The sequence below is a fragment of the Fusibacter sp. 3D3 genome (genome assembly GCF_001748365.1).
In the GTDB taxonomy this organism is placed as follows: domain Bacteria; phylum Bacillota; class Clostridia; order Peptostreptococcales; family Acidaminobacteraceae; genus Fusibacter_A.
The window spans coordinates 1-115343 of sequence record NZ_BDHH01000015.1 but is presented as its reverse complement, the minus strand read 5'-3'; the positions used below and the strand labels follow the sequence as shown (position 1 = coordinate 115343).

Below are 115343 nucleotides of genomic sequence, written 5' to 3'. Positions count from 1 at the left end.
TACTTAGCGTCATAAACTCCGTGTTTTTTGAAAAGTGCTTTTACTGTATCAGTAGGTTGAGCACCAGTGCCTAACCATTTGTTTGCTTTTTCAACATCAAGTTTAACTTGCTCACCTTCTGCAACTAACGGATTAAAGTATCCTATTTGCTCGATGAATTTACCATCTCTTGGTGCTCTTGAATCAGCGACAACAACTCTATAGAAAGGTTTCTTTTTAGAGCCCATTCTTGTCAATCTAATTTTAACTGCCATGTATTTCACCTCCTCATTGATTTCTTATAAATGAAGCATTCAGCATGCTTATTTAGCGCATTAAAATCATTAGTTTTCGTCCAGCTTAGAGGCAGGAGTGTTCAGCCTGCTCTAAGCGATTAGACGAGAACGGGTCAGACAAAACAAAGTTTTGACGGACAATGATTTAAAATAATTTTACATGAACGGGAACTTAAAGCCCCCACCACCTTTTTTCATTTTCTTTTCCATCTGTCCAAACTGTTTCATCATCTTCTTAGATTGCTCAAACTGCTTTAAAAGCTTGTTGACTTCAAAGACTTCCATGCCACAGCCCTTCGCAATTCGCTTTTTTCGACTTGCATTGATGATATCCGGATTTTGTCTTTCTAGAGGGGTCATAGATTGAATAATTGCCTTTGTTCTGATCAGGTCTTTATCATCTACTTCAAGGCCCTTCATCGCCTTATTATTCATCCCAGGAAGCATGCCTAAAATATCACTTAAAGGACCCATGTTTTGAAGCTGTTCCAATTGATCTAAAAAATCCTCAAGATCAAAAGTCATATTTTTCATTTTGCTTTCAAGTTTCTTGGCCTTTGCTTCATCAAAATTTTCTTGAGCTTTTTCAATCAGTGATAGCATATCACCCATGCCCAAGATTCTACTGGCCATTCTATCCGGATAAAACTCTTCTAAATCTGTAAGTTTTTCTCCCATGCCCACAAATTTAATGGGTTTTCCAGTCACTGAGCGTACCGAAAGTGCGGCACCGCCTCTTGTATCACCATCGAGTTTCGTTAAAATAACCCCGTTGATTTCAAGTTGTGCATTGAAATGTTCTGCAACATTTACGGCATCTTGACCAGTCATTGCGTCTAACACCAGTAAAATTTCTGTGGGTTCAACCGTTGCTTTGACATCAATGAGCTCTCCCATAAGCGCTTCATCAATATGAAGTCTACCCGCTGTATCTAGAATCACAACATCGTTGTTATATTTTTTAGCATGTTCAACACCTGCTTTTGCAATATCAACAGGACTTACTTTATCGCCCATTGAAAATACGGGCAAATCTAATTTTTCGCCAACCACTTGCAACTGTTTTATCGCAGCAGGTCTATATATATCACAAGCCACAAGCAAAGGTCTCTTGCCTGCTTTTTTAAGTAAATGTCCTAATTTGCCACAAGTTGTTGTCTTACCAGCACCTTGTAACCCCGCCATCATGAGAATCGTTGGCGGCTTTGATGAAAACTCAATTTTACTTTGCGTTTTTCCCATTAAATTCGTCAATTCTTCATTGACAATCTTAATGACTTGTTGTCCTGGTGTCAAACTTTGTAAAACGGATTCACCAATGGCTCTTTCGGTAACTGTTGCAACGAAGTCTTTTACAACCTTATAGTTAACGTCAGCTTCAAGGAGCGCCAGCTTAACTTCTCTCATGGCTTCTTTTACATCTTTTTCATTCAGCTTGCCTTTGCCACGTAAGTTACTAAAGGCATTTTGCAATCTATCTGCTAAACTTTCAAATACCAATGCGCCCTCCTATAAGTGCTCACACCTATTCCACCTGCTTTGTTGCAATTCGTGCTATTTGATCGATATGTTTCTCATTGTGATCTTCTTTAAAAGCCTCAACAAGTTTCAAGATCTCGTTAAAATCATTTTGTCTGGATACAAATCGCTCATAAAGACCCAGTTGAGCTTCTAATTTCTCCAGAGCCTTATCTGTTCTTTTTATGGTATCATGCACCGCTTGCCTACTGATCGAAAGATTCTCAGAAATTTCTCCTAGAGACAAATCCATATTACAATAAAGATCCATGGTCTCATTTTGCTTATCCGTTAACATTTTGCCATAAAAATCATACAAATCTACTAGACGAAGCTTCTTCTCAAACATTGCTACCTCACAAATTATAAAACAAATACAGATGAGTGTCAAGCATTTTTACTTTACAATCAAAAATATTTTAATTTAATAGCGCCTCTACGAAATCATGTGCATCAAATCTTTGCAAATCCTCAATGCCTTCTCCTACGCCGATGAGTTTTACAGGGATATTCAGTTCAGCATTAATGGCAAGAACAACCCCACCTTTAGCAGTTCCATCGAGTTTGGTTAAAACGATTCCAGATATTTCTGCGGCTTCATTAAACACTTTTGCTTGTTGAATGGCATTTTGTCCAGTGGTTGCATCGAGCACAAGAAGCACTTCTTTTTTCGCTTCTGGGTACTCTCTCTCAATCACTCTAAAGACTTTGGAGAGTTCATTCATCAAATTGACTTTGTTGTGAAGTCTACCCGCTGTATCGCAGATCAAAACATCTACTTGCCGTGCTTTAGCTGCCTGTACAGCATCAAATATAACAGCTGCGGGGTCAGAACCTTCGGATTGATGAATTACACCGACGCCCACTCGATCGCCCCAGATCATCAACTGGTCTATCGCAGCCGCTCTAAATGTGTCACCAGCTGCGATAAGGACTTTCTTACCCTCTGATTTAAGCGCATGCGCAATCTTCCCTATAGAAGTGGTCTTCCCTACGCCATTGACACCGATCACCATGATAATCGTCGGTTCATCCCCTACTGAAAAGGGCACATTGTTATTCTCATTTAAAATCATTTCCACAACATCTTTGAAAACGACTTTAATTTCACTTGAATCTTTGATTTTTCTGACTTTAAGCTCTGCTCTTAGCCTTTCTATGAGCTTCATAGATGTGCTCATGCCAACATCTGCCATGATCAAAATTTCCTCTAGCTCATCGAACAACTCGTCATCAATTTCTCCATAATTATTGAAAAGATCATCAATCTTATCTGTGATGCCTTTTCTCGTTTTGTCTAAACCCTCTTTCAATTTAGAAAAAAAAGATAATGCCATATTGCCTCCTATAAATTCTCATTTCAATCTTTTTAATTGTATTTGCCTTCAACATCTTCAAGTTTCACACTGAGCACTTTAGATATACCGTATTCTTCCATTGTCACGCCATAGAGCGTATCCGCAACCTCCATTGTGCCTTTTCGATGTGTAATGACCACAAATTGAGAATGCACTGCATACACTTTGATAAAATCAGCAAATCTGTAGACATTGACATCATCAAGTGCCGCCTCAATCTCATCCAAAATACAAAATGGCGTCGGCTTGGTTTTTAAAATCGCAAAGAGTAACGCAATAGCTGTAAGCGCCTTTTCTCCACCAGACAAAAGATTTATGCTTTGAAGTTTTTTACCCGGAGGTTGCGCGATGATGTCAATATCACAATTTAAAATATCATCATAATCCGATAAAACGAGTTCCGCATCGCCACCGCTAAAAAGGTCTTTAAAAGTCCCCTTAAAGTGTTCATTGATTATTTCAAAGTGTTCCTTGAAAAGGATAATCATGCGCTTCTCTAAATCCAGTATAATCTTATCTAGGTTTTCAATACTCTCAATAAGATCTTTACTTTGATCTGTTAAAAACGTATAGCGTTCTGCCACCTCTTCATACTCTTTAATTGCATTGACATTCACAATACCAATCAACTTAAGCTCTTGCTTCAGCAGTTTCATTTCACCCTTTTGCGCTGGAACAACCTCTGCCATCATGGCTTCACCAATTGTTATTTCATATTTATCCCAAAGTTCTGTTATAATGGTCTCTTTTTCAACTTCAAGTTTTGCCTTTTTGACTTCGAGTTTATGCGTCTCTTCTTTTATGTTGTTGGACAATTCAATAATGGCTGAAATTTGCGATTGATGCTCTTTAACTTCACCAGAGAGTTTGTATTTCTGTTTATTTTTAGATTCAATCGCTTGAGCAAGCGATTCAATTTCATTGCTTATCATCTCAATATTCTTTTGAATATCATCCACTTGCGCATAAAACACTTCTTTATGTGTCTGTTGGCTCACGAGATTTTCCTGACGCGCAATTTTTTTCTGCTGGATTGTCTTCAGGTCATCGCTAGCTCTAGCCAATTCTCGATCTTTGAATTCCACCAACTGCTCTGTGGAAATGCGCTTTATTTTCAATGTTGTGATTTGCTCATTTAACGCCTCAATTTTATGTTCAAGATCACTGAGTGTTTCAATGACACCCGACAGCTTCGCTTCCAACGCGCCTACGCGTGTGGTGGCAGATTTAATCTTAATTTCATTCTGCACAATCACAGCTTCCGTTTCTTCAAATTCGTTCTTTAAAACATTCAAATCTCTTTGAAGTTTCAGAAGGGTTTCAGAAAGAGACTGAATCACGCCCTGTTGATTTTCTTTAGCATTTTCAAGTTTAATATGGGACATTTTCAACTGATCAATTTCTTGACGATTTGTTTTTAACTTCTCCTCTAAATCTTGAATTAGCCCTTCAAGTGCATCCAGTTCTCGTTCCAATTTGATCTGTTCACTTTCGCCATCCAGAATCAAAGTTTCAAGTTCACCAATGCGTCTCTTCCTACCCAAAATATTAGAAATTCTTGATTTAAAGCTCCCTCCTGTAATGGTTCCAGAAGGAATTAGAACATCCCCATTTAACGTAACCACTTTATACTTTATATTTTTGATTTTAATCATATCACTTGCGGTTTCAAAAGTATCAACAATCATGATTCTGCCGAGCAAATATTCCACAAGCACTTTATATTTTTCATCATAACCGAGCAAATCACTTGCGACGCCAATGAATCCCTTCTCTTTTTTAGCCAATTTAAGGACTTCGTTTTGTTCCCCTTTATCCCCCAGATTATCAAGCGGTAAGAAAGTAACACGCCCTAAATTATGCTTTCTAAGATAATCTATAGAACGTTTGGCATCCGTAACGTGATCGCACACAATATGCTGCACAGACTTTCCAAGTGAAACCTCAATAGCGGTCTCATATTTTTTAGGAACATCGATAAGCGTTGCAACAATGCCATGAATCCCTGACTTATCTGGTAAATTCAACAAAATGTCCTTAACGCCTTTGTCATAGCCATCATATTCTCTCTCAAGCGTATCCAAGACCTTTTTCTCCGCTAAAGCATCTGAAACTTTCTTGCTCACTTGTTCAAATTGTTTTCGCTTAGATTGAGACTGTTCTCTAAAAGTCTGAATAGCCTTAAGATTTTCGGCAAGTTGATGATTTAGCGTTTGCTGATTTAGCTTTAAAGCCTCCAATTGCTGATCATAATCCGCATGAAAAACGTCTGCTTCAATCTTCTGAGCGCTCAATCTTTCTATTTCCTCGTTAGCAAAGTCTATTTTTTCAAGAAGTGAACGCTTAAACCGATTTAAGTTCTCATTTTCATTTTTTTTGATTTCAATATCATTGAGACATCCAATCACCTCTTGACGTTCATGCTCGTTAGAAGTTTTGATATTGCCAAGAGAGCCCATTTCAATTTCCAGTGCCTCATTTAACTGCTCAACTTGCGCATCAAAAGACTCTAATTCTTGAAGGATCAAAAGTTTTTCACTTTGAATAATGTCAATTTGGGATTGTATCGTTTCAAACGCATTGTCAATCTCTTTGAGTTCATCGTCAATGCGTTTGATATTAGAATCCGTATTGTTGATTTTCTCTTCGATCAACTCTTTTTCGCCAAGTGTTCGACTTTTTTGATTTTGTAAATTATGGAAAGTCTCTTCGTTTAAACGCATTTCACGGTTAAGTCTGTAGAGTGCTTGATCTTTTTGATTATAGGCTTCTTTGATGGCATCCGTATTCATATCATTTGCCTGTAATTTATCCGTGTTGCCTCTAATATCATTGATCGTCTCTATTAAAATTTTTTCACAATCTCCGTAACGATCTGCAAAATAATTGAGTTCTATATTTTTTAGAGTTTCTGTGACTTCAAGAAACCTTGTTGCACGCTCGCTTTCCAGTTTTAAAGGCTCCACGCGATCTTCAATTTCAGATAGAATATCTTGAATTCTAACCAAGTTTTCATGCGTTGCTTTGAGCTTACGCTCAGCTTCTTCTTTTCTCGATTTGTACTTGATGATGCCAGCAGCTTCTTCAAACAACATTCTGCGTTCATCTTTATTACTACTCAAAATCTCATCAATACGCCCTTGTCCAATGATTGAGTAGCCTTCTCTGCCAATGCCAGTATCCATAAAAAGCTCTTTGATATCCTTAAGGCGACAAGGCATCCCATTGATTTGATATTCACTCTCTCCGGAACGATGTACGCGCCTAGTCACTGAGATTTCACTATATTCAAGCGAAAAAAAGTAATCACTATTATCAAATATGAGTTTCACTTCAGCGAGTCCTAATGATTTCCGATGTTTTGTGCCATTAAAAATGACATCTTCCATTTTCGAACCACGCAGCGTTTTGATCCGTTGTTCTCCAAGGACCCAACGCACAGCATCTGTGATATTGCTCTTACCACTGCCGTTTGGCCCTACAACACAGGTTACGCCTTCTTTAAACTCGACAATTGTTTTCTCTGCAAAGGATTTAAATCCCCTCATTTCAATACGTTTTAAATACACAATTTCACCCCAACCATTACTTCATTATGGATATTATTTGACGCTCATTTAACTTAAAAGTATTCAATTCAATTTGATCTGACTGAATAATCACCACTTTTTTTAAACTTTCACACCGCTTTAAATTGCGTTTAGCATGCCCCAAGATATGTGTCACTTGTTTAGGGTTCACTTGTATCTCAAGTGCTTGAACGTCAACTGCCTCTTGTTCTTTTATCCAATGTGATTTCAGCGCTTCAAAAAAAAGCTGGTCATATACCAATTCCTTTAATGCAGGATGGAATGGTCCTGCCACCACTTCCCTGCCCTCATCAATAAGATCTGTCCTTTGAAGTCCCAATCTTATGACCTTGATTTGAGCTGCTTCATACCGCTTCACAGCCATTGCCATGGCTATGATCGTATCTTCTAGAGTCGCTGGTTTATAATGCTGGGTCAAATAGAGCTGTTCAAGTTCTGTATTTTTTATCACCAGAACTGGGTAAAGTCTTATACAATCTGCTTTAAGCCGAATGCTCTCTTCAACAGAAAAAAAGAACTTTTCAAAATCGTCTCTTGGAAGACCATACATCAATTGAATTCCAAGTTCAAATCCATAGTCCTTGATCAAAGTTACCGCTTTATAGATCGCCTCCGTGTTATGACCTCTTTTACTGACGAGGAGAACACTTTCGTCAAAAGATTGAACGCCAAGCTCTATTGTTGTAACACCATACTTTTTCAGACGACTCAAAATTTCAGCGTTTATATAATCAGGTCGCGTCGACAGTCTAATTCTGTGAACACGACCATTTTCTTTATACCGATATGCAATCTTTAAATACGCCTCTTGAATCTGGGGTTCAATTCCCGTAAAACTCCCGCCAAAAAAAGCGATTTCAATAACATCTGCTTTTATAGTTTCCAAATAGCACTCAATTTGATTTGCAATGCCCAAATCGGTAGGCGCAACCTCTACACCTGTAATCTGCCTTTGATTACAAAAAACACAATCATTTGGGCACCCCATATGAGATACAAAGATAGGGATGATGGCATGTTTATGACGCATCACTTGCCAACTTTTTTAAACCCTCTTTTGCTGCTTCCTGTTCCGATTCCTTTTTACTACGACCATTGCCAACACCGATGATCTGATCGTTTAATTTAACGTGTGTGTAAAATAATTTAGAGTGGTCCGGGCCCTCTTCTTTAAAGATTTCATATTTGATACGATTGCCTTTTTTGATCTGAATAACTTCTTGTAATCTCGTCTTGTAATCCACAAACATTTTACCCTGTACAGCTTCTGAAATAATGGGTTCCATATGTTCAAGAACAAAAGTTCTAACCACATCTACGCCACCATCTAAATAGAGCGCTGCAACAAGAGCCTCAAAGGCATCTGATAATATCGAGGTCCGCTCCCTACCGCCGGTGAGTTCTTCACCTCTACCAAACATCATGAATGTTCCAATTTCCAGTAATCTTGCCGCTTCACCAAGGGAAGCCTCACACACAATGCGCGCTCTTACTTTAGTAAGCTGACCTTCCGCTAAATTGGGGAAATGACTGTACAGATACTCACTAATCACAAGTCCCAATACTGAATCTCCTAAAAACTCAAGTCTTTCATTGTTTTTAATGCGTTCTTTTTTGTTTTCATTCGCATAAGAAGAATGCGTTATTGCTCTTCTTAAATAAGCAATATCCTTAAACTCATATCTAATCTGTTTTTCTAAATCTTTTATGCTTGCCATCGTCTCACCTTTCCTCGAAAGGGCATTTAAATATACTATGACAAAGTCTGCTCATATGGTGATAATATATTTAAATAACCTTTTAGTATTACATGCCTCCAATCATTTTATAATTTTAAACCACAAAGTTCAATATGTGTAGCGAAACTAATATATTAAAATTAAAAGACGCTGGCCTTTTCAAACCCGCGTCCTCTGCATATTTCAACTCATTCGCATTCACAATTCTAACTTTCAATTTCCACAGACGTTTCAAATGCTGGCATCGTCTTAATCTTTTCTGTTATTTCTGCAACCAGATTGGATTCAACGCCAATGTAGGCATATTTTATAGCATTCATAAAAGCTTTCGCATTGGATGAGCCATGCGCTTTAACGACGAGTCCATTAACACCCAAAAGTGGCGCCCCTCCATATTCAGTATAGTCCAGTTGTTTTTTAAAAGCACCTAAATTGCCCTTTAAGAGTAAGCCACCAATTTTACCAATCGTATTTTTCATGATCTGATTTTTCAGCTCTTTTACAATGGAAAGTGCGACGCCTTCTGTCAGTTTGAGTATAATATTACCAGTGAATCCATCTGCTACAATAACATCTACCATACCAGAAGGCACATCTCTCCCTTCGACATTGCCGACGAAGTTCAAATCCGTTTCTTTGAGCATCTGATGTGTCTCAATGTATAAAGGCGTGCCTTTCGTCTCTTCTGCGCCAATATTAACCAGAGCGACTTTAGGGTTTTGGATCCCGATTACACGCTCCGCATACAAACTCCCCATATAAGCAAATTCAACTAGATTTCTAGATTTACACTCTGCATTTGCACCCGCATCGACTAAGACAGAAGCACCAGACATCGTCGGATAGATGGTGCAGAGCGCAGGTCTACTGATCCCCTTTATTCTCCCAACTTTCAGCAGGCTTCCCGCAAGTAAAGCGCCTGTGTTTCCAGCAGAAACAAAGGCATCAACTTCACCTTTTCTAAGTGCTTTCATGCCGACAACCATAGAAGAATCACTCTTTGTTTTAATCGCTTTCACAGGTTTGTCATCATTTTCAATCACTTCTGTTGTGCCTACAACTGAAATGCGTTCTTTATCATATTTATACTGCTGAAGTTCTTTATTGATCTTCAGTTCATCGCCAAAAAGAACGATCTCCCCTTGGATTAAAGACAAAGCATCAACAGCACCTTTTACGGTTTCTGTAGGTGCATGGTCTCCACCCATAGCGTCAAATCCGATTTTCATATGTCACCTCGTTTAACGAATTACTTCTATGTTTCACTTCGTGAAAGCACTGTCTTCGCTGCTTAAAAACATGGATATTTTTTGACCTGCGGTCAAAACCACTTCGCTCACCGTGATTTTCACTTCGTGAAAACACTGTCTTCGCTACATTAATTTAAAAAAGCAATAGGATAATCCTATTGCTCAGTTGAAAGATTAAGCTTGTTTCGCATCTCTTCCGTGATAATATCCACATTCTGCACATTCTCTATGTGGTACGTTAGCCGCTTTACATTTTGGACATTCCACAATGTTTGGAGCAGTCATTTTAATGTTACTCGCTCTACGCTTGTCTCTTCTTGCTTTAGATATCTTACGCTTAGGTACTGCCATATCTTAACACCTCCTTAATCTAAGTGAATAAATTCTTTAGTGCTTCTAGTCTTGGATCAATTTTTTCGTCATTACACGTACAGTTTCCAGTGTTCAGATCAGTTCCACACTTGGGACAAATCCCATTACAACCTTTATCACAAAGAATCTGCGGCGGTAAATTCAACAATATATCTTCCTCTAAAATTGGGATCAAGTCAATAGCACCACTTTCTATAACGGCGAATCGATCATCCTCGTCTTCAGAAAATTGTTCCACTAACGCTCGTGTCACACAACTTGAGAGGTTCAATTTGACTTCAGCTAAACATCTATGACACTCAAATGAAATTATACCCTTATAATCGAAGGTAAGCATCAATCTCTTCTCAATTGTTTTGACGTCACCCGTCATAGAAAACTTCGAAGCCTCAATGGCATTGATTTCCTTTAAAAACTCATCTGTCAATGTCAAATCAAACTGAAAATCAGCGACTGATTTGAGTCCGTTTATTACCTTGGATAAATCAAGGTTCATACTATCACCTCTTTAATGCAACATTAATATTATAATTATTACGAAGAGGTTTGTCAAGTAAAACTACTTAACTAATTCTAAAGTATCTCTAGCGATCATCAACTCTTCATTTGTAGGGACCACCATGATCTTAACTTTTGAATCATCTGTACTAATTGTCGCTTCTTTACCTCTTACTTTATTTTTAGCAGAATCCAGAACAGCGCCCATAAACTCAAGGTTTTGGCAAATTGCTTCACGACTCTCAATGCCGTTTTCACCTAAACCTGCAGTAAATACGATTGCATCAACGCCACCTAATACAGCTGCATATGCTGCAATGTATTTTCTGACATTGATATGGTAGACATCAAGTGCTAAAATTGCTCTTTCATTTCCTGCTTTAGCGGCATCTTCGATATCTCTAAAGTCACTTGATACCCCAGAAATACCTAAAACACCAGATTTTTTATTCATAATATTATTCATATCATCCAAAGTAAGATTTTCTTTACCCATGATATAGGTTACAATTTGAGGATCAATATCGCCACATCGAGTGCCCATTACAAGGCCTTCAAGTGGTGTAAATCCCATTGAAGTATCCACTGATTTTCCACCATCGATCGCCGCAAGAGACGCACCATTTCCAAGATGGCAAGTGATAATTTTTGTATCTTCAATAGATTTGCCAAGGATTTCTGCAGTTCTTTGAGATACGTATTTGTGACTTGTACCGTGAAAACCATATCTTCTCACATGATCTCTTTCATAGTACTCATAAGGCAAGGCATAAACATATGAACTCTTAGGCATCGTTTGATGGAAGGCAGTATCAAAAACGCCTACATTAGGAACGCCAGGAAGCAATTCTTGCATAGCGCTAACCCCCATGATATTTGGAGGATTATGAAGTGGTGCAAGCTCAATACATTCTTCAAGCGCTGCCATAACAGCATCTGTAATGATAACAGAACCACTGAATTTTTCGCCTGCATGAACAACTCTGTGACCAATCGCATTGATTTCATCAAGTGATTTGATAGCACCATATTCAGCATGCGTAATCGCATCTAGTACATGCCCTAATGCTTCTTTATGATCTTTCATAGGCACTTCAATTTTTTCTTTATTGCCCGTAGGACCTTCATGCGTCAATTTCGCACCTTCGATACCAATTCTCTCTACAAGACCTTTTGCAAGAACACTTTCATCTTTCATGTCAAACAATTGATACTTTAAAGACGAACTTCCGCAGTTAATGACTAATACATTCATTATAAATTGCCTCCCTTTGATATATAAAGATTCTTTTTTAAATCTTAGTGATTTTGGTCATTCATTTATATTATAATGTAATTAATCTAATTTTCAACCCTAATGGAGGATATTGATGAAAATAATTGCCATAATCGCAGAGTACAATCCTTTTCACAACGGGCACTTGTATCAATTACAAAAATCAGTACAAGAAACAGATGCAGATGGCATAATTGCCATCATGAGCGGGAACTTCGTTCAAAGGGGTCACCCTGCCTTTTGGGATAAGTGGACCCGTACAGAGTTGGCACTTGCCGCTGGCGTGAACCTCATCATAGAGCTGCCCGTTTTTTTCGCTACCGCAAGTGCTGAACAGTTTGCTTATGGTGCAATAAAACTCTTGAACGATACAAATAGTGTAAGCCATTTGTGCTTCGGATCCGAAAATATGGATAAATATGCATTCGACCAAATTGCAAGTCTTCTTGCAAACGAACCCGAATCTTTTAAACTTGCATTAAATAACGCGCTTTCTCAAGGACTTTCATTTCCAAATGCACGTGAAATTGCATTAAAAAAAAGCTTAAACATAGACCATATGCCCAACACCTCAAATAGCATTCTTGCCCTAGAATATTTCAAAGCGCTTAAAATACTGGACAGCCCAATACTTCCGCACCTGATTAAACGGGTCGGTTCAGGGTATAACGATGAAGAACTCAGCACTGATTTTTCAAGTGCAACAGCGATTAGAAATGCCTACTTCAAGGCTCATAAAAATAGAGAAACCTTCTCTTTTGACGGTTTGTTGCCTAAACCATGCAGTGATTTTATCAGCCAAGCCAAGCCCACCCCGCTTTCAATTGAAGATTTTCAAGATATTTTGCTCTATAAACTGAGAAGCGCTTCCACAACAGAACTCTCAAAGTTCAGAGAAGTCACAGAGGGACTCGAATATAAACTCAAAACGCTCTCCCTGAAAGCCAGAACTTACGATGAATTGATATATGGTTTAAAATCTAAACGCTATACCACCACAAAACTTTCGAGAATGCTTAACAATATCCTTCTCAATATCACAAAAGATTTTTCAGGTGCAGCACATTTAAATTACTTAAGAGTTCTCGGATTCGACCAGACGGGTCAGAAAATCTTAAAATTAATCAAATCCAATTCGGATCTCAATCTAATTACCAATTTAAATCACATTTCAAATACGCTTAAAGACAATCCGCTGTTGACTATGGACTGTCTCGCCACTGATATCTACGCACTGGGTTACGAAAATTTAAAGCTTAGACAAGGTGCAAAAGATCTCACAAATGCACTCATTATGAGGAGGCCCTAAATGAAAAAAGTCTTAGACAAAGGTTATGTTATTTTAGTAGACACAATGGGAAGTGACTTAAGTGTCGTCAACTCTGCACGTGTTAGTTTTAACAAAGCAACCGAAACACTACGTGATGAAGATCAGAAACTGATTCGCTATCTTGCCAAAAATGATCATACGAGTCCGTTTAGGCACGCCACTATGCAATTTGAAATCTATGCGCCTCTAATGGTGGCGCGTCAATGGTGGAAATACATTATTGGTTCTTCACATCAAGATCCTTTTGCCGCATGGAACGAATCCAGCAGAAGATATGTGACAGAAGCCATTGAATTTTACATTCCAGAAGAAACTGCATGGCGCAGTAAACCTGAAAATATGAAACAAGGCAGCGGCAATAATCTCGGCATGCTCATCGGCAAAGAAGCTTCTCAAAAATTGTTAAGTCAAATTGAGGAAGGCATGAAAAATTATGACTGGGCTATTGAAAATGGCATCGCTACTGAACAAGCTAGACTCTTTATTCCCAGTGCTTATGGCCTAATGGTAAGATGGTATTGGACTGCAAGCCTCCAAGGGGTGGCACATTTCCTAAACCAAAGAACCGACGCTCACGCGCAATTCGAGATCAGAGCATATGCGGAAGCGGTTAAAGGCTATGCATTGGACAAGTTTCCAATTGCAATTGAAGCTTTACTCGAAAATACAAAATAGTTCAAAACGCGCTATCCAGTAAATCATTGGATAGCGCGTTTTTATTTTTTTTGCATCTTACCACATACAAATTATCACATACAGATCAAAACTCTGCTCATTCACCTTGATTACAGTCTATAAAGTCTACACTGATTTCGACCACCTAATTTTCCTTCATAAAGCGCTTTATCTGCATTTGCGATCACAGCATCAAGCGTAATCCCTTCACTATAAGCACAGAGGCCGATTGTTATTGTAACTGGTGAATGAATACTAATATTATATTTTGAAGCAATGGATTCTCTTATTACATTAGCTATTCGCAATACTCTGACAGGATCTGAACCATAGAAGACCATCATAAACTCTTCTCCACCCCATCTCCCTACAAATCCACTATCGCCAATAGCTTTACTCAACCGTTCAGAGAGGTCTTGTAAAATAACATCGCCTTTATCATGCCCATAGGTATCATTGACAATCTTAAATTTATCAATATCCGCAATTGCGACAAAAAAATCTTGTTCACTTTGAACCAACGCTTCAATTTTTTGAAACATAAATCGCCGATTTGGCAATTTTGTCAGGTAATCTGTCTTTGACATCAAATCCATTTCTGCAAGTGCTTCTCTCAAATCTCTAGTTCTATTCTCAACAATATTTTCAAGATTGGCATTGACATGTTTCATTTCTAAAAAAAGCGCTTCCTTTTCACTCGATAATTTCTCAACACTTGCAAATGCTTTTGAAAATTTAGCGGAAAGCGTATAAGCTTGAGTCATAATAAACACCGTCATCCCTATCGGAATCATCGAAGCACGGTTTGATAATGTTATTTCATAAATAAAATCGTTCAAAAAAGTCAAGACGATACAGATAAAACTCACTAAAACCCATCCTGTAAAAGCAGTCCCCTTTTTAACACCAATAATCAGTCTGAAAATGGCATAACCCATGAGGCTAAAGCCTATAACGGCATAGGGGATAATCCATAAATCGATATACATAAAAGGCGCTAAAAAAGCAATTACAAGTGATAGAATCGTTAAATAAAGGCTTCCCTTTAAGTACCCTCTTGGAAAAAGCTCATTAAAAGTAAAATACAAAAATGCAAACAGCGCACCAACGCCTATAAAAACAGTGGCATATGCCATTCTTGAATAGATCGTGAAGTCAAAGGCAACTGTTGACGGCAATATTCTCTCGCCCACAATCAGCAGTCGAAGTCCAAACGTTAAGCAAAAAACGCCAAAATAAAAAGGACCGCGATCTTTTTTGCGAATCACATAGAGCCCAATGTGATAAAGCCCCATTGTCAGCAACATGCCAAAGAGAAACAAATCTCGCCCAATACCAATCTTAGATTCCCTTACAATCTGATCCGCCAACCCAATTTGAGGTGCCGTTATTGCACAATCTTCAAAGTAAAAATCAGACGTATGATACAGAAGCTCAACTCGGTTCTGTTCTGGCTGAAAATAGCTATTCAAAATCTTGTATGAAGGTTGCGACGTTGCTTTATTAGTCCCAACTTGTCCAACACTGCCCATAAAATTGTCATTAATATAGAGTTCATAGGCACTGAGCACAATATCACTTTTCAATCCATAAATTTGTTGATTTTTAGGAAGATCAATAACAAGTCTCATTGTCCCGTAAAATTGATTTTCATCAAATGGCTTTACTTGATTCATTGTATTTTTATTACTTGGCAATAAAACATATTGAGCCTTAGGCATATGTGCCTTATCCAAGTCAGGCTCTAGGAAATCATCAAAATAAAATGCCCACTCCCCACTTAAAGAAACCATCCCATCTTCTTCAAATGACCACTCTCTTAAATCGAGATACCCCTTCACAGGAACAGGAGTCTCCATTTTATGATCCGCATTCAGATAATAAGCCAATATTAGAATCGCTATAAAAGCCAGTACCAATAAAAAATGTTTTTGCTTCATTTGATCGTTTCCTTATTTATTTTAGTCGAGCGCCATCAAGAATGTAAAAAGGTTTTAAAATAGGCAAATCTTTATCTTCATTAAAATCGTTTGGACAGTAACCATTAGAAACATATCGCTTAGACAGAAGACCTAGTGCCATAAAGGTCTCTGCCACTAATTGGCTACAAAAAGCCATATTATCGGGCATGGGTTCATTATAATGCCTACCCTCAAGATAATATTTAAAGAGCTCCTTATCATTCGGAAATTTTTTGTCATGAGCTTCATAAATAAAAGCTTTTAACTGTTCAAGTTCAACAACATTCAAAGTTCGATTTATGTATTTCACTTTGAAATGTGTATCATAACGATTTGAAATATCTACATTTAACCGTTCTTCTAAAGAAATGAGCATTACACCACCCTCTTTTGGCGCTTTGTTGATGACATCTTCAATCCCATCTCCTGAAGAAGTCGCTTCTAAAATCAAGGGTTCTTTACCTGTCAAACCAATGTCTTCTGGGATAATCACCATACCCACATGTGACCAGTAAGACCATTCAATAATTTCAATGAGCTTGCTAGAGGGTTCTTCACCATGGAACAACATTAAATCTCCTGTTTTTAAACTGCCTTTAATGTCCGAATACGATATTTCTCTTACCATTTTAATATCCTCCCTTAAATTTTTTTTATAGCAGAACATGAATATTCATCACGATCTTATCTCTTTTGAATCTTCTTGACATTGAGCGAAGGTTATATTGCCAACATTATAAGGGTTGATTTTACCGCTTCAAATTCAGGATTAACACAGGTCACCTCATCATAAAGTGAAGGTTCTATTGCCTCTGCTGAAAAAATAATAACCAAAGTGTTCATCAAGATATAATCATAAGCCACATAGGCAGATAAATCTGGTTCAACAAAAGGCATCCAACTGATTTTCTTAATATACACTTGAAAATCTAAACTATAGAGCTCCGATTCCAATAAATATTGATCATATATTCTTTTGATTTCATATTCGGGTCTTGGTATATAGTGACTTTCATAGAGTTCTCTATGGAGCAATTGTCCCATGACAGGTCCTACACTGTTCGCAAGTATTTCTACCATTGAAACTTGTGTTTCATGAAGTCGCTGTTTTGTTTTGGTTATAACTAAAACGCCCATGGGTTCTTCAATAAACTGATTGATATAAATCGGCGCAATGATAAAACAATTGATCCCTGAATGCAAATTTAATAATGCATCCCCATAGGCTTTTTTTATCTCATTTATAGTGTAATGAATCTGAATCTCACTCGGTATCTGCCGCTTGATCAACGCCATCAATTGAGCCGTATTGGTTTCCAACAACTCACCAACATAGCCCCTGATTTGCTCTTGTTCGCCATGAAAAGTGACCAGCATGCCAGATTCAATGCCAAAGGTTAAACTCATTGTCGTCAAAATCATGTCTGAGAGCTCATCCATCGATTCAGCCGAATTCATATTTTTAATAATTCGATTTGTATTTTTTAAAACACTAAGTTGTAACCTTAATTGTTCTTTTTGTTCTGTAATGACTTCAAACTGACTTGCATTTGTAATTGCAATGTACATGATGGAAGCTATATCCTTAATACGCTCTAGCAAACCCGTATCATAGCGTCTATCCGTCATCGGTTTTCCTATCGTCACAAATCCTAAGATGCGATCTTTTACCAACAACACCACGTACTCCGCAGCTAGAAGCTCGAATTTTGAAGCCTCAACAAAAATTTCTGAAAGTTTATCTTTATCTTGATCATACTGAAATACCACTTGATTCTCAAAAGGCATCTCATCTTTGAGCTTAAAGACATCATCGTGTTTATAACTGCTCAAAAGATTTTCATAGGATTGAATCTTTATCGTGTCCTCAACCGGATCATAAATGCCTATACTGGTTATCGAACTCGTTGTAATTTCACGAATAACATCAACACTTAATTGCAGTATATTTTTAACATCCAATTCTGAAAGCAACATCCTCATCGATTGAGACATCGAATTTAAATTAAATATACGTTTATCGATTTCTTGCTTCAACTTCGCTCTTTCTAAGTATCGAGAGGCTTTCTCCAGAGACAAATTCATAAGATAATTAAATCGCGTTATGAACTCAAATCCCAGCGCAGCACCCACCGATCCATCTGTACTTATAATAAAGCCATACAACTGGTCATCAATAATGAGTGGCATGACTTTTGAAACCGAAGCATTATCTAACATACTTTCATCAAAATATCGAGTTTGCACTGCTCTATCGACGAGCAAAAATCCATTTCTAACGGCAAAATCGTCATGCTTATGATTTTTATAAATTACAGGCAACTGAATTAAGTAGCCCTGTTTAAATTTTACGGTGAATTGAGAACCCGCCTCATCATAAGTGTAAATTGCAGAAGCCTCTGGCTTTTCTAACGCGTTAAAAATACTAAATCCATATTCTACAATTTGTTCAATATGAAGGTTTTGCGAAAAAAAATCTATACTACTCAGTAGAGATTCATAATCATTTTTAGTGCCATCAATCATAAGACCTCCCTATTTGTAAAGATGGTTTTCAAACTCAGTCCACAAGATGAATGCGATTATCTTTGACATAAAACGAACAATTCATAGTCTCAACAATTTGTCTTTGAAGTGTTTTCAGCTCCATCATTGTTTTGGGATAAATGGTTTGATGAATTTTGATTTCGCCTTCTCCCCGTGTTCTGAGAATATCTTCAAGTTTTTCTGCCTTTCTTGACAAGAAATCAAGATCATCTAATAACGTCTGATAGTTTTGAACCAAAGCCTCATAAGTATTTTTGGCTCTATCCTCAAGACGATCCATATTGGTTTCAAATATCTCAAGTTTTCGCTTCATCCTATTGGCTGAAGAAAGTAAATCTTGAAACTTTAGCTTCATGGCATCAAGTTCCACTTTAATATCAATGCGTTCAAAACCCTCCACATTTACAATCGTTTGCCTTTCTTGAATATTGCCAATAGACCCAGATACAATTTTATGTTTGGCATGTATTTCACCACCGACGATTTTACCCTTTTTAGGATCCACAAAAACCTTTGACGCTTTTAGATAACTGTCAAATGCATACAATCCCACATGAATTTCATTTTCAGCTTCTAAATAGCCTTCATTTACAAATTTAACAAATATAGAATTTTTTGCAAATATTTTACCTTCATTTCTAGCATTGACGCCCCCTTGTATCGTTACAGAGCCATGTGTTGAAATAATCTTGCCAACCGCACCAACGCCAGTTTTGCCCTTAATATCTATATCTCCGGTGGCCTCTACAATAAACTTATCCTGAACAGTTCCAGTAATCGTTACACTGCCATCAAATCTAATATTACCCGTTTCATAATCCACATCACCCGAAATAATCAGATGATTTTCAACTTTAATCTTTTCACCATCAAAATTGACAGCACCATTTTGCTTTGCTCGCAAAACAAATTTATCTTTTTCAAATTTTTCTTCAACTGTTTTTCGGTCATATTTTAAATTGTAATCACGTCCAAAGCGCGCTGGAATTTTATTGCCTCTGACCGTTAAACCGTCAATGCCTGCTTTTGGGAGAGTTTTTTCACCAAGCCATTCCCCTTTATTAATATTATTGATCAGGTTGAGCTCATAATGATCCGTGACACCATTCTCGCTTATTTTAGGCTGTTTAGCGTTCGTTTTATAATAAGCATATTTTGAATCCTCTCCAGAAACAGGTGCAACACCTTTTGCAACCTCGACTTTCCGGCTATTTGAAAGTTCACCTTGAAGGTAATCATATTGAATCCCCTTACTTACACCTTGGGCTTTTAAGAGTTCTAAAATCTCGCTCACAATGCGCTCTTTACAAGATTCGAGTTCAGAGGACGGTATATTGAGTTTTACAAATGCAGTCATTTCATCTTGTGAAACTTCAATTTCTACACGTGATTTTAAAACCCCAATCAGAGTACTCGTGCTACTTTTGGATTTTAGAGCATTTTGCAAATCTGTAAAAGAGGTCACTTTGACCTGAGGCAACTGCTTTAAGGCATCATTAAACTGATATACCGTAATCCCATTTGCGATTACCTGTATATACACCTGTTCATTTTTTTCAAATAATATAAATTCATTTGATTTGTAGATAACATTCACCCCAAAACACCTCTCTTCTATCAATCTATACTGATACAATTATATCACAATTGAAATTAAGTTATGAATTTTTTAACACTATTTGTTGTCTTTTTTTAACAAATATTTAATAATCCACTTTAAAATCTATTTACGATTGAAAGCTTTGCTTTCTAAAAAGGATTTCATATGATCTCGTGTTTCATGCGCGATTTTTTCCGAAATAGATTCCGTCCACGATTCGCTTTTCTTGCCGTGAGTGCGCTCGATATAATAAGCTCTTATGCGCTCATCATAAGCATCCATTACGGATTCATCTGCGTCTTTATAAACTTCTTCATGAAAAACAACTTTTTTGGGCAATCTTTCCTTTGGGCCAGGAGCATGGTCTGGGAAACCTAAACACATCCCAAAAACCGGATAAACCTCATCTGGCAATTTTAACAGTTCAGAAATGCGCTTAGGATTATTTCGAATCCCTCCGATAAAAACGCCCCCCAGTCCCAGAGATTCTGCGGCAATAATTGTATTTTCAGCTGCAAGAGCAGCGTCCACAGTGGCAACTATAAACGTTTCCGCATAGCCACTTTCATATGGCACACCCTGTTTTTTACAAGCTAAACTCAAGCGATGCAAATCCGCACAAAACACTAAAAACGTAGGTGCACTTACAATGTATTTTTGATCTCCTGATAAACGCGCAATCTCACTTCGAACAGCCATATCGCCAATTGAAATAATGCTATATGCTTGTAAAAAGCTAGAAGTCGAGGCCATTTGTGCTGCATCAATTATAGCTTCAATAAAAGCTTTTGGGATTGGATCCTCTTTAAATTTTCTTATAGACTGATGTGATTTAAGTAACTTTAATGTTTCATTCATGATTCACTCTCCTTTACAAAAAAACCTCACTGAGCCGCTCAGGAGGTTTCAATCTTATTTATACGCTTCAAGTTCATTCACATTTTCTTTAATGGTTGCAAGAATTTTTTCCATGTTGTATTCCACTTTTTTCATAATTTCCTCAGCATAATCGTAAGAGCCCACTCGGATATCTTCAGCTTTACCCTCAGCATCTTTGATAATATCACGAGCCCTTTTTTCAGCTAATCTGACGATTTCATGTTCATTGATAAGTTCTCTCATCCTAGAATCAGCTGCCATCAGCATTTCTCTCTCTTTATTTTTTGCAAGCTCTAAAATTCTGAGCTCTTCCCTTTGGGCAGTGCTCAGAATTTCTTCAGCCAGCTTATTGGCTTCCTCCATAATTTGATTTTTTTGAGACTTAATCCATCTGACATGTTGATATTCATCTGGCAACATCACATTGATATCTTTTATAATATTAAGCAAATCATCACGATCAACCAAAATTTTACCAGTCAAAGGCACAGTTGGATAACTCTCCAATTTATCTTCAAACTCTTCAAGTAATTCCAACACTCGCAATTCCAATTTCTCTTTGCTCATTTCTTAGCCTCCTATTTTTTTGAATATCGCATTTTTTACTTCTTCAGTTACAAAATCAGAAATATCCCCACCAAAACTTGCAACCTCTTTTACGATACTTGAGCTCAAATACATATAATCCGTTCGGGTCATAATAAATACAGTCTCTATCTCTTTACATAATTTTTGATTTACACTTGCCATCTGAAACTCAGCTTCAAAATCTGAAATCGCCCTTAAACCTTTAACCAAAATTCTAGCCTCTTTAAGCTTCAAATAATCAATTAGCAATCCCATATGCTTATCCACTGAAACATTGGATAAATGGGACGTGGTTTTTTCAAGAAGAGCTATCCGCTCATCTGGTGAAAACATTGGTGCTTTACTTTGATTGAACATTACGGTGACAATTACATGGTCAAATAATTTGCTTGCGCGTTCTATAATATCCAAATGCCCTTTGGTAACTGGATCAAAACTTCCTGGATAAACTGCGATTTTCACGCTTACCTCCTATATATTGAAATGCCAATTTTGCCGTATTTTTTTGTTTTTATTAAAGAAAAAGCGGTTTCATGCTCGGAGATGTCTACATCACTTATGTCATGCTCAACAACTATTATACCATTTTCGCAAAGTAAATTATAGTTTTCCAAGTGAGCCAAACCTTTTTTTATATGACCTTTCAAATAGGGTGGGTCCATGACGACAATATCGAAAGGGCTCCCCTTATAGGTCGACAAAAATGAATAGACATCTTCACCTTTTAGTAAAGATTTCTCCAAAAAATTTGTCTTTTTCAGATTTTTTCCAATGATCATTTTGGCTTTTGGATTGTTTTCACAAAAGACAACTTGATCCGCACCTCTGCTGATGAGCTCAATCCCAAGCGCACCCGATCCTGAAAATAAATCAAGGCATACAGAGCCATAAATTTGATTTTGAATCATGCTAAACAAAGCCTCTTTAACACGATCTGTTGTTGGTCTGGTTTCGAGGCCATCTATAGTCTCAAGCACCATGCCTCTTGCGCTACCTGAAATAACTCTCATTTTTCACTTCCCGCGTCTTATTATACCCATTTACAAAGTAAAGGTTTCATTTATTTCGAGTCTAAGCTTATCAATATACTGAATCATCTCTGTATTTCCAAGCTGATATTCAGCAATTACTATTTTAACATGTTTTTGCGCTTCTAAAAGTATTTTTTTATGTTTTGACAAATCCGCTAATTTAAGTTCTGGCAATCCGTGTTGTCTCACACCAAAAACTTCTCCAGACCCCCTGAGTTCAAGGTCCTTATCTGCAATTTCAAATCCGCTGGTTTCATTAACCATCGTCTCAATTCTAGCCTTAGCATCTTTGGATAATTTTTCACTTAATAAAAAACAATAGGATTGTTCATCGCCTCTTCCGACTCTACCTCTGAGCTGATGGAGTTGCGAAAGTCCAAATCTTTCAGAATTTAGAATAACCATAACAGAGGCGTTGGGTACATTGATCCCCACCTCAATAACGGTTGTAGAGACCAAAATATTAATTTCATTGCGCTTAAAAGATTCCATGATCAAATCTTTTTCTTTAGTCTTCATCTTGCCGTGCACAATGCCGACATTAAAATCATGAAATCTTTCTTTAAGGGCTTCATAGTGAGCCGTTGCAGAGGTTAAATCAAGTGTCTCTGAATCCTCTACCAGTGGACAAACAAAATAAACTTGTCGGCTAGCTTCAAGCTTTTCGCGTATGAAGACATACATTTCTTCCAGTTTTGACGGTCTCACAAAATGTGTTTTAATGGGTTTTCTGCCTGCAGGCATTTCATCCACTATAGACACATCCATATCACCATATAGAATCAAAGAAAGTGTTCGTGGGATGGGCGTTGCAGACATTATGAGCACATGTGGATTATCCCCCTTTTGGGAAACGATGGTTCTCTGCCTCACTCCAAATCGATGTTGTTCATCGGTAATAACCACACCCAACGCTTTAAACAGAACATCTTCTTCCAACACAGCATGCGTTCCTATGACAACATCTACAGTTCCGAGTTCAATATCCGCTTTTACACGCTTCTTTTCCTTAGCAGAAACACCAGAATCTAAAATCTCAACCTTATATTTTTCACCAAAATACTGCTTAAAGCTCTCATAATGTTGTCTGGCCAATATGGCAGTAGGTGCCATTAAAACACCTTGCTTTTGATTTCTAAGTGCCATTAAAAGCGTTAAAAAAGCCAGTATCGTCTTGCCCGATCCAACATCCCCTTGTATCAAACGGTTCATCGAGTTCCCAGATTTCAAATCTACTTTGATGTCTTCAAAAGCCTTTACTTGCGCATTGGTGAGCTTGAAAGGCAAATGCGTCATAAAGTCTGATACCTCTTGATCCATTTCAAGACGGTCTGCCTTTGCTCTATGATAATTGTTTTTAAGTACAATCAGTTTGAGTTGAAGTGTGAACAACTCTTCATAAATCAACCGATATCTGGCAACTTTTAAGGTTTGTTCATCTTTGGGGTGATGAATCTGATAAAGCGCATCTTGTAAGGTACAAAGCTTCCCTAGAGCCGTTACTGACATCGGTAAAGTCTCTTCGACAATTGGACTTAAAAGACCTGCTACTTGCTGATGTAATCTCACAAGATCCGATTGATACAAGCCCAACGTGGAAGCATATACGGGTAAAATAGACAAAAATAATTTATCATCTGCTCGAGCATACTCGGGATGCATCATCTTAAACAGGGCACCCATTTTTTCAATTTTTCCAAAAAAATAATAAAGCTCATTCGTTTTAAAAAAGGATTGAATATACTGGGGGGAAAAAAATACAATCTCTCCATGATGAAAACTATCCATAACTTCCAAAATCATAATCTCTTTTTTGGATTTATTCACCACTTTAAACCGAATGCTCAGAACCTTTGCTCTTATTGTCACATGAACTTGATCCGGTGCTTCAGAAATATTGACAATTTTCCTCCGATCTATATATCTAACTGGAAAATCATAAAGGACATCTCTATAAGTTGACAAACCTATTTTTTTCAATTTTGCCGCTTTTTTATCCCCAATTCCCTTTAAATTGTTTAAAGGCATATTAAACACTTTATCACCTCTTATGTAGCAAATTTCATTATAACCAACCTAAAACGCACTCAAATTAGATTGAGTGCGCTGAAGGTATCTTTTATTCAATCGAAATAACATAAAAGTATAGGGGCTGTCCACCTCTGTACGTTTCTACTTCAAAATCACTGTATTTTTCTTCGACGAGAGCAGCCAAAGCGAGTGCCTCATCTTCTGTAACATCCGCTCCATAATAGAGTGAAATAATTTCAGAAGCCTTATCAACAGTACTTTCGATCGCACGCATAATGACGTCTGTCTGCACTTTACCAGAGGCTTTAATTTCTCCATCAGCCACTGCCAAGTAATCATCTTTCTCAATGACCATCTCGTTAAAAGTTGTATTCCGAACGGCATAAGTTACCTGAATGGTTTTAACCGTATTAAGACTCTCAGTCATAACCGCATGATTCGTTTCAGCCACTTCTTCTTTATTGAAATTGAGCATTGCTGTTATGCACTGCGCCATGGTCTTCGTGGGAATTACATAGACCTCTTTTTCACTGAGGGTTTTTGCTTGATTTGCTGCCATTATGATATTGCTGTTATTGGGGAACAAAAAAATATGCTTAGAAGGACACTTTTCGATTTCCCTTAAAAAATCCTCCGTACTTGGGTTCATCGTCTGACCACCAAGTATTTTGCCTACGATCCCTAGATCCGCAAATATGGATGAAAACCCGTCTCCCATTGAAACAGCTATAAAGCCATAATCATCCTCATAAGCCAGTACTTCTTCACGTTCTTTGGATTCTTTTTTAAGACTCTCATCAAGAGGCCCCTGATAATGATCGATAATATTACTGTGTTGCTCTTTCATGTTTTCTATTTTGACTTTCTTAAGCACACCATGCTTTAGTGCTTCTTCAAGCGCGATTCCTGGATTGTTCGTGTGAATATGCACCTTAACCAGATCCTCATCTTGAACAAACACAAAACTATCACCCATTTTTTCGATAATGTCTTTCAGCACTTCACCTTGAATCGCATCACCTTGAATAATGAACTCTGTACAATAAGCAAATTTAATATCTTCAGTTGACATAAAATTTTGAGCTGGTGCTTCTTTATTTGCTGTTTTCGCTTCTTCGAGTGGCATCTCTTTGCCTAAAAAAGCATCATAACAGCCGTTTAAAATACATAAAAGACCTTTACCACCAGCATCCACAACGCCAGCTTGTTTTAACACCGCAAGATACTCTGGTGTCTTATCAAGAGTTTCCTCACCACGTCTAATCAAGATGTGTAAAAGCTCATCAATTGCAACTTCTTCTTCCATATATTCCATCGCCTTTTCAGCAATTTTCCGAATGACCGTTAAAATAGTGCCCTCTACTGGTTTTAACACAGCACTGTATGCCGTATCAGCTGCATCTTTCACCGCATGGCACAAATCAATAGAATTTAGTTCTGTTTTACCTTTACAGCCTTTAGCAAAACCTCTAAATATTTGAGATAAAATAACGCCAGAGTTTCCTCTTGCGCCCATTAAAGATCCTTTAGAGATTGCTTTAGACACTTCTTCTACAGTCTCATAGGATTGCTTAACAACAACTTCAATTGCTGAATTCATCGTCAACGACATATTTGTTCCAGTATCACCATCTGGTACGGGAAATACATTGAGAGAATCCACCAAGTCTTTATTTTTATTGAGTTCATATGTGCCTTGCTTAAACATCTTAATAAGCAAATCCGCATTGATTGTCTTTTGATCCACGTGTATTCCTCCTAGTTACTCTTGAACGCGTACGCCTTCGATATTAAGATTCACCTCGAGGACATTTAATCCAGTAAGGTTTTCAACGTTGTATTTTACTTTTTCGATGATATTTTCGGCCACGACTGAAATCTTGGTTCCAAATTGGATAATCACGTATAAAGTAACAATTACACCTGCTTCCTCCACTTTCACTTCAACACCCTTTGAAAGGTGCTCACCTTTTAGTATTTTCGCAATCCCACTTCTTGTAGATTTGTATGTCATGCCTACAAGACCATAACACTCCATAGCAGCAAAAGCTGCGATGGTTGAAACAACATCCGTATCTATAGAAACATCGCCTAATTCATTTTGAATTTTGATTGACATATTATGCCCCTCCTTCTTATTTAAGAGTATTCAATCATTTAATCTAATTTTATAGTAATATCCGCTCAATATCAAGAAAATAAGCATTTCTTACTGCAAATATTACAAAAAAGATTAGAAATAAGGTATTTAAGACTTGAAATAAACGCCCGTCTCTGATAAAATAAGTTTGTTATGTTAAGAGTAATCACTCGAAGGAGGTGTCATAAATGGCAAGAGCATGCGAAATCTGTGGCAAAAGTAAAGTATCAGGAAATACTGTCAGCCACGCTAACAACCATAATAGAAGAACTTGGTCTCCAAACTTAAGAAGCGTTAAAGCTTCTATCAACGGCGGTACTAAGAGAATCAAGGTATGTAGCAGATGTTTACGTTCTGGTAAAGTTGAAAGAGCGGTATAAGCAAACATAAAAGCAAATCATATGGTCATAGACCATGTGATTTTTTTTATGTTTGCTTAATTAGAGTGTCCATTAGGTACGCAAGCTTGAACAACGATTCCGGCGATGTACGCGCTTTTGTTTTAACGCATCAAAAGCAAAAGCAAAGGTAATAGTAATAGTAACCTTTGCTTTTGCTTTACTTTTGCTTTACTTTTGTTTTTTTATTTTATTGACATGATCTCTCTTGCTCTAGAACGGACCTTCAGAATCTCTAGAAAAAATCATCAGTAACTTGCCTGAAGATAAAGTAACCGAAGCATGATCCTTTAAAACTTCATTGCTAATACCAATCGTTTCCCCCAGTTTTATCGTGGCGTTATTTAAAGGGTATTTAAAGCCATCGAGATAAACCCCTGTTACCTGATTCGATATAGGGACAAGGGAGACATATCGATAGGGAATTTCCTTTTTTATCAAAGGATAGACAAGCGGACCCTGAATCAATCTAATTTGATTTTGCAAGTCCAATAGCTCAATATCCACGCCATCACTGTAGCGATTTAAAAGAAGAATCGTCCCCAACATATGATCTAATCTGCCTCCAAATGCACCGATGACAACAAGTTCATTACAGCCCAGTGATTTAGCAGTTTCAAAAGCAAGTTCTGAATCCGTATAATCTTTTTCTATTGGATATACAATCCACTCTGCTTCTTTAAACTTCTCTTTATAGACATCAATATGCTCAATAGAATCCAAATCGCCTAAGATATGCGTTGGGGTTAATCCGAGTGATTCAAGATGATTAGTCCCACCATCGACCCCTAAAACGACCTCTGGATTCTGAGTTTTAAAGCGTTCTTTTAAAATCGCTTTTAATTTACGATAATCTATATACGCACCATTGAGAACCACCAAAGCTATTCGTCTCATTTTACGGCATCTCTAAATGCGAGCACCGTTTCTTTAATGCTATCGGTATTAAAGATCGCCGATCCCGCTACAATAATAGTTGCACCTGCATCAACCACAGCCTTAACATTGTCGAGATTGATGCCACCATCCACTTGAATATCAATTTTAAAGCCCTTTTCATCGATCATAGCCTTCAATCTTTTGATTTTATCAGTCATTGATTCAATATAACGTTGTCCCCCAAAGCCAGGATTCACAGACATAATCAAGACCATATCCACATCAGGCAACACTTCTTCAATACTAGAAAGAGGGGTTCCTGGATTAAGTGCTACTGCCGCTTTTACGCCAAATGATTTTATATACTGGAGTGTCCTGTGAATATGGGGACAAGCTTCAACATGAACATTGATTAAGTCTGCACCCGCTTTCACAAAACGTTCCACGTACTGATCTGGATTTTCAATCATCAAATGGACGTCAACGAACAGGTTTGTCTTGCCTTTTAAAGACATTAAAACCGGAGCGCCAAAAGATATGTTGGGTACAAAATGACCATCCATGACATCCACGTGAAGGTACTCTACCCCTGCATCTTCAACCTCTTTAACATGCTCTAAAAGTCTTGAAAAATCCGCTGACAATATTGACGGTGCTAACTTTACCATTTTTTTTGTCTCCTTTTAAGTTCATTAATTTCATTTAATATATAGAGATAAGCTTCATATCGATCCTTTGAAATCAGGTCCTTTTCAACCGCCTCTTTTACCGTACAGCCGGGTTCATTTAGATGCATGCAATTATCAAAACGACAGGGTTCCTCTTGCATTCTAAACTCCGGGAAGTACTCTTTTAAGTCCTCTGGTTCAACTTCATGCATCGACAGCGAAGTAAAACCAGGCGTGTCTACCACAATGCCCCCATTTTTGAGTGCCATGAGTTCAGAATGCCTTGTGGTATGTTTACCCCTTTTAATCTTGGCACTAATCTCTCCCGTTTGCAAGGTGAACCCTTCATGAACCGCATTGAGCAGAGAAGATTTCCCCACGCCTGATGGTCCTGAGAAGACTGTGATCTTATCTTTAAGATGAAGACTCAGTTCATCTATGCCTTCACCTTCAAGGGCACAGGTTTTAAGTACAGGATAACCTATGCGATGATAAATGGCTTCATACTTTTCATAATCGAAATCCACATCGAGATCAGCTTTATTGAAGCATATGATAATACTAAGCCCTGACTGCTCCGCAAGGACCAACATCTTATCTAAAAGAATCATATTAGGAAGCGGATTTTTTATGGAAAAAACAATGATGGCTTGATTGACATTTGCAACAGTTGGACGTAAAAGTTCAGTTTTACGCTCGTAAATTTCCTCAATCATGCCCAGCTTATTCTCTTCATCAAGAATACTGATTCTTACATAGTCCCCCACAAGTGGCGTCACCTTTTGATTTTTAAACTTACCACGTGCTTTACATTCGTAAATAGAATCATTGAATTTCACATAGTAAAATCCTCCAATTCCTTTAAAGATGATTCCGTAATCCATTTACAACTCCTTTTTTAGAACTCAACGTATTGTGTACTAACCAACTGTCCACTGAAGTAGATGTTAATCACCGCAGAACCAGCACCTTTTATTGTGAATTTGACCTCTTTTTCATCTTTTGTATGCGTTTTTTCATAGACCACTGTTGTGACTTCACCTTGGACCATATCCACTTTTATGGCTTCTGGATCATTGATAAAGGTATCTGTTGGAATTACAAAAAGTCTTGAAGTCAACTCAACACCAGTTGATGGATCTACTTCTGCACCTGTAGCATCAGGGCCCTTACTAATACTTAAATTGACTGAATCACCTTGCTTGGCTTCTGATCCCACCTGCTCATTTGAAATGACAAGCCCTTTCTCAATTTCTGCATTTGAAAGTTCTTCAGTTTTGCCTACTTTTAAGCCCAAATCGTTGAGTTCTTTTTCAGCTTCTGCGAGTGTTTTTCCAGACAAGTTCGGAACAAGTACAGTGGTAATTTTAACGCCTTGGCTTACAACCACATCAACCGTTTGGCCTTCACCGATCTGCATGCCCGCCTTAGGCGTTTGCTCAATGATCATACCAACAGGTAAGTCATCGAATTCGTAAGAAGTTTCTCCAATCGTCAACCCGACATTTTCAATCATTACAGTGGCTTTTTGAAGGGTTTGATGCATCACGTTGGGAATCGTTGCAAGCACAGGTCCATTGCTGATCACAAGACTCACTGTAAAGCCTTCTTTAAGTTCCTCACCTTCTGGCAACGATTGAGAAATGACGTAACCTTGCTCAACATTATTGTCAAACCGCTTTTCTGTCGTGTCTGCTATAAGCCCATTTTCATTTAAAATTCTAATCGCCTCTTCAGAAGTTAAACCTGTAACGTAAGGCATTAGCACCATTTCAGTTTTAAACATATCTTGAATTTTATTGATAGCAAAAATTGAAAAAACAAGTAGTGACAAAAGAAGCGCTGCCAAAACGACCAATGTTGCGTTCAGTTTATTGACAGGCGGTTTCTTCTTCACATTATTGGTCCCCCCATTTGGCATAGGATTTTGCGGTCTGCCATTTGGAGCTTTATTTTGTTGTTTCTTCATTTGATGATTCATAATATCTTCCTCTGTGATCTTCGGGAGCACCATGGTTTCATCGTTTAGATAAATATGCTCCTCAACCACATAATGTTTGTCGTTTCTAACGTGCTTCAAATCTTCAATCAGCTCTTCAACCGATTGATATCTCATATTCAAGTCTTTTTGAGTTGCTTTGTGAATAATCGAAACTAACCCTTCACTTATTTGCTCATTGACAAGCCTTATATCTGGCATCTCGTCTTTCAAGTGCTTTAGTGCCACCGCAACGGGTGTATCCGCCACATAAGGCAATTCCTTCGTTGCGAGTTCATACATCAAAATGCCCAGCGAGTAGATATCGCTTCTCTCATCTACAAAGCCTCCTCGCGCCTGTTCTGGCGAGGTGTAATGCACTGAACCAACAACCTCTTTGGTGTTGACAATCGTTGATTTCGTCGTGGCTCTTGCAATCCCAAAGTCTGCAACTTTTATACTGCCTTGTTCATTTACGAGAATATTTTGAGATTTAATATCTCTATGAATAATATTATTTTGATGCGCATTGTTAAGTGCCGAAGCAATCTGCAAAGAAATATTGATAACCGCTTCTTCTCTCATAAATCCATTCATTTTATTGAGATACTCTCGAAGTGTGTTTCCCGTTACAAGTTCCATAATGATATAATGCATGCCTTGGTCTAAGCCCACATCAAAAATATTGACGATATTGGGATGAGAAAGACTTGCCGCCGATTGCGACTCTTTTTCAAACTTCGTAACAAATTCCTCGTCAGTACTCAGTTCTCTTTTTAAAATTTTAACCGCCACCATCCGGTTTAAGATGAGATCCTTTGCTCTATAAACAGTGGCCATGCCACCTGAACCCACAACTTCTATGATCTCATAGCGTTTATCTAAAACAGTTCCAATGATACTCGTCATGAATATCCTCCTTACAATTCTATGCAAATAACAGTCACATTATCAAGGCCACCGTTTGCATTTGCAGATTCAATTAATTTATTAGGAATGACATCCGGCTCATTGTCCTTAATGATTTCAAATAATGCTTCTTTGCTCAGCATATTGGTCAATCCATCTGTACATAATAGTATATATCGGTATTCAAAGTAAGGCATCTTGGTTTGATAAAAATCAAATTTTTCGTCCACACCCAAAGCACTGGTGATAATGTTTTTATCTGGATGATTTGCCGCTTCTGATTCGCTTATACTGCCAATTTTAATGAGTTCCGCCACAAGCGAATGGTCTTTTGTAATCTGATGAAGCGTTTCTGCATTGACCATATAGAGCCTGCTATCTCCAACATTTGCAACATAAAGCATCTCATGATCTAAATAAGCGATGACCACGGTAGTCCCCATGTTGCTATATTCTGGCTGAGCTTCACCAATTTTTTTTATGGCAATGTTGGCTTCTGCCAAGATGCTTTCGATTTCATCTTCAAATTTAAAGCCGCCCTCAAGACATTTCGCCTTAACTGCTACTTCTATACTTTCACAAGCAATTTTGGCTGCAACCTCGCCTGCATTATGACCACCCATCCCATCCGCTACGATGTAAAGCCCAAGCGTCTCATTTATTAAAATATAATCTTCGTTATTATCTCTTTTCTTGCCTACATCCGTTTGTGAAAATGTTCTCATCCAACACCTCTTATTTAACTTTAATCATTTTTGCAATAAAAAAACCGTCTGTTCCGTGCTGGTTTGGATAAAGTGTGAGCATCTCAGTGTCAGCCAGCAGACCAAGACCTTTCTCTGTCAGTAATGCCCTATTGACAATTGAAAGATGTCCGCCTTGATCTCCATCCAATTCAAACTTAGGATGATGCTCTAAAAACCATCTTACCACTGCTTCATTTTCTTCAAAATTCAGCGTACATGTACTGTAGATTAACGTGCCTTGATCTTTGACATATTCTGATGACGTACTCAAAATTTGTTTTTGAAGTTCAGACAGTTCCAACAGTTCCTCAATGGATTTATTGTATTTAATATCTGGTTTTCGCCTAATAATTCCAAGTCCAGAGCAAGGTGCGTCCACTAAAACCACATCGGCTTTGTGTTCAAGCGCTTTATCAAAGAGCTGGGCATCAAATATCTGAACCTTGATATTATCGAGTCCTAGCCGCTCAACATTTTCCATAATAAGACTGAGCTTGTGCTCGTGTAAGTCCCTCGCATAGACGACGCCAGTATTATTCATAAGTTGCGCTACATGGGTGGCCTTGCCACCTGGCGCCGAGCAAACATCGACTACCGTTTGACCTTCTTTAACATCGGAGAGTATCCCTACGAACATTGAACTTTCATCTTGAACTTGAAAAAAACCTTCTTCAAAACCTGGAACCACATCAATCGATAATGCATTTAATGATTTGATCACTAGGGCATCTTTAATATAACGTGAAGGTTCATATACGACACCTGCCTCGTCCAAGTGTCTCATCAAGGCTTCTTTTGTCGTTTTTAAAGGATTAACTCTGACAATCAAATCGGGACTGTTATTATTGGCTTTTAAAAGCGTCTCTGTAAACGATATGCCAAACTGATCCATCCATCTTTCTACCATCCATTCAGGATGCGAATAAAGAATACTCAAATATGTGCTTGGATGCCTTTTTGCATCTGGAAATTCAATTTTATCTTTCTCTCTGATAAAAGTTCTCAAAATGCCGTTTACAAATTTACCCTGCTCGGGATTGATTTTTTTTGCGAGCTTCACACACTCATCAACCGCAGCTGAATCCGGTACTTTTGACATGAATTCAATTTGATAGAGTCCCATCCTTAAAATAATAACCACTTCATGATGAATCTTTCCAAATCTCAATTTGGATAATTTTCTAATATAAAAATCCAAAAGAATCTTATTTTCCAATATACCAAGCACCAAATAGCTAATAAATCTTCTGTCGATAGAATCCATTTCATATTGCTCAAAATATCGATTTAGAGCAATATGTGAAAATGATTTATCTTTATCAATTTGTCCTAAAATTCGAAGTGCCATCTTTCTTGCATTAACTTTCATACGCCACCCATTTTCTCTTTTTATAAAACTATCCCTAATTATATCAAATCTAATCTCTAATGATAACCAAAATTGATTTTTTAACAAATAAACTTAATATTACATTCGGTGGCATTGTGTATCTCGCAAACAAGAGCTGATTTATTAGCCATTTTTGGAGACCGTTCCTCGGCAATGCTTGCCTGTGGAGCTCCTTCAAAGCCTATTAAATCAGCTCTTGTACTGTCAAGTCACAATTTGAGACTCATTTTCACAAAATTCAAAACATAAACATAAAACATAAAACACAAGACCTCAATCTATGAATCTCGAATAACACTTCGAAATCTACGCCCTAATCTCTGCGGTTTGCCATGAGTAAAAATCGGATGAGTTGTCCGACTGCGATGGCTGCTGCGGCAACGTAGGTCATTGCTGCTGCAGTGAGCACTTTTCTTGCATGACTGTTTTCCTCGTCAACTAAAATACCATATTCATTCATCATTCTTAGTGCTCTTGAACTGGCATTGAATTCAACTGGCAAAGTGATCACTTGAAAGAGCACCGAAAAACTAAAAAAGATAACGCCGATATTGATAAACATAGGTAGCGAAAGTATTACACCCGCAATTAGCAATGGCCATGCTGCTTTTGAGCCCAATTGAGCCGCAGGTAATACTGCTGTTCTAAGAGAAAGTGGCACATAGCCGCCCTCATGTTGTAGTGCATGACCTGCTTCGTGACAAGCAACACTCACAGACGCGACTGAAGGATTGTCATAAACGGGTTCAGACAATCTGATCGTTTTGGATCTCGGATCATAATGATCTGACAAGTACCCGCTGATGCGTTCAACACGCACATCATAAACGCCATTACTTCTAAGCATTTGCTCAGCGGCCTGTGCACCCGTAAGCCCTCTAACATTTCTCACTTTATGATATTTGTTAAAGGTATTCTTAACACCCATATTTGCAAAAAAAGCCAAAATCATTAATATTAATAACATAAAATAGCCACTTCCATAATACATACGATTACCTCCTTAAATAAATTGAGCACCAATTTCAATGGCATGTCCTAGTAAAAATGCACTGCATGACATTCTTTTAGCACTCCCCCATTGAAGCTCTAAAACTTCTAATACAGATGCATCCGCTTTGACTAAAACACTATTTTTTCGAACGCCAATAACCTTGCCACTTTCATTAATGCCATTATAGCGCATAAGTTCTATTGCATCCAAATCACTTAACGTCAAAGCATTCGCTTTATAAATCTTCAATGTTTTCTCCTCATAAACCGTATGTGCCACAGGCCAAGGATTAAAACCTCTTATAAGGTTACAAATCGATTTTGCACTTGCCTTCCAGTTAATTCTTGCGAGGTCCTTATTTAACATAGAGGCATACGTTGACTTTGAATCCTCTTGTTTTTCTGGGATTATACTGTGGTTTGATAGCCCCTCTAAAGTCTTCATCAAGAGCTCTGCGCCCATGCTTGCCAGCTGATCATGAAGCTCACCCGCCATCATCTCATCATCAATTTGAACAACCGATTTAAGAAGCATATCGCCTGTATCAAGACCGGCATCCATCAACATCGTCGTGACACCCGTTTCGGTTTCTCCATTTACGATAGCCCAATTAATTGGAGCTGCGCCTCTAAGCTTCGGCAAGAGCGATGCATGAACATTGACACAACCATACTTCGGGATCTCTAAGATTGCCTTTGAAAGGAGTTGACCATATGCCACAACGACGATACAATCCGGTGCAAGATCGCTTATAAGCTGTGTCCAATCCCCCTTTTTAATGCGTTCTGGCTGAAATACAGGAATATCGTGTGCCTCTGCTATCACTTTAACCGGAGGCTTAGCCATCTGTTTGCCTCTACCTTTTGGCTTGTCTGGCTGTGTAAACACACCGATAACCTCATGATGCTCTATACAAGCTTCAAGTGTGCCTACAGCGAAGTCAGGGGTGCCCATAAAAATAATTTTCATCTATACGTCCTCTTCCGCTTCTTCTATTTGCTTATCAATATAGAGTATACCATTTAAGTGATCAATTTCATGACAAAGTGCAATCGCAAGGAGTTCCTCTCCTTCAACTTCGTAAAAATCACCATACACATCCTGAAATCTCACCTTGGTGTATTCAGGCCGGATCACTTTCCCACTTCTTCCTGGAACACTCAAACAACCTTCAAATTTACACTGTTCTCCATGGGTTTCGATGATCTCAGGATTGATTAATTCAAAAGGCCCTTCATCATCATATAAATCAATCACCACAACACGTTTTAAAACGCCAATTTGAGGCGCTGCTAGACCAACACCCTCAGCATCATGCATGGTTTCTATCATATCCGCCACTAAAAGTTCCAATTTTTCATCAAACTTTGTGACTTTCTTAGATATCTTCCTAAGAATAGGATCATCTTCTAATCTAATGGTGCGTATAGCCATCCGTTGCCTCCTATAAAATGTTTCTTGCATCTAGATCGATTTGCAAGCTACATGCTTCAACTTTAATAAATTCATCTTCTAGTATTTTAAAATAACGCGTAATCACACTTAATAATTCAGGTGGACATTTGATGAGAATTTGCCATCTGTATTGTCCATCTATCTTCTTCAATAATGCAGGAGAAGCAGGGTATAATTCTAGCTTATTTTGTAAATCTTTTTTAAAAAAATTCTTATCTAAAAAAGTGTGCGATTTTTGTGCATATTGCATTGCCGTTTGTTCAGATTTAGATACAATCAGCAAATTGATCAATTTATAATAGGGCGGGTATCTGCGCATCTCTCTGTATTTCATTTCCACATCAAAAAAAGCTTCATATGCACTGATGTTTATTGCATAGTGGTCTGGGGTGTAGGTTTGGAGAATTACCTCACTGGCTTTTTCACCTCTCCCGCCTCTACCAGCCACTTGATTCACCAATTGATAAGTTCTTTCAGAAGCTTGGTAACTCGGAAAATTGAACATGAGATCTGCTGATAAAATGCCGACCAGTGTGACATTTTTGAAGTCAAACCCTTTTGTCACCATTTGAGTCCCAATTAATATATCCGTTTTGTCAGTCTCAATATCCGTAATCATCGCTTCAAGACTGCCTTTTCTAGAAGTTGTCGTCTTATCCATCCGGGCAATACGTGCATTTTTAAAATAATTTCTCAGCGTTTCTTCTACCTTTTCAGTGCCCACACCAAAAAATTTAAAATAATGGCTATCACATTTAGGACACTTTTTGGGCACATAAGACTCATATCCGCAATAGTTACATTTTACGGATTTTTCTGTCTTGAAATAAGTCAAAGTGACATCACAATTTGGACAAGACATCGTATAGCCACAACGCCTACAAGAGACAAAGGTGGAATGCCCCTTGCGATTTAGAAAAATAATGCTTTGTTCCCCTTTTTCAAGACGTGATTCGATAGCCGCGAATAAACGTCTACTTAAAATAGACATATTACCCTCTTCCAGTTCGCGTCTCATATCGACGATTTCCATCACTGGAAGCGCTTGATTGTTAAATCTCTTTTTAAGATTCAACAGTTCTCTTTTCCCACACCTTGCGTCGTGATAAGAAGCAAGTGCTGGCGTTGCGGAGCCTGCAACCAAAAGGCCTCCAAAGAGTTCCATCCTCAATTTGGCGACCTCGTAAGTCTCATATCGAGGTCTTTTTTCAGACCGATAAGAATTTTCATGTTCTTCATCGATAATCACAAGACCGATATCATCTGATGGCGCAAAGACGGCAGAACGTGCGCCAATAATCACATCGTATTCACCTCGGCGAATGCCTTTCCACTGATCATGCTTTTCACCATTTGAAATCTTTGAGTGCAAAAGCGCAATGCGTTCTTTGCCAAATCGACTGACAAATCTGGACACGATTTGTGGCGTCAATGAAATTTCGGGGACTAAAAGGACCGTCTTTTTGCCTTTAGAAATCATATATTCAATGAGCTCAGCATAAACTTCCGTTTTCCCACTACCTGTGATCCCATGAATTAGAAAATCATTTTGTTCACCGGATTCAAAACGCTCAACAATCTTGTCATACGCCTCTTGTTGTTCTGGATTTAAAGCAATGTTCTTTTTACTTTCAAGCGAGGCCATAAAGGCTGGCATACGCCTGTCTTCTTTGAGTTCTATTTCTATTAGGTCCTCTTCGATAAATTTATCGATTACATTTCGACTGATCTTAAAATCTTTGACCAACTTTGTTTTTTCAATGATTGGGTTTTCCATAAGCACTTCACAAAGCTTAATACGCGCCGTGTAACGCTTAGGAATTGTCAAAAAGTAGTCCTCTAAATCCGCCACCACATGAAGAACTTCCACATAGCGGTCCTTAACGACCTCTTCATAATCATAGTTGAGAGCAAGCCATTTTTTTGCGGTGAGTTTGCTTAATATTTGTAATTTTATTTTTTCAGAATACGATGTCTCAATTCGACTCAGTTCAAGTTCATCAAAAGACATAATCTGACTGACGATCTCACGTTCTCTATCATTAAACTTCGCTTGATGAAGCAAGCCTTCTTCAGTGATGCTGTATTTTTTAAGCTGATGCGTCATAGTCCCAGAGGGCAAAAAAAGTTGTATCGCTTCAGTATAGGTACACAAATAATGCGTTCTCATGAAATCGACAACCTTTAAATCTCGCTCACTTAAATAAACATCATCATCGAAGATATGCCGCACTTTTTTTATAGCAAACTCAGGCACCTTTTCAAGAACGGATTTACATTCGATGATAATGCCTTCTACTTGGCCAGAAGCACCAAAAGGCACCAACACACGTTTCCCAGGTTGAGCGATCAATTCAAATTTTGCTGGAATCTCATAGGTAAAGAGTTGGTCCAAATTTTGTGCATTTCTTAAAATTGCAATATTTGCAAACATGTTCGCCTCGTATCATTTTATACTTAAATTGAAAGTTTTTTAACGACTCGATCCAGTACAATTTTTGCCACTTGATCCTTCTCTAAACAATCATATGCCGTTTCCGTGCCATCTTTATCAAAAATAGTGACAATATTAGTATCCACATCAAACCCAGCACCTTTTTCCGCGACATTATTGGCCACAATGAAGTCCAAATTTTTCTCATTTAATTTGCCAAGTGCATAGGTTTTTAAATTCTGTGTTTCTGCTGCAAAGCCCACTAACAATTGATTGGTTTTTATCTCGCCAAGCGTCTTTAAAATATCTGGATTTTTCACCATTTCAATGTGCATAGAAGCTTCTTTCTTCTTAATCTTCTCTGGACTCACTTGCGCTGGTCTATAGTCTGCTGGTGCAGCCGCTTTGATAATCACATCAACAGCTTTATGTGCCATGACAGCATCAAACATATCTTGCGTTGAAACCACTGAAATCAAATTTACACCTTCTGGCGCTTTTATAGAGGTAGGACCACTGATAAGCGTTACATCCGCCCCCATTTCAAGTGCGACCTTGGCGATGGCATAACCCATTTTGCCACTGGATTCATTACTGATATACCGCACTGGATCGATGGCCTCTCGAGTTGGCCCAGCGGTGATCAAAATACTTTTACCCGCTAAAGCTTTAGGGGTTGAATTTACAGGTTCACTTTCAAAATATTTTATAACTTCATTTACGATGCACTCTGGTTCCGCTAATTTGCCGGCGCCAATATCACCACATGCCAAACGCCCCGAACCTGGATCAATGATATGATAACCATACGCTCTGAGTATTGATAAATTGTTTTGCAAAATTGGGTTTTCATACATTTTAGTATTCATCGCCACGGCCAAATATACAGGTGCCTCTGTGGCCATAACCGTCGTTGTAAGCATATCATCTGCAATCCCATGAGCTATCTTCCCAATCACATTTGCAGAAGCAGGTGCGATTAAAAAAAGATCTGCTCTTTTGGCGAGTGCAATATGCTCCACATCCCAAGTTTTTGGATCTTCAAACATATCTGTCACCACATAATTTTGTGATAAGGATTGAAACGTCAATGCACTGACAAATTGTGTGCTATTCTGCGTCATGATCACATAGACATTAGCGCCTTGCTTTTTCAAGCGACTCACCACATCAGCTGTTTTGTAAGCAGCAATACCACCCGTTACGCCTAGTACGATGTTTTTTCCTTGAAGTGTCATAAGAATGCCTCCTTAATCCCTGTTTTTCTATACCCTCAAAATGCTATTAAAATACACCCTATGAAAACATAGGATGCACATAATGGGCTTTCATATAAACTTAAAATAATCTAATTTCTTCTGACGCATATTCTGTAACCACATGTAAGCCTTCAACTTTATCCGTCATAATCTCATTAATTGCAATAGAAAGTGGTTTTTCAGCATCAAAATCATAAACATCATCTTCCCCGTCTATAATCGTTCTAGCTCTTCTTGAAGCGATAATACAAAGTGCATACCTGTTCCCTGTTTTTTCGATTAAATCATCAATAGATGGATTAAGCATTTTCTGTTTCCTCCTTAAATTTACACACAATTTGTTCTATATCAGCAGCAACCCTACACTTTTCAGCTAAAATAATAGATTGCAGAATATCAGTGGCATGATCTACTTTATCGTTTACAATAAAGTAATCGTAGTTTTTAATGTACTCAATTTCACTATAAGCACTAGAAAGTCGTTTTTCAAGAGATTCAGGCGTTTCACTGCCTCTCCCCACAATGCGACTTTTAAGCTCTTTCATAGACGGTGGTAAAATAAAGACAAAAATACCTTCTGGATATTTCTTTTTAACTTGAAGTGCACCTTGGATATCAATCTCGAGTAACACGTTGTCGCCTTTTACAATATGATCTATGACAAATTTTTTTGGAGTCCCATAATAATGGTCATAGACCTTGGCATGTTCTAAAAAATCGTCCGAATCAATCATAGCTTCGAATTGACCTCTATTTAAGTAATGATAACTGATTCCTTCAACCTCTCCATTTCTAGGTGCTCTTGTGGTTGCAGAAACCGACACGATTACGCTGTCATCTCTTGAAATTAATTTTTTACAAATTGTGCCCTTTCCAGCACCAGATGGTCCAGATACGACGATTAATAAGCCCTTTTGGTTCATAAACGCTCCCTTACTCAATATTTTGAATTTGCTCCCTAATTTGTTCGATCTCACTTTTTAAATCAATCACTAGATTAGAAATATCTATATCTGGAGATTTTGAGCCAATGGTGTTAACTTCTCTATTGAGTTCTTGAATTAAGAAATCCAATTTTCTGCCAATCGGTTCAGAGGATTCTAAGATGGTATCAATCTGAGCTAAGTGAGAATAAATTCTCACAATTTCTTCATTGATATTGGTTTTATCTGCGTAAATGGCAAGTTCATTCGCCAATCTCATTTCATCTATTTCAGCATTGAGTTCTTTTAAGAGCTCTGTGATGCGATCTTTCATTTTAACGCGATAAGCTTCAAGTATTTGTGGTGACAGAAGCTCAATTTTACCAAGAACAACACGGATATGCTCTGTCTTCTCATTGATATCTTCTTTAAGCTTTTGGCCTTCTTGTCTTCTCATCTCTAAAATTCTATCAATTGCAACGTTGAGAGCCGGTTCAATTGCCGCCCAGTATTCTTCTTCGCCTCTTTCAAGATAAGAGACATCAATGCCCTCTTGAATTCGAGTCAACATACTTAGCGTGACATCCTCTTTGATTTCATATCTTGCTTTAATTTCTCGGTATACAGTGACATATTTATCTAAAATATCAAAATTCGCAAGCACTTCATAATTATCATATGATTTTTCTTCTAAATTGATATAAACGTCTATACGTCCTCTCGACAGGTGTTCCTTAATCGTATTTTTAATACGATCCTCAAATACATTTAATTTTTTTGGCATCTTAACGATAATATCACAATATCTATTGTTAACGGATTTAATTTCCAGTGTTATATCAAATGCATTATTTGAAAATTCGCCGCGGCCAAAGCCTGTCATGCTGTAAATCATTACTACCTCCATATACTTATACATCATTAGATTATAACATAGATTTACCTATTATGACAACCTTCAATGCCATGTTAAAATCTCTATTAACAATATATCATATCTCTCTATTAAGAGGCCACAAAACAATCAAAACTTTATCTTTTTTATGAGAAGTGATATACTTTTTTAAAATAATCTTTCATGATCAGGAGGCACCTATGGCATTTGACGGCATTTTTATAAGTCAACTCGTTCAAGAACTCGCACCTATTTTAATCGGTGCACGAATAGATAAAATTCATCAACCCGAAAAAGACGAACTCTCTTTGATCACACGTGGAAAAGATCAAAGCTATACACTCTTTATTTCTGTTGAGAGCGCACTTCCGTATTTCGCAGTCACCACTCAAAAAAAAGAAAACCCAAAAGCTGCGCCAATGTTTTGCATGCTCATGAGAAAACATATCGCAGGTGGTCGAATTTTTAACATCAGCCAACACGGAAACGAAAGAGTTGTCATTATTGAAATTGAGGCAAAGAACGAACTCGGAGAACTTGAAAAGAAAAAACTCATCATCGAAATTATGGGCAAACATTCTAATCTTATTTTGACAAAAGAGGATTTCACCATCATCGACAGCATCAAGCGCATCACACCCGACTTGAGCAGAGTGCGCTTGATCTTACCAGGGCTAAAATACGAATATCTTGAATCCAATAAAATCTTACTCCGTGATGTTGAACTTGAGTTTAAACAAGCACTTGATGCAAAAATAAGGGCAACGCCACAAATGAAAACCTTTAAATGTCTCTATGAAATTATCGAAGGCTTTAGCCCCCTAGCTTCTAAAATAGTGCTCAATGCACTAGATATGTCCTTCGACAATCCCATAGGGCAACTCACTTCTCAGGATGGAGATCAACTCCTCACAGGTTTAATTGCATTTAGAGCGGATTTGCGCCTAGAAGGTTTTGTTTACTATGGCGCCTTTGATATTCCGAGAGAACTCTATTTTATCGGTACCCTACACGAGTATGATCACATTCAAAAAACAGACACTTTAAACGCTGCTGTAGACCTCTACTACGGTAGCCAAAATAAACAACTTAAAAATCATCAACGCGCTCATGATCTAAAAAAACGCATTCAACAACGCCTCGATCGATCGGAAAGCAAACTTCGCAAGCTTCAAATGGAACTTGAAACCGCCGAAAATTCTGAGATCTACAAGGTCCAAGGCGAATTAATTCTGGCAAATATCTACAGACTTCATAAAGGCATGAATGTGGCAACACTTGAAAACTACTATAGCGAAACAAATGAAACCCTTGATATCCCTTTAGACATTAGGCTTGATCCCTCTGAAAATGCGCAAAAGTTTTTCAAAAGATACAATAAACTGAAAACAGCTCGCCTTGAACTTAAGACACAAATCAAAGAAACGGACGATGAGGTGGCCTATCTGGATCAAGTGCTAACGCTTTTAAACAACATTGAGGAACCTTCCGAACTCGATAGTATCAAGCAAGAGCTTGCTGAAGAAGGCTTTATCAAAGTCAAGAAAACGAAACAAAAAAGCAAACCCACTAAAGAAATCTTTAAATATTTCATCTCAAGTGATGGCTTTGAAATTATTGTGGGTAAAAACAACAAGCAAAACGATCAACTCACAACTAAAGTTGCTTCTAACAAAGACATGTGGCTCCACACCAAAATTATCCCAGGTTCCCATGTGATCATTCGTACAGAGGGCACCGATATTCCTGAAAAAACATTAACAGAAGCGGCTATTATTGCTGCTTATCATTCAAAAGCACGTGAATCTTCCAATGTGCCCGTTGATTACACCCTTATCAAAAATGTATCAAAGCCAAACGGTGCAAAACCTGGCATGGTGATTTATGTTCAAAACAAAACACTCTACGTAACACCCGATGAAGCCCTAATCCAGCACCTAAAAAAATAGATATAGACGTTGATTATCATTATTCAACATCGTAAAGAGGTCTCTATGAAATTAAAAATGATATTGATCTCACTAATTGTCCTTCTGTCAATTGGTGGTCTCTTTTATAAAGAAAATTTATCCGAAACCGTAGTGAGAATAGGGGTTCTATCCGAAACAGCATCCTTGCCAATAATAGATGCCTACGATCAAGGTCTATTCGATAATATGGCATTTCCAGTTGAAATCATCGTGTATTCAACAGAAAATGCCATGCTTTACGATGCAAGAATAAACTTCTTGGATGGGTTTCTTTGTGAACCCGCTTCTTTCATCGTTTCTCATAAAGCCCTCTCTGACTTTGTGATCATCTCAAGTACCTATAAAGAACTTTATCTCATCGGCTCTAGGAACAATCAAAATACGGTAAAACTAAATGATGTCAAAGCTGTCGCAATGGGCATTTACAACTATAATCAGTGCGAGTTCTTTTTAGATCTCACCATCCAAGCGCAAAGCGCAATTGGAATTTCAATGGATGAAATTCTGATTAACGATACTCTATCACGAGTTGAGCTTCTCAAAGACAACACTTTAGATTTCGGCATATTTACCTCTCCGTACAGCGATTATCTTCTAGAACACAACACTAAATTGATCCAAAAAATGAGTGGGCTTCACCCTACTTACGCCATACTCACCATAAATAAAACCCACGAAACCAGTCAGATTGATTTCGTGGAACAACTTTTAGCCAAGATCAACAGCACTTCTGAAACGAAGTCTTTAAAACATTACAACTATCTTATCCATAGATATTTTAAGGTTCCCGATCAGGTTAAACTGTCAAAACTTCCCCTCAGCACTACTTTTGATTTACCCGACATCAATGCAATGGACAGTTTGCTCAGTTGGCTTTACAATACGGAACGTATTCCGTCCAAATTTAAATATTTTGATCTAGTGACCGAACTCATTCCATTGCAGTCACATTAACTTTTAGAACTGTTGCTTTTTTGTTAATAATATATTCATATTTTGGGCTTATACTAACACTATAGTGAGCGCGTTATACTATGAAATTAAAACTGGTTGGTGAAATCATGGCACATCATTATAAACTTAACGGCATTCAATGGTCAGGCATTACATTAAGCGTTATTGGTGCTACTTTAATAGCTTTTCCAACACTTATAGGTGTTTTAGCCATCAAATTCATAACATTACTTCTGATGATTATTGGTTTCTATGGCTTAACTTTCTCATTGGTTATGAAAAGTATAACCACAACATTTCTCAGTGCATCACTGCTCCTTATGAGTATTTATGCCTTTGTGAATCCCGATTACATTTTGTTAATTATTGGTATTGCTTTTGCATTAAGTGGCGCCCACGGTTTGTTGCTCTACTCCAAACGAAAATCGGATAACATCATATTATCCTCCATCTTAATGATTCTCCTTGGTGTCTTTGCAATTGTTAATTCTAGGGCAGCTCTGGCAACGGTTATGATGATCCTCGGTATTGTGATTTTAGCACTTGGCGTCATTTTAATCTATCAAGGTAAATTGATGAAACCTCTAAAGAAAACTTTTTTCTATAAATATGGGGCAAATGATCCCACTCAGGCAACATCTAATCCAAATAAACGCGTCATCATTAACATCGATACAGATGAAGTTGAGGAAGTCGACTATAAGGAAATTAAATGACATCCTCAAAATGATTTTTAAAAAAATGAAGCACGATCTCACATAGGGTCTAACCCTTATATGTGAATCGTGCTTTTATTAAGTTCAACGTCTAAATTGAGTTAATACCTCAGTCGGTAAATCTTTCTTTTGAATATAAGCGTATACCATGCCATCTATCTTATCTTTGAGACCAACCCCCACGACATAATAAGGCTCTTTCTCATCAAAATATTCGCCATACGACATATGCTCAAGAACACACTTAATCCATTCAGGTTCCACAACATTAACTGTTTTTGTATCTTCCCCAATAACCGTGGTCGCTGTGGATTTCACCCCAACCTCTTCAAGTACAATATAACTAACAGCCTCTGGCTTTAACGCTATATTGGCTAATATGCCCTTTTCATCCAACCACGCTTTGGTATTTAAAAACTTTGAATTCAGTGGAATATCCACAATTATAGCTTCATCGTCAATTTCATCAAAACTCTTTAATTCGCCACTTGCATTGGATTCTTGATCCTCAATTGAAGCAATATTGACATTGATATTAAGTCGATTATCATAAAAGATGATATGGGCTTGCTCGTACCGATTAAAGACGAGATCATCAGCGGTTGCAGCCATTATATCTTGCTTTAAAACCGCAATTAATTCTTCTAAATCTGCGACTTGTTCAAACTTTTCCCTATTATTCCAAAACTCATTACTTTCAATTAAAGCCATTGAAATGTCACTTGGGTTGAGATCAAAAATATCATAAGTTTGTTTCTTGTATGATGCAGAGTTATATAGAGATTCGAAAAGTGACTTGTAACGCAATTCCTCAATAATATACTGGCGCTTGATTTTAGTCCCATTACTGAGGTTATATTGAATGTAGAAGCTTTTTCCAGTTTTGCTTGAAACATCTTCATCCACTAATTTTTGATGAAGTGCTCTTATGGTTTCAATATTGCTTACACTTTGATAAATATTATGTTTGCCTTCAGTGTTTGAGGCGTAAAGCTGTTCAAATACGACTGATTCAATAGCGTCAGTGTTAGGAACTTTACTTTCAAATCCGGTAACATCAAAACATAAAATGCCCTGAAAAAGGACAATTAACAAAAGAACAACCCCATAACCTTTGATGTATCGTTTAAAGACATTAAATTTTTTATTGACAATCATATGTGCAATATAATAGCCCAGTGTCCCTCCAATGAGATAGCCTATAAAAAGAGCCGTTTCATTTTCATAGAGCACGGAGACATAAGTCCCTATTACAAAAATACTACAAATTGTAACACCTACTATGAAGATGGGTTTCAATATTGAAAACGCAAGCACATCACCTGCAGATTCATCCTTTCGCTTCGAATAGAGATAAAATATTGAAATCAAAAAAATGAAAAAGAATCCCCCCATACTCGCATAAGTCATCACAGAAATTTTTTGACTTGAAAACTCAAAAAGCACCGTAAAAGGCGATAGCTTGAGAATCACCTTGTCCAGAAAATTATAATTGTAATAGAAACCCTTTAAAGTCATTTCTAAATTGTTGTAAAGCAAGGTCAACAGACCATATGGCACTGAAAAAAAGATTAATGTCATCAATGTTGCCGCGATTGTAAAACCTGACATGACAGAAATTAATACTGAAAACAGATATATATTCAGCATATAGACACAATTTAAAGCCAAAAATTCAAGCGGTGTATGAATCAATTGATTGCCAATAAATTCAGCCGAAGGATAAAAAATAATGACAAACAGTGTGAAAAACATCTGCGGAATCCAGAGGATCAATAAACCCGTTATAAGCTTCGTTCCCAGCCATTCATACCTTGTAAACGGGAAACTATGGATTCTAGAAATCTGCACTTGATTGTGAAGGTATTTAAATTGAAAAAGTCCAAGTGCAATGGGCACAACCACGATCGTAAACAGATGAAGCTGTGCGGCAAAATCCAATAAATTCAGCATATATGCTGCAAATTTCTCCTCCCCTGAAAGAGAGGCAACTGGCCCCGTCAACAAGAGCAGAATAATATAGATGCCACTTATCCATCCAAAATAAGTAAGATCGTGTCTAATCACATGACTATTATAAAATGATTTCTTTAATTTCATAGCCATCTCCCCCTATTTCATAGATAAAAACTTCTTCTAAAGACAGTGGCAGCATATCGATAAACCTCGGCTTATATCTATTAAGCCATCTGAGAATGTTGTCTTTATCCCCCTTAATAATATAATTATGTACGGATCCCAAAGTGTTTTCATAGAGAATCTTACCGTCTTCAAGTTGCTTTATATCCACTTCAACTTCAAAAGAAGTTTGAATTTTATGAATATCCGTTTTGAGTTCATCTAAATTTTTTTCAATGAGCAAATTGCCATTATGCAAAATGCCCACATAATCACACACATCTTCAAGTTCTCTTAGATTATGAGAGGATATTAATACCGTTGTACCACGCTCTGCAACATCTTGAACAATCAGAGACCATACACGTCTTCTCGTGACTGGATCAAGTCCATCTACAGGTTCATCTAAAATCATAATATCGGGCATGCTTGATATTGCAAGCCAAAAAGCCACCTGCTTTTTCATCCCTTTGGACATTTTACGGATCAAGTGATTTTCATCAATTTCAAACATTTCCTTTAACATTTCATATCTTTTTTCATTAAAAAAAGGATACACTTTTTTATAAAATTTAGAGATTTTTTTAACAGTATCCGTCGTGTTAAAATACAGATCATCCGGAATGTAAGCCATCCGTTTTAAGATGCGACTGTTATCGTACACGGGTTCCCCATCCACTAAGACACTACCACCGTCTTGATGATAAGAACCCACTATGTGCTTGATCAGTGTTGTTTTTCCCGCGCCATTTGGGCCAATTAACCCGTAAATCGAACCCTGTTTTACATGCAAATCGATCCCTTTCAGCACTTTGAAATCGCCAAAATATTTGATCAGATTTTGAACTTCTATGAAGTTCGAATTTGAGCTCGGCATTATTATACTCCTCCTACAAAAACAAATGTCTTGAACATTTTCTATTTTTGATAGATAGCCACTTCATTAATATCATCTACCTCTAAAACCTTAACTTTAACAATCTCTTTACTCGATGTAGGGACATTTTTACCCACATAATCAGGTCTAATCGGTAATTCCCTATGGCCCCTATCCACTAATACAGCGAGCTGTATGGAGGCAGGTCTTCCATAATCAATGATCGCATCCATTGCAGCGCGCACAGTTCTCCCAGTATAGATCACATCATCTATTAAAATGACGATCTTACCATCAATTTCAAAGTCGACATCAAGGCCCTTAACATCCGGCTGATAACTTTTTAAAGACAAGTCATCTCTATACATTGTGATATCTAAATTACCGACTTTTAAAGGTCTCCCTTCTATTAATTCAATTTTCTCTGAAAGTCTCTTTGCCAGTGGTACCCCCCTTGATTTAATCCCTATTAGAACGAGGTTATCAATGCCCTTATTCTTCTCTATGATTTCATGTGCAAGCCGTGTCAAAGTTCTATCAATTGCCTTCTCGTCTAATATTTGTGCCTTAAATTCCATCGTTTCCTCCTATAAACTTTTACACTTATGGATCAGTTTTATAAAATAATCCGGTAATTCTGACTCAAATAGCATTTGCTCATGTGTTGTGGGATGCACGAAGCCTATAATTTTAGCATGCAACGCTTGACCTTCATACTTCACACGTTCCGATTTCACCCCATATACGGGATCGCCTAAAAGCGGATATCCAATTGAAGCCATGTGCACTCTTATTTGATGTGTTCTACCGGTTTCAAGCTTTAACTTTACAAGCGTATGATACTTAAAACGCTCAAGGACTTCGTAGTGCGTAACAGCCTCTCTACCCTCTGGTATAATTGCAATTTTCTTACGATCTTTCAAAGACCTGCCAAGTGGTTTGTCTATTGTACCTGAGTCCTGTTTAATAACACCATTGACAATTGCATAGTACTCTCTTCTAGAAGTTTTATCCTTAAGCTGGGCTGCCAGAAATTCATGTGCTTTATTATTTTTGGCTACCATGAGTAAACCCGAGGTATCTTTATCAATACGGTGTACAATCCCTGGCCTTATAACGCCATTGATTGAAGATAATTTCTCGGTAAGTGCCATTAACGCATTCACCAACGTGCCCGTATAATTTCCTGGAGCAGGGTGTACGACCATCCCTTGAGGTTTGTTAATGATCATAAGGTCATCATCCTCATAGACGATATCAATAGGAATGGATTCAGCTTTAATGCTTAAAAGCTCAGGTTCTGGGATATCTATCTCAATGAGATCCTCTAAGGTCACCTTGATTTTTTTGCTTTCCAATTTTTTACCATTTAGAGTAACATGTCCACCTGAAATCAATTTTTGAATATAATTTCTAGAGAGATCGTTGAGCGCCTCCGATAAATAGGCATCTATTCTAATATTTTCAGATTCACATATAATCTGTATTTTTTCAGTATCCAAAAGCGACCTTCTTTCAAAAAAATAAAGCACTTTTATAAGTGCTTTTATGTGATCATTTTATCAAATTTTATGTGTTTTTAGAAGGTTTATTTTTAAAATACGAGCTTTAATAAAAACATGATGGCCATAACGGCAAAAATAGGCACTAATAAAAATAAACCGATCGGAATAAAAAATAGAAACAACGCTATACCGATTAAACTAAAAAGCAACTTTGTAATGCCAAAGCCTATATGAAATAGAACTTTCATTAACATAATGATAACAAATATACTTAAAATAAAACTTAACATTTGAGCTTCTCCTTTCACTTTCATGTTATAATATCTAGGGTTCATATTACCCTTTTAGACGATTACCATGACCCTATGGTAACACGTCAAGATTCAAAATAAGTTAACCCAACATTAGAAGTAGATTAAAATGAGAAAAGGACCATCCAATGAAAATACAGACGGAACAAAAACAGATCGTTGATATCGCCCTAAGGGCAGGCAATATTATGCTCACAAACGGCGCTGAGACCTATCGCGTGGAAGATACTGTACAAAGAATGATTGAATCTCGCAAGTTAGAAGATGTACAAGTGTTTGTAATCCCCACTGGGATCATTGTCTCTGCTAACATTGATGATCATCCAACCACTATTTTAGAGCGGATTCAAGGCGGAGGTATTGATCTTGAAATAATTGATCGCACAAATGCTTTATCCAGACAATTCACAAGTACAAATATGTCATTACAAGAAGCAAGTGACGCCCTCAACGCCATAAGTCAGTCTCCTACTTTCTCCAAATTAACGCGGTTTTTCTTTAGTGGGATGGCTGGAGGCTTTTTTATTTTTCTTTTCAACGGTACCTTTGTTGAATTCCTATTAGCCTATATTTCCAGTGCGTTTACCGTACTCTGCTTTGATTCACTCTCAGGCAAGCAACTCAATTTCTTTGTCAAAAATATTATCGGCGGATTTTTAGCTTCATTATTTGGGATCATCAGTATCTCACTGGTAAGTCGCATAGGCATTCATGCTTCACTGGACATTGTCATCATTGGTCCGCTCATGACTTTAGTGCCTGGCGTTGCCTTAAACAATGGCATCAGAGACCTTATCTCTGGAGAACTCTTGGCTGGAAGCGCAAAAATTATGGAAGCTCTATTCATTGCAATTGCACTTGCTTTCGGTGTAGGCATCATGCTCCAAATCGGTATTAACTTTATATAGGATTAGAAAGGACATTTTTATGTATATTATCACTCAAGGTATTTATGCCCTCTTTTGCGTTATTGGGTTTTCAATTATATTTAATTTGCCCAAGCAATTGCTTCCGCATGCTGCATTTACGGGCATGGTGGGATGGCTTGTCTATGATGCCTTACAAGGGCAAACTTCAAATTTTATAGTGCCCGCTGTCGTTGGTTCTATTGCCGTTGGACTCATTGGAGAAATACTTGCAGCTGTAACCAAGCATCCTTCAACGATGTTTACCATCCCTGGCATTATTCCTTTAGTCCCTGGCTACGGCATCTATTATACCATGCTCTACATCGTTCAAGAAGATTTTGATCAAGCTATGACCACAGGTGCTCAATCTCTATTTGTGGCAATTTCCATAGCTTGTGGCATCGTTCTTGCCACCTCTCTGATGAGAATGATCAGACCCTCTTTAGATAAGTGGCTTGAAAAAATCAAATAACATTTTGATTTTAATGCCTTTCTAACGCAATATTAACTCTATATCATTATACTCAAATCATAATAACTCATATGGAGGCTTATCAATGAAACGTATCCAATCAATTTTACTAATAGGACTTTTCGCATACATACTCAGTGGATGTACCTATTGGACCATGAGCACAAGCGAATCTCCTCGTGTTGAAGCTTCAACCGAAACCATTGAAAAAAATGAATATGTATACACCGACGATCTAGCGGCCTATAAAAAAGTAGAACTGCATTTGAATATTGACGTCAGTGACGTTATCATTCAAAAAGGAGACAATTCAATATTCACTTTAACGCAACATGCTAATCGGGAAAAGATCTTTGTCGTCCCAACGAGCACCCCTAGCGGTGACACTTTAATATTATCGTTTGATTCTCCGAGTCAACAAATGATTTTTAACAGTTTAAATAGTGATATTGTCATAGAGCTTCCTGAAAGCATACTTTACAGTATTGATTCTACCGTGGACGTTGGTAAATTTAACCTCAGTACGGATTCACTTCAATTTGAAGCCCTAATAGCCAGTACCGATGTGGGCGACATCACGGTTGCGCTTGATTCTGAGCAAGCGAATCTCAAAAATATAGAGCTCAATAGTGATGTTGGTAAAATAAATTTGAAACTCCCTCAAAATGCATCTAGTCTTGAGACCATAGTGCTTAATTCTGATGTCGGTGATCTCTCCATGGCTATGTCAGGGGATTTCCCATCCATCGAACAACTCCAGATAAGTGGAGACACCGGTAAAATAAAGCTTTCACTGGATGGCGTCTATAAAAACGCTTTCAGCCTTGATGCAAGTTCTGATATTGGCGAAGTCAAACTTGATCTCGCTGGACAATACGCAGATGATACTCATGTAAAATGTATCACTTCCACTGGCGGTGTCAAACTCAAAATTGATGAAAATTTGAAAGTCAAATTAATTGCAAAAGAAGACGAATTTGTATCCAAAATCAAGTTTAACAATGTCGCTTATACAGCAGAAAACGATTACTTCTTCATCAACAATGCCACTTCGACCCTATTCAACTTGACCATCGAAGCAGATTCAGATGTCGGCAATATTGAAATCACTCATTAAGACCTAAAACCTATTTGATAAAATCAAGTAGGTTTTTTTACTGATCATGATGGTCATGAGATCATTCGTTTTCGTCCAGTAAAGAGCAGACCCATTATTTTTAAAACAAAAGTGCTAAATCATCAGAAAATTGGGTATCTTTTTAATAGAGAGTATAGAAAGGGGTGAAGCTTATGTTATCCATCTATTTATTAGGTGTTGTTATGATATTTAAAGGCGTCGAGATTAGACTTCACATGTACCTTCCTGATAAAGATCAATTTTTAGCAGCCTATAGACATGACTTCATCATCTATGACGCAAATGCATTTCTAAAATTTTTAAGTCTAATCTATTTAGCTTCTGGTACAATGTTTATCCTGGCCTTGACTTATAACAGTGTTGTTCCCAATTTCTCAACGATGTTTGTTTCTTATGGCCTGTGCATCTATTTCATCCAACTCATTTTAACCAGTATTGGCAAGAAATATTATAAAAAAAGATTTAGCTAAATTGTAACCCTATTGACATTATATATATGGTAAAATTATTAGAGGAATGTATCCTATGGTACGTTCCTTTTACTTGTTAACTGCTCTTATTAAGAAAAATGAGACACAGGTTCAATTAATGAATGGATTGGAAGGATGAAACTATGAAATATTATATGCGAGGTATTCTCACTGCAACCATAATGGTCACTTTAATTTTTACAGCAGGATGTAGTAAAACAGACCCCTCCCCTGCTCAGACTCCCGTTGAAGTAGAAAAGCCCCAACAAGCAGAGCCTAAACAAACAGAGCCTAAAAAAGAAGACACTGCACCCTCAACACCTGCTGATGAAACACCCCCTGCAGAAAGCAAACCCACAGAGCCCCAAAGTGAGCTCTATCAATACGAAATCACAGCAGACTCTGTTAGCGAAACTGGCATTTACACGATAGAATATCCTATAGTGACAGGGCTCGCTGGGGAACTCACGCAAGACTATATCAATCAATCTTTAAAAAACGCTGCCATGTCGATGTTGTTACCAGATGTCAATGTTAAAAACCCTATCGTTGTCACTTACGAGGTCAAACGCCAAGATAAAAAATATATAAGTGTACTTTACAAAGGTTTGCTCACATGGGAAAATGGTGCTATTGAGATATGGAATCCAATTACTATTGATATCCCTTCAAGTAATCTCATATTAGTAGAAAATTTAATAAAAAACGATCTAAAATCCAGAACCGAATTTAATCATATCTTTTCCGAGACTGCACTTAATGTGGGGTTTGAATTTGAAGCACCTCAAGATTGGATGGGCATGTATTTTACAGATACGGAAATTGTCTTTTACTTTATGGAAAATGATTTTGCCACTAACTACACCTTAATTCAAATTCCCTTTGCTCAGGTGATGGATTATATTAATATTGACTTTGGTCAACACCCAGCCAGTTAAGAGGAGCGTTTATGACATTTAAATTTTTATTCAAAAAAACGATGATCCAAAAATATGCGCCTCTTTTAATCGCCTTCAGCCTACTGAGTTCCCCTATGCTTGCTTTTGGTAGCGAAATTATTAAACCCAAAGACGTTGGAAACCTCTATGACCTTACCCACTTCTCAGAAGCCTTTATGCTTTCAGATCTAGATGGATACTATGATATTTTTGCATATAACGCTTCCAAACCACTCGGTATTGCCAGTTTAACGAAATTAATGACCTTGAGTATTATTCTTGATGAAATTGAAAAAGGACATCTTGCTTTGACAGATCTCGTCACTATAAGCAATCACGCACTTTCTCAAGATGGAAACGGATTGAAGTTATATGCTGGAGAACAAGTAAGTGTAGATGATTTACTTCACGGCATGCTCATATGCTCTTCAAATGATGCAGCGGTTGCACTTGCAGAACACATCGCTGGTTCAGAGTCTTCATTTGTGACATTGATGAATCAAAAATCAAAATCACTCGGATTCAATTCAGTTTCATTTGTAAATGCTTCTGGCTTGACCCAATATGATTCGTCTAAAAATGCACTTCTAAAACAAAACATGATGAACAGCGCTGATTTACTCAAACTCACTCAGTATCTACTGGATAAATATCCTGAAATCACTGACATTACCAACCTTGAAAGTTGGACACTAAATTCTAAGCAAATCATCAAAAAAAATACAAATTCACTACTTGAAACCATTCCAGAAGTCAATGGATTTAAAACGGGTTTCACTAATTATGCAGGTTATTGCCAAGTGACCACCGCAACGCTTGATTTTGGTAAAGCTGACACCACTATTATCGATGACATTACACATCAGTTCAATACTTTTTCATCGAAAAAAAAAGTGGTTTCTATTGTACTTGGCGCCTCTTCCAAATATCGCAAAAATAACATTTCAACCACATTAATCCAGTATGCAAAAGAGCAATGTCTACTATATGCATTGTGCAAAGAAGATGTCCCCATATTTACAACCGATATTGAATTGCCCGAAAATTATGGCATTTTTCCAAGTGATTCAATCTCAATTCCATACCCCAAATCAGGTAATATTGAATATACCATCATCCTAAATCCGCTTTGGAAGATAAGTCCCGACCTTACCACTTTGCTTCCCGTCGGTAAAATTGTCTTTTTTGACGACACTGAGTATTTACTCGGTGTCGATCTCATAATAAAAGAACTGTCTCCGTATTAACCGGATGCAGTTCTTTATGCCTTGAATGCTATTATGCTTTTACAGGAGGCATCACCGTCGCCTTACCTTCTAAAACAAGTTCTCCCTTTTGGTTCATTGCTGTAGTCTTCATGATAATCCTGTTGCGCTCAACATCCATTTCCACAACCTCTGCTTTTGCTTCAATGGTGTCGCCAAAATGTACAGGTTTCTTAAATTTCAATTCTTGTCCCAAGTAAATAGTCCCTGGACCTGGTAAATGACAGCCTAAAACCGTCGAGATCAAGCTTGCTGTCAACATGCCATGTGCAATCCGCTCTTGAAACATGCCCTTACTCGCCTCTACTGCATTTATATGAGCTGGATTAAAATCTCCACTAATCCCAGCATATAGATATACATCACTTTCTGAGATTGTCTTTTGAAATACTGCGAAATCACCAATCTCAATTTCTTGAATAGATTTACCTTGCATAGGCTTCCTCCTCAGCTGTAACTTCTATAATAATTGTCTCATTTATATGACAGTGTCCATTTTACTTGACACTTTTCTGTAATCCGACTTAAAACTGTAAACAAATCTGATCACTTTTATAATCTTAAACCACCATTTACAGACAAAGTATGACCCGTAATAAAGGAAGACTCATCGCTTGCTAAAAAAAGAACTGCATTTGCGATTTCTTCTGGTTCTCCTAATCGGCCTAACATGGTTTTCTCTCTGATTGGATCCAAAACTTTATCGGGTACTGTTTTCATCATTTCAGTATTGACATAACCTGGTGCTACTGAATTCACTCTGACAGCAGCGCCTTTTCTAGAGAACTCTTTAGCCCACGATTTAGCCATTCCAATAACGCCAGCCTTAGTTGCAGCATAATTTGTTTGACCAACGTTTCCATATTCACCCACAACAGATGCTATGTTTATAATAGACCCTTTACCGTTTTCCATCATATGCGGTCCCACAGCCTGCGTTAAATTGAATACGCCTTTGAGATTGACATCTATGACGACATCCCACATCTCTTCAGTCATTTTGTGGATCAATGCATCCTTAGTGATACCCGCATTGTTAACCAAAATATCAATGTGTCCATATTTCTTTACAGTATCGCTTACAAATTGTTCGATTTCTGTACGATTTGTTACATTCAATGCCACATCTTCAACATTTGATCGACTTTCTGTTGGTATTTTCATATCCGCAGAAACCACCAATGCACCCTCTCTTACGAATGCATCGCAGATAGAACTGCCTATACCGCTTGCACCGCCTGTTACAATTGCCACTTTACCTTCTAAACGTTTCATATCTATTCTCCTTTCAATGACCTTACTAAATCATTTCACTATAGTAATACGCAATTCCAATGCCAAAATATTTATTTTGTTTTTTAGTTTAAAATTAGGTATACTATAAAAAAAGAATGGAGGTATTCATTTTATGAGTTCACGAGCAAAAGCAGACGCTTTAATTCAATATTTTGAAAACACTAAAAAAGAAATGGTAGAAATCTATGTAGAGGGCATAGGATGGCTGATCATCTTAAAAGAAAATATAGAAATTGTATCGGATAATTGGTTTGCTTCAACAAAATACAATTCATCAACCGCTGAGATTATTCATTCAGAATCCTCGCTCATGCGCTTGACTAATGTCTACAAACTCAATTCTTCGTTCGTTGAGAATGCCAATAATGTGAAATACAATTTGATGTTTGATGACATCTGTATATTCATGGATAAAGTATCTGCCTTTTTTTAACTTAATTTATTTACGAAAAAAACGCTTTAGGAGGATCGTCTCTCCCAAAGCGTCTTTTTAATTTATATCCTTAGTAAGGATATATCATTAGTCTTCGTCCAGCAAGGCCTTAATTGATTTTGCATAAATTTGTGCTGCTTTAATTAAAAAATCTAAATCCATATATTCGTCGACTTGATGTGCCACTCTTTCTTGTCCTGGAAATATGGCTCCAAATGCCACACAGTTTTTCATTGCTCTTGCATAAGTTGCACCTCCTGTTGAGAGTGGGGTGCCATCAAGTCCTGTTTCATCAATGTAGACTTGGGTCAATTTAGCTACCGATGGATGTTCTTTCTCCATATAATTGGGTTTCAGATAATCAAACTCATCATAGATCAAATTGTATTTTTCTGCCACGCGCATAATGGCGTTTTCAATGAAAGTCTTACTCACAGTAACCGGAAACCTTATATCAATTCCAATGACCTCCCCGTGTTTTGAAAAATCGATCTTGCCAACATTTATGGTCAATTTACCCGAGACCTCATCTTGGCAATCCCCAAAAATCAACTCTCCATAATTGGTAAGACCTATTTTATCTGATAAAAAATCAATTCCTGGAGACTTTAGCCCCATTTCTTTAAGTGCAAGTACTAAACGTGTGATCGCGTTGATTCCTAAATTGGGTTTAGCCGCATGAGCGTTTCTCCCAATAACGATAATTTCATCGCCATCATTTTCATAATCGAATCCATTTTTCTTAAGCGTTTTTTCTAACTTTATATAATCATTACAAGCTATTTGTGCGGACTCTGGTACTGTATTCAATGCATTCCCTGCTCTAATTGTTACGGGTGATGCCTTTGTAGATTTAAGCTTAATTTGAAGCAATCCTTTTTCAGCAAAGATCACAGGAAAAGATGAATCTGGTGTAAACCCAAATTGAGGAACCTCTTGTTCCTTCATATATCGACAAATGCCCCGCCATTGATTTTCTTCATCTGTTCCAAATATAATTCTAACACGTTTATTAAAATCAACCTGAAGATCCATAAGCGCTTTAACAGCATACAGGGCTGCAACAAGTGGTCCCTTGTCGTCTTGAGTGCCTCGCCCGTAAAGTTTATTGTCTTTTAACACACCCTCAAAGGGTGGATAAGTCCAGTTTGCATGATCCCCTTCTGGAACCACATCAAGATGTCCCAGTATTCCGATTAACGATTCACCTGCACCTATTTCTGCATATCCATAATAACCCTTTGGATCATAGTAAGTTCTAAACCCAAGTTCTTCAGCAATTTGAAGTGCGCATTTTAAAGCATCATCTATTGCGTTTCCAAAAGGTTTTTCCGATTGATTTTCTTCAATTATACTAGGGATTTTTATCAGTCTAATAATATCACGAATCATTGGATCTTTTAATGTCACAACCGCTTCATTGATTTTCATACGTATCCCTCCCTTATAGTATATATATGAACTCTTTTGATCCAATCTAATCATATTTTTTTATGATCAAAAAAATAACCACTCAGAGCGATGTGCTTCTGAGTGATCTTTTATTTAAACCTCTAACTTATGGTCTATCAGGATAAAGCCCCGTGACTGCAATAATATAATTCAATACAAAGCTTTTTTGCACATTAGAAACTTCGATCGGCCGTGAATGTCCAGAGACACTCGTATTACCCAAAAGTGTAATTTCTTTTGCACTCACAGTCCCGCCTATCCCTGATAGAGTCGCTTCAGTTCCAAGTGTACCCCTATATAGATTTACAGGACGTCCTTTTAATCGTGTTGTTGCCGATAAGTAATCATTATCTTGTGGCATATTTCGGTCTCCCTCATTTGCTGAGGTCTGAAATGCTATTGGAAAGGTAGATGAAGGTACTTCACAAGTTCCTAAAAAAGCGTGTCCATGTGACGGCATGCTGGTTCCACCAATTACAGTATTTGTAGAATAGGAACCACAAGAATTCCCTAGACTAAGATTTCCTAAAGGACTTGCACCAGCGCCTACAGCAATATACCCTTGAAAATTTGGCAATCCAAAATTTGTGACGCCATTTCCACCATAAGACGTTCCAATCAACGAAAATAACGCCTCATATTCATTAATTGACAATAACCTACCATCACAAAACGCCCAGCCTACTGGTGCCCATGACATTGGCCACAGTACAATCGTACCGAGAAAATAATCCATTTTTTTCTCCTCTCTTTATTCCTATAGTCTATAATTTTTAGTGCTATTATGGTCTCTGTGGATAATAACCTTGAAGTGCAATAATATAATTGATTACCATACTCGGTTGTACTCTAGATAGAGTCCATGCTGCTCCACCACCCGTACGGCCTAAATTTCCGTCGACTTGACTTGAACTTTCAGCAACACTGCCAGTCACTCCTGATAAAGCTGTAGAGGTATCCAGTGCACCTCGATACATTTTAGAAGCTGTTGTTGATGCCCCTAGATAATCGCCATCTTGAGGCACATCGTGACCGCCATCATCTGAAGTCCCATAGAAAGAAGTCGTGACAGGTCTTTCACTAATTGAAACCATTTGGTCAGCTACTACATGCGTATGTGCTGGCAGATTATTTTCAACTAGTAATATATTTTGATTTGCAACACCAAGAACAGTGCCTCTTTGAATCATTTCACTACCTGCATAAATCGTCCCTATCGGAGAACGTCCTCTGAGATCAGGTAAAGCAAAATTGCTACTTCCATTCCCACCATATTGAGTTCCAATCAAACTGTATAGTGCAGCGTATTGCTGGATTTGTAACAGCGAACCATCACAAAAATGCCACCCAGAAGGTGCAAAGGGTATACTCCACGGCAAAATCGTTCCTAAATAAACTTCCATTTGCGCTTCTCCTTTCTAAATTTAAGGTCTCTCTGGATAGATGCCATCATATGCAATGATAAAATCAAATCCTAGAACTGGCTGAACATTTGTAAGTTGAATTGGCGATCCCATCCCAGTTGAACTGACATCTCCCTTAACTCTGCCATTTACAGCTGGAGCAGTCCCTGATATACCAGATAGGTTGACACTTTGACCTATTGTATCTCGATAAAGAAACAGACTACTGCCTCCTAGATAATCATTTTCTTGAGGCGCTGGTCGTTCTCCTAAATTTTGGGACACTTCCCATGAAACATTTACCTCTTGTTCAGGGAGGTTGACTTTCATACTGCTATAAGCATGTGAATGTGCCGGCATTGTATTTTCGTTAATGATTACTGTGCTGGAGTCGCTACCAATGGTCATGCCCACATAAAGTCCCCCAATTGATGTACTACCCATTCCAATGGGTACACAAGCACTGAGGTTTGGTAATTTAAACGTCGTACGACCATCCCCACCATAAGTTATCCCAATAAGAGAATAGAGCGCTTGATATTGTTGAATCACCAATGTACTCCCATCACATCGAAGCCAGCCAACAGGGGCAAAAGTAGCTCCCCAAGGCATAATTGTTCCTATCAAAGGATCTAGCATTTTGTTTTCTCCTTTCACTTTCAATTCAGTTTAATTTCACAACCTTGGTTAATATGTCAAAAGTCAATTTCGCATACCCCCTCTCACATATGCTTTATCGCGTACTTCCCGTAAACGACATCCTATAGTAGAGAGTTGCTCACCTTTTGACTTTTGACACTCTTAATAAATTTAATACCTTAATTTTATTACCTTTTTTATGCAATATCAAACATTTTTTTTAACATTTGTTGTTTTTTTCAAAATCAAAAGACAGATCACCCTATGCACTTGTACTTAGGGTGATCCAAAACCTTTATTCTGTAAATCAGATTAAATTAAGCACTTTCAACAGTTCTCTTATCAATACGGTTAATTCCGAGCGCCGTATAGCTTCTTTAGCCCTAATCATCTGGTCGTTGCCTTTTACGATGCCCATTTCAGTACAATTCGCAATAGACTGAGCTGACCAATCTGAAACAGCTTCATGATCTTTGAACTTTGAGAGCACAGCATTCATTTTTTCATCATTAAAAACATCAAGTTGCTCTTTGTCTACGATTTTTATTGCTGCTGCAACCATGACAATAGCTTCTTCTCTCGTGATTTTTTGATCAGGTCTAAAAGTACCATCTTCATATCCTTTTACGATACCATATCGACTGGCCGTACTGACATACCCTGAAAACCACTGATCCTTATTTACATCTGAGAACTCTTTCTGATAGACGCCAGCTTTCAGTCCCAATCCTTTTACCAAAACAGTTATAGCTTCTGCTCTGGTAATCGCTCTGTCAGGTTCAAAGCGCRTATCCGTTACACCCGCCACAATCATTCTTGAGGACATGTCATCAACCGCTGTACGTGCCCAATGGCCTTCTATGTCTTCAAATGTTTTTTCATTGAATATGAGTGTGTAGTGGCTGTTGGTCAAACTATTGATTTTAGCATAGTAAATACCGTTGATCACTTCCACTTTTGTCGGTACGTGGTGAATGTTACCATCTTCATCGTAAGCGACTGCAGTGGTTATCTTAGAARGATCTATACCCGCTGGAATGGTTATRCTTCTTTCTACATACGCATTAAAGTTTGTAAGACTAATTTCTTTGTCACCATATTGACATTTCACTTCAAAACTGATTGGCGGTAGAACTACTGAATAATTACCCTTTTCTGATGCATTTTTCATAAAAAGAATTTCTTTTGCAGTCGGATTTGAAATCTCTATGGACACACTAATATCTGATAAGTTGATGTTTTCACCAAACTGTTTTGAAATTGCATCAATGTTGATCTGCTTTGCTGGAAGCGTGTAGGATGCACTGTCGGTTTCAACTTTTACGATAGATTCTTTCAATTCCATCTCGCTGACCGTCTGACCTGTAAGTCTCCCAATTACGACCTCAGAATCTCCTTTTATTGGAATCGTCACAACTGCTTTATTACCTTGTTCTGCTAATTTTTGACTCATTTTTTCTGCGTCGACTAAAATAGTTTTTACAGTTTTCCCGTTATTGACCGTTTCAGTTGCTTTACCTGCACTTTCACTGATGCCATTTACCAGTACACTAACATCTTGATTCTCATTAGTTGGTGATGTTGGTGATGTTGATGGTGATGGCGCTGTATTTGTACTTGGGCCTGAACTATTGTTCCCCCCTCCAGAATCAGAGTCTGAATCCTTTTCATTTAGGTTCCATTGCGCATAAAGCATTGAATCGCTTGTGCCCATCACAAACGTACTTGATGGCGCATAACTTGTGCCACTCCCGTTTGCAGCTGTATTCCAAGTTGTAAAGCTATAACCTATTTTTATCATACTGCTCGATGTCGCTAAAACAGTTACTGTATCACCTGTTAGATAAGCGTTCGTATCAACAGGTACATTTCCAGAAGTTAATCCATTGCCATTGTAGATGACTTTAAAAGTTGAATCCAACTTCCACTGAGCGTAGAGTATGACATTATTGGATCCYATGACAAATGTTGACGATGGTGCATAGCTTGTGCCCGTGCCGTCCGATACCGTATTCCAATTCACAAAAGTATGTCCTGCTTTTATCATACTGCCTGTGGTACTTGAAACCGTCACGGTATCACCTATAAGATACGCGTTACTATCTACTGGGACATTGCCAGAAGTTGAGCCATTGYCACTATAGRYAACCGTGTAAGTTGACGGTGAAGGCGGATTAGCAGTCCACTTCGCATATAAGATCACATTATTAGGGCCTATCGCAAAAGTCGCTGCGGGTGCATAGTCTGTACCAGTGCCATCCGAAGCTGTATTCCAGCCTGCAAAGGTGTTATTGGTTTTTGTAAGAGAACCTGAATTGCCGAGAACGGTTACTGTATTGCCATTTTGATAAGCGCTACTATCTACCGGTACACTTCCCGAAGTTGAAGCATTGCCATTATATGTTACAGTATAAGTTGACGGTGAAGGCGGATTAGCGGTCCACTTCGCATATAAGGTCACATTACCTGCACCCATTGCAAAGGTCGCTGCAGGTGCATAATTTGTACCGGTCCCATCTGAAGCAGTATTCCAGCCTGCAAAGGTGTAATTTGTCTTTACAAGTGTACCTGTGTTCCCAAGGGCTGTTACGGTTGAACCACTATAGTACGTTAAACCATCCACCGGTACAATTCCACCAGTTTTACCATTGCCATCGTATGTCACCGTATACTTTGGATCCTCTGTCCACTTCGCATATAAGGTCACATTACCTGCACCCATTGCAAAGGTCGCTGCAGGTGCATAATTTGTACCGGTCCCATCTGAAGCAGTATTCCAGCCTGCAAAGGTGTAATTTGTCTTTACAAGTGTGCCTGTGTTCCCGAGAACGTTTACAGGGTCTCCTTCATAATATGAAGCAAGATCGGTTGGAATTGCTCCACCCGTTGAACCATTTGCATCATAGGTTACATTATAGAGTGGATTCGCTATCCACTTCGCATATAAGGTCACATTACCTGCACCCATGTTAAAAGTTGCAGCTGGTGCATAGTCTGTACCAGTGCCATCCGCTGAGGTGTTCCAGCCTGCAAACGTACTATACATTTTCACAAGGGTACCCGTGTTGCTAAGAACCGTTACCGAGCCACCGCTGTAGTACGTTAAACCATCCACCGGTACAATTCCGCCGGTTTTACCATTGCCATCATATGTCACCGTATACTTTGGATCCTCTGTCCACTTCGCATATAAGGTCACATTGCCTGCACCCATTGCAAAGGTCGCTGCAGGTGCATAATCCGTACCCGTCCCATCCGAAGCTGTATTCCAGCCTGCAAAGGTGTAATTTGTCTTTACAAGTGTGCCTGTATTCCCGAGAACGTTTACAGGGTCTCCTTCATAATATGAAGCAAGATCGGTTGGAATTGCTCCACCCGTTGAACCATTTGCATCATAGGTTACATTATAGAGTGGATTCGCTATCCACTTCGCATACAAGGTTACATTGCCCGCACCCATAGTGAGCGTCGCAGAGGGCGCATAGTCCGTACCAGTGCCATCCGCTAAGGTGTTCCAGCCTGCAAACGTACTRTACATTTTCACAAGGGTACCCGTGTTGCTAAGAACCATTACCGAGCCACCGCTGTAGTACGTTAAACCATCAATCGGTACAATTCCGCCGGTTTTACCATTGCCATCGTATGTCACCGTATACTTTGGATCCTCTGTCCACTTCGCATATAAGGTCACATTACCTGCACCCATTGCAAAGGTCGCTGCAGGTGCATAATCCGTACCCGTGCCATCTGAAGCTGTATTCCAGCCTGCAAAGGTGTTATTTGTCTTTACAAGTGTACCTGTGTTCCCAAGGGCTGTTACGGTTGCACCGCTGTAGTACGTTAAACCATCCACCGGCACATCCCCGCCCGTTTTACCATTATCGTCGTACGTCACCGTATACTTTGGATCCTCTGTCCACTTCGCATATAAGGTCACATTCCCTGCACCCATCGCAAAGGTTGCTGCAGGTGCATAATTCGTACCTGTCCCATCTGAAGCAGTATTCCAGCCTGCAAAGRTGTTATTTGTCTTTACAAGTGTGCCTGTATTCCCGAGAACGTTTACAGGGTCTCCTTCATAATATGAAGCAAGATCGGTTGGAATTGCTCCACCCGTTGAACCATTTGCATCATAGGTTACATTATAGAGTGGATTCGCTATCCACTTCGCATACAAGGTTACATTGCCCGCACCCATAGTGAGCGTCGCAGAGGGCGCATAGTCCGTACCAGTGCCATCCGCTAAGGTGTTCCAGCCTGCAAACGTACTGTACATTTTCACAAGGGTACCCGTGTTGCTAAGAACCRTTACMGAGCCACCGCTGTAGTACGTTAAACCATCAAYCGGTACAATTCCGCCGGTTTTACCATTGCCATCGTATGTCACCGTATACTTTGGATCCTCTGTCCACTTCGCATATAAGGTCACATTACCTGCACCCATTGCAAAGGTCGCTGCAGGTGCATAATTTGTACCTGTCCCATCTGAAGCAGTATTCCAGCCTGCAAAGGTGTAATTTGTCTTTACAAGTGTACCTGTGTTCCCAAGGGCTGTTACGGTTGCACCGCTGTAGTACGTTAAACCATCCACCGGTACAATTCCGCCGGTTTTACCATTACCATCATATGTCACCGTATACTTTGGATCCTCTGTCCACTTCGCATATAAGGTCACATTCCCTGCACCCATCGCAAAGGTTGCTGCAGGTGCATAATTCGTACCTGTCCCATCTGAAGCAGTATTCCAGCCTGCAAAGGTGTTATTTGTCTTTACAAGTGTACCTGTGTTCCCAAGGGCTGTTACGGTTGCACCGCTGTAGTACGTTAAACCATCCACCGGCACATTACCGCCCGTTTTACCATTATCGTCGTATGTCACCGTATACTTTGGATCCTCTGTCCACTTCGCATATAAGGTCACATTCCCTGCACCCATCGCAAAGGTTGCTGCAGGTGCATAATTCGTACCTGTCCCATCTGAAGCAGTATTCCAGCCTGCAAAGATGTTATTTGTCTTTACAAGTGTGCCTGTATTCCCGAGAACGTTTACAGGGTCTCCTTCATAATATGAAGCAAGATCGGTTGGAATTGCTCCACCCGTTGAACCATTTGCATCATAGGTTACATTATAGAGTGGATTCGCTATCCACTTCGCATACAAGGTTACATTGCCCGCACCCATAGTGAGCGTCGCAGAGGGCGCATAGTCCGTACCAGTGCCATCCGCTAAGGTGTTCCAGCCTGCAAACGTACTGTACATTTTCACAAGGGTACCCGTGTTGCTAAGAACCATTACCGAGCCACCGCTGTAGTACGTTAAACCATCAATCGGTACAATTCCGCCGGTTTTACCATTGCCATCGTATGTCACCGTATACTTTGGATCCTCTGTCCACTTCGCATATAAGGTCACATTCCCTGCACCCATTGCAAAGGTCGCTGCAGGTGCATAATCCGTACCCGTGCCATCTGAAGCAGTATTCCAACCTGCAAAGGTGTGATTGATTTTCACAAGAGAACCCGAATTTCCCAGTACTGTTACAGTATCACCTTCATTATATACCGTGCCGTCTGTTGGCACAGCGCCGCTGGTTGAACCGTTGGCATTGTAAGTGATAGCGAGTGCTGAATTCGTAGCAAACGAATCACCACTAATGGTACTTTTATTGTTTGAAGCATCTTCTGCTGCAAAATAATAGTAATAAGTTGTGCCTGCTGTTAATCCCGTCAGATCAAAGGACTTCGCTGCATCCACTGTTACAGCACTATTACCTGTTTTTAAAGCTGCTGAACCCGTTTCATCTTGTCCTGCTAAAACTTGTACTGCTGTTGGTGCCGATGCACTTGTGGTAACCACATAGTAAAGTGTACCCGCTTCGTTTGATGTCGCACCTATAGTTGCAGTGGTGCTAGTGACATTACTTTCGCCTATACTTGATAAAGTTGGTGCTGTAACATCTGTCGAAGGTGCTTTCATCACAAGCATAGGTGATCCAATAACGAATAAACTGTTATTTGTGTTAACCGCTGCTTGGACATAATTTTCCCCCAGATCCTCTCCAGTATCTGCCCACGTCTGTCCACCATCATCTGAATAATTAATGATCATTTTACTCCAAGCGTTATCATACGATACCACATATAATATGCCATCAATTACATTCATCTGAGTTGAAACTGATGCACCAGAATAACCGACCCCATTCATGCTTATTTTATCAGACCATGTTATTAAATCAGAACTTGTCCTTGAGAAGAGCTCATAAGTTGACGTATCAAACAGTAATAAAATATACTGACTTCCATCATATACAATATTCAACAGTCCATCAGTTGTTCCCGGATAAGAACTTGATTTATCAATCCAATTTATTCCATCAGATGAAATCCACACCAGATCACCTGTATCGCCCGTATTATAACCAGTTGCAATAAACTGACCATTAATATACCCTACCGAAGACATTGTATTAGCATTTGTAGACGGTAGAGTTGGTGTATTCCAAGTTATACCGTCAGTAGATGTCCTTAGTTTTATGGCACTTCCATCTCCTCCAACAGTCACAAAAATACCATTTCCAAATGCAATATCATACAAATCAGAAGAATCATTAACACTTGTATTCTTTGCCCAAGTGTTTCCATCGCTCGATGTGATAATATTAGCTTCTGTAGCATTTTTTGAACCTACAGCAATATACTTACCATTCCCATATACCACAGCATTTAAACCTTTTGCATATTGAGTTAATGGATGTATGTCCCATGAAGTAAGATCAGGTGAAGTCCAAATTCCGCTATTTTCACCAGCATGATAACCCACAGCGATATACTGAGTGCCATCAAATACAACATCATTAAAAGTTCCACCCCACGGAGACGTCCAACTCGATCCATCGGCAGAAGTAAGCATGCCTTCATTTCCAAGTCTAAAATACTTGCCATTTGTATATACCGAATTTTGCCCTACAAGGCTATTAGAAAAATCTTGCATTGTCCAAGTTGAGGCATCAGTAGAGGTATACACAACACCATAACCATAAGGTGCTTTATAACCAAATAGATAATATTTGCTTCCGTCGTAAAATCCATTAAACATCTGTATGCCACTAGTAGCAACCGTTTGTTTAAAAGGTGCTCCTAAAAGCGTAAATGTGGATAGATCTGTAGAAGTCCAGATCCAAGATCCCGCACTGGATATAAAGTATCGATCATTCATCCAAGTTAACATATTTGAACTATTTGATGTCGCCGTTCCATCCGCTACAACTGTTGTAGGCAGAACTCTACTCCATGTACTGCCATCAATTGTAGAATAAATATACCCTGACTCATCTCCTACAGCCAAACGCGTTCCACCGTTACCAACAGTGATTCTATATGCATAATTTGTAGCTCCAAGGCCAGTTGGTGTAACTTGTGACCAAGTAATGCCATCAGCTGATTTTAAAAACTTTCCTTTTGTCCCCGCATAAAACGCACTGCTACCATTAAAAGTGAAATAACTTGCCTTATAGATATTATCAGAAACACTTGATGTTCTCTGTGTCCAAGTTGTGCCATCAGGTGAAGTTAAAATAACACCCTCTGATCCAGTCACTACAAATAATCCATTCCCATATGCTACTCCATTAAAAGAAAATGAATTTGGATTTGAAACCCCTGAATAGCTACTACTATCCGATTTGTTTTTCACAGATGTCCATGACTCTGCATCTGCAGACTTTACTATAGAACCAGAGGAGCCTACAGCTATATATATGCCATTTGCGTAGACAACATCTGCCAATGAGGTACTGGGTAAAGTCTCTAGTGATTCCACTGTAAATGCCCCTGGTGAACCTGCATAAGTCACCTTCATAGCAGCATCAAAATAAAAAACGAACCCAAAAACCATTGAAAAAAGTAACCCCTTTGAAATCATCTGTTTTACTTTCTTTCTTATCAATTGAATCATAACCCCTCCTTTGATATTAATAGCCTCTCGGAATAACCCAAGCGTGTTTTTTCAAGGCCTTAAGTAAACACGTATAATTTCAGCCTCCACTTTTCAGTAGCCCGTTTTTCTTTTTTTGCTTTTAAATCTGGAAATTGGTCAATAAAACAATTTAATATTTTTAAACTTTTTACCTCAAAACACGACGCTTGGCATTCATACGAAAATTAAATACCCACATTTTTCTTTAAAAAAACGGCCTCTAGATAAAAAATTCAAAATTAAATAAACAAAAGCTACTTTCAACACATTTCTTCAAATGCATTAAAAGCCGCTTTCAGTTTAAAATTCTAACCAACTATAATTTCTCTAAGAACAAGCCCACATCATGACCATTTAAATGATGGGCTTCATATGCCTTTTCAGCATCTTTTACAATCTCAACACCTAATGTTTCCGACATGATATAGTCTTTATGTGTACGAATGCCTTGTTCAAATGCATCACCACATTTATAGTAGATTTTAATATTATCCATCATCTCATAATCGTTTGATTTTCTCATTTGTTGAATTCTAGAAATCATCTCTCGGGCATAGCCTTCGCCTATGAGCGTTTCCGTTAAATTCGTGTTCAAGATGATAAAAATATTATTTTCCATCTTTACGGTGAACCCTTCTTTAGCAGTGATGTTGATTAAAACATGTTCACTTGAAAGCGTAAAAGGTACACCAGCAACTTCAACTTCAAACGATTCGCCACCTTCAAGTCTCATGGCATATTCTTGAGGATCAAAACCAGCGAGCACTTTTGAAAACGCGCCCATATCCTTCCCCAAGATTGGACCAAGGACTTTAAAATTAGGCTTGAGTTGGAAATTCATATATTCTGGCAAATCCGTCGTGAAAACCACTTCTTTAACATTGAGCTCTTCCATGATCAGCGGCACAAGATCTCCAATTAAAGCTTCGTGCTTACCATCCACAACGACGTTTTGAATCGGTTGACGCACCTTTATTTTAACGGATTCTCTCGCTGCACGTCCAAGTGTCACAAGATCTCTTACGAGATCCATTCTATCTTCAATACGTTTATTGATAAGCGTTTCATCTGCTTCTGGATAGTGGCTCACATGAATAGAGACTTCACCGGTCAAGTTTCTATAGATTTCTTCCGTTAAAAACGGTGCAAAAGGTGCCGCAAGCTGACAAACCGCCACAAGCACTTCATAAGTGGTATTGTACACAGATTGCTTGTCTATCGATAACTCTGAATCCCAGAAGCGTCTTCTCGAACGTCTGATATACCAGTTCGATAAATCTTCACTGACGAACTCCTGAATTCTTCTAACCGCTTTCGTTAAATCAAACACACTTAAATCGTTGTTGACTTCTTTTATCAAGGTATTTAACTTTGACAAGATCCATTGATCGAGCTCAGGTCTGTCTTTAGGTGCCACATTAAAAGTACTGACGTCAATCCCATCTGTATTGGCATATAAGGTAAAGAAGTTATAAACATTTTTTAAGGTTCCAAAGAATTTTGAGTTGACCTCTGTAAGACCATCCTCGTCAAATTTTGTCGGTACCCAAGCTGGTGAAACATATAAAAGATACCATCTCACAACATCAGCGCCGTATTGCTCTAGTAAGTTAAACGCATCTACTGTATTCCCTTTTGACTTAGACATCTTTTTGCCGTGCTTATCCAAAATCAAATCATTAACCAATACATTTTTATAAGGAGAAACACCCATAACAAAAGTGCTGATGGCAATTAATGAATAGAACCATCCTCTAGTTTGGTCAATCCCCTCACAGATAAAATCTGCTGGATAAAGGGATTCAAAGTTTTCTTTGTTCTCAAATGGATAGTGATGTTGCGCAAACGGCATTGCACCACTGTCAAACCAACAGTCAATGACATCAGGCACTCTGTTCATCACACCATTACACTTTTCACATGTTAAATGAACATCATCTACATAAGGTCTGTGAAGTTCAATGGACTCATCAATAGCTTCTATTGCACGCTCTGCAAGTTCTTTTCGAGAACCCACACTTGTCAAATGACCACAGTCACACTTCCAAATATTCAGTGGTGTGCCCCAGTATCTGCTTCTAGAAATTGCCCAGTCATTGAGGTTCTCAAGCCAGTTCCCGAATCGCTTTTCACCCACATAATCTGGATACCAGTTAACGGAATTATTATTTGCAATCAACTGGTCTTTGAGTTTAGTCATCTCGATGTACCAGCTCGGTTTTGCATAATAGAGCAGTGGCGTCTTACATCTCCAGCAATGCGGATAATTATGTTCCATTTTTTGCTTTCTATAGAGAATGTGTTGCTCAGCAAGCCAATTGACGATTTCTGGATCTGCATCCATTACAAATTGACCCTTCCAAGGGGTTAAAGTATATTTCCCCTCTTCATCTACTGGCTGTAAAACGGGTAAATCATAGCGAACACCTGTGTTGTAGTCATCTTCACCAAAGGCAGGCGCTGTATGAACGATACCCGTACCATCATCCACCGTCACATAATCGGCACACGTTACAAAAAATGCTTTTTTATCAACGGGAACAAATGGCATGAGTTGTTCATATTCCATATACTCTAAAGCCTTCCCCTTCATTTCTTCAAGGACTTCATATTCACCTTCAAGAACACTTGGTGCAAGATTTTTTTCTACATAGTATATTTCCCCGTTGCTTTTAACTTTTACGTAAGTCTCATTTGCATTTACGGTCAGCGCGACGTTAGAAGCAAGCGTCCAAGGTGTTGTCGTCCAAACGAGGAAATACTCATCTTTATCTTTGACCTTAAATTTCACATAAACCGTTACTGTTTTAATTTCTTGATAGCCCTGTGCAACTTCATGTGAAGCTAACCCTGTACCACATCTAGGACAATAAGGTAATATCTTATGGCCCTCATAAATAAAATCTTCCTTGAAGAACTTATCTAAAATCCACCACTCTGTTTCAATGTAGTTGTTTTCAAGTGTGATATAAGGGTTGTCTAGATCGATTAAATAGGCCATCTTCTTCGTCATCTCACGCCACGCATCTTCGTACTCAAATACAGATGCACGACATTGATGATTAAAATTCTCAATGCCATACGCTTCAATAGCGGTTTTATCATTGAGATTTAATCTCTTTTCAACTTCAATTTCAACAGGTAAACCATGAGTATCCCATCCAGCCTTACGTTTTACCTGATAGCCTTGCATGGTTTTATACCGACATACAGCATCTTTAAGGGCACGTGCAAGCACATGATGAATCCCTGGTTTACCGTTAGCTGTTGGTGGACCTTCAAAGAAAATAAACGGTTTTTCGCCTTCTCGGCTTTCCACACTTAATTTCAGCAGATCAATTTCTTCCCAGTAACTTCTGACGCTACCTTCTGCCTCAGCGACTACTTTTTTGTCGAGCTCTTTATAACACATATCCATCATCCTTCCTTATCTTAACTTGATCCATTAATTTACATAAAAAATCCCATAGTTCATAAAAACTATGGGACGACTAAGCCGTGGTACCACCCAAATTACAGATCACAAAAACAATGAGATCATGTCACTCAATAATGATAACGGTATTATACCGATTTAAACTACTCACTAGAGCTTTCGCATAAATAGCTATGGCCGATTTTCAATAACACGCTCTATCAGTTCACACCATCCACTGACTCTCTTAAAGTTTAATGTTATTTACTCTTTCCAATCTTTGCTTTGTTTATGAAACATTTGACCTTAATTATAAACGAAGTTGAAATTTCAGTCAACAATTTTATCTTTTATCACACCATGCCTATTTTATCTTTTATCACACCATGCCTATTGTTTTTTTATCACACTAGATCTCTTTCACCTGAGATTCCATAAGCTGAAGTTGACTTTCGAGGAGCACTTTAAACCTCGTGTTAAAACTCATAAATTCTTGTTTGGCATGTTCTTGCCGCTTAATGATGTTGATCACTTCGGTATTGGCATCTGTAATCACCTTCTTTGCCTGATCATCCGCTTTTTCAATCCTATATTGCGCTTTGCTCTCAGCCGTCCTTATGATATCCTCAGAAGTCTTTTGCGCCAAAACCATGGCATCTGTAATGGTTTTTTCCATCGTTTTAAAATGCTTGAGTTCTTTTTCAAGCTCATTGATCCTTGCTGTGGTTTCTATGTTAACATGTATAAGCGCTTCCATACTCTTGACGATCTGCGCCATGTATTCCTCAACTTCAGTTTCATTATAACCTCTAAGGCCTTTAGAAAAGTGCTTATTTTGTATATCAAGTGGTGTTAACATAAATTCATCCCCCTTATTTGAGACGCTCTACTCTCTAGTAGTATTATAACGCAATCATACGTCTTTATGATGACTTCAATATGTCATTTTCATAACAATTTTTATGAGGGGCTCGTAAACATAATGCGAATTCGATCCTTTTTTGTAATGCCCTCAACAGCACTGACTGTAAATCTACCAAACCCTCGAACAGATATCAAATCACCTTCAGAAATCTCATATGAAGTAGAAGTAATAGGTCTATAATTCACTTTTACTTTCTCAGACTGAATCCATTTTTGAGCTTCACTTCTAGAAAAATTATAAAAGGCAGCAATGACAGCATCGAGCCTTAAAGATTTTACCGTATCCTGTTTGATATGAACAGGTCTTTCGATCTCCTGAATCTCTGCATTTTCTTTAATGCGTCCTCTAACCGAAGCTCTGCCCACTTTTTCTAAACTCATGAGCACATAATCACATAAATCACGTTCTAAGAAAATGATAAAATAAGATTCAAAAATCAAGATATCTCCTGTACGATCTCTATTGATCCCAAGTCCCATAAGCGCCCCTAGAACATCTTTATGTTCAACCGTATAATATTTTGAGGCAAATGTAAACTCTAAAGCTAGGAAACTCAACTGCGCTTTAGAAGGCTCTAAATAATCAGGCGTTATTAAAAATTTTACTCTTTCAGCACCTTCAAAGCCACCCCACTTGATAAAGCGAAGTTCTGAACTCGCCTTTAAAATCGTTTCCAGTCCAAAGGCAATGTCTGGTGAACAAAATAGGGTTTCTTGTGCTTCATAATACTTTTCTGCCGCTTCTATTTTCTCAAGTCCTTTTAAAAAGACACCATCCTTATCAAGGAGGTGTCCAAAGTGTTTTAACCCATTTTCTTTGTTCATTATTTTAAGCCTACAACCAGGTATGAAAGAAATTGGATTAACAACAATGCTACCAATGGACTGAAATCAATCATATTTCCACCTATATTTAGTCTAAAAAGCAATTTCCTAACAGGACTCAATATAGGTTCAGTCAAATTAATCAAAACTTTCATAAAAGGATTATTGGCATCCCGTATAAACCAAGAGAGCATTGCTCTTGCAAAGATCATATACATGATCACTTGTAAAAAGTAAAAAATAGTGACGCGTAATTGTATCATAGTCTTATTCTCCTATTCTTTAAGCCATGAGCTAATCGTACTCTCTGTCTTGTTAACAGTTGTATCGCCAGTGATGTCAACATTTTGAGGCGCTAAAACAAATATCCCCTTAGAAACCTGTTGGATGTGTCCATCAAGTGCATAAAGCGCACCTGAACAAAAGTCAAAGATTTTTCTAGCCAAATCTTTATCGAGTTCTGAAATATTCATGACCACAGGACGTCTGCTTTTTAAAGTATCTACGATTCCCGTAGATTCTTCAAAACTCTTAGGATGGAAAAGGACCACATTCATCTGTGCATTCGAATGAATATTGAGAATTTTGTTACTTGTTTTTATGGTGTTCATGGATTTTTGAGTGTTTTCTGAGATGGCATTAACGGGCTCTTCGCCATCAAGATCATCCCGCTTCATCTCACTGTAAAAATCCTCTGCTGCATAATCTTCTTCCTCTTGGGAGTCAACACCCCAAAAGAATTTGATCTTATCAATAAATTTATCACCCATAGGTTCCTCCAAAATGAATATTATTTTGCTGGATACGTTCTCTTTCCAAAAATCTTTGTGCCAACCCGAATCATCGTTGCACCTTCTTCAATCGCTATTTCATAATCACTTGACATGCCCATAGAAAGGTGTAATGGTCTTACATTAGGGTAGGGCGCATTATTTAAATCATCAAACATTTTTTTCATGAATTTAAAGTCATCTCTCAATAGTTCTGGTTTTTCTACAATAGGTGCAATATACATCAAGCCACATATTCTTATATGGGTCAATGGAGCCATTGCTTTAAGCAACACTTCAAGTTCAGAAGGCTGAATTCCAAATTTACTGGCCTCATCTTGAATATTAATCTGGATTAAAACGTCCTGAATTTTATGAATCTGTCCAGCTCTTTTATCAATTTCAACTGCGAGTTTTAAACTGTCTACAGAATGAATTAACTCAACTTTATCAATGATATATTTTACCTTATTAGATTGCAAATGTCCAATCAAATGCCAGTTTACGCCTCGATTGACATCCTCATACTTTCTTAAAATTTCTTGGACTTTGTTCTCAGCAATATCCGTAATGCCATATTCTATTGCCGCATTCATCACATCAGTTTCGTAAGTCTTCGTGACACCGAGTATAGTAACCGTATCAATAGATCTGCCCGTCTTTGCGCACACCGATTTGATCTTTTCCTGAACGCTTTTTATATTTTCATTTAAATAAGAATACATTCAACACCTCAAATCTAATTAATTCGATCGCCTTCTTTATATTTTGCACCTTCTCTGACAACCTCTTGATTTGCCTTGATACTTCTCACTAGACCTAAAGTAGCATCATAAAACTGTTCATTGTAAACGACCGCATAATCCTCATCATATCCGATTACTTTTACAGGTACAAATCGTAAGGTGCGATCCATTTCTACTACATAGACACCGTTTTGATTATTGTATGATAAAAGTGAGTCCGTGTGTAATTTCAAACCTTGATAATTTTGTCTTGTAATTTCACAGCCTACAACCCTTTGATCAAAATATTGATCAAAGGCTTCAGAAACCCTTATGACTGCAATGGCATTGTCCGTACTGACAAAAACATCATAAACTTGACCTTCTATCTCTTCTGTATTAATTTTAACTTTTACTTTAGAGACATTTTTGTAAGTTTCAACTTCTTCTTTATCGATTAAAACCACTAAGTAACCCGTGGCATGATCGACAATTTTAAAGACAGGGTCACCTGAGTTCACATGGTCACTAGAAACGCGTTTGGATGCAATATTAAGTGTGTCTATTTCATCATAATTGATATTGTAAATGTTATCAATAGTAAATACGTCCTCATATCCATCTAGTTGGTAAGTCAACATGCCACTTGCTGGTGCTGTTACAACTAAAGATTGACCCTCTTTTAGAGTGCCTGTACCCACTGTTTTTTGAGTATAACTGGTGGTCCTGTTGGCTAAAAACTTATTCTCGCCCTCAAGTTTTTCCCGCATTTCAAGCTTTAAAAGCAAATCTCTCTTAAGCGCAGGGATTTCTTGATAGGTCTGATTCTTTATGTTAAAAATAATTTGGTCTTTTAAATTCATAATATCAAATTCCAAAACATTATAATTGTATTCTAAATTACTTTGGGTGGCTTGTGGGGTATCTCCACTTTCAACATTAGGTTTGGACGCATTTGTCACATTTCCATTGTTATACAGTTCTACAACGGGCTCTCCTTTAGCGACGATTCTCTCCTCTTCCGCTAAAAAACTAATATCGCCTGATGTGTTCGTTTTCACCACCATTTCATTCCGAAAAACAATCGCTTGGTATTGATCTTTGAGGTCCAAATCGCCATATGGCACCAAGTATGAATTTTGCTCCTTATAAAAGAGGTCTAAACCCAGCTTTGCTAAAAAGAATATAATCACACCAATCAAGGCTAAACTGACGATGATCCTGCCATAATGAGGTCTTTTTTTTCGAGCTGATTTTTTTTTTGCCATCTACCCATCCACCTTTAAAAGGATCATTCCCAATGATCAAATCCCTTAGCGTATTCATCAATTTCATGTTTCTTTTGTCTAGACATCAAACTATTAACTGCAACTCTAGCATCCTTACCTTCATAGAGGACTTTATACAACTCTGTGGTAATTGGCATCTCTAGATCAAACTTAATCATGAGATCATATGCTGATTTTACAGTGTATGCGCCTTCAACTACCATACCAATTTCCTCTACCGCTGCCTCAAAAGAGTATCCCTTACCCATTAAAATACCACATCTTCGATTACGACTATGCATACTTGTACAAGTGACAATCAGATCCCCAACACCCGCAAGACCTCTAAAGGTTTCCATTGTGGCACCCATTGCGGTCCCTAAATAGGCAATTTCATTTATGCCCCTAGTGATCAATGCTGCTTTTGCATTATCCCCATATCCAAGACCATCGCTGATTCCAGCACCAAGTGCAATGATGTTTTTAAGAGCACCACTGATTTCAACACCGACTACATCTGGATTGGTATAGACTCTGATATAATCATTTGAAAAGAGATCTTGAACCCTTTCAGCAGCCTTTCTAGAGCTTGAAGCGGATACAAGTGCAGTCGGCAATTTTTGTGAAACTTCTTCAGCATGTGAAGGCCCAGATAAAGTGACAAATGTCTGCTCTGGCAACAGTCTCTGTGTGATCTGAGATATGGTTTCAAGCGTATTCATATCAATGCCTTTTGAAACATTAATCAGCATGACTTCTTTACGGATAAAACCGCCCTCGATAAATATTTCAAGTGTTTTTTGATATTGCTGCGAGGGCACTGAAAACAAAATAATTTCTGCCCCCTCAACCGCAGTTTTTATATCCGAAGTAAACTGTATCGATTTGGGTATTTTTATATTTTTAAGGTATTTTTCGTTCATACCCGTTTGATTGATGATATCTATTTGACTCTGATGCCGTGCCCAAACACAAACTTCATGACCATTTTCGTTCAAAACAAGGGATAATGCTGTTCCCCAGCTCCCAGCTGCAACAATTGCTATTTTCAAATTACGCCTCCATTTTAAACACTTCATACGACTTCCATTATAGCACAAAACAAACCATTCATAAACTGCTATAAATCATTAGTTTCTGCCAACAAGGAGCCGAAATGTTTTGTCTGTCCTTTACGGTTAAGCGAAAACGGGTCTGACAAAAAAAATAGAATTGACCTCTATCTACACCAGATAAGTGTTAAATTAAGTCAATTCCGTATGAATTCATCCAAGCCTTTACTCAGTTCGCTTCGCTATCTTCGCAACCCTTGCGCAATCCATTCGGATTGCATTCAGTGGGAATCCAAACTCCCACTGAAATAGGAATATGAACCTTCACTTCTCAAAGTGGGGGACATCTCCTCAAAGGTTATACTTTTTAGGTTAAAAGGACGTCCGAAGTGCTCAGCAATTCCACCTGTTCATTGTAAACTCTATAATTCACAGACTCAATGACAAAGCTAGGGTCTTTGGAAAAATTGCTATGAGCGTCGCTAATCAAGGTAACTGGCATATTTGCGCTAAGTGCACCATAAACGGTTGATTGCACACACCCATGAGAAATAACGCCTGTCACATAGATATGATCTACCTTTAAGGTTTCAAGTGTCTCTATAAACTGCATTTCACTGAAGGCATCACTTCTAAACTTATCAATTAAGGTATCGCCATCTACGAAATGCATTTCTGAAAGCAATTCCCACTCCTTTGTACCTTTCATAAGTAAAAATTCACCTGTAAATCGTAAAAATACAACAGGCTGTTTATGTTCATGAAAATGATCAATAAGTTGATTAATATGCTTTATCAGTCTTTCGCTTTCATATACCTTTACAGATTTATTAAATATCCCCCATTGCATATCAACCACTACCAAAGCTCTCATAATAGCTCCATCTTAAGTTAATCTAAGCTTTATCATATAGTATGACGACACCATATCCCTCTGGATCTCTAAAAAGCTTTCCACGTTCTTCCCAAAATGGATTTTTGGGTGCAAACTCCAAATATTTTTCTTTAGTGAGTCTCTCAAGTGTTGAATTATACTTTATTTCATCCTCATATTTGAGAATGATCAAATCATCTTCATCTACTACATGTTTTGGCAACTCACTTGATTTTGTAAATTCCATTTCCCAATTGCATTGATTGCAGCCTACAATAATACCGGTGTAATCATTGTGGTCTTTAAACTCTGAAATCACTTTTAATCCAAGTAAATCACAATAGAAATGCATTAAAGGTTCCAATTCTTTTGCATGTCTTGCGAATCTTAAATTCATGCCTTCACCTCTTAAAAATTAAATTCTCATTTGTTTTTTTGTGTAAAACTGACGCTCATACATAATCATACTATAAATTCTAGAAAACCACTCAACACCGAGTAGCGATCCTGAAATTCCCAAAAAAAGATAATACATTATGGTTCGAATTCTGATAGAAAATAAGAACAAATAGACAGCAGTGAGCATGAGTATTCTCAAACTGTACAATACGCTATTTATAGGTTCTACTTGTGTATAATAGGCTTTGATATCTTCCATCTGCTCGACATAGCACTCATGATGATAAGCTTTTGGAAGCGATAAATGATGTTTTTTTGAGACCGTTAATTCTGATCTGTTTGTAATTGGTTTTCCACACTGTTCACAAATTAATAGATTCATAATGACACATCCCATCTTAAATAACATTATTGTTTGTTTATATTTTAACATTATTTTTAGAATCATGTCATGATATTTCAGAATATTGCGTTAATATTTTCATTATTTGTTAGTGTGTCTTTTTCTGAATCCTCAATGCCTTAATCATCCTCGTCCTCATTTTCTTCATCTTCATCATCTTCATCTTCATCATATTCATCATCGTACGCTTCATCATCTTCGTATTCGCTTAAAGGATGATCCCACCAATCGCGATCCTCTTCTTCACTTTCTTCACTGTAATCATCGTCATCGCCATATAGCTCACTATCATCACCAATTTCTATTCTCAATCGCTCAGTTAGGTCATTAAATCGCAACATAAAATCGCCTCCCTAATACTGCTTTATTGCATCAAAGCGTATACTCAGTCCGCTTCGCTACCTTCGTAACCCCTTTGCAATCCCTATCGGATTGCATTCAGTGGGCGTTTAGACTCCCACTGAATTAGGAATATGTCCCCCACTTCTTAAAGTGGAGGACATCTCCCCAAGGGTTATATACCCAATTTTGATCTGAACATCACAAAAAAGCTGATCTCACAGAATACCATACTTTATACCTAAGGGTAAATATGATAATGGGGAGATCAGCTCTATAATTACAACTATTCGCCTCTTTGCTTAACTTTGAACACAATCGGCGTTCCTTCATAATTGAAGTTCTTTCTAATTTGATTTTCAATATAGCGAATATAAGAGAAATGTGCCAATTCTTTATCGTTGACGAAGAGCACAAATGTTGGCGGTTTGACGCCGCCTTGTGTTGCATAGTAAATTTTAAGTCTTTTTCCCTTGTCAGAGGGCGGTTGATTTAACGCCATCGCTTCATTGAGAATATCATTGAGAACACCTGTAGAAATTCTGAGCGCATTATTATTAACCACATAAACGGCTTGTTCTAAAAGTTGTGTAACACGTTGACCTGTAAGTGCTGAAACAAACATGACCGGTGCATACATCATATAAGCAAGTTCTTCTCTCACGCGCATCTTAAATTCATTGAACGTGTGATTGTCTTTTTCGAGCAAATCCCACTTGTTCACAACGATTACGATACCTTTACCCGCTTCATGTGCATAGCCGGCAACCTTTTTATCTTGATCTGTAACCCCTTCTTGAGCATCGATCATGATAAAACACACATCTGAACGTTCTATCGCGGCAAGCGCTCTTAACACACTGTATTTCTCAATAGATTCATTGACTTTAGATTTACGTCTGATGCCTGCAGTATCAATCAAGACATACTTTTGATCATTGTAAGTGAACGGTGTATCGATCGCATCACGCGTCGTACCTGCGATCTCAGATACAATAACTCTATTTTCACCGATGATTTTATTGACCATTGAAGATTTGCCTACATTGGGCTTCCCAATAAAACAAATTTTGATGGCATCTTCTTCCTCTTCAAGAAGCGTATCCTCAGGAAACAATTTGACCACTTCATCTAGCAAATCACCAAGGCCCATTGCATTTACAGAAGAAATCATGAGGGGCTCGCCGAGCCCTAAATTATAGTAATCATAAAAATGATTTGGTTTATTAAAGACATCAATTTTATTGAGCACCAAGACAACAGGCTTCTTTGAAACTCTGAGCATCTGAGCAATTTCCTCATCAGCACTTGTATAGGAAAACTTGCCATCACATAAATAAATGATAACATCTGCTGTATCGATTGCGATCTGTGCTTGATCTCTCATTTGAGATAAAATTACATCTGTAGATGAGGGTTCAATCCCACCAGTATCAATAAGTGTAAAGTTATATCTTAACCATTCACACTCAGCATATACACGGTCCCGTGTAACGCCTGGTGTATCTTCTACAATGGAAATTCTCTTCCCTGCAATTCTATTAAAAAACGTGGACTTCCCCACATTTGGGCGGCCTACTACCGCAACAATTGGTTTTCTACTCATTTTACTTACCTCCATACAATATGCTTTCAACGAAATCGATTCCCAGTTCACCGACTTTGACAACAGGTTTATGATAATGTGTTTCAAGGTCTGTGATGGAACAATCATCTAACATCACATCTTCTTCTGCTCTAAACATAGAGACTGGTAATAAAATGGCATCACAATGCTCTGCGCTTAAAACTTGTTTCTTTATATCTGTACCTGTGACGAGTCCCGCCACAGTTATACGCTCTCCAAAAAATGCATTCTCAATCTTCACAACATCTATCTTAACTTTTGGAAACACTGCCATTACAGACTCTGCTAAACTTACTAAACAGGGATATGCAGCAACGCCTGTAAGGATTAAGACGCGTCTAGAAATCCCCATGTTATAACGATTTGATGCCAAAACGGCACGCACTTCATGATCTAACTTACGAATCATGCCCACACCATCTTCATGTTGTATAAAAGCTTCATAAGCTTCATAAGGCGGAAACGGTACACCCGAAAGCAAATAGAATTCATCCGCAAGAAAAGCGAAACGCGTTCCAATCTTTTTAAGCGCAATCTCCTGAAAGGGATGCACAATATCGATGACTTGCTTTGATGTCACATCATCAAACCCTTGCATTTCGATTAAACCTTTTCTGTGTTTTGTGAGTCCAATGGGCACAATAGCTACACTCTGTAGATTTCCACCTAATGTTATGAGCTCGCCAAGTGTACGACTGAGTTCATCGCCATCATTGTAACCTGGACACAAAACGATTTGGGCATTGACCACAATCCCATTGGATGTTAATTTTTCAAGGCGTTCCATGATATTGCCTGCAAATCTATTGCCCAACATTTTTACCCTGAGTTCTGGATTTGTCGTATGCACAGAAACATTGATAGGACTAATTCTATATTCAATAATGCGTTTAAATTTGTCTTCATTTAAGTTCGTTAGCGTCACGAAATTCCCTTGTAAAAAAGACAATCTCGAGTCATCATCTTTAAAATATAGAGTTGATCTCATATTGGGGGGCAATTGATCAATAAAACAGAAAACACAATTATTAGAACAACGCGTTGCATCATCAATAATTGGATTTTCAAATTCAATGCCTAAGACTTCATCAAATTCCTTATCAATTTCAAGTTCCCAAATCTCACCCTCTTTTTTTTGAATCTCAACTACGATAAACTCATCGTTTGTGAGATACATCAAATCTATGATATCAACCACTTTTTTATTGTTAATGCTCAGTAAAATATCTCCCGATTCTATTTCCATCTCTTCAGCAATTGAACCTGGAAGTATTTTTTTTATCTTATTCATATAGGCCTTCCCATCATAACACAATCTTCTACCATACAATCTAATATTGTAATATAAAACCACTCAAAGTGCAAATGAAACTTTCGCAATGCTTTATTTTATGAGTTGACACAGTTGACTCATCGACCCTCGTTTGCCACCGTTCGCTTTTCTGTGAGAGTGGTACAAATCGCTCTCGCAGATCGTGCAGGCTGGATTTATTTCGATTCGATCACTTTGAAGCCCATTTTCTAAGAATATGAGTTCATTAGCCTTTTTCAAATCGATAAAATACTTACCACTTCCCTTTGATTCAAAGAAGTGCATCATTTCACGTTCTGAAAAATATGCTTTAAAAAGTATTTTTACAGGTTCATCTACCTCATAGCAACATTTACCCGCAGACTGACCGATACCTGCTAAAAAATTCTTGGCTTCACTCTGATAATGGTACTTCATCTCTTTTATAACATCGTCAGCAATCTTGTTAGAAGTTCCACGCCATCCACTATGAATGATGGCTATTGCCTCATTTATAGGATCATAGATATAAAGAGGCACACAATCTGCATAAAACGTCATCAGTATCACATCTTTGCGTTGAGTCATGAGTGCATCTGTATCAGGGCTAGAATAAAGTTTATATTCAGATAAAGCGGTTCCTTTAACTTCAATTTGCTCAAGTGATTCAAAATCTGTATTTTCATCTATTTTCAGAATATGGTTGGAATGTGTTTGCCTTGTGGCAATGATGATTTTACCTGTTAGTCCCAGATCCTCTATGGCAATTTTAACATCTTTACAAGCGGTCTCAAATTGTGTTTCATTATAAAAATTCGTATTCATACCCCCATAGACCCCTTGACTGACACCACCAGTTCTATCTGTTATGCCTAAACTTAAAGGGTATCCTTTTAATTGTTTAAATCTAATCATTTTTTCATTATATGCTGCTGCAAATTTCAGCACACACTCCTTTTGAGTCTATTTACCTCCATAATCATATCATAGATCCATACGCATCCAAATAAAAAAGTTTACAGCCAACATTGTTTTAGGAATACAATGTCGATCATAAACTTTTTTTGATTACAGGTATTGGGTTGGATTTGTCAACCATTCAAAGCTTATCATTTATCATTCTTAAAGCCTTGTTTTTTAAGGACTGGTTGAACCTTTGGAAAATAGACACTTTTATAAATATTAGATGTCGTTACACTCCAATTGACCTCTTGTTCACGTCCAATTGCCTTTAAATAAGGTCTCATTTGTTCATCATAGAGATCAATGGCTTCTTTTAAGCCTTCTACTTTATATTTTTCGTCAAATTTAAAAGTTTCAAAGGGCATTCTTGGTTTTTTGTGTGAGCGGTCTTTTGGATAACCCACTGCAAGCGCCGCCACAGGGAAAGTATACTCTGGTAGCTCAAGTAATTCGATCATCAATGCAGGATCTCTACGAATCCCGCCAATGGGTACAATGCCAAGGCCAAGTGACTCTGCTGCAATAATAGCTGCCCCCATGTTCAATCCCACATCAACAGCGCCAACCAAAGTGCCTTCAACACTTTCATGAATCACTTGTTCCAGATTATTTTTCTGAGCCCCTAGATGCGTCTTATAAAAATCTGTTACGAATACCATTAATACAGGGGCATCATCCACCCAGGTTTGACCACCAGCAAGCTCTGCAATCTTAGCTTTTTTGGCTTTATCTTGTACCACAATAACTGAAGATTGTTGTCCATTAATTGAATTTGGCATCGCCTGAGCCGCTTTTAAAATTTCATTGAGTGTCGCTTCGTCAATTTGTTTATCTAAGAAGTTTCTGATAGATCTGTGATCTTGTATGGTTCTAATTGTTTCATTCATAGTACGCCTCCTTGAATTATCTCTTTGTGTTTCACTTTTTCTGTTCAGACTATTTTTCTATAAAAATTATCTGTTTTTTCACTAAAAATCTTCTCCCGCATCACCTAATTTTGAAAGCAATTTATTAGCGATTACAATGAATTGTTCCGTTTCTTGTTCTGTCAAAATATCTTTGTATGCGCTGTGCAAATTATCCCAAGACTTGACGATTTCAGCTTGTAAACTTTCGCCTTTTTCAGTCTTAAAGATTAAAACATGCTTACCTTCAGATTTTCGACTTATAAGATGCTTTCTCTCCAATTTCTCAACGAAACGCGTAATCGTTGAAGGCGTCAAATGCAACAATTCTCCAAGTTCTTTTTGGTGAATTTCACCGTTCTGGTTAACAAGATTTAGAAGAAATGCATGGCTTGGTGATAGGCCCGTTTTAACAAAAGATTCATCTGCTATCTTTTTGAATGTCCTTGCCAACTTGGTAGATGAAAAAAATAAACAACTCTCCAATTTGCAATTATGTGTGTTTGATTGACATGTTTTATTCAAAATAACCACCTTCACTTGTTTGTGCATACAACTATATAGAAAAAACATTCTTCTGTCAACCTGAAATGGCTTAAAATATAAAAAGTCTCATTTATAAAATAAAAGCCCTATCCCACGATTTGCCTAAAAGCGAATCGTGAATTAGAGCTTTTGCAAACTATTTGTGAATCATCATTGTCCGTCGAAACTTTGTTTCACCTGACCCGTCCTCGTCTAACCGCTTAGAGCAGGTTGAACACTCCTGCCTCTAAGCTGGACGAAGACTAATGATTTATCCATTCGTCTTTTCGTTCAATAATTTAGTGAGTTCTGTTACAAATGTATTGATATCTTTAAATTGTCTGTAAACTGAAGCAAATCTCACATAGGCCACTTCATCAAGGTCTTTAAGACCTGACATGACAAGTTCGCCAATCCACTCAGACTCAATTTCTTTTTCCATTGAACTGTGTAATCTCGTTTCAATTTGATCAATCATATGCTCCATCTGTTCCATAGAAACAGGACGCTTTTCACAAGCTCTTATGATGCCATTCAACACTTTCATTCTATTATAAGACTCTCTATTACCATCTTTTTTGACAATGATAATTGGGATTTCTTCAATTTTTTCGTAAGTGGTGAATCTTTGTTTACAGTTGATGCATTCTCTTCTTCGTCTGATTACATGACCATCATCCGTTGGTCTAGAGTCGATGACTTTAGATTCAAGACTGCTACAATAAGGACATTTCATACATTCCACCTCACCATTTATTTTTGTATTACCCGATCTAAAAAAATATTAATCATTGTCCTTCGAAACTTTGTTTCGCCTGACCCGTCCTCGTCTAACCGCTTAGAGCAGGTTGAACACTCCTGCCTCTAAGCTGGACGAAGACTAATGATATTAATCAAAGCGTATACTCAGTCCGCTTCGCTGCCTTCGTAACCGCTCCCGAATTTTTCAGATCTCCAAGCTTTGGCTCCTTACTCAGTCCGCTTCGCTACCTTCGTAACCCCTTGCTCAGTCCGCTTCGCTGCCTTCGTAACCCTTGCGCAATCCTATTGGATTGCATTCGTAACCCCTTGCTCAGTCCGCTTCGCTGCCTTCGTAACCCTTGCGCAATCCTATTGGATTGCATTCAGCGGGCGCGCCCGCTGAATTGGGCCTACGGCCCTCAAGGGTTATATAAATAAAACCTTGCGAGAAGCAAGGTTATCTTTTTTTCCTTAAAAATGTCGGGATATTAAAGGTGTCGTCTTCATTCGTTTCAGCTTCAACTTGTTGTACTTTTACAGGTTCTGTTTTTACAGATTTGGCTTCAACTTTGGGTTCGACCTTAGTTGTTTCAAAGCCGGTTGCAATTACAGTTACTGTAATTTCGTCTTTTAAAGATTCATCAATAACAGCACCCATAATGATGTTTGCATCTGGATCTGCTTCTCTGTAAACAAGGTCAGCCGCTTGTTGGATTTCCATCATACCTAATGATTTGCCACCACGAATATTAAGCAATATGCCTTTTGATCCCCTTATTGAAGTTTCAAGTAATGGGCTGTGAATTGCTTGATTCGTTGCGTCGATCGCCCGATCGTCACCACTTGAAGAACCAATACCCATATGTGCAAGACCTTGTTCGAACATAATCGTTTTAACATCGGCAAAGTCAACATTAATAAGTCCGGTCTCAGTGATTGTATTTGAAATACCTTGAACCCCTTGTCTTAAAACATCATCTGCAATGGTGAACGCATCTAAAATAGAAGTTCTCTTTTCAACGATTTCAAGAAGACGATCATTTGGGATCGTAATAAGTGTGTCCACTTTACGCTTTAACTCCTCAATGCCCTCTTCAGCATGTTTCATTCTTCTTTTACCTTCAAATGAAAACGGTTTCGTCACAACGCCAACCGTTAAAATACCCATTTCTTTAGCGATTTCAGCAACGATAGGTGCTGCACCTGTACCGGTTCCACCACCCATACCCGCTGTGATAAAAACCATATCCGCACCTTGAAGTGCTTGATAAATATCATCTCGGCTTTCTTCAGCAGCTTTTTTACCCACTTCTGGATTTGCGCCAGCGCCTAAACCTCTTGTTAATTTTTCGCCTATTTGTAACTTGTATTCTGCAGCAGAGCTGTATAATGCTTGCTTATCTGTATTAATCGCAATAAACTGAACGCCTTTAAGATTGGATTTAATCATTCTGTTAACAGCGTTATTACCCCCGCCACCAACACCAATTACTTTAAGCTGGGCAAATTCTTCAACAGCAACATCAAATTCTAACATGAAAATCCTCCTTTTCCCGCAAAGTAATAATTATAGGTGTTTACATCTCGTTTCTCTATCTAATAAACCGTACGAATTTCTATATGATTTAACAATGCTAATACTCAGATGTAAAATTGTAAAACCATAAGCATTTATCAATATCTATTGTCTAAAATACCTATAAGTCTACTACATATAGTATATACTCTTTTAAGTTTTTTGGGAATATTTTTTTTCAAAAAAACGCATTTTTTTCGTATTTCCAACAGCTATAGGACTTATTTCTTATGCTTTTCTCTACTTTTAGCCCTATATCGATCAATTGAATAGCGTCTTATGCTACCCATATTGTTAAAAAGTCGCGTACCAAAGACAAAAATGGCCGCGTAATAGATTGGAACACCTAGCTTGTCTCCTAGATATGAAAGGGCAATCGCCAGTAATGCGTTTACGATAAAACCTGTAATGAATATGACACTATCAAATTTATTTTCAAAACTAGATCTAAGTGCTCCAAGAATCGAATCTATTGCCGCCAAAATACCGACAGAAATATAAAGTGAAGAAATCGTTGTAAACTCAAATGGAATATAAATACCTATTAAAATCCCTAAAATTATACCCATAATTGCAATTATCATTTTGACCTTCCTTTACTGAATCACATATTGATTTGCCATAGTACCATCATATGCAGGTATCAACACATTGATCGATGTGTTGACCTCTACAAAGACCCCCCATTTTCTGAGACTCTCGCTGTAACTTCCTGGTGCATTGATTGCACTCTCAAGATATTTTCTATCGCCTATCGCTTTAATCACAAAAGGCACTGCAAACACTTGATCATTGATCTTAATAGTCGGTCCAGTACATTGAATTTTTGATTTGTTAAAAATAACGCGTTGACCATTGATTGAAATTGCCTCAGCTCCCGCATTTCTCAAATCATCCACCATGGCTCTGATATCGAGATCATGAACAATGACGACATTTGGATTTTCATTTTCATAGAGTTCTCTTGTGCCATCTGTGACGATGATTACGATACCTGGTCCTTCAACCGTTGTAAGGCCCGCCGCTTTTTGTGTGTTTTCAATTTCAAGTTGCAAAACACTCTCGTAATCTATACGGTTATCCGTTCTTGCTGTATCAAATTCATCAATTTTAACTTTTAAACTATTCGCTTTTTCTCTGAGTTGAACAAGCTCTGCCTTTTGGCTTTCCAGTTCTATACTGTTGGCATACATCTCTTTTATCGACATGTATTTATATCCAGAATTCACAGCTCTAAATTGCATTGCGGATAAGATTCCTAATAAAATCGTTAAAGCGAACACGGTCTTTTGAAGTGATGTTAATTTCATGGTTTCACCTTTCTACTTAATCGTATTGGCATACTTAAATTTTAATGTGCCATTGAAAGCTGGAACTTCAATATTTTCAACTGTCTTTACCTCTACATAATAACCTTTTTCCCTTAAGCTCTCAATAATTCCAAAGCGCAGATTCAAAGCCCCATCCATTGTTTTAGAATTGCCGATGGCCTTTATGACAAATGGCGGGGATACTGGAATCGTATTGACATTCATCTGCGAACCTGCTAACCTAACTTCCGTGCTATTGATCACACGTTGTTCATTGATGGCAATTGCCTCAGAACCTGCTGAATTGAGTTCATTCAAGAGTTCCAAAATCAATTTGTAATCATAGGCTATATTGAGTTCAAGTCCATAACTGCCATCAGTTGGCGGATTATCAATCGTCACTAAAATACCCTGTCCGGCTACTTTTGTCCTGCCTGAAAATGCCTTGAATTTATTGAGTTCATCTGTGAGGTTTTTTACAATTGCACTTTCCTCTGAAGCTGAACCTTGAATATCTTCAAGTTGTTTCTCCAAATTTTCAACTTCTTCGATAAGGGCTTCTTTTTCCGCTTTCACCGCAGCCATTTCATTGAGAATTTCAGTTGTTTTCTGAGTTGGGGTTGATCCATTTAAGTATGTCCCCTGAATAAACTTCATCTGAAAGGCTATGAATATGCCTAGAATGATACTTGCAATCCCAATCCATATTTTGTCCGTTTTCATTATCTACCTACTCTCCAAATGGTTTATAGACGGGTAATCCATCAGTACTGACATCGATCACACCATCCGTAATGCTATCCTTTAACAATGCCTGATAAATTGAGGCAAAAGCGTTAAATCGCATTTCCATATTTTCACCATTTCCAAATTTTACAGTTATGTTGCCAATTTTTATTTTAATATTATTATCTTCATATTCAATCATTTTATAGTAATTAAATGCACTTTGATTCATGAGTTCAATTAGATCTACAATGTTTTCAAGCACATATTCTTGCCCAACATCAATTTTTTTACCAGTAGAAAACCCGTTAAACATAAAGCCTTCGACTGTATACCCATCTCCTTCATCTTCTAACACTTTCAAAACATCCAAATTTCGATCAAGAGATAAAACAATGTCTGAGTATTTTAAATTGAAATAGTGTGTTTTATAGGTTAGATTAAAAATAACCTGATCCGGAAAATTTCGATTGACCACGACCTCTTTGACAAAAGGATGCTTAAGCAAGCCCTCTCTGGCTTTTTGAAGATTAACTTTCCAATAAGCATCCCCATAATGAATATCAGAATACCTCTGAAGCTCATAAATATCAAGTTCTTCACTTTGATTGTACAATATTACTTTTACTGTTAATAAATCCGTTTGAAAAACGAGATAGTATCCTCCAAAACAAATAATGCCTAAAAGTATAATCCACTTGATTTTCTTCATTCAAAAGCACTCCACACCCTTATTTATATTTCATGTTCTTTTAGCAATAATGCAATTTCATTTACAATCGCGTCAAGCGGCTTGATGTGCTCGATTTTGTCACAATTGCTTCTCATAATTTCAAGTTTGGAGGGCGCCTCATAAAAATCCAATATCATATGTTGCATCAGTTCTGTGTTTAAATCCTCTTCTTTGATGATAATGCCCATACCATTGCGATCTACTACTTTTGCATTGTAAAACTGATGGTTATTGGCAACATTCGGAGACGGTATTACAATTGCTGGCGTCTTTGCTGCAATAATCTCATTTATGGTAGAAGCTCCCGCTCGCGAAATAACCAAGTCCACTGCATTGAGGTAAACTGGCATTTCTTTCATAAAGCTGATCAGTTTAAAATTCTTACCCACGGTGTATTGGCCCGTTTTTATCTTTTCATTTATACTTTCAAAATAACGATTGCCAGACACATGAAAAACTTTGATTTTAGGATAATCCACTAAGGCGGCATAGGTTTCCATCATTACTTGATTTAATTTTAAAGCCCCATTGCTGCCACCAACTGTCATTAAGACGAACTCATCGTTTGCAATCCCAAGTCTTTGCCTTGCATAATCTCTACTCACTGTATGAAAGCTTTCAAGCACAGGCAAGCCTGTGAATACCACTTTCTCTTTATGTTTGAAATGCAATTTTGCCTCTTCAAAAGTAACGAGTATACGATCCACAAAACGACTCAAAATTTTATTGGTCATCCCTGGAAATGCATTCTGTTCATGAATGACGGTTGGGATGCCCATGAGTGCACCAATCAGCACTATAGGGCCGGCAACATAACCACCCGTTCCGATGATGAGATCAGGTTTGAAGCGTTTGATTTCCCTTTTGGCTTGAAAAAGCCCTTTTATTAAAACACCTAAAGCTTTAATCGTCTTTGGCGAAATTTTCTTATTGAGGGGCGCCACATCGATTTGTCTAAAGGCAATCCCTGCTTTGGGCACAATATCCTTTTCCATCCCAAGCTTAGCGCCCATGTACAAAATTTCAACACCTTTGTATTCTCTTTTTATCCGTTCTGCGATTGATAGCGCTGGATAGATATGGCCTCCAGTGCCGCCACCTGTGATCATAACTTTCATAGATTTTCTCCATTTACTTCTCTTATTATTGAATGCATGTCAACCACGAGTCATACAATGTTTAGATATATTGAGCAATATCCCCACCGAACCCATCAATATGACCACACTTGTTCCCCCGTAGCTGATAAAAGGAAGCGATATACCTGTAGCCGGCATGGATGAGGTTGCAACTGCATAATTCATAATCACTTGTAAAGTCAGCATGGCAGTGATACCCGTTGCCATAAAAAACGAAAAATGATCAGGTGCATTCATAGCAATTTTAACACAACGGTATATTAATATCAAAAAAAATACAAGCAGCAAGACTGTCCCCATAAAACCAAGTTCTTCTCCAATAGTGGCCAATATAAAGTCATTTTGAGGCTCTGGAATATAGAGTTTGTTTTGAGTACTCATCCCGAGTCCCACACCACCAATGCCACCTGTACCAAGCGCATAGAGCGATTGTACCACTTGATACGAATCATCTGAAGGGTCATTGAATGGGTCCAAGAACGAAGTCCATCTGCTCAATCTGTAGGTTGCTGAATTAACAAGCTCCCATGCCACTGCGCTGCCAATTATTAACCCAGATACGGTGTAACGCCAGTAAAGGCCTGCCACAAAGAGCATAATGCAGAGAATGCCAGCTAAAATAACCGCTGTACTCATATTAGGCTGTTTCATGATTAAAAAGACACTGACCCCAATTATGCTGACGTAAACGCCGAGCACAGGCAATTCATTTAACCGTGTATAATTTTTTTCTAAGCTATACGAAAAGAAGAGTATTAGCCCAATCTTAGCAATTTCAGCAGGCATAAAGGTCTGACCCAATATTTCGATCCATCTTTGAGCATTGTTAATGACGGTTCCAAATAAGAGCACATAAATCAACAAGGCAATACTGACGACCAAAGCTGGAATTGCAAATTTTTTATAAAATCTATAATGCACTTGTGAAGCAACGAGCATTACTACAACGCCTATACTGATCCACTTGAGATCGGTCAAGAAAAAATGCGTTTTATTTTGCATTTTTTCTATGGCATAGTAGTAGCTTGAACTAAAGACCATCAACAGACCAAATGCCGCAAGTAGTAATGTCACAATTAAAAGCGTATAATCAATCCTATGCGTCTTCATCATTAACCCTTCAAGGTGTGAACGCATTTTTTGAAATGTTCACCCCGTTTTTCAAAGTTTTCATACATATCCCAACTTGCACATGCTGGCGAAAGCAAAATCGCATCGCCATACTCAGAGAGTTCATAGGCTTTTGAAACCGCTTCTTCCATATTTTTGACACAAAAACAGTTTTCAAATTGATTTTTAAAAGCTTCTGCTTTGATTTTATGTTGAGTTTCACCGAGAAGTACCATCGCAGTCACCTTGCCCTCAAAAGCCTCAAATAAAGATTCGTAAGTACTCCCTTTATCCATGCCACCAGCAATCAATACCGTTTTCGTTTTCATTGATTTTAAAGCACATACTGTAGAGTCCACATTTGTCCCTTTAGAATCGTTATAAAGAACTCTGCCCTTAATCGTATCAACATATTCGAGCCTATGCTCTACACCTTTAAAAGTCATTAGTGTCTGTTTTATCTTCTCCACTGGAATACCCGAAAGATGTGCTGTTGCAATACTGGCTAAAGCATTCTCCACATTATGTGCACCTAAGATAAACAGATCCTCAATCTTACAAACCGTTATGCGCTCAGAACCCAATTGGATGACAAAATGCCCCGCTTCAATAAAAACGCCTTCCTCTAAAAGCGTCTTTTGACTCAAATAGATGACTTTACTTTTAGCGTTTTTGCCAAGTGCTCTTGTGATTTCATTGTCGTAATTTAAAATCAAATAATCTGTTTCATCTTGATTTTCAAAAATTCTAGCCTTTGCATCCACGTAGCTTTCCATGGTCTTATGTCTGTTTAAATGATCTGGTGTCACATTTAAAATGACCGCAATATGCGCTCTAAAATCTACAATAGATTCTAGCTGAAAACTGCTGAGTTCTGTCACCATTGTGGTCTTATGAGTTGCCTCTTTTGCCCTTGATACAGCAGGAATCCCGATATTGCCCACCACAAAATGATCTCTGCCCGCATTTTTAAACATCTCACCTATTAAGGCAGTTGTGGTGGTTTTCCCATTTGTGCCCGTAATGCCTACGAAAGTGCCTTTACAAAGCTGATAGGCAAGCTCTATTTCACCTATTATTGGCAGATTACTCTGCTTGATCTTTTGAATAAAAGGGATGTCCAGAGGAACGCCTGGGCTGACGACGACTAAATCAATCCCTTCCACTTGCTCTGGATGACTTCCAAAAATAGAATCTACGACATAAGGCTTTATTTCTGATATCAAACTCTCTAGCTGAACTTCTGTTTTAGCATCATTAACCGTGACCAAAGCACCTTCTTCTTTCAAAGCTTTTATAGACGATATGCCCGATTTAGCAAGTCCAATAACCAAAACACGCTGATCTTTAAAAATCATATGAGTCTCCTCCAAAATCTAATATAATAAAACGCCTAAAACACCCATGACACAAGTTATGAGCGAAAATGTTAAAACGATTTTCTTCTCCGTATAACCTAGCAATTCAAAATGATGATGGATTGGTGCCATCCTAAAAACACGCTTCTTCGTCTTTTTATAGACACCCACTTGAATGACCACAGACAACGCTTCTATTACATAAATGAGCCCGATAAGGGGCACCCAAAGCGGTAATTTCAAAACCACTGCCATAGCCGCAACAATTCCGCCTAATGCAAGCGATCCTGTATCCCCCATAAAAACCTGTGCTGGATGCCAATTGAATTTCAGATAACCTATAAGTGCTCCCGCCATGGCAAGCGCAAGCATTACCATTTGGGGCATATCTTGAATATATGCAAAATAAGCATAAAAGAACATCACAATGGTGGTCACAGATGCCGCAAGACCGTCAAGACCATCCGTTAGATTCACGGCATTGTCTACCGCTATAAAGTAGAACAGCATAAACGGTATAAAAAGGATTCCAAGATCAAGTGCATATCCCAAAACAGGGATGTTGATCACAGTCCCAAATTTCAACGCCATTATTGCCAGTAAAAGACTCATTAAAAGTTGCAAGCTTATTTTTTGCTTCGCTCTAAGGCCTAAGTTATGCTTGCGAACAACCTTTATATAATCATCCAGAAAACCAATCATGCCAAAACCGAACATCCCAGTCAAAACATATATAACCTCATAAGATTGCATCAAGAAAAAACAAATGGGCACTAAAAATGCAGTGATAAAAATCAATCCACCAATGGTCGGTGTCCCCCCTTTGGAAAGATGCGATTTAGGACCTTCTGCTCTGATCGCTTGCCCAAATTTAAGTTTTGTTAATTGGGGAATGATCACTGGACCTAATAAAAGCGCCGCTGCTAAACTACAGATGAAAAATGCAATATAATACATACTATTATACTCAAAAATTGTTAACATACTATTTCCTTCCATCATAAAAATCTTGTACCACTTCTTTATCATCAAAATGAATTTTAGTTTTCCCGATGATTTGATAATCCTCATGACCTTTGCCTGCAATGAGGACCACATCATTTTCACTTGCCAGTGACAGCGCTTTATAAATCCCTTCTCGACGATCTTCTACCACATATAATTGATCCGAAACCGTCATGCCTTCTAAGACATCTTTTATAATCTGATTTGGTGCCTCAGTTCGCGGATTATCACTTGTCAAAATGACAAGATCTGATAATTTTTGTGCAATTGCGCCCATCATAGGACGCTTTTTTCGATCGCGATCGCCGCCACATCCAAAAACAGTAATAATCTTTCCGCGAGAAAATTCTCGAATGGCATGTAAGACATTTTCAAGTGCATCTGGCGTATGGGCATAGTCCAGCAGAATGGTTCTAGAGTGATCATTGGATACGCTCTCAAGTCTGCCCCTTACAGGTTCAATTTCTGAAACAAATGCACCAATTGCATCCATTTTAAACCCTTGAAGAATCATGACACCCACACAAGCCATTACATTATAAACATAAATCTTACCCGGAATATTTAACCGGACTGGAATATGCTGTTCGCCCCAATTCAGATTAAAAGTGCTTCCCCACTGATGGTACTCAATATGGTTTGCCCAAAGTTCAGATGCCTTTGTTAAGCCATAAGACAAGCATCTTTTATCCAAACTCACTTCTTTTAATATACGACGTCCATAGACGTTATCATTATTGATTACACACCCTTTTAAAGCCATTTTGAAGAGCTGAAGCTTCGCCATGAAATAATCTTCAAAATCAGGGTGAAAATCAAGATGATCTTCTGTTAAATTTGTAAAAACCGCATAGTTAAAATGCATCCCATGGACTCTGCCCATTTTGAGCGCATGTGAGCTCACTTCCATGAAACAATTGTCACATGCCACTTCAGAGGCTCTGTTCATAAGGCGAGCCAATTCAAGTGCATCAGGCGTCGTGTTAACCGTTGGTATTTTCTCATCGCCGATGAAGTTGGCGATTGTGCCGAAAACCGCATTTTTCTGTCCAAAAGACGTATAGAGATTATTGAGCATCTGAGTAATGGAGGTCTTGCCATTGGTGCCCGTAATCCCCACCACATTTATTTTCTCGGTTGGATGATCGTAAAAGGCATTTACCATTTCTGCTAATGCCAATTTAGTATCCACGACTCTGATCACACTTACAGCTTCAGGAATCTGATCTAAATCAATATGCCTTTCGACGACCACCGCAGTAGCCCCATCTCGAATCACTTGTTCTATAAAATCATGACCATCCCTTTGATAGCCCGAAATCGCCACAAATAAAGTGTCTTTTTCAATTTTATCAGAGTGATGTTGAATTGCCTTAATTTCTTTTTCGATTGTGCCTTTTATTATTTTATAGTCAGATTGTTTTAATATTTCACTTAAAATCATATTGCCTCCAACTCAAATGTGCGCTTAATCACAAAATTTTTATTCATTGTTTTCTGCCTCATCGGAAACTGCATCCCCCACAGATAAAATCATTACGGCTTTATCCGAAATTTGCGTATCCGGTGCTGGATATTGATCTACCACCAGTAGATTGACATTGTCAATCGTGATTGGGTCTGTTGAGAAACTTATTTTCATTTCATTCAACTTCTTAGAAGCATCCTCATAGCTTAGCCCCACAAGGTTTGGCGCCTTGATCATCTTACTATCTTTCGCTGCGGGTGTAATGGCATTATATCGCAATATATCTTCAAGCATCGCTTTGGCTATAGGTGCCGCAACACTACCGCCTCCGAATTCATCTTGCGGGCCATCTACTACGACATAGATTATAAACTGTGGTGCATCTATAGGGGCTATGCCCACAAATGAAGCGACGACGTTATCTTCTTGATAAGAGCCATCTTCAAACTTTCGACTCGAACCCGTTTTTCCCCCTACACGAATGCCTTCAATATATGCATTCTTACCCGTACCACCATCCACTACCGCCTCTAGCATTACCTTCATCTTTTCTGACGTGGCTTCTGTGATCACTTGACGCACTACGGTTCTCGGATATAAATTGACAACTTCTCCATTCTCATTGATCACTTCTTTAACAATATGAGGTTCTAAGAGATAGCCCCCATTGACAAGCGCTGATACCGCTCTTACAACTTGAATCATCGTCACGTTGATGCCATGACCATAAGACATTGTTGCCAGTTCCACAGGACCCACTTTATCTTTTGGTATAGATATGGACCCCGCTTCTGCTGGAAGTCCGATTCCAGTTACTTCAAAAAATCCAAATAATTCAAGATATTTATAATAAGTTTCTAAGCCAATCATATCAATCGTATGAATCGAAACAATATTACACGAATTTCTAAGACCTTCTAAAAACGTTTCTTCTCCATGCGAGCTCGGATAAATCCAGCAATGCAAAGAAACCCCTGCAACTTTCAGAACGCCATTGCACACGAATTTCGTATTGAAGTTCACAAGCTCCTCATTCAGTGCGATAGCAGCCGTAATCGCTTTTAGCACCGATCCTGGTTCATAGGTGTTTCCAATGACGATATTACGCCACATTTCATTCCAATACTTTGACTTTTCTTCATCACTTAAGGCATCAAAGGCAACTTGCTCCATGCGCCCGGTAACTGCCCGTGGATCATTTAGATTGTAATCCGGTTTAGACGCCATGGCTAAAATTTCGCCCGTCATGGGGTCCATGACAATGGCAGATGCTGAAATCGGCGTATGCTTGATCATGGCAGCCTCTAACCGCTCTTCGACAAAATATTGAATGGTATCATCTATTGTAAGTTTGACTGAATTTCCATTGAGAGGTGATACCAGCGTATCCTCCCCGTAGGGGAGTTGTCTGCCGTGCACATCTGTGGTGACAAAATATTTACCCTCAGTGCCTTTTAAAACGGTATTCATCGCATACTCAATACCCACATAGCCATCATTATCTGCATTGACATTCCCAATCACGTGTGAAGCTAAGTTATCATAAGGATAAATGCGCTTATTGTCTTCCGTTACGGAAACCCCTTTGATACCTTTACTTCTGATTAAATCCCCTTGACGCTTATCAAGATCGGATACCAGTTTCACATAGACTGTTTTTGCATCCACTATTTTTCTTTGAATTTCTGCAGCATCAGCACCGAGTGCGTCTGCGATTAATACGGCTGTATCATGAGGATTCTTAACGGCGGATGACTTTACCCAAATTGAAAATGTTTTAATTGAAAAGGCAAGTTTATCGCCATTTCGATCTAAAATATCGCCCCTTTTTGCTGGAATTGGAATGTTTTTATTTTGTTGATTTCTTGCCATTGCTGTGAGTTCATCACTCCAAGTGACTTGAATGTAAAAAAGTCGGCCTACCAAAGCGCCCATCAAGCAGCAACTGATAATGAAAAAAATTAATAATCTATTTCTGAATTTGGTCATTAATTCGCCTCCGAAATGTCGCTACTACCATTATAACCGAACACTACAATATATCAACTCATGATCTTTAAAAAATTAAAAGTCTGCGGATAGGCAGACTTAGTATAGACGAGATTCAGACTTATTTATTTGCTCTAAACAATGCAGCTACAATGTCCTCAAACTGACTAGGCTCTTTTTTCACCACTTCTGATGCCACTGGCACTGCGGATTGTTCATCTTTAAGTGCATATTTGACTGTTGAATCAATATAGACAATTTGCGCCTTAGTAGGATATTGCATTTTAAGTTCTTCTATTGCAATTTTTTCAACGGCTTTAAGCTCAGTCTTCTGTTCAATATCCGAGCTCAATTCTTCTATTTGAGTATTGAGGGACTTAATCTCTGATTTTAAATTGAAAATATTATATTTAGCTTCACTGACAAGAGAGTTTTTGTAAATAATCATACTCAACATTGCCACGAAAATAAACACCAAAAGCATTGACTTCACAATATTCATAAAAGTCGTTTTTGCGCGCTTCTTCTGTTTTTCTCTTTCTAAGCGTTTTTTTCTAATATTAACAATTTTAGCAGATTGTGACTTGTTTAAATCGTTAATTTCGTATTCGCTTTGCAATCTTTCTGCTGAGTACATACGACCCCTCCTTGGGTACTATTTTACCTGTGCAACCCTTAACTTAGCACTCCTTGCCCGCGGGTTATTCTCAACTTCTTCTTCTGAGGGTAAAATAGGTTTTTTGGTTATTATTTTTACTTTAGGTTCATTTTTACAGACACACACTGGCAATTCTTTTGGACATATGCAACCTTCTGAGAGTCGTTTGAAAGTTGTTTTAACGATCCGATCTTCAAGGGAATGGAATGTAATAATAGCGATCCTGCCCCCCTTATTCATGACACTTACTGTATCTTCTATCGTTTTCTCTATAATTTTGAGTTCATTATTGACTTCAATTCGAATCGCTTGAAAAGTACGTTTTGCTGGATGAGGCCCATCTTGCCTTGCTTTAGAGGGAATGGCTTTTTTTATAATATCCACAAGTTCGAATGTCGTCTCTATGGACTTCTCTGCTCTAGCTTCCACAATAAATTTGGCAATTCTAGCGGCCCAATTTTCCTCACCGTATTCACGAATCATCTTTAAGAGTTCTGTTTCTGTGTAAGTGTTGACCACGTCCCAAGCGGAAAACGAAGCCATTTGATCCATTCTCATGTCAAGCGCACCATCGTTCATGTATGAGAATCCACGCTCTGCTTCATCCAGTTGATAAGATGAAACGCCAAGGTCAAGCACCAGTCCATCTATTTTTTCTATGCCTAACTCTTTTAGAACCGTTTTGATGTTTTCAAAATTACTATGTGCCGGCACGAATTTGCCTTCAAATATAGACAATCGCTTTGTAGCTGCATCAAGTGCATCTTGATCCTGATCAATTCCAACGAGTTTGCCTTTGTCTAAAAATTGAAGGATCTTAAACGCGTGTCCACCACCACCTAAGGTGCCGTCTACATAAATACCATTTGGTTTAATTTCTAACCCTTCAATAGTTTCCTTTATCAATACCGTAACATGATTAAACCCCATAGTATTACTCTCCCATCTCAATCCATTAGTGATTAGAAACTGATTCCCAGAGATTCCATATCCTCTGCTAAATCATCCATATTGGCGGTCATAAAGTCATTATATGCTTCCCATGCCTTTTGATCCCAAACTTCTACTCGAGAGCCTGCACCATTTATGTATACTTCTCGATCGATACTGGCATGTTCTCTTAGGGGCTGTGGTAATAAAATTCTGCCTTGCTTATCTAGAGCGCATTCAGCTGCACCTGCAAAAAATGATCGTGCAAACGCTCTCGCTTTCTTATTCGAAAGAGGTAGTGCTTTTAACTTTTCTTCAAATAATTGCCATTCATCCATTGAAAAAATAAACAGACAGTGATCAAGACCTTTAGTGATATAAAAGGTATCACCCAACTTTTCTCTAAATTTTGAAGGTATGCTCAATCGATTTTTAGCATCGACAGAGTGTCTGTATTCTCCGGTAAACATCATCCACTCGTCCTTTATTATTTAAAAGCTATGGTCTTTCTACCCACTTCATAACATTTTGTACCACTTTATATAGTTATTCTAAACTTTTTTTGAACAAAGCGCAACTAAAAAAGCGACTTTATTTTAAATAAAGTCGCTTTTACCCAACACTCTAGGACTGTGGTCTCATCTCTTGAATGAATTGAAATTTCAATCTTTTTATAATTATAAAATGATTCTCACACTACAATTCTATATGCAGTCACCTATAGGATAACAGCCTCTACATCTAGTGGTTATCCTCGATTTTCCATTTTCCACTTTTCCTTGCGTACACAAGTATGCCAAGGCCAATCGCGATAAAGACCAAACTGATCACTTGCGCAATTCTTAGCGGCCCAAGCATTAAACTATCCGTTCTGAGACCCTCTATAAAAAAACGGCCTATAGAATAGAAGATCATATATTTTAAAAAATGTTCACCATAGAATTTACGCTTTTTAAAAGTAAAGAGCAATATGCCAAAGATCACTAAATTCCAAAGCGACTCATAGAGAAATGTCGGATGCACTTTGACACCATCCACTAGAATTCCCCAAGGTAAATCTGTTGGACCGCCGTGCGCTTCTTGATTGATAAAATTACCCCATCTGCCAATCGCTTGACCCAAAATCAAAGGCATTGCTATGATATCCGCCAGATCTGCAAATTTAAGCTTTTTAACTTTGCAGACGATATAGCCACCAATAAGACCGCCTATGATGCCGCCGTGAATCGCAAGGCCACCTTGCCTAAATGCAAATATCAAATTGGGATGAGCACTGTAATAAGACCATTCAAAAATGACATAATAGGCACGTGCCCCTACTATCGCAGAGGGTAAAACAACGAGCGCCAAATCAATGAGATCGTTTTCCACATAACCATATCGCTTCCCAATTTTCGTCAGCATGATCGTTCCTAAAAACATAGCTGTGGCAATTATAATGCCATACCACGCAATCCCAACGCCAAAAATTTCAAATGCATATCGATCCATTTTTCACCTATTCCTTCAGTTCGTTTTTTAAAAGTATTGCCATAGAATGATTATCCATATCTTCAAAGAAGTAATTAAACACTTCAACCATGTAATCATACTTCACATTTTTATACGCTTCAATCTGAATATAAAAATCTTTATTTTTAGTGAGCTGATACGTAAAATTAGAAGCTATTGTATTGAGTGAATTCATGGAAGAAAGAACTCTCCCAATCATTTTACGTTTAATGCGTTCAAAATCATTTGGATCAAATCCATTTGCTTTGAAAGATCGAATCGTGTTAAAAATCAACTGTTCTACCGCTTCTATCTCATCTGTATCGTTGGAAATCACTATATAAGAGAGGTTTTTCTCAACTTGAACATCATATTCAAATTGGCTTTGAACTAAATTTTGTTCATAAGCTGCTTTATAAAGTTGGCTTCCTCTTCCAAAGACAAGGTCCAGCGCTGTTTTTATCGCCGCCATATAGTCATAGTGATTCCCCATAATAGGTTTTATATGCTTAAAGCCAAGTTCAAATCGATTCTTATGCACATCCCCATAGATGACGCTGCGCTTTGTATGAATCGGATGTGGTTCGGTAAATTCGACTTTTCTTGCCGTTTTATTGCGATTCTTATACGCTTCTGTTTGAAGGCTATCCACCAGAGCGATCATCTCTTGAGCATCCACATCGCCATAAATGATCATTTTCATGTTCGCAGGCGTGTAGAAAGCATTATAGCATGTTAAAACTTTGTCAGCATCAATCTGCTGAATAGAATCGACAGTTCCCGCAATTTCATCACGTAAAGGATGCTTGTTTAAGAGACCTCTCATAAGTTCTCTGTTTAAACGCCATGTGGGTTCATCTTCATACATTTTGATTTCTTGCTCTATAACCCCAAGCTCTTTTTGGACACTTTTCTCATTGATATTAAGTGCCTGTACAAATGACATGAGGGTTTTAATAGCTTCCTCTGGGTACTTTACAACATCACAATGATAAACCGTCGCATAACTGCTCGTGTAGGCATTAACGCTAGCCCCTAGTTCTTCAAAGGCAGAAAACGTGTTTTTGTCCGCATCTTCAAAGACTTGATGCTCTAAGAAATGTGCGATGCCAGCGGGCATTTTCACAAGTTCATCATCGCCTATATAAAACTGGTTATGAATACCACCGTAGTGCACAGCAAAGAAAGCGTACTTCTTGACAAAGTCCTTCTTTGGAACAATGATCACTTCTAACCCAGATTCTAAAAAAGCTCTATGATATAATTCATTCAAATATTCGTTTGTTATGGTTTGTATATTCATTTAATCCTCCTTGGTTACAAATGCGATTGTGTCTAGTTGCAATAGTTTTGATGCTGCTATTACTTCAGATTTCGTAGCATTCTCTATTGATTCAATTTTCTTTTCAATATCCATTGGTAATCCAAATTGGACTTGCGCATAGTAGTAATTGATAAAACTATTTTGATAATCCGATATAGAGAGAAAACTGGCAATAATCACTTCTTTTGCTTTTGCCAAATCTGCCTCTGTGAAATCACCTTCTTGAAGCAATTTTACTTCTTCTTTTATAAGTGCTAACGTCTTATCATAATTATCCGGATCAATGCCCGCATAGATCAGCATAACCGACTTAAACTTATCTGACCTGGCAAAAATCGTATAGCAAAGAGATTCTTTTTCTCTTACTCTTATGAAGAGCTTTGAACCTCCACCGCCTCCAAGCACTGCACTTGCAAGAAATAACGCCACATATCTCGGATCGTCATATTCAATTTCATAATGATATCCCATCACCAATCTGCCCTGAGTAACTTGCATTTTCTCTTCATGATATTTTACTGCTTTAACTTCTTTTTTATTCGAAGTTCTCGGTACTGGCGTATAAGAGGTTCTCTCTAATCTAAACCACTTCTTTACGATTGGAACTATACTTTCATCATCAACATCACCGTTTATGATGATGTCTATTTCCGCTTCTTTGAGTAAAAATTGCAAGTGTTCATAAAGCGATTGTGGCGTTATGGCCTTAACCCATTCCACCGTACCCAGTTCATGGATTTTGTAAGGCTCGTCTTGAAACATGGTCTCAAGACAATTCGAAATCGCCCAATCCATTTTATCGTCCTTGCGCATTTCAATTTCACTGATTAATGTCGCTTGTGCTTGATCAAATATTTCTTGTTTAAAGCCACCCTGCTCGATCAAAGGGTCAAAGAAGATATCCGTGAGAATCTTAAGCGGCTTTTCATAAAAATCCACTTCATCTAAATACTTTTCATTTGGAAAAGACATCTTAAACTGAATGGTCTGGTTGTTTCCATATTTATGCGTATCCACGACAATCACTGATCCATATAGATATTCCAGTTCATTGTTAATAGCTCTTAATGATGGCAATGTCTTTGTGGCATGATCCATTATTCTAGATAATAGCGCATTATAAGAGGCTTCAACAGGTAAAAGTGGTCTTTTAAAATAAATGCCTGCCAAAATGGTTTTAAACTTCTCAGACTGAATTATATGAAGCGTCACGCCCTCAGTCAATTTTACTTTCATGGTTCCTTTTATCATAAGTCACTTCCTTTAATGAGTAGTCAATTAATGTTTACTTTTGTGCTGCGTATCTTCTTATTATATAATATTTACAATGCCTTGTTAATGGTTTATAATGATTTATGCATGCTGGAAGTAAAATTGTAAAATTTTCACATATAACGAGAAGGAAGGTTTATAATGAAATTAGGTATCGTAGGCTTGCCAAATGTTGGTAAAAGCACATTGTTCAACGCAATTACAAAGGCTGGTGCGGAAAGTGCAAACTATCCCTTTTGTACAATTGAACCAAACGTCGGCGTGGTTTCAGTACCCGATGCCCGTCTAAATGTTTTAAAAGAAATGTACGACTCCAAAAAAGTCGTTCCCACAGCAATTGAATTCTATGATATAGCAGGTCTTGTTAAAGGGGCTTCTAACGGCGAGGGATTAGGCAATAAATTTTTAAGTCATATTAGAGAAGTTGCTGCCATCGTCCACGTGGTGCGTTGCTTTGAAGACGATAACGTGGTCCATGTGGATGGCAAGATCGGTCCTCTTAGCGATATAGAGACCATCAACATTGAGCTTATTTTATCCGATGTTGAAATGCTGGATAGAAGAATATTAAAAACTCAAAAACAACTTAAGTCTGACAAAACCTTAGCTCAAGAATTTGAAATCCTTGAGCGCGTTCGAAAAGTACTCGAAGATGGACAATCCGCTCGAACGATGGATCTTACTTCCGATGAAGAAGAGCTCGTTAAATCGCTTAATTTGCTTTCTTACAAACCGGTGATCTATTGTGCAAATGTCTCAGAAGAAGACGTGATTGCGGGGATAGAAAATGATTTTGTAAAAGAAGTGAGAGCGTTCGCCGAATCAGAAAATGCAGAAGCGGTTATGATTTGCGGTAAAGTGGAACAAGAAATTTCTGAGCTTGAAGACGAAGACAAGCAAGCTTTCCTTGAAGAACTCGGTCTCAAAGAATCCGGCCTCGATAAGCTCGTACGTGCAAGCTATCACCTGCTTGACCTGATCAGTTTTCTAACTGCTGGTCCTCAAGAAGTCAGAGCTTGGACCATCAGACGTGGTACTAAAGCGCAACAAGCCGCTGGTAAAATCCACTCGGATATCGAGCGTGGCTTTATCAGAGCAGAAACCATCGCTTATGAAGATATCAAGACTTATGGCACGATGGCTGTCGCTAAAGAAGCAGGCAAAGTGAGACTTGAAGGCAAGGAATATATCGTTCAAGATGGCGATGTGATGCTGTTTAGATTTAACGTATAGTTAGACCCCCCCTCATCATACACACACCCTTCGGGCTAGCGTCCTCGCTTACGCTGTGGATAGCCCTTCTGATGTGTGTATGATGAGGGGGAATTTTTTTACAGATCGCTATTACGGTGACCTCGTAAATCAACAGAACAAAAGCCCTACCAAAAGGAAGAGCTAATATAAACGTAAAATGAACATCAACTCATCAATTTGCTTTACATCGATTTTCATATTTAGTTTTTTGATATATGGTTTTAATAAGGATATAATAGAGTAATACTCATCATCTATTACTTTTTTAGTCAACTCATCACAAGCTTCATAAAACTTTTTCTTGCTCACTTCATCCGAAAACATGATGTCACCAATAACTATTTCACCTTTATCATTTAATACACGTTTCATTTCTTGTAATGCGATTACTTTCTCATCCTCATTCAAATGATGGAAGGCATATGTTGTTACTATGCGATCAAAAGCTTTATTTTCAAATGGTAATTTTAGAAACTCCCCATAGCGTAATTTCATATCAGGCCATTTCTTCTTACATGCAAATAACATTTTTATAGATTGATCCAAACCTATTACTTCATAACCCGACATCAGATATTTACAAGTAAGATTACCTGTACCACTACCTATATCTAGCACACTACCGTTTTCAAAAGTACGGGTGCTAATCTCATAGACCTCATCTAACACTTGATCATAATTATCAAAGAAACTCAAATTTCCAATATCGTTTTTTATTCTAGCATCATAATTATCAGCCCAATCATCGAAGTTCCATAAATCACGCCAATTATTCTTGACATTCATTTGTTGACCTATTTTCCTGCCTGCTTCAATCATCTCCAGCTGTAACTTCTTATTCGTTTTATTATCCAAATAGGCATCCATAACTGTCTCTAAAGACCTTTGAATCTTTCTATACTTGTGAATGGTATCATTAACAATACTCAGTTGCTTAAAGAGTTGTGTTTCCAAATCCACCTCATTCGATAACAAGATTTTGATATCCTCTATTGATAATTCAAATGCGCGATATGTTAATATAGCCTGCAATCTTAATAGATCATCCATAGAATAAACTCTATAATCATTTTTATCTCTCTCGGGAAAAATCAGACCCTTTTTCTCATAAAACCTTAATTGGTTTGCTTTTACTCCAAAAGAACTTGCAACTTCTTTTATATTCATTAACTATCCTTTCACCGCGACATGCTCCATTCACTTTTTAGTATACCATAGCTTACAGAATCATAATAATTACCATTATAAGTCCTAGCCATTCTGAAACACGCCTCTTGTCTCATACCCAATTTCTCTGAAAGCTTAATCATTCTTTCATTTCCAGACCATGTCGTTAGACCAATTCTCACCAAATCAGGGAAAATAGTAAATACATGATCTATCCATAAACTCATGGCTTCATAACCAATACCACGTCCCCAATAAATCTCATTAAATATAACAACACCTATTTCTAACCATTTTGTTTCCTCCGATTTCCAATACCAACTTACTTCTCCAATCAAGTCATCATTAGAAGCATCCACAATCATTTTACAATGATTTTTAACAGGTTTGCCAGAATTGAATACATTATACATTCTCTTTATACGGTCTTGTAACTCTTCCAAAGATTCTCTTTTAAAATAGGGTCCATTGAATTCATGGAACAAACGATCAGGATGATTCATTTCCTCGTATTTTTTTAGATCATCAATTATCATACTTCTCAATTTTATAGTCATACACTACCTCCATAATCATATCATAAAGGTTCGCCCTGGGCGAAGGTCAATAAAAAAGTCATATATTTTTTGATTACTCGTCCTTAATAATCAAAATTACTATCTGAATATTTAGTACAGCCCCCTACATTTCATAAATTGCAAAGACGATTATTATATTTTCAAAGCTTTACTCATTTGAGAACACAGCTTCTCTGTCGGTTATACAAGTACTTTTAAATAAATATAAGCTACACTATTTTAGTATATTTCTAGAGCTGTGTTTTCTAAAATTTTTTATGAAATTCAATCATCATTGTTGTTAACATAATGATGACGAATACAATTGTCATATAAACAAAATAGGACATCAGTAGAATAATGTTTTCAATTGTGCCCTCAAGTAATATTATTGCTAATACCGCTGGTAATTCTAGCAGGAATTGCACTCTTCTTTTTTCCCAATATTTTAACTTACTGTCTATTTTGGGCATTTGATATTTAAACCAAATCGAAGAAAGAATAACATCGGCTAACACAAATAACATTAAATATTTACTCATTTTTCACCACATTCCCTAATATTTAGTCCAATCATTGCCTTGAATACTACCTTTATACCACGGCGACCAAGATCTAGAGGAAGAATTATATTTCCAATAAGACAAACATACACCATTACCACCACTTGCATTTAAAGCTCTAGTTATCTGAGCAGATTCTTCTGATGCAACTTGAAGTCCTACAGAGAGTATTACGCCCACGGGAAAGTTAAAGTAACCTGCAATTAATGTTGGAATAAAACCCTGCGTTGTAAAAAAATCTCTCTTCGAAATCATATCCAACGCTTTATCTTTTGAAAAATAAATTCTCATGATATTATTTTCAGTCCAATACATTCCTTCTTCAATTAATTTATGTCCCTCTGGAAGGCTATTGACAACAACATTTTGCATAGTTTTTTTTGACTCATTACCTTTTTCCCTGAGGATTCCATCTCTATCAACTATCGCATTACTTTCTTTCATCGCAACATTAAAAGCATCAAGTTGATTTCTTATTTCTGAAATATCTTTCTGTGAGTAGTCATTAATTGAAATGTTTTCTAATGTTTTATCCACATCGAGTAGTCCTTCAGAAGATATTTCTAAGTAATTTACGATGTCATTTATGAGTTCATCGTATGTTTTCACACCATTACCCACATCTGCAAAACTCGAAAATGTTGAAGTAATTATAAAAGCCATTACTACAATTAAGCTAAATTTTTTTTTCATATTGTTCTCCTTGAACTCACCTCCAGTTTCATACTAAATAGCAACATCACTTCACAAAAATATTTACAAGTTAATGTTTCCAATTTCTCTATTATAATGAAATTGTTAGTAGCCTAATTTTATTGTAACATATTTTGAGGACCTATCAAGAATTTTGTGTAAAGTTTATTTTAAAATATGACGTAAACTTGATGTTAAGATTTAACATTTACGATTTATTGAGAATGGGGATCTTTGTATCTTCTATAAACAATATTTTCTAATTTCATTTTTTATCCCAATAATTGATTAAAGTGTCAAAATTAGATACCTCATATAAAAACCGACTTTTTCAATATTTCTTAATCGTTATCATAAAATCAATCTAAGTCATTTTCAAAAATGGATTTATAGTGGCAATAAGGTTGTAGTAATACATCGCTTATTCTAAAAAAACTTTTTGGTTTGACAGATGATGATCTATTAGCCAGTATCCTTTGTGATGTGCGCTTTCAGTTTGCACTGCATACCACAAGTTTTGAAGAACAACCCTTTAGTGATCGCACTTTCAGCCGCTTTAGAGAAAGGTTATATGACTATGAAATGGAGACAGGCATAGACTTGCTTCAAGAAGAAATGATCTCTCTTGCCGATCATTTCGTAAAATATTTAGGTATGGAGACGACACTTAAGCGTATGGATAGCCTCATGATATCATCAAGTGYTAAGAAAATGTCTCGTYTGGAAATTGTTTATACTTGTGTTTTCAACATGGTTAAACTGATTCATCAAACAGGAGAAATTCAATATATAAAATCTCTTGAGCATTATTTGGATGCTGAAGATAGCAACACCATGATTTATCACAGAAAAAGTGAAGAACAATCAAGTCGGTTGCAACAAGTTATTGATGATGCGAATCACTTAATAGCGATTCTACCACAAGCTTATTCAGAATTTAAAGCGTATCAACTTTTAAAACGTGTGCTTGAAGAACAGAGCACTTTAGATGAAAAWGGTTCATGTATCCCCAAACATAAAACAAAGATCACACCCTCAAGTTTACAAAATCCATCTGATCCAGATGCAACTTATCGTACCAAAGCAGGAAAAAGTCATAAGGGCTATGTTGGAAATGTAGTTGAGACATTTGATAAAAAAGGGTCCATTATTACAGCTTTTGATTATGCAACCAACAGCCACAGCGACAGTCAGTTTTGTAAAGAAACCATTGAAAAACTTGGACCACAAGCTGAACCGACTACTTTATTAGCTGATGGCGCTTATRCTAGTATTGAGAACACAGAGCTTGCCACAGAAAATAATATAGAACTCATTACAACCGCCTTACTTGGAAAAGCACCTGATGTTGTACAATCAAAATTTGAAATTGATGTTGAAAACAAAGAAGTACTCAAATGTCCCATTGGTCAAACCCCATATAAAACAAGATATTATGAAAGTACCGAGCAGTTCCGTGTGYCGTTTAACAAAGCAGCATGTCTAAATTGTCCACTTAAAGAGCATTGTGGTATTAAAATGCAAAAGAAATCAGCTGTTGTAATGATTTCTGAAAAAATGATAAAGCGAGCAACTTATCTGGAAAAAATTTCAGCAGAAGATTATCGCGAATTATCTAAGAAAAGAAATGGTGTTGAGGGAATTCCATCCATTTTAAGACGTCGATATAATGTGGACCGGATTCCGGTTCGTAGTTTACTGCGCTCAAAAATGTGGTTTACTTTCAAAATAGGTGCCATAAATGTGAAGAGTGTGCTAAAAGCAGCACTTATCCTTCAAATTTTGACGTGCTTTTTCGTGAAAACGCGTTTAAAAGTAACCCATTTTTATAATTGTCTTTTTAATTTTGAATTTGTGAGTTGAAAAAGTGGATTATTGGCACCTTAATATTTTATTCAACTAAAATAAAATATTAATCCGTCACCATTGGTGACTTAGAATGCGGTTTTACGAGATGCTGTTTTAGCATTCAAATAAATCACTTTCGGGCGTTTTTGAATTTGTTGAAACGAATTTTATTTAATTATGAAAGAATGTGATTTAGTAAGATTTGCAGAAATAAAAAAGAAGAAGTTATAAAATCTAACTTCTCCTTTGGTTACAGGCGGATAAAATCCGCTAGTTATGGTCAACTGATGTATTGTTTATATACCCTATTAAATATTATATAAACAAAAAAACAGGAATGAGTTGCTAGGCAACTCATTCTAATTTTGGTTTCCGGCGACTATAAAAGTCGCTAATTAAGGTAACTTAAGTATATCATTTTAATGAGATTAGTCAATACTTTTTAGAATAATCAGGAAAAATTTTTATACTATTGATGCGATAGATTCTCTTATTTTTTCACTCACTGAATTAAGATATGTTGAAGGTGCGAACTTTTTATCTGTGTATAACTGATTTTTAACAATTCGCCTTTTATCGAGACCACTGATATTTCTTACATCAGCCACACTCCTTTTTGTACAACGATATTCATTGTAAGGCTTTGGGTAGATAGGGTCTATAAGTTCAACTTCAAAAAAATTTCTTAGATAATTCCGACTTCGATTTTTATCATAAGCCATGTTAGTAATAGGCACTCCAATAAAAGTTTCTTTAAATTCTCCTAAAATTATATAATAGTGCATAAACCTTTGTTCTCTGCCTAATTTTGTTACACCAGGATTAACCAATACAATACGACCACGCGATAATGTTTCAAACTCGACGTTTAATTTACTGTTCTCGTGTTGAATCCATAGGTCTTTATCAAGAAGCCAAGTAGAAGTGTATTCATTAATTTGGTTTTTTAGTATGATTGAACTTTCTGATGTTAAAGCGTCAACATCATTTGTAACATTATCGTACGAGTTGCACATTTCATCTGAGTCTGGTTTTATATAAGTCAATTTCTCATAATAATTTCTATTTATAAGCATACTCCATCTCCCTGTTGTTTTGTCTAATCCTATTCTAACAAATTAAGAAATAAATAACAGTAAATTTCAAAACATATAATTAAGAAATACAATATTAGTCAAAATTCTCGCATACAAATGAAATCTCAATTGAATCCTTCTCATCAAATTGACGAGTTGCACAAACTTTCATTAGCATTTTAATGAGTTTAGTAGCATCCTTTAAACTCAAGGCGGTTGTACAAACCTTGGTACGCGGAACCGTATCATAAGTAACGGTAATTTGTAGACTTACCCATTATGATTATAAGGATATAGTAACCTGAGTTTCAAGTTTTGAGACGAATTTTTTTAAATAATAAGTTTAAGTTTATTATCATTCACTTGTACGGTATAATAAGTACAAGTAAGAATTGGAGGTAAATCATGGCTTATATTCCCCCGTATACAATCACTGAAAAAACGGTAACTCTAATTGCAGATATTATGGAAGTGATTACTAAATTTGCAATGAGTGAAAAAAATGAAATTAATCCAAAATTGAGACGAAACAATAGAATAAAGACGATTCAAGCATCACTAGCAATTGAAAACAATTCTTTATCAATTGATCAAGTCACTGCAATCGTCAATGGGAAAAGAGTTCTTGGTCCTGGGCAAGATATAAAAGAAGTACAGAATGCCTATGAAGCGTATGAGATACTCCTGAATCTTGACCCATATGAAATCAATTCACTATTAGCAGCTCATAAAATATTGATGAATGATTTGACAAAAGAAGCCGGGAGATTCAGAAGCGGTAGTGTAGGTGTATTTGCAGGTGAGCAGTTGGTTCATATGGCACCACCAGCGATTTTGGTTCCGGAACAGATTGAAGCATTGATCCAGTGGGTTAAGTTGTCAGAAGCTCACCCATTGGTGAAAAGTTGTGTGTTTCATTACGAATTCGAGTTTATTCACCCATTTTCAGATGGAAACGGACGGATGGGTCGCATGTGGCAGACGTTGATTCTATATAATTGGAAAAAAATATTTGGATGGTTGCCAGTTGAGTCCTTGATCAAAGAAAGACAAGATCAATATTATGAAGTATTGGGTATTTGTGATAAAGTTGCTGATTCTGGAAAGTTTATTGAATTTTTACTTCAAGCGATCTATGATACATTATGTGAACTTGGACGAACCGAACAAGTCGGCGTACAAGTGACCGAACAAGTCTTGAAATTAATTGAATCAATGGATAATGAACCGTTAAGCACGAGCGAATTAATGGAACGTGTCGGGATCAAGCACAGACCAACATTTAGAAATAATTATCTTTTACCTGCGATGGAAATGGGAATGGTTGAAATGACAATACCAGATAAACCGAATAGCAGCAAACAGAAATATATTAAAACTAAATAGTTATGTTAACATCGTAAGCGTTTGGTTTTAACTTGTTACGGTGAACCATATCACAAGTAAAAAATATTATCTAATTAGGCTTTTGCCAAAATCATACATTCTTTAAGTTTTTTCAACGAAAATTTGCTTCGTCCAAGTTGCCTCTTTCAAAGAATCAAAGCGGCGGTTAGGATAATAAGCTGTTTTGTAGAAATTCTTGTACAAAAGACAAAAACACTAAATACCACATAAAAGTCTTGTGTAAAAGACTTCTGTGTGGTATGCGTCGTGTTGGAAAATCGACATTGCTATTACAAATACAAGAGGAACTTCTAAGTCAAGGTGTCCAAAAAGAACAAATCATCAGTTTAAACTTTGAGTGGCTTGAGTTTGAATCCCTTAAAGAATATAAGACACTCTATGAATATATTGAATCAAAGAAAATTGAAGGAAAGAAAAGCTATGTTTTTCTTGATGAAGTTCAGGAAGTTGAAGGCTTTGAAAAAGTCGTTAACGCATTAAATGCCAAAGACGATACAGAGGTATTTATCGCTGGCTCAAATTCAAAACTTTTATCAGGTGAACTTGCGACGTACTTAACAGGGCGTTTTTATACCATAGAAGTCCTGCCATTATCCTATAAAGAAGTGAGTGAAGGCTTTTCGAAAAGTGAAGATGTTTTTTTAGATTACTTAAGGATGGGTGGTATGCCTGGGAAATTCCAGTTTGAAGAAGAACGGACTGCTAAAAATTATCTTATGGACATGTACCAATCCATTTTATTAAGAGATATTGTTAAACGTTATAATGTAAGGGATGTAGACTTACTACAGCGGTTTATGTCATACCTAATTAATAATATTGGTCAGATATTTTCAGCAGGAACTATTACGAATTATCTTAAAAGTGAAGGCCGAAAACTCTCCAAAGAAACTATTTATAATTATATTGAAGCAGCAAAAAGTACCTATCTAGTTCATGGGGTACCACGATATAATATCAAAGGTAAAGAGCTGATGAAGACCAATGAAAAGTACTTTATCAATGACTTAGGGATTAGAAATCTCTACTTTAACAATGAAAAAGATATAGGACAGGCACTAGAGAATATCGTTTATTTGGAACTCAGAAGAAGGGGCTATGAAATTTATGTTGGGAAATATGATGATAAAGAAGTAGATTTTATTGCTGTTGATGGTGAGATGACAACTTATATTCAAGTGACGTATTTACTAGCGGAAGAATCCACGATTGAAAGAGAATTTTCTGTTCTTGAAGCTATTGATGATAATTTTCCTAAAATGGTGATTTCAATGGATCGTGTCAATCGCTCGAGAAATGGTATTGTGCATAAAAATATTATCAACTTTCTTTTAGAGGATTAGCGTTTTTAATGAGTATCTTAGAAGTGGAAGCTATATTATCGGGTTTGTTTGATTCGATTTTTACTAGAGATATAATCCTTAGGGGCAATATAAGAGATGAAGGATCGTTTTATAAAGTCGGTAAGTCAGATGAATGCTGTAGAATATTCGTTGTATTTTACAGCAAGTTTGCATATACTATAAGTAGAAGGAGTTGATAAAATGTCAAATATAAGACCAGTATCCGATTTGAGAAATTATAATGATGTATTAAATGCATGTAGAGAACAATCTCCCGTATATTTAACCAAAAAAGGTAGAGGGAAGTATGTGTTGATGGATATTGAAGACTATGAAAAAATGAAAGCTACAATGAAACTTATAGCTAGTTTAGTTGAAGGTGAAAAGTCAGCAAGAGAGGAAGGTTGGTTTTCTTTAGATGATATAGAATCAGCTTTAGGTCTTTAGTTATGTATAGAATAGAGTTTTCACCATTAGCTAAAGATGACTTGATAAGATTTAGCAGATATTTAGAAGATGAGTTTGATTCAGAAATAGCTTCTGCCAAAATAAAAAAAATGATTGAGCATATTAGAAGATTCGAAAAATATCCATTATTAGGAAGACCTTTAACAAACACCATTGATATACCAACTGACTATATGTACTTTGTTGCTGAGAAAAATTATATATTTTACCGTTTGGAAAAGTACACAGTGTACATTATTCGTGTACTAGATACAAGGCAGGATTACATTAACATCCTTTTCGGTGACAGAAAAAACCGTATTTAGATACAGCACGGTGAACCGTATCATAAATAACGGTAAAGGCTTTGATATGTAATTCACACAAAAAAATAGCCTTCGGCATTGGAGTGATCCTTTGCCTTAGGCTATAATGAGTTGATTAAACTGATTTAGTTTAATTTTCATTTTGTTTAGGTTTGTAAATGGCACATACCCATCATGTTGCAGTCTACCAACAACTATTCCTGCAGGCAATGATATTTGTTGAGCAAATTGCTGGACAGACAAAGCAGAAAAATTATCCTCTGAACAAGAAATATTTACCTGTCGGGTAAACAATTCTTCGGTTTGATTGTATTTCATATCACTAGTGTTGCATAAAAAAATAACAGAAAGTCAAGTATTTTTTTGAATTGAATAATATGGTAAACTAGGAATGAGTATAAAAATAGTTCTTGCTCAAAATTTTTCTAAACTATCTTGAATAAAGAAAGGATAAAAAAATATGAACAAGAACACCACAATTAATTTTATCATAAATTCATTACAAGAGTCACTAACAATTTTAAAATCTTTTGGAATTGATAAGTATATCAAGAAATTGACCAGTTCACGATTTATTTCGCTTATGATATTTGCTCAAATTATGGAATTTGAATCAGTCAGAGCACTATCAAAACACTTGAATAGTTCAGTTGCCTTACAAAATGCCATAGGTCTTGAGTCCGCAAGTCATTCACAAATTTCTAGAAAATTGAACAGTCTCAATCCAAATCATATGAAGCAGATGTTTAATCAAGTCGTCAAAGATGCACATATCTATTTGAAGCCAAATGCAGTTAAATCCTCTTTAGGTAATTTGTATATGATTGATTCATCAACGATAAGTATGTGTATAACTCAGTATCCATGGGCAGATTTTCGAAAAACAAAAAGTGGGATCAAGCTCCATTTGCGATTGAAATTTTGCGATGATATTAGTTTGCCAGATAAAGCGATCATAACGAATGCACGTCCAGCAGATAAAAAGCAAATGGACAATTTGGTGATATCCGAAGAAGGTGCTATCAATGTAATGGACCGCGCTTATGTGGATTATAAGAAATTTGATATTTACTGTGAACAAAAGATTTACTTTGTAAC

At 37.6% G+C, this 115343-nt stretch carries 108 protein-coding genes and 1 other annotated feature (1 of these 109 running past the window's edge); of the genes, 20 read left to right on the top strand and 88 right to left on the bottom strand.

Annotated elements, in window-relative coordinates; genetic code table 11:
* The 11 genes from rpsP to F3D3_RS16505 all read right to left on the bottom strand — a co-directional run.
* Positions 1-254: the 5' portion of a 30S ribosomal protein S16 gene (rpsP, locus tag F3D3_RS16555; RefSeq protein WP_069875562.1), read on the bottom strand. The gene continues 1 nt to the left of window position 1, outside the view; the window shows 254 of its 255 coding nt (coding positions 1-254); it begins with the start codon at positions 252-254; the stop codon is cut by the window's left edge — 2 of its three bases fall inside, at positions 1-2.
* A gap of 177 nt (positions 255-431) precedes the next feature.
* On the bottom strand, positions 432-1775 hold the full coding sequence (gene ffh, locus F3D3_RS16550) for a signal recognition particle protein (protein ID WP_069875561.1): 1344 nt from the start codon (positions 1773-1775) through the stop codon (positions 432-434).
* Positions 1776-1800: 25 nt separating this feature from the next.
* Positions 1801-2142 carry a YlxM family DNA-binding protein gene (ylxM, locus tag F3D3_RS16545; protein ID WP_069875560.1) on the bottom strand — a complete coding sequence of 114 codons (342 nt, stop codon included), beginning with the start codon at positions 2140-2142 and terminating at the stop codon, positions 1801-1803.
* Between the two features lie 70 nt (positions 2143-2212).
* Positions 2213-3130: a signal recognition particle-docking protein FtsY gene (ftsY, locus tag F3D3_RS16540; protein WP_069875559.1), complete on the bottom strand. Its 918-nt coding sequence runs from the start codon at positions 3128-3130 to the stop codon at positions 2213-2215.
* Between the two features lie 32 nt (positions 3131-3162).
* Positions 3163-6699 (bottom strand): chromosome segregation protein SMC, encoded by a 3537-nt coding sequence (gene smc, locus F3D3_RS16535; protein WP_175438411.1) that lies wholly within the window; start codon positions 6697-6699, stop codon positions 3163-3165.
* Positions 6700-6736: 37 nt separating this feature from the next.
* The gene (locus F3D3_RS16530) at positions 6737-7771 is read right to left on the bottom strand and encodes an elongator complex protein 3 (RefSeq protein ID WP_069875557.1); all 1035 of its coding nucleotides are present in this window, start codon (positions 7769-7771) and stop codon (positions 6737-6739) included.
* Positions 7761-8459, bottom strand: coding sequence for a ribonuclease III (gene rnc / locus F3D3_RS16525; protein WP_069875556.1), 699 nt, complete (start codon positions 8457-8459; stop codon positions 7761-7763). Before rnc ends, F3D3_RS16530 begins: the two co-directional genes overlap by 11 nt.
* A gap of 227 nt (positions 8460-8686) precedes the next feature.
* Positions 8687-9709: a phosphate acyltransferase PlsX gene (gene plsX, locus F3D3_RS16520; protein WP_069875555.1), complete on the bottom strand. Its 1023-nt coding sequence runs from the start codon at positions 9707-9709 to the stop codon at positions 8687-8689.
* 195 nt (positions 9710-9904) lie between these two features.
* Positions 9905-10081: a 50S ribosomal protein L32 gene (rpmF, locus tag F3D3_RS16515; protein WP_069875554.1), complete on the bottom strand. Its 177-nt coding sequence runs from the start codon at positions 10079-10081 to the stop codon at positions 9905-9907.
* Positions 10082-10100: 19 nt separating this feature from the next.
* Positions 10101-10598, bottom strand: a complete 498-nt coding sequence (locus F3D3_RS16510) for a DUF177 domain-containing protein (RefSeq protein ID WP_069875553.1) — start codon at positions 10596-10598, stop codon at positions 10101-10103.
* Between the two features lie 63 nt (positions 10599-10661).
* Positions 10662-11855, bottom strand: a complete 1194-nt coding sequence (locus F3D3_RS16505) for an acetate/propionate family kinase (RefSeq protein ID WP_069875552.1) — start codon at positions 11853-11855, stop codon at positions 10662-10664.
* 115 nt (positions 11856-11970) lie between these two features.
* Between F3D3_RS16505 and F3D3_RS16500 the strand changes: the two genes are divergently transcribed.
* Together F3D3_RS16500 and thyX are read left to right on the top strand one after the other, a co-directional pair.
* Entirely contained in the window at positions 11971-13185 is a 1215-nt protein-coding gene (locus tag F3D3_RS16500; RefSeq protein ID WP_069875551.1) for a nucleotidyltransferase, read from the top strand.
* On the top strand, positions 13186-13881 hold the full coding sequence (gene thyX / locus F3D3_RS16495) for an FAD-dependent thymidylate synthase (protein WP_069875550.1): 696 nt from the start codon (positions 13186-13188) through the stop codon (positions 13879-13881).
* A 110-nt stretch (positions 13882-13991) separates the two neighbouring features.
* On the opposite strand, the gene F3D3_RS16490 is transcribed toward thyX, so the two are convergent.
* The 11 genes from F3D3_RS16490 to F3D3_RS16440 all read right to left on the bottom strand — a co-directional run bounded on the left by F3D3_RS16490 (position 13992) and on the right by F3D3_RS16440 (position 26637).
* Positions 13992-15821, bottom strand: coding sequence for a diguanylate cyclase (locus tag F3D3_RS16490; RefSeq protein WP_069875549.1), 1830 nt, complete (start codon positions 15819-15821; stop codon positions 13992-13994).
* 16 nt (positions 15822-15837) lie between these two features.
* Entirely contained in the window at positions 15838-16470 is a 633-nt protein-coding gene (locus tag F3D3_RS16485) for a hypothetical protein (protein WP_069875548.1), read from the bottom strand.
* Between the two features lie 92 nt (positions 16471-16562).
* A complete protein-coding gene (locus F3D3_RS16480; RefSeq protein ID WP_069875547.1) occupies positions 16563-18368 on the bottom strand; it encodes a GAF domain-containing protein in 1806 nt (601 codons plus the stop codon).
* Between the two features lie 34 nt (positions 18369-18402).
* Positions 18403-19986: a DUF342 domain-containing protein gene (locus F3D3_RS16475; RefSeq protein ID WP_069875546.1), complete on the bottom strand. Its 1584-nt coding sequence runs from the start codon at positions 19984-19986 to the stop codon at positions 18403-18405.
* 126 nt (positions 19987-20112) lie between these two features.
* Positions 20113-20847, bottom strand: coding sequence for an oxygen-insensitive NADPH nitroreductase (gene nfsA, locus F3D3_RS16470; protein WP_069875545.1), 735 nt, complete (start codon positions 20845-20847; stop codon positions 20113-20115).
* A 54-nt stretch (positions 20848-20901) separates the two neighbouring features.
* Positions 20902-21435: a hypothetical protein gene (locus F3D3_RS16465; RefSeq protein ID WP_069875544.1), complete on the bottom strand. Its 534-nt coding sequence runs from the start codon at positions 21433-21435 to the stop codon at positions 20902-20904.
* 3 nt (positions 21436-21438) lie between these two features.
* On the bottom strand, positions 21439-21918 hold the full coding sequence (coaD, locus tag F3D3_RS16460) for a pantetheine-phosphate adenylyltransferase (RefSeq protein WP_069875543.1): 480 nt from the start codon (positions 21916-21918) through the stop codon (positions 21439-21441).
* Positions 21919-21920: 2 nt separating this feature from the next.
* Complete coding sequence (gene rsmD, locus F3D3_RS16455; protein ID WP_069875542.1) at positions 21921-22466, bottom strand: 16S rRNA (guanine(966)-N(2))-methyltransferase RsmD; 546 nt, start codon at positions 22464-22466, stop codon at positions 21921-21923.
* 30 nt (positions 22467-22496) lie between these two features.
* On the bottom strand, positions 22497-24515 hold the full coding sequence (gene recG / locus F3D3_RS16450) for an ATP-dependent DNA helicase RecG (protein WP_069875583.1): 2019 nt from the start codon (positions 24513-24515) through the stop codon (positions 22497-22499).
* Positions 24516-24606: 91 nt separating this feature from the next.
* On the bottom strand, positions 24607-26265 hold the full coding sequence (locus F3D3_RS16445; RefSeq protein ID WP_139132126.1) for a DAK2 domain-containing protein: 1659 nt from the start codon (positions 26263-26265) through the stop codon (positions 24607-24609).
* 15 nt (positions 26266-26280) lie between these two features.
* On the bottom strand, positions 26281-26637 hold the full coding sequence (locus F3D3_RS16440) for an Asp23/Gls24 family envelope stress response protein (RefSeq protein WP_069875541.1): 357 nt from the start codon (positions 26635-26637) through the stop codon (positions 26281-26283).
* 209 nt (positions 26638-26846) lie between these two features.
* Here F3D3_RS16440 and rpmB point away from each other — a divergent pair, with 209 nt between their 5' ends.
* A complete protein-coding gene (gene rpmB, locus F3D3_RS16435) occupies positions 26847-27038 on the top strand; it encodes a 50S ribosomal protein L28 (protein WP_069875540.1) in 192 nt (63 codons plus the stop codon).
* A gap of 231 nt (positions 27039-27269) precedes the next feature.
* Here rpmB and F3D3_RS16430 read toward each other — a convergent pair whose 3' ends face one another.
* The 14 genes from F3D3_RS16430 to F3D3_RS16365 all read right to left on the bottom strand — a co-directional run bounded on the left by F3D3_RS16430 (position 27270) and on the right by F3D3_RS16365 (position 41586).
* Complete coding sequence (locus tag F3D3_RS16430) at positions 27270-27953, bottom strand: thiamine diphosphokinase (RefSeq protein ID WP_069875539.1); 684 nt, start codon at positions 27951-27953, stop codon at positions 27270-27272.
* Positions 27950-28603, bottom strand: coding sequence for a ribulose-phosphate 3-epimerase (rpe, locus tag F3D3_RS16425; protein WP_069875538.1), 654 nt, complete (start codon positions 28601-28603; stop codon positions 27950-27952). Before rpe ends, F3D3_RS16430 begins: the two co-directional genes overlap by 4 nt.
* Positions 28597-29487 (bottom strand): ribosome small subunit-dependent GTPase A, encoded by an 891-nt coding sequence (gene rsgA, locus F3D3_RS16420; protein ID WP_069875537.1) that lies wholly within the window; start codon positions 29485-29487, stop codon positions 28597-28599. Before rsgA ends, rpe begins: the two co-directional genes overlap by 7 nt.
* Before the next feature lie 14 nt (positions 29488-29501).
* Complete coding sequence (gene pknB / locus F3D3_RS16415) at positions 29502-31490, bottom strand: Stk1 family PASTA domain-containing Ser/Thr kinase (RefSeq protein WP_069875536.1); 1989 nt, start codon at positions 31488-31490, stop codon at positions 29502-29504.
* An 11-nt stretch (positions 31491-31501) separates the two neighbouring features.
* Positions 31502-32215 (bottom strand): Stp1/IreP family PP2C-type Ser/Thr phosphatase, encoded by a 714-nt coding sequence (locus F3D3_RS16410; protein ID WP_069875535.1) that lies wholly within the window; start codon positions 32213-32215, stop codon positions 31502-31504.
* A gap of 10 nt (positions 32216-32225) precedes the next feature.
* Entirely contained in the window at positions 32226-33605 is a 1380-nt protein-coding gene (gene rsmB, locus F3D3_RS16405; RefSeq protein ID WP_069875534.1) for a 16S rRNA (cytosine(967)-C(5))-methyltransferase RsmB, read from the bottom strand.
* Positions 33606-33939: 334 nt separating this feature from the next.
* On the bottom strand, positions 33940-34617 hold the full coding sequence (locus tag F3D3_RS16400; protein WP_069875533.1) for a zinc metallopeptidase: 678 nt from the start codon (positions 34615-34617) through the stop codon (positions 33940-33942).
* Positions 34618-34629: 12 nt separating this feature from the next.
* A complete protein-coding gene (fmt, locus tag F3D3_RS16395; protein WP_069875532.1) occupies positions 34630-35589 on the bottom strand; it encodes a methionyl-tRNA formyltransferase in 960 nt (319 codons plus the stop codon).
* Entirely contained in the window at positions 35590-36054 is a 465-nt protein-coding gene (gene def / locus F3D3_RS16390; RefSeq protein WP_069875531.1) for a peptide deformylase, read from the bottom strand.
* A gap of 10 nt (positions 36055-36064) precedes the next feature.
* The gene (priA, locus tag F3D3_RS16385; protein ID WP_069875530.1) at positions 36065-38509 is read right to left on the bottom strand and encodes a primosomal protein N'; all 2445 of its coding nucleotides are present in this window, start codon (positions 38507-38509) and stop codon (positions 36065-36067) included.
* A 23-nt stretch (positions 38510-38532) separates the two neighbouring features.
* The gene (gene coaBC, locus F3D3_RS16380) at positions 38533-39747 is read right to left on the bottom strand and encodes a bifunctional phosphopantothenoylcysteine decarboxylase/phosphopantothenate--cysteine ligase CoaBC (RefSeq protein WP_069875529.1); all 1215 of its coding nucleotides are present in this window, start codon (positions 39745-39747) and stop codon (positions 38533-38535) included.
* A gap of 100 nt (positions 39748-39847) precedes the next feature.
* A complete protein-coding gene (rpoZ, locus tag F3D3_RS16375) occupies positions 39848-40075 on the bottom strand; it encodes a DNA-directed RNA polymerase subunit omega (protein ID WP_069875528.1) in 228 nt (75 codons plus the stop codon).
* The gene (gene gmk / locus F3D3_RS16370; RefSeq protein ID WP_084389112.1) at positions 40068-40691 is read right to left on the bottom strand and encodes a guanylate kinase; all 624 of its coding nucleotides are present in this window, start codon (positions 40689-40691) and stop codon (positions 40068-40070) included. The genes rpoZ and gmk overlap by 8 nt, the downstream gene beginning before the upstream one ends.
* Positions 40692-40701: 10 nt before the next feature.
* A complete protein-coding gene (locus tag F3D3_RS16365; protein ID WP_069875527.1) occupies positions 40702-41586 on the bottom strand; it encodes a YicC/YloC family endoribonuclease in 885 nt (294 codons plus the stop codon).
* A 200-nt stretch (positions 41587-41786) separates the two neighbouring features.
* Between F3D3_RS16365 and F3D3_RS16360 the strand changes: the two genes are divergently transcribed.
* The 3 genes from F3D3_RS16360 (at position 41787) to F3D3_RS16350 (ending at position 45226) form a co-directional block, all read left to right on the top strand.
* A complete protein-coding gene (locus F3D3_RS16360; RefSeq protein ID WP_069875526.1) occupies positions 41787-43535 on the top strand; it encodes an NFACT family protein in 1749 nt (582 codons plus the stop codon).
* A 45-nt stretch (positions 43536-43580) separates the two neighbouring features.
* Positions 43581-44510, top strand: coding sequence for a hypothetical protein (locus F3D3_RS16355; RefSeq protein ID WP_069875525.1), 930 nt, complete (start codon positions 43581-43583; stop codon positions 44508-44510).
* Positions 44511-44590: 80 nt separating this feature from the next.
* Positions 44591-45226, top strand: coding sequence for a DUF308 domain-containing protein (locus F3D3_RS16350; protein ID WP_069875524.1), 636 nt, complete (start codon positions 44591-44593; stop codon positions 45224-45226).
* A gap of 84 nt (positions 45227-45310) precedes the next feature.
* Here the strand turns inward: F3D3_RS16350 and F3D3_RS16345 are convergent, their stop codons facing one another.
* The 5 genes from F3D3_RS16345 to F3D3_RS16325 all read right to left on the bottom strand — a co-directional run bounded on the left by F3D3_RS16345 (position 45311) and on the right by F3D3_RS16325 (position 50040).
* Positions 45311-47326 (bottom strand): DUF6449 domain-containing protein, encoded by a 2016-nt coding sequence (locus F3D3_RS16345; protein WP_069875523.1) that lies wholly within the window; start codon positions 47324-47326, stop codon positions 45311-45313.
* The gene (locus F3D3_RS16340; protein WP_069875522.1) at positions 47301-48221 is read right to left on the bottom strand and encodes an ABC transporter ATP-binding protein; all 921 of its coding nucleotides are present in this window, start codon (positions 48219-48221) and stop codon (positions 47301-47303) included. Before F3D3_RS16340 ends, F3D3_RS16345 begins: the two co-directional genes overlap by 26 nt.
* A 41-nt stretch (positions 48222-48262) precedes the next feature.
* Positions 48263-48799, bottom strand: a complete 537-nt coding sequence (gene pyrR, locus F3D3_RS16335) for a bifunctional pyr operon transcriptional regulator/uracil phosphoribosyltransferase PyrR (protein WP_069875521.1) — start codon at positions 48797-48799, stop codon at positions 48263-48265.
* A 9-nt stretch (positions 48800-48808) separates the two neighbouring features.
* Complete coding sequence (locus tag F3D3_RS16330) at positions 48809-49723, bottom strand: RluA family pseudouridine synthase (RefSeq protein ID WP_069875520.1); 915 nt, start codon at positions 49721-49723, stop codon at positions 48809-48811.
* 92 nt (positions 49724-49815) lie between these two features.
* Complete coding sequence (locus tag F3D3_RS16325) at positions 49816-50040, bottom strand: hypothetical protein (RefSeq protein ID WP_175438410.1); 225 nt, start codon at positions 50038-50040, stop codon at positions 49816-49818.
* A gap of 125 nt (positions 50041-50165) precedes the next feature.
* On the opposite strand from F3D3_RS16325, the gene F3D3_RS16320 reads away from it, so the two are divergent.
* From F3D3_RS16320 to F3D3_RS16295, 6 genes are all read left to right on the top strand, one after another.
* A complete protein-coding gene (locus tag F3D3_RS16320; RefSeq protein ID WP_069875518.1) occupies positions 50166-50945 on the top strand; it encodes a threonine/serine exporter family protein in 780 nt (259 codons plus the stop codon).
* A gap of 19 nt (positions 50946-50964) precedes the next feature.
* A complete protein-coding gene (locus F3D3_RS16315) occupies positions 50965-51417 on the top strand; it encodes a threonine/serine exporter family protein (protein WP_069875517.1) in 453 nt (150 codons plus the stop codon).
* 85 nt (positions 51418-51502) lie between these two features.
* Positions 51503-52534 carry a DUF4097 family beta strand repeat-containing protein gene (locus F3D3_RS16310; protein WP_069875516.1) on the top strand — a complete coding sequence of 344 codons (1032 nt, stop codon included), beginning with the start codon at positions 51503-51505 and terminating at the stop codon, positions 52532-52534.
* 173 nt (positions 52535-52707) lie between these two features.
* Positions 52708-53025 (top strand): hypothetical protein, encoded by a 318-nt coding sequence (locus F3D3_RS16305; RefSeq protein ID WP_069875515.1) that lies wholly within the window; start codon positions 52708-52710, stop codon positions 53023-53025.
* A gap of 143 nt (positions 53026-53168) precedes the next feature.
* Positions 53169-53963, top strand: a complete 795-nt coding sequence (locus F3D3_RS16300) for a hypothetical protein (protein WP_069875514.1) — start codon at positions 53169-53171, stop codon at positions 53961-53963.
* An 11-nt stretch (positions 53964-53974) separates the two neighbouring features.
* Positions 53975-55210: a D-alanyl-D-alanine carboxypeptidase family protein gene (locus F3D3_RS16295; RefSeq protein ID WP_069875513.1), complete on the top strand. Its 1236-nt coding sequence runs from the start codon at positions 53975-53977 to the stop codon at positions 55208-55210.
* 31 nt (positions 55211-55241) lie between these two features.
* On the opposite strand, the gene F3D3_RS16290 is transcribed toward F3D3_RS16295, so the two are convergent.
* A complete protein-coding gene (locus F3D3_RS16290) occupies positions 55242-55664 on the bottom strand; it encodes a MaoC family dehydratase (RefSeq protein WP_069875512.1) in 423 nt (140 codons plus the stop codon).
* 116 nt (positions 55665-55780) lie between these two features.
* Positions 55781-56503: a beta-ketoacyl-ACP reductase gene (locus tag F3D3_RS16285; RefSeq protein WP_069875511.1), complete on the bottom strand. Its 723-nt coding sequence runs from the start codon at positions 56501-56503 to the stop codon at positions 55781-55783.
* 133 nt (positions 56504-56636) lie between these two features.
* On the opposite strand from F3D3_RS16285, the gene F3D3_RS16280 reads away from it, so the two are divergent.
* Positions 56637-56957 carry a hypothetical protein gene (locus F3D3_RS16280; protein ID WP_069875510.1) on the top strand — a complete coding sequence of 107 codons (321 nt, stop codon included), beginning with the start codon at positions 56637-56639 and terminating at the stop codon, positions 56955-56957.
* An 87-nt stretch (positions 56958-57044) separates the two neighbouring features.
* On the opposite strand, the gene F3D3_RS16275 is transcribed toward F3D3_RS16280, so the two are convergent.
* From F3D3_RS16275 to yfmF, 40 genes are all read right to left on the bottom strand, one after another.
* Positions 57045-58388, bottom strand: coding sequence for a Sapep family Mn(2+)-dependent dipeptidase (locus F3D3_RS16275; RefSeq protein ID WP_242877158.1), 1344 nt, complete (start codon positions 58386-58388; stop codon positions 57045-57047).
* A 127-nt stretch (positions 58389-58515) separates the two neighbouring features.
* Positions 58516-59145: a phage tail protein gene (locus tag F3D3_RS16270; RefSeq protein ID WP_069875509.1), complete on the bottom strand. Its 630-nt coding sequence runs from the start codon at positions 59143-59145 to the stop codon at positions 58516-58518.
* Positions 59146-59191: 46 nt separating this feature from the next.
* Complete coding sequence (locus tag F3D3_RS16265; protein WP_069875508.1) at positions 59192-59812, bottom strand: phage tail protein; 621 nt, start codon at positions 59810-59812, stop codon at positions 59192-59194.
* 21 nt (positions 59813-59833) lie between these two features.
* Positions 59834-60451 carry a phage tail protein gene (locus F3D3_RS16260; protein ID WP_069875507.1) on the bottom strand — a complete coding sequence of 206 codons (618 nt, stop codon included), beginning with the start codon at positions 60449-60451 and terminating at the stop codon, positions 59834-59836.
* 307 nt (positions 60452-60758) lie between these two features.
* Positions 60759-68408, bottom strand: a complete 7650-nt coding sequence (locus tag F3D3_RS16255; RefSeq protein ID WP_069875506.1) for an InlB B-repeat-containing protein — start codon at positions 68406-68408, stop codon at positions 60759-60761.
* 337 nt (positions 68409-68745) lie between these two features.
* Positions 68746-71841, bottom strand: a complete 3096-nt coding sequence (gene ileS, locus F3D3_RS16250) for an isoleucine--tRNA ligase (RefSeq protein ID WP_069875579.1) — start codon at positions 71839-71841, stop codon at positions 68746-68748.
* A gap of 68 nt (positions 71842-71909) precedes the next feature.
* Positions 71910-72134, bottom strand: a binding site (T-box leader).
* Positions 72135-72253: 119 nt separating this feature from the next.
* The gene (locus tag F3D3_RS16245; RefSeq protein WP_069875505.1) at positions 72254-72703 is read right to left on the bottom strand and encodes a DivIVA domain-containing protein; all 450 of its coding nucleotides are present in this window, start codon (positions 72701-72703) and stop codon (positions 72254-72256) included.
* A gap of 101 nt (positions 72704-72804) precedes the next feature.
* Complete coding sequence (locus tag F3D3_RS16240; RefSeq protein WP_069875504.1) at positions 72805-73593, bottom strand: RNA-binding protein; 789 nt, start codon at positions 73591-73593, stop codon at positions 72805-72807.
* A complete protein-coding gene (locus F3D3_RS16235; protein WP_069875503.1) occupies positions 73593-73856 on the bottom strand; it encodes a YggT family protein in 264 nt (87 codons plus the stop codon). The genes F3D3_RS16240 and F3D3_RS16235 overlap by 1 nt, the downstream gene beginning before the upstream one ends.
* A 12-nt stretch (positions 73857-73868) precedes the next feature.
* Positions 73869-74363 carry a cell division protein SepF gene (locus F3D3_RS16230; protein WP_069875502.1) on the bottom strand — a complete coding sequence of 165 codons (495 nt, stop codon included), beginning with the start codon at positions 74361-74363 and terminating at the stop codon, positions 73869-73871.
* Positions 74364-74383: 20 nt separating this feature from the next.
* Complete coding sequence (locus F3D3_RS16225; protein ID WP_069875501.1) at positions 74384-75088, bottom strand: YggS family pyridoxal phosphate-dependent enzyme; 705 nt, start codon at positions 75086-75088, stop codon at positions 74384-74386.
* Positions 75089-75102: 14 nt separating this feature from the next.
* On the bottom strand, positions 75103-76356 hold the full coding sequence (locus tag F3D3_RS16220) for an HlyD family efflux transporter periplasmic adaptor subunit (protein WP_069875500.1): 1254 nt from the start codon (positions 76354-76356) through the stop codon (positions 75103-75105).
* Between the two features lie 23 nt (positions 76357-76379).
* Positions 76380-77408, bottom strand: coding sequence for an NAD(P)H-dependent glycerol-3-phosphate dehydrogenase (locus F3D3_RS16215; RefSeq protein ID WP_304456024.1), 1029 nt, complete (start codon positions 77406-77408; stop codon positions 76380-76382).
* A gap of 367 nt (positions 77409-77775) precedes the next feature.
* Positions 77776-78282 carry a cysteine hydrolase family protein gene (locus tag F3D3_RS16210; protein ID WP_069875498.1) on the bottom strand — a complete coding sequence of 169 codons (507 nt, stop codon included), beginning with the start codon at positions 78280-78282 and terminating at the stop codon, positions 77776-77778.
* A 22-nt stretch (positions 78283-78304) separates the two neighbouring features.
* Positions 78305-78679: a VOC family protein gene (locus F3D3_RS16205; RefSeq protein ID WP_069875497.1), complete on the bottom strand. Its 375-nt coding sequence runs from the start codon at positions 78677-78679 to the stop codon at positions 78305-78307.
* A gap of 18 nt (positions 78680-78697) precedes the next feature.
* Entirely contained in the window at positions 78698-79063 is a 366-nt protein-coding gene (locus F3D3_RS16200; protein WP_069875496.1) for a hypothetical protein, read from the bottom strand.
* Positions 79064-79203: 140 nt separating this feature from the next.
* Positions 79204-79425 carry a hypothetical protein gene (locus F3D3_RS16195; protein ID WP_069875495.1) on the bottom strand — a complete coding sequence of 74 codons (222 nt, stop codon included), beginning with the start codon at positions 79423-79425 and terminating at the stop codon, positions 79204-79206.
* 284 nt (positions 79426-79709) lie between these two features.
* Positions 79710-81029, bottom strand: coding sequence for a ribosome biogenesis GTPase Der (der, locus tag F3D3_RS16190; RefSeq protein WP_069875494.1), 1320 nt, complete (start codon positions 81027-81029; stop codon positions 79710-79712).
* A 1-nt stretch (position 81030) separates the two neighbouring features.
* Positions 81031-82341, bottom strand: coding sequence for a DUF512 domain-containing protein (locus F3D3_RS16185; RefSeq protein ID WP_069875493.1), 1311 nt, complete (start codon positions 82339-82341; stop codon positions 81031-81033).
* 93 nt (positions 82342-82434) lie between these two features.
* Complete coding sequence (pgeF, locus tag F3D3_RS16180; RefSeq protein WP_175438409.1) at positions 82435-83256, bottom strand: peptidoglycan editing factor PgeF; 822 nt, start codon at positions 83254-83256, stop codon at positions 82435-82437.
* A 194-nt stretch (positions 83257-83450) separates the two neighbouring features.
* Positions 83451-84191, bottom strand: coding sequence for an NADPH-dependent oxidoreductase (locus tag F3D3_RS16175; protein WP_069875491.1), 741 nt, complete (start codon positions 84189-84191; stop codon positions 83451-83453).
* A gap of 81 nt (positions 84192-84272) precedes the next feature.
* Positions 84273-84734 carry a MarR family winged helix-turn-helix transcriptional regulator gene (locus F3D3_RS16170; RefSeq protein ID WP_242877157.1) on the bottom strand — a complete coding sequence of 154 codons (462 nt, stop codon included), beginning with the start codon at positions 84732-84734 and terminating at the stop codon, positions 84273-84275.
* A gap of 271 nt (positions 84735-85005) precedes the next feature.
* Complete coding sequence (gene nrdR, locus F3D3_RS16165) at positions 85006-85470, bottom strand: transcriptional regulator NrdR (protein ID WP_069875490.1); 465 nt, start codon at positions 85468-85470, stop codon at positions 85006-85008.
* Positions 85471-85932: 462 nt separating this feature from the next.
* A complete protein-coding gene (ftsZ, locus tag F3D3_RS16160) occupies positions 85933-87012 on the bottom strand; it encodes a cell division protein FtsZ (protein WP_069875489.1) in 1080 nt (359 codons plus the stop codon).
* A 260-nt stretch (positions 87013-87272) separates the two neighbouring features.
* Positions 87273-87635: a small basic family protein gene (locus F3D3_RS16155; RefSeq protein WP_069875488.1), complete on the bottom strand. Its 363-nt coding sequence runs from the start codon at positions 87633-87635 to the stop codon at positions 87273-87275.
* Between the two features lie 12 nt (positions 87636-87647).
* Positions 87648-88361: a DUF881 domain-containing protein gene (locus F3D3_RS16150; RefSeq protein WP_069875487.1), complete on the bottom strand. Its 714-nt coding sequence runs from the start codon at positions 88359-88361 to the stop codon at positions 87648-87650.
* 12 nt (positions 88362-88373) lie between these two features.
* Complete coding sequence (locus tag F3D3_RS16145; RefSeq protein ID WP_069875486.1) at positions 88374-89084, bottom strand: DUF881 domain-containing protein; 711 nt, start codon at positions 89082-89084, stop codon at positions 88374-88376.
* Positions 89085-89091: 7 nt separating this feature from the next.
* A complete protein-coding gene (locus tag F3D3_RS16140; RefSeq protein WP_069875485.1) occupies positions 89092-89799 on the bottom strand; it encodes a cell division protein FtsQ/DivIB in 708 nt (235 codons plus the stop codon).
* Between the two features lie 23 nt (positions 89800-89822).
* Positions 89823-90938, bottom strand: coding sequence for an undecaprenyldiphospho-muramoylpentapeptide beta-N-acetylglucosaminyltransferase (murG, locus tag F3D3_RS16135; RefSeq protein ID WP_069875484.1), 1116 nt, complete (start codon positions 90936-90938; stop codon positions 89823-89825).
* A 39-nt stretch (positions 90939-90977) separates the two neighbouring features.
* Positions 90978-92072 (bottom strand): putative lipid II flippase FtsW, encoded by a 1095-nt coding sequence (gene ftsW, locus F3D3_RS16130; protein WP_175438408.1) that lies wholly within the window; start codon positions 92070-92072, stop codon positions 90978-90980.
* Positions 92072-93427, bottom strand: a complete 1356-nt coding sequence (gene murD, locus F3D3_RS16125) for a UDP-N-acetylmuramoyl-L-alanine--D-glutamate ligase (protein ID WP_069875482.1) — start codon at positions 93425-93427, stop codon at positions 92072-92074. The genes ftsW and murD overlap by 1 nt, the downstream gene beginning before the upstream one ends.
* 18 nt (positions 93428-93445) lie before the next feature.
* Positions 93446-94411 carry a phospho-N-acetylmuramoyl-pentapeptide-transferase gene (gene mraY / locus F3D3_RS16120; RefSeq protein WP_084389109.1) on the bottom strand — a complete coding sequence of 322 codons (966 nt, stop codon included), beginning with the start codon at positions 94409-94411 and terminating at the stop codon, positions 93446-93448.
* A gap of 1 nt (position 94412) precedes the next feature.
* Positions 94413-95876: a UDP-N-acetylmuramoyl-L-alanyl-D-glutamate--2,6-diaminopimelate ligase gene (locus F3D3_RS16115; RefSeq protein ID WP_069875481.1), complete on the bottom strand. Its 1464-nt coding sequence runs from the start codon at positions 95874-95876 to the stop codon at positions 94413-94415.
* Between the two features lie 39 nt (positions 95877-95915).
* Entirely contained in the window at positions 95916-97889 is a 1974-nt protein-coding gene (locus F3D3_RS16110; RefSeq protein WP_069875480.1) for a penicillin-binding transpeptidase domain-containing protein, read from the bottom strand.
* A 121-nt stretch (positions 97890-98010) separates the two neighbouring features.
* Positions 98011-98526 carry a cell division protein FtsL gene (locus F3D3_RS16105; protein ID WP_069875479.1) on the bottom strand — a complete coding sequence of 172 codons (516 nt, stop codon included), beginning with the start codon at positions 98524-98526 and terminating at the stop codon, positions 98011-98013.
* Between the two features lie 18 nt (positions 98527-98544).
* Positions 98545-99477, bottom strand: coding sequence for a 16S rRNA (cytosine(1402)-N(4))-methyltransferase RsmH (rsmH, locus tag F3D3_RS16100; RefSeq protein ID WP_069875478.1), 933 nt, complete (start codon positions 99475-99477; stop codon positions 98545-98547).
* Between the two features lie 32 nt (positions 99478-99509).
* Positions 99510-99947: a division/cell wall cluster transcriptional repressor MraZ gene (gene mraZ / locus F3D3_RS16095; RefSeq protein ID WP_069875576.1), complete on the bottom strand. Its 438-nt coding sequence runs from the start codon at positions 99945-99947 to the stop codon at positions 99510-99512.
* Between the two features lie 271 nt (positions 99948-100218).
* Positions 100219-100968, bottom strand: coding sequence for a prolipoprotein diacylglyceryl transferase (gene lgt, locus F3D3_RS16090; protein ID WP_069875477.1), 750 nt, complete (start codon positions 100966-100968; stop codon positions 100219-100221).
* Positions 100969-100975: 7 nt separating this feature from the next.
* Positions 100976-102271 (bottom strand): EF-P 5-aminopentanol modification-associated protein YfmH, encoded by a 1296-nt coding sequence (yfmH, locus tag F3D3_RS16085; protein WP_069875476.1) that lies wholly within the window; start codon positions 102269-102271, stop codon positions 100976-100978.
* Positions 102272-103528 (bottom strand): EF-P 5-aminopentanol modification-associated protein YfmF, encoded by a 1257-nt coding sequence (gene yfmF / locus F3D3_RS16080; protein WP_207645392.1) that lies wholly within the window; start codon positions 103526-103528, stop codon positions 102272-102274.
* A 177-nt stretch (positions 103529-103705) separates the two neighbouring features.
* Here yfmF and ychF point away from each other — a divergent pair, with 177 nt between their 5' ends.
* Positions 103706-104797 carry a redox-regulated ATPase YchF gene (gene ychF, locus F3D3_RS16075; RefSeq protein WP_069875474.1) on the top strand — a complete coding sequence of 364 codons (1092 nt, stop codon included), beginning with the start codon at positions 103706-103708 and terminating at the stop codon, positions 104795-104797.
* Between the two features lie 162 nt (positions 104798-104959).
* Here the strand turns inward: ychF and F3D3_RS16070 are convergent, their stop codons facing one another.
* The 4 genes from F3D3_RS16070 to F3D3_RS16055 form a co-directional block, all read right to left on the bottom strand.
* Entirely contained in the window at positions 104960-105985 is a 1026-nt protein-coding gene (locus F3D3_RS16070) for a MerR family transcriptional regulator (RefSeq protein ID WP_069875473.1), read from the bottom strand.
* Between the two features lie 11 nt (positions 105986-105996).
* Positions 105997-106542, bottom strand: coding sequence for a GNAT family N-acetyltransferase (locus F3D3_RS16065; RefSeq protein WP_069875472.1), 546 nt, complete (start codon positions 106540-106542; stop codon positions 105997-105999).
* Between the two features lie 266 nt (positions 106543-106808).
* Positions 106809-107069 carry a hypothetical protein gene (locus F3D3_RS16060; RefSeq protein WP_139132124.1) on the bottom strand — a complete coding sequence of 87 codons (261 nt, stop codon included), beginning with the start codon at positions 107067-107069 and terminating at the stop codon, positions 106809-106811.
* A 30-nt stretch (positions 107070-107099) separates the two neighbouring features.
* Positions 107100-107798 (bottom strand): hypothetical protein, encoded by a 699-nt coding sequence (locus F3D3_RS16055; protein WP_069875470.1) that lies wholly within the window; start codon positions 107796-107798, stop codon positions 107100-107102.
* A 423-nt stretch (positions 107799-108221) separates the two neighbouring features.
* Between F3D3_RS16055 and F3D3_RS16050 the strand changes: the two genes are divergently transcribed.
* Entirely contained in the window at positions 108222-109661 is a 1440-nt protein-coding gene (locus F3D3_RS16050; protein ID WP_255364400.1) for a transposase, read from the top strand.
* Between the two features lie 449 nt (positions 109662-110110).
* Here the strand turns inward: F3D3_RS16050 and F3D3_RS16045 are convergent, their stop codons facing one another.
* Positions 110111-110722 carry a hypothetical protein gene (locus tag F3D3_RS16045; protein ID WP_069875468.1) on the bottom strand — a complete coding sequence of 204 codons (612 nt, stop codon included), beginning with the start codon at positions 110720-110722 and terminating at the stop codon, positions 110111-110113.
* A 405-nt stretch (positions 110723-111127) separates the two neighbouring features.
* Between F3D3_RS16045 and F3D3_RS16040 the strand changes: the two genes are divergently transcribed.
* The 5 genes from F3D3_RS16040 to F3D3_RS16020 all read left to right on the top strand — a co-directional run.
* A complete protein-coding gene (locus F3D3_RS16040; protein ID WP_069875467.1) occupies positions 111128-112108 on the top strand; it encodes a Fic family protein in 981 nt (326 codons plus the stop codon).
* Between the two features lie 260 nt (positions 112109-112368).
* On the top strand, positions 112369-113472 hold the full coding sequence (locus F3D3_RS16035) for an ATP-binding protein (protein ID WP_084389108.1): 1104 nt from the start codon (positions 112369-112371) through the stop codon (positions 113470-113472).
* 201 nt (positions 113473-113673) lie between these two features.
* The gene (locus tag F3D3_RS16030) at positions 113674-113919 is read left to right on the top strand and encodes a type II toxin-antitoxin system prevent-host-death family antitoxin (RefSeq protein WP_069875465.1); all 246 of its coding nucleotides are present in this window, start codon (positions 113674-113676) and stop codon (positions 113917-113919) included.
* A gap of 2 nt (positions 113920-113921) precedes the next feature.
* The gene (locus tag F3D3_RS16025; protein WP_069875464.1) at positions 113922-114245 is read left to right on the top strand and encodes a type II toxin-antitoxin system RelE/ParE family toxin; all 324 of its coding nucleotides are present in this window, start codon (positions 113922-113924) and stop codon (positions 114243-114245) included.
* Between the two features lie 460 nt (positions 114246-114705).
* On the top strand, positions 114706-115343 hold a 638-nt coding region (locus tag F3D3_RS16020), incomplete at its 3' end, for a DUF4372 domain-containing protein (protein WP_139132122.1).

What these genes read in the sequence shown, in the direction of transcription:
- ylxM (WP_069875560.1), bottom strand. Translation starts at nt 2,142, where the DNA reads ATGTTTGAGAAGAAGCTTCGTCTAGTAGATTTGTATGATTTTTATGGC.
- ftsY (WP_069875559.1), bottom strand. Translation starts at nt 3,130, where the DNA reads ATGGCATTATCTTTTTTTTCTAAATTGAAAGAGGGTTTAGACAAAACG.
- smc (WP_175438411.1), bottom strand. Translation starts at nt 6,699, where the DNA reads ATGAGGGGATTTAAATCCTTTGCAGAGAAAACAATTGTCGAGTTTAAA.
- F3D3_RS16530 (WP_069875557.1), bottom strand. Translation starts at nt 7,771, where the DNA reads ATGCGTCATAAACATGCCATCATCCCTATCTTTGTATCTCATATGGGG.
- rnc (WP_069875556.1), bottom strand. Translation starts at nt 8,459, where the DNA reads ATGGCAAGCATAAAAGATTTAGAAAAACAGATTAGATATGAGTTTAAG.
- plsX (WP_069875555.1), bottom strand. Translation starts at nt 9,709, where the DNA reads ATGAAAATCGGATTTGACGCTATGGGTGGAGACCATGCACCTACAGAA.
- rpmF (WP_069875554.1), bottom strand. Translation starts at nt 10,081, where the DNA reads ATGGCAGTACCTAAGCGTAAGATATCTAAAGCAAGAAGAGACAAGCGT.
- F3D3_RS16510 (WP_069875553.1), bottom strand. Translation starts at nt 10,598, where the DNA reads ATGAACCTTGATTTATCCAAGGTAATAAACGGACTCAAATCAGTCGCT.
- F3D3_RS16505 (WP_069875552.1), bottom strand. Translation starts at nt 11,855, where the DNA reads ATGAATGTATTAGTCATTAACTGCGGAAGTTCGTCTTTAAAGTATCAA.
- F3D3_RS16500 (WP_069875551.1), top strand. Translation starts at nt 11,971, where the DNA reads ATGAAAATAATTGCCATAATCGCAGAGTACAATCCTTTTCACAACGGG.
- thyX (WP_069875550.1), top strand. Translation starts at nt 13,186, where the DNA reads ATGAAAAAAGTCTTAGACAAAGGTTATGTTATTTTAGTAGACACAATG.
- F3D3_RS16490 (WP_069875549.1), bottom strand. Translation starts at nt 15,821, where the DNA reads ATGAAGCAAAAACATTTTTTATTGGTACTGGCTTTTATAGCGATTCTA.
- F3D3_RS16485 (WP_069875548.1), bottom strand. Translation starts at nt 16,470, where the DNA reads ATGGTAAGAGAAATATCGTATTCGGACATTAAAGGCAGTTTAAAAACA.
- F3D3_RS16480 (WP_069875547.1), bottom strand. Translation starts at nt 18,368, where the DNA reads ATGATTGATGGCACTAAAAATGATTATGAATCTCTACTGAGTAGTATA.
- nfsA (WP_069875545.1), bottom strand. Translation starts at nt 20,847, where the DNA reads ATGAATGAAACATTAAAGTTACTTAAATCACATCAGTCTATAAGAAAA.
- F3D3_RS16465 (WP_069875544.1), bottom strand. Translation starts at nt 21,435, where the DNA reads ATGAGCAAAGAGAAATTGGAATTGCGAGTGTTGGAATTACTTGAAGAG.
- rsmD (WP_069875542.1), bottom strand. Translation starts at nt 22,466, where the DNA reads ATGAGAGTTATTTCAGGTAGCGCAAGAGGCATGGTGCTTGAGACTATA.
- recG (WP_069875583.1), bottom strand. Translation starts at nt 24,515, where the DNA reads ATGCCTTTAAACAATTTAAAGGGAATTGGGGATAAAAAAGCGGCAAAA.
- F3D3_RS16440 (WP_069875541.1), bottom strand. Translation starts at nt 26,637, where the DNA reads ATGTCAATCAAAATTCAAAATGAATTAGGCGATGTTTCTATAGATACG.
- rpmB (WP_069875540.1), top strand. Translation starts at nt 26,847, where the DNA reads ATGGCAAGAGCATGCGAAATCTGTGGCAAAAGTAAAGTATCAGGAAAT.
- F3D3_RS16430 (WP_069875539.1), bottom strand. Translation starts at nt 27,953, where the DNA reads ATGAGACGAATAGCTTTGGTGGTTCTCAATGGTGCGTATATAGATTAT.
- rpe (WP_069875538.1), bottom strand. Translation starts at nt 28,603, where the DNA reads ATGGTAAAGTTAGCACCGTCAATATTGTCAGCGGATTTTTCAAGACTT.
- rsgA (WP_069875537.1), bottom strand. Translation starts at nt 29,487, where the DNA reads ATGGATTACGGAATCATCTTTAAAGGAATTGGAGGATTTTACTATGTG.
- pknB (WP_069875536.1), bottom strand. Translation starts at nt 31,490, where the DNA reads ATGACGAGTATCATTGGAACTGTTTTAGATAAACGCTATGAGATCATA.
- F3D3_RS16410 (WP_069875535.1), bottom strand. Translation starts at nt 32,215, where the DNA reads ATGAGAACATTTTCACAAACGGATGTAGGCAAGAAAAGAGATAATAAC.
- rsmB (WP_069875534.1), bottom strand. Translation starts at nt 33,605, where the DNA reads ATGAAAGTTAATGCAAGAAAGATGGCACTTCGAATTTTAGGACAAATT.
- F3D3_RS16400 (WP_069875533.1), bottom strand. Translation starts at nt 34,617, where the DNA reads ATGTATTATGGAAGTGGCTATTTTATGTTATTAATATTAATGATTTTG.
- fmt (WP_069875532.1), bottom strand. Translation starts at nt 35,589, where the DNA reads ATGAAAATTATTTTTATGGGCACCCCTGACTTCGCTGTAGGCACACTT.
- def (WP_069875531.1), bottom strand. Translation starts at nt 36,054, where the DNA reads ATGGCTATACGCACCATTAGATTAGAAGATGATCCTATTCTTAGGAAG.
- priA (WP_069875530.1), bottom strand. Translation starts at nt 38,509, where the DNA reads ATGTTTGCAAATATTGCAATTTTAAGAAATGCACAAAATTTGGACCAA.
- coaBC (WP_069875529.1), bottom strand. Translation starts at nt 39,747, where the DNA reads ATGACACTTCAAGGAAAAAACATCGTACTAGGCGTAACGGGTGGTATT.
- rpoZ (WP_069875528.1), bottom strand. Translation starts at nt 40,075, where the DNA reads ATGCTTAATCCATCTATTGATGATTTAATCGAAAAAACAGGGAACAGG.
- gmk (WP_084389112.1), bottom strand. Translation starts at nt 40,691, where the DNA reads ATGAACCAAAAGGGCTTATTAATCGTCGTATCTGGACCATCTGGTGCT.
- F3D3_RS16365 (WP_069875527.1), bottom strand. Translation starts at nt 41,586, where the DNA reads ATGATTTACAGCATGACAGGCTTTGGCCGCGGCGAATTTTCAAATAAT.
- F3D3_RS16360 (WP_069875526.1), top strand. Translation starts at nt 41,787, where the DNA reads ATGGCATTTGACGGCATTTTTATAAGTCAACTCGTTCAAGAACTCGCA.
- F3D3_RS16355 (WP_069875525.1), top strand. Translation starts at nt 43,581, where the DNA reads ATGAAATTAAAAATGATATTGATCTCACTAATTGTCCTTCTGTCAATT.
- F3D3_RS16350 (WP_069875524.1), top strand. Translation starts at nt 44,591, where the DNA reads ATGAAATTAAAACTGGTTGGTGAAATCATGGCACATCATTATAAACTT.
- F3D3_RS16345 (WP_069875523.1), bottom strand. Translation starts at nt 47,326, where the DNA reads ATGAAATTAAAGAAATCATTTTATAATAGTCATGTGATTAGACACGAT.
- F3D3_RS16340 (WP_069875522.1), bottom strand. Translation starts at nt 48,221, where the DNA reads ATGCCGAGCTCAAATTCGAACTTCATAGAAGTTCAAAATCTGATCAAA.
- pyrR (WP_069875521.1), bottom strand. Translation starts at nt 48,799, where the DNA reads ATGGAATTTAAGGCACAAATATTAGACGAGAAGGCAATTGATAGAACT.
- F3D3_RS16325 (WP_175438410.1), bottom strand. Translation starts at nt 50,040, where the DNA reads ATGAAAGTGAAAGGAGAAGCTCAAATGTTAAGTTTTATTTTAAGTATA.
- F3D3_RS16320 (WP_069875518.1), top strand. Translation starts at nt 50,166, where the DNA reads ATGAAAATACAGACGGAACAAAAACAGATCGTTGATATCGCCCTAAGG.
- F3D3_RS16315 (WP_069875517.1), top strand. Translation starts at nt 50,965, where the DNA reads ATGTATATTATCACTCAAGGTATTTATGCCCTCTTTTGCGTTATTGGG.
- F3D3_RS16310 (WP_069875516.1), top strand. Translation starts at nt 51,503, where the DNA reads ATGAAACGTATCCAATCAATTTTACTAATAGGACTTTTCGCATACATA.
- F3D3_RS16305 (WP_069875515.1), top strand. Translation starts at nt 52,708, where the DNA reads ATGTTATCCATCTATTTATTAGGTGTTGTTATGATATTTAAAGGCGTC.
- F3D3_RS16300 (WP_069875514.1), top strand. Translation starts at nt 53,169, where the DNA reads ATGAAATATTATATGCGAGGTATTCTCACTGCAACCATAATGGTCACT.
- F3D3_RS16295 (WP_069875513.1), top strand. Translation starts at nt 53,975, where the DNA reads ATGACATTTAAATTTTTATTCAAAAAAACGATGATCCAAAAATATGCG.
- F3D3_RS16290 (WP_069875512.1), bottom strand. Translation starts at nt 55,664, where the DNA reads ATGCAAGGTAAATCTATTCAAGAAATTGAGATTGGTGATTTCGCAGTA.
- F3D3_RS16285 (WP_069875511.1), bottom strand. Translation starts at nt 56,503, where the DNA reads ATGAAACGTTTAGAAGGTAAAGTGGCAATTGTAACAGGCGGTGCAAGC.
- F3D3_RS16280 (WP_069875510.1), top strand. Translation starts at nt 56,637, where the DNA reads ATGAGTTCACGAGCAAAAGCAGACGCTTTAATTCAATATTTTGAAAAC.
- F3D3_RS16275 (WP_242877158.1), bottom strand. Translation starts at nt 58,388, where the DNA reads ATGAAAATCAATGAAGCGGTTGTGACATTAAAAGATCCAATGATTCGT.
- F3D3_RS16270 (WP_069875509.1), bottom strand. Translation starts at nt 59,145, where the DNA reads ATGGATTATTTTCTCGGTACGATTGTACTGTGGCCAATGTCATGGGCA.
- F3D3_RS16265 (WP_069875508.1), bottom strand. Translation starts at nt 59,812, where the DNA reads ATGGAAGTTTATTTAGGAACGATTTTGCCGTGGAGTATACCCTTTGCA.
- F3D3_RS16260 (WP_069875507.1), bottom strand. Translation starts at nt 60,451, where the DNA reads ATGCTAGATCCTTTGATAGGAACAATTATGCCTTGGGGAGCTACTTTT.
- ileS (WP_069875579.1), bottom strand. Translation starts at nt 71,841, where the DNA reads ATGTGTTATAAAGAGCTCGACAAAAAAGTAGTCGCTGAGGCAGAAGGT.
- F3D3_RS16245 (WP_069875505.1), bottom strand. Translation starts at nt 72,703, where the DNA reads ATGTTAACACCACTTGATATACAAAATAAGCACTTTTCTAAAGGCCTT.
- F3D3_RS16240 (WP_069875504.1), bottom strand. Translation starts at nt 73,593, where the DNA reads ATGAACAAAGAAAATGGGTTAAAACACTTTGGACACCTCCTTGATAAG.
- F3D3_RS16235 (WP_069875503.1), bottom strand. Translation starts at nt 73,856, where the DNA reads ATGATACAATTACGCGTCACTATTTTTTACTTTTTACAAGTGATCATG.
- F3D3_RS16230 (WP_069875502.1), bottom strand. Translation starts at nt 74,363, where the DNA reads ATGGGTGATAAATTTATTGATAAGATCAAATTCTTTTGGGGTGTTGAC.
- F3D3_RS16225 (WP_069875501.1), bottom strand. Translation starts at nt 75,088, where the DNA reads ATGTATTCTTATTTAAATGAAAATATAAAAAGCGTTCAGGAAAAGATC.
- F3D3_RS16220 (WP_069875500.1), bottom strand. Translation starts at nt 76,356, where the DNA reads ATGGCAAAAAAAAAATCAGCTCGAAAAAAAAGACCTCATTATGGCAGG.
- F3D3_RS16210 (WP_069875498.1), bottom strand. Translation starts at nt 78,282, where the DNA reads ATGAGAGCTTTGGTAGTGGTTGATATGCAATGGGGGATATTTAATAAA.
- F3D3_RS16205 (WP_069875497.1), bottom strand. Translation starts at nt 78,679, where the DNA reads ATGAATTTAAGATTCGCAAGACATGCAAAAGAATTGGAACCTTTAATG.
- F3D3_RS16200 (WP_069875496.1), bottom strand. Translation starts at nt 79,063, where the DNA reads ATGAATCTATTAATTTGTGAACAGTGTGGAAAACCAATTACAAACAGA.
- F3D3_RS16195 (WP_069875495.1), bottom strand. Translation starts at nt 79,425, where the DNA reads ATGTTGCGATTTAATGACCTAACTGAGCGATTGAGAATAGAAATTGGT.
- der (WP_069875494.1), bottom strand. Translation starts at nt 81,029, where the DNA reads ATGAGTAGAAAACCAATTGTTGCGGTAGTAGGCCGCCCAAATGTGGGG.
- F3D3_RS16185 (WP_069875493.1), bottom strand. Translation starts at nt 82,341, where the DNA reads ATGAATAAGATAAAAAAAATACTTCCAGGTTCAATTGCTGAAGAGATG.
- pgeF (WP_175438409.1), bottom strand. Translation starts at nt 83,256, where the DNA reads ATGATTAGATTTAAACAATTAAAAGGATACCCTTTAAGTTTAGGCATA.
- F3D3_RS16175 (WP_069875491.1), bottom strand. Translation starts at nt 84,191, where the DNA reads ATGAATGAAACAATTAGAACCATACAAGATCACAGATCTATCAGAAAC.
- nrdR (WP_069875490.1), bottom strand. Translation starts at nt 85,470, where the DNA reads ATGAAATGTCCTTATTGTAGCAGTCTTGAATCTAAAGTCATCGACTCT.
- ftsZ (WP_069875489.1), bottom strand. Translation starts at nt 87,012, where the DNA reads ATGTTAGAATTTGATGTTGCTGTTGAAGAATTTGCCCAGCTTAAAGTA.
- F3D3_RS16155 (WP_069875488.1), bottom strand. Translation starts at nt 87,635, where the DNA reads ATGATAATTGCAATTATGGGTATAATTTTAGGGATTTTAATAGGTATT.
- F3D3_RS16150 (WP_069875487.1), bottom strand. Translation starts at nt 88,361, where the DNA reads ATGAAATTAACATCACTTCAAAAGACCGTGTTCGCTTTAACGATTTTA.
- F3D3_RS16145 (WP_069875486.1), bottom strand. Translation starts at nt 89,084, where the DNA reads ATGAAAACGGACAAAATATGGATTGGGATTGCAAGTATCATTCTAGGC.
- F3D3_RS16140 (WP_069875485.1), bottom strand. Translation starts at nt 89,799, where the DNA reads ATGAAGAAAATCAAGTGGATTATACTTTTAGGCATTATTTGTTTTGGA.
- murG (WP_069875484.1), bottom strand. Translation starts at nt 90,938, where the DNA reads ATGAAAGTTATGATCACAGGTGGCGGCACTGGAGGCCATATCTATCCA.
- ftsW (WP_175438408.1), bottom strand. Translation starts at nt 92,072, where the DNA reads ATGATGAAGACGCATAGGATTGATTATACGCTTTTAATTGTGACATTA.
- murD (WP_069875482.1), bottom strand. Translation starts at nt 93,427, where the DNA reads ATGATTTTTAAAGATCAGCGTGTTTTGGTTATTGGACTTGCTAAATCG.
- mraY (WP_084389109.1), bottom strand. Translation starts at nt 94,411, where the DNA reads ATGTTAACAATTTTTGAGTATAATAGTATGTATTATATTGCATTTTTC.
- F3D3_RS16115 (WP_069875481.1), bottom strand. Translation starts at nt 95,876, where the DNA reads ATGATTTTAAGTGAAATATTAAAACAATCTGACTATAAAATAATAAAA.
- F3D3_RS16110 (WP_069875480.1), bottom strand. Translation starts at nt 97,889, where the DNA reads ATGACCAAATTCAGAAATAGATTATTAATTTTTTTCATTATCAGTTGC.
- F3D3_RS16105 (WP_069875479.1), bottom strand. Translation starts at nt 98,526, where the DNA reads ATGTACTCAGCAGAAAGATTGCAAAGCGAATACGAAATTAACGATTTA.
- rsmH (WP_069875478.1), bottom strand. Translation starts at nt 99,477, where the DNA reads ATGGGGTTTAATCATGTTACGGTATTGATAAAGGAAACTATTGAAGGG.
- mraZ (WP_069875576.1), bottom strand. Translation starts at nt 99,947, where the DNA reads ATGTTTACCGGAGAATACAGACACTCTGTCGATGCTAAAAATCGATTG.
- lgt (WP_069875477.1), bottom strand. Translation starts at nt 100,968, where the DNA reads ATGGATCGATATGCATTTGAAATTTTTGGCGTTGGGATTGCGTGGTAT.
- yfmH (WP_069875476.1), bottom strand. Translation starts at nt 102,271, where the DNA reads ATGAATATACAAACCATAACAAACGAATATTTGAATGAATTATATCAT.
- yfmF (WP_207645392.1), bottom strand. Translation starts at nt 103,528, where the DNA reads ATGAAAGTAAAATTGACTGAGGGCGTGACGCTTCATATAATTCAGTCT.
- ychF (WP_069875474.1), top strand. Translation starts at nt 103,706, where the DNA reads ATGAAATTAGGTATCGTAGGCTTGCCAAATGTTGGTAAAAGCACATTG.
- F3D3_RS16070 (WP_069875473.1), bottom strand. Translation starts at nt 105,985, where the DNA reads ATGAATATAAAAGAAGTTGCAAGTTCTTTTGGAGTAAAAGCAAACCAA.
- F3D3_RS16065 (WP_069875472.1), bottom strand. Translation starts at nt 106,542, where the DNA reads ATGACTATAAAATTGAGAAGTATGATAATTGATGATCTAAAAAAATAC.
- F3D3_RS16060 (WP_139132124.1), bottom strand. Translation starts at nt 107,069, where the DNA reads ATGTTATTTGTGTTAGCCGATGTTATTCTTTCTTCGATTTGGTTTAAA.
- F3D3_RS16055 (WP_069875470.1), bottom strand. Translation starts at nt 107,798, where the DNA reads ATGAAAAAAAAATTTAGCTTAATTGTAGTAATGGCTTTTATAATTACT.
- F3D3_RS16045 (WP_069875468.1), bottom strand. Translation starts at nt 110,722, where the DNA reads ATGCTTATAAATAGAAATTATTATGAGAAATTGACTTATATAAAACCA.
- F3D3_RS16040 (WP_069875467.1), top strand. Translation starts at nt 111,128, where the DNA reads ATGGCTTATATTCCCCCGTATACAATCACTGAAAAAACGGTAACTCTA.
- F3D3_RS16035 (WP_084389108.1), top strand. Translation starts at nt 112,369, where the DNA reads ATGCGTCGTGTTGGAAAATCGACATTGCTATTACAAATACAAGAGGAA.
- F3D3_RS16030 (WP_069875465.1), top strand. Translation starts at nt 113,674, where the DNA reads ATGTCAAATATAAGACCAGTATCCGATTTGAGAAATTATAATGATGTA.
- F3D3_RS16025 (WP_069875464.1), top strand. Translation starts at nt 113,922, where the DNA reads ATGTATAGAATAGAGTTTTCACCATTAGCTAAAGATGACTTGATAAGA.